Source organism: Geoalkalibacter ferrihydriticus DSM 17813 (genome assembly GCF_000820505.1).
GTDB classification, from domain to species: Bacteria; Desulfobacterota; Desulfuromonadia; order Desulfuromonadales; family Geoalkalibacteraceae; genus Geoalkalibacter; species Geoalkalibacter ferrihydriticus.
On record NZ_JWJD01000003.1, the window covers coordinates 1 to 115343 of the forward strand.

At 58.0% G+C, this 115343-nt stretch carries 99 protein-coding genes, 6 tRNA genes and 1 other RNA gene (1 of these 106 running past the window's edge); 69 read left to right on the plus strand and 37 right to left on the minus strand.

The window, feature by feature from the left end; translation table 11 throughout:
- Positions 1-660: 660 nt before the first annotated feature.
- Positions 661-756, minus strand: a tRNA-Sec gene (locus GFER_RS08990).
- Between the two features lie 168 nt (positions 757-924).
- On the opposite strand from GFER_RS08990, the gene GFER_RS08995 reads away from it, so the two are divergent.
- Entirely contained in the window at positions 925-1890 is a 966-nt protein-coding gene (locus tag GFER_RS08995) for a peptidylprolyl isomerase (protein ID WP_040098791.1), read from the plus strand.
- 24 nt (positions 1891-1914) lie between these two features.
- Here the strand turns inward: GFER_RS08995 and yedF are convergent, their stop codons facing one another.
- Positions 1915-2499, minus strand: coding sequence for a sulfurtransferase-like selenium metabolism protein YedF (gene yedF, locus GFER_RS09000; RefSeq protein WP_040098794.1), 585 nt, complete (start codon positions 2497-2499; stop codon positions 1915-1917).
- Positions 2500-2832: 333 nt separating this feature from the next.
- Here yedF and GFER_RS09005 point away from each other — a divergent pair, with 333 nt between their 5' ends.
- The 3 genes from GFER_RS09005 to GFER_RS09015 are packed head-to-tail and all read left to right on the plus strand — an operon-like array spanning position 2833 to position 6477.
- A complete protein-coding gene (locus GFER_RS09005; RefSeq protein WP_040098796.1) occupies positions 2833-4212 on the plus strand; it encodes a sigma-54-dependent transcriptional regulator in 1380 nt (459 codons plus the stop codon).
- Positions 4209-6215, plus strand: coding sequence for a cache domain-containing protein (locus GFER_RS09010; RefSeq protein ID WP_052446234.1), 2007 nt, complete (start codon positions 4209-4211; stop codon positions 6213-6215). The genes GFER_RS09005 and GFER_RS09010 overlap by 4 nt, the downstream gene beginning before the upstream one ends.
- Before the next feature lie 40 nt (positions 6216-6255).
- On the plus strand, positions 6256-6477 hold the full coding sequence (locus GFER_RS09015; protein ID WP_235264048.1) for an outer membrane protein assembly factor BamD: 222 nt from the start codon (positions 6256-6258) through the stop codon (positions 6475-6477).
- Between the two features lie 8 nt (positions 6478-6485).
- Here GFER_RS09015 and rlmD read toward each other — a convergent pair whose 3' ends face one another.
- Positions 6486-7871 (minus strand): 23S rRNA (uracil(1939)-C(5))-methyltransferase RlmD, encoded by a 1386-nt coding sequence (rlmD, locus tag GFER_RS09020; protein ID WP_040098799.1) that lies wholly within the window; start codon positions 7869-7871, stop codon positions 6486-6488.
- An 86-nt stretch (positions 7872-7957) separates the two neighbouring features.
- Entirely contained in the window at positions 7958-8161 is a 204-nt protein-coding gene (locus GFER_RS09025; RefSeq protein ID WP_040098801.1) for a 2-hydroxymuconate tautomerase family protein, read from the minus strand.
- A gap of 327 nt (positions 8162-8488) precedes the next feature.
- Between GFER_RS09025 and GFER_RS09030 the strand changes: the two genes are divergently transcribed.
- On the plus strand, positions 8489-8770 hold the full coding sequence (locus GFER_RS09030; protein WP_040098803.1) for a cytochrome c3 family protein: 282 nt from the start codon (positions 8489-8491) through the stop codon (positions 8768-8770).
- 97 nt (positions 8771-8867) lie between these two features.
- Here the strand turns inward: GFER_RS09030 and GFER_RS09035 are convergent, their stop codons facing one another.
- The 4 genes from GFER_RS09035 to GFER_RS09050 all read right to left on the minus strand — a co-directional run bounded on the left by GFER_RS09035 (position 8868) and on the right by GFER_RS09050 (position 13825).
- The gene (locus GFER_RS09035; protein WP_040098805.1) at positions 8868-9791 is read right to left on the minus strand and encodes a TAXI family TRAP transporter solute-binding subunit; all 924 of its coding nucleotides are present in this window, start codon (positions 9789-9791) and stop codon (positions 8868-8870) included.
- Positions 9792-9820: 29 nt separating this feature from the next.
- Entirely contained in the window at positions 9821-10267 is a 447-nt protein-coding gene (locus GFER_RS09040; RefSeq protein ID WP_040098806.1) for a universal stress protein, read from the minus strand.
- 23 nt (positions 10268-10290) lie between these two features.
- Positions 10291-12720 (minus strand): TRAP transporter fused permease subunit, encoded by a 2430-nt coding sequence (locus GFER_RS09045; RefSeq protein WP_040098808.1) that lies wholly within the window; start codon positions 12718-12720, stop codon positions 10291-10293.
- Positions 12721-12826: 106 nt separating this feature from the next.
- Positions 12827-13825, minus strand: coding sequence for a TAXI family TRAP transporter solute-binding subunit (locus GFER_RS09050; protein ID WP_040098810.1), 999 nt, complete (start codon positions 13823-13825; stop codon positions 12827-12829).
- 373 nt (positions 13826-14198) lie between these two features.
- On the opposite strand from GFER_RS09050, the gene ispE reads away from it, so the two are divergent.
- The 12 genes from ispE (at position 14199) to dnaB (ending at position 24477) form a co-directional block, all read left to right on the plus strand.
- The gene (gene ispE / locus GFER_RS09060; RefSeq protein ID WP_040098815.1) at positions 14199-15053 is read left to right on the plus strand and encodes a 4-(cytidine 5'-diphospho)-2-C-methyl-D-erythritol kinase; all 855 of its coding nucleotides are present in this window, start codon (positions 14199-14201) and stop codon (positions 15051-15053) included.
- A 50-nt stretch (positions 15054-15103) separates the two neighbouring features.
- Positions 15104-15178, plus strand: a tRNA-Gln gene (locus tag GFER_RS09065).
- Between the two features lie 162 nt (positions 15179-15340).
- The gene (locus GFER_RS09070) at positions 15341-16282 is read left to right on the plus strand and encodes a ribose-phosphate pyrophosphokinase (RefSeq protein WP_040098817.1); all 942 of its coding nucleotides are present in this window, start codon (positions 15341-15343) and stop codon (positions 16280-16282) included.
- 56 nt (positions 16283-16338) lie between these two features.
- Positions 16339-16953 carry a 50S ribosomal protein L25/general stress protein Ctc gene (locus GFER_RS09075; RefSeq protein ID WP_040098819.1) on the plus strand — a complete coding sequence of 205 codons (615 nt, stop codon included), beginning with the start codon at positions 16339-16341 and terminating at the stop codon, positions 16951-16953.
- Between the two features lie 17 nt (positions 16954-16970).
- Positions 16971-17546, plus strand: coding sequence for an aminoacyl-tRNA hydrolase (gene pth, locus GFER_RS09080; RefSeq protein ID WP_040098820.1), 576 nt, complete (start codon positions 16971-16973; stop codon positions 17544-17546).
- Between the two features lie 31 nt (positions 17547-17577).
- Positions 17578-19617 carry a sodium-translocating pyrophosphatase gene (locus tag GFER_RS09085; protein WP_040098822.1) on the plus strand — a complete coding sequence of 680 codons (2040 nt, stop codon included), beginning with the start codon at positions 17578-17580 and terminating at the stop codon, positions 19615-19617.
- A gap of 84 nt (positions 19618-19701) precedes the next feature.
- Positions 19702-20796 (plus strand): redox-regulated ATPase YchF, encoded by a 1095-nt coding sequence (gene ychF / locus GFER_RS09090; protein ID WP_040098824.1) that lies wholly within the window; start codon positions 19702-19704, stop codon positions 20794-20796.
- Between the two features lie 160 nt (positions 20797-20956).
- Complete coding sequence (gene rpsF / locus GFER_RS09095) at positions 20957-21325, plus strand: 30S ribosomal protein S6 (protein ID WP_040098827.1); 369 nt, start codon at positions 20957-20959, stop codon at positions 21323-21325.
- Between the two features lie 33 nt (positions 21326-21358).
- Positions 21359-21604 (plus strand): 30S ribosomal protein S18, encoded by a 246-nt coding sequence (gene rpsR / locus GFER_RS09100; RefSeq protein ID WP_040098829.1) that lies wholly within the window; start codon positions 21359-21361, stop codon positions 21602-21604.
- 37 nt (positions 21605-21641) lie between these two features.
- A complete protein-coding gene (locus GFER_RS17675; protein ID WP_052446235.1) occupies positions 21642-22571 on the plus strand; it encodes a DUF2232 domain-containing protein in 930 nt (309 codons plus the stop codon).
- 15 nt (positions 22572-22586) lie between these two features.
- A complete protein-coding gene (rplI, locus tag GFER_RS09110) occupies positions 22587-23036 on the plus strand; it encodes a 50S ribosomal protein L9 (protein WP_040098831.1) in 450 nt (149 codons plus the stop codon).
- Between the two features lie 73 nt (positions 23037-23109).
- Positions 23110-24477: a replicative DNA helicase gene (gene dnaB / locus GFER_RS09115; protein ID WP_040098834.1), complete on the plus strand. Its 1368-nt coding sequence runs from the start codon at positions 23110-23112 to the stop codon at positions 24475-24477.
- Between the two features lie 77 nt (positions 24478-24554).
- Here the strand turns inward: dnaB and GFER_RS09120 are convergent, their stop codons facing one another.
- Genes GFER_RS09120 through dusB form a run of 3 tightly spaced genes read right to left on the minus strand, consistent with a single transcriptional unit; the run spans position 24555 to position 28120 of the window.
- Positions 24555-25988 (minus strand): sigma-54-dependent transcriptional regulator, encoded by a 1434-nt coding sequence (locus GFER_RS09120; protein ID WP_040098837.1) that lies wholly within the window; start codon positions 25986-25988, stop codon positions 24555-24557.
- Between the two features lie 54 nt (positions 25989-26042).
- Complete coding sequence (locus tag GFER_RS09125; RefSeq protein ID WP_052446236.1) at positions 26043-27152, minus strand: two-component system sensor histidine kinase NtrB; 1110 nt, start codon at positions 27150-27152, stop codon at positions 26043-26045.
- Positions 27153-27157: 5 nt separating this feature from the next.
- Positions 27158-28120 (minus strand): tRNA dihydrouridine synthase DusB, encoded by a 963-nt coding sequence (dusB, locus tag GFER_RS09130; RefSeq protein WP_040098840.1) that lies wholly within the window; start codon positions 28118-28120, stop codon positions 27158-27160.
- Between the two features lie 425 nt (positions 28121-28545).
- Here dusB and GFER_RS09135 point away from each other — a divergent pair, with 425 nt between their 5' ends.
- Positions 28546-29868: a citrate (Si)-synthase gene (locus GFER_RS09135; protein WP_200889310.1), complete on the plus strand. Its 1323-nt coding sequence runs from the start codon at positions 28546-28548 to the stop codon at positions 29866-29868.
- 267 nt (positions 29869-30135) lie between these two features.
- Here GFER_RS09135 and GFER_RS09140 read toward each other — a convergent pair whose 3' ends face one another.
- Positions 30136-30924 carry a class I SAM-dependent methyltransferase gene (locus tag GFER_RS09140; RefSeq protein WP_040098845.1) on the minus strand — a complete coding sequence of 263 codons (789 nt, stop codon included), beginning with the start codon at positions 30922-30924 and terminating at the stop codon, positions 30136-30138.
- A gap of 144 nt (positions 30925-31068) precedes the next feature.
- A complete protein-coding gene (locus GFER_RS09145; RefSeq protein WP_040098848.1) occupies positions 31069-31518 on the minus strand; it encodes a DoxX family protein in 450 nt (149 codons plus the stop codon).
- Between the two features lie 375 nt (positions 31519-31893).
- Here GFER_RS09145 and GFER_RS09150 point away from each other — a divergent pair, with 375 nt between their 5' ends.
- Entirely contained in the window at positions 31894-32877 is a 984-nt protein-coding gene (locus GFER_RS09150; protein ID WP_052446237.1) for a permease, read from the plus strand.
- 39 nt (positions 32878-32916) lie between these two features.
- Here the strand turns inward: GFER_RS09150 and GFER_RS09155 are convergent, their stop codons facing one another.
- Entirely contained in the window at positions 32917-33570 is a 654-nt protein-coding gene (locus GFER_RS09155; protein ID WP_040098850.1) for a hypothetical protein, read from the minus strand.
- 140 nt (positions 33571-33710) lie between these two features.
- Here GFER_RS09155 and GFER_RS09160 point away from each other — a divergent pair, with 140 nt between their 5' ends.
- The 7 genes from GFER_RS09160 to GFER_RS17680 all read left to right on the plus strand — a co-directional run bounded on the left by GFER_RS09160 (position 33711) and on the right by GFER_RS17680 (position 41603).
- Positions 33711-34934, plus strand: coding sequence for a class I SAM-dependent rRNA methyltransferase (locus tag GFER_RS09160; protein WP_052446238.1), 1224 nt, complete (start codon positions 33711-33713; stop codon positions 34932-34934).
- A gap of 80 nt (positions 34935-35014) precedes the next feature.
- The gene (locus GFER_RS09165) at positions 35015-35785 is read left to right on the plus strand and encodes an enoyl-ACP reductase FabI (RefSeq protein WP_040098852.1); all 771 of its coding nucleotides are present in this window, start codon (positions 35015-35017) and stop codon (positions 35783-35785) included.
- Between the two features lie 73 nt (positions 35786-35858).
- Positions 35859-37520, plus strand: a complete 1662-nt coding sequence (gene hflX, locus GFER_RS09170) for a GTPase HflX (RefSeq protein WP_040098855.1) — start codon at positions 35859-35861, stop codon at positions 37518-37520.
- A gap of 32 nt (positions 37521-37552) precedes the next feature.
- Complete coding sequence (locus GFER_RS09175; RefSeq protein WP_040098857.1) at positions 37553-39262, plus strand: lytic transglycosylase; 1710 nt, start codon at positions 37553-37555, stop codon at positions 39260-39262.
- Between the two features lies 1 nt (position 39263).
- Positions 39264-40016, plus strand: coding sequence for a hypothetical protein (locus tag GFER_RS09180; protein ID WP_040098859.1), 753 nt, complete (start codon positions 39264-39266; stop codon positions 40014-40016).
- Positions 40017-40139: 123 nt separating this feature from the next.
- A complete protein-coding gene (locus tag GFER_RS09185; RefSeq protein WP_040098862.1) occupies positions 40140-40865 on the plus strand; it encodes a tetratricopeptide repeat protein in 726 nt (241 codons plus the stop codon).
- A gap of 27 nt (positions 40866-40892) precedes the next feature.
- Positions 40893-41603, plus strand: a complete 711-nt coding sequence (locus tag GFER_RS17680) for a Smr/MutS family protein (RefSeq protein ID WP_052446239.1) — start codon at positions 40893-40895, stop codon at positions 41601-41603.
- A 45-nt stretch (positions 41604-41648) separates the two neighbouring features.
- Here GFER_RS17680 and GFER_RS09195 read toward each other — a convergent pair whose 3' ends face one another.
- Entirely contained in the window at positions 41649-44123 is a 2475-nt protein-coding gene (locus GFER_RS09195; RefSeq protein WP_040098864.1) for an Rne/Rng family ribonuclease, read from the minus strand.
- 347 nt (positions 44124-44470) lie between these two features.
- Here GFER_RS09195 and GFER_RS09200 point away from each other — a divergent pair, with 347 nt between their 5' ends.
- The 4 genes from GFER_RS09200 (at position 44471) to GFER_RS09215 (ending at position 49661) form a co-directional block, all read left to right on the plus strand.
- On the plus strand, positions 44471-46399 hold the full coding sequence (locus GFER_RS09200) for an ABC-F family ATP-binding cassette domain-containing protein (RefSeq protein WP_040098867.1): 1929 nt from the start codon (positions 44471-44473) through the stop codon (positions 46397-46399).
- Between the two features lie 85 nt (positions 46400-46484).
- Positions 46485-47792, plus strand: coding sequence for a ParA family protein (locus tag GFER_RS17685; RefSeq protein ID WP_052446240.1), 1308 nt, complete (start codon positions 46485-46487; stop codon positions 47790-47792).
- Positions 47793-47997: 205 nt separating this feature from the next.
- Positions 47998-48951 carry a hypothetical protein gene (locus GFER_RS09210; RefSeq protein WP_040098869.1) on the plus strand — a complete coding sequence of 318 codons (954 nt, stop codon included), beginning with the start codon at positions 47998-48000 and terminating at the stop codon, positions 48949-48951.
- Between the two features lie 23 nt (positions 48952-48974).
- Positions 48975-49661, plus strand: coding sequence for a hypothetical protein (locus tag GFER_RS09215; RefSeq protein WP_040098870.1), 687 nt, complete (start codon positions 48975-48977; stop codon positions 49659-49661).
- 176 nt (positions 49662-49837) lie between these two features.
- Here the strand turns inward: GFER_RS09215 and GFER_RS09220 are convergent, their stop codons facing one another.
- The gene (locus GFER_RS09220) at positions 49838-50053 is read right to left on the minus strand and encodes a hypothetical protein (RefSeq protein ID WP_040098871.1); all 216 of its coding nucleotides are present in this window, start codon (positions 50051-50053) and stop codon (positions 49838-49840) included.
- A 157-nt stretch (positions 50054-50210) separates the two neighbouring features.
- On the opposite strand from GFER_RS09220, the gene nadC reads away from it, so the two are divergent.
- From nadC to GFER_RS17695, 15 genes are all read left to right on the plus strand, one after another.
- Complete coding sequence (nadC, locus tag GFER_RS09225) at positions 50211-51032, plus strand: carboxylating nicotinate-nucleotide diphosphorylase (RefSeq protein ID WP_040098873.1); 822 nt, start codon at positions 50211-50213, stop codon at positions 51030-51032.
- Between the two features lie 68 nt (positions 51033-51100).
- Positions 51101-52093, plus strand: a complete 993-nt coding sequence (locus GFER_RS09230; protein WP_040098875.1) for a biotin--[acetyl-CoA-carboxylase] ligase — start codon at positions 51101-51103, stop codon at positions 52091-52093.
- A 60-nt stretch (positions 52094-52153) separates the two neighbouring features.
- On the plus strand, positions 52154-52927 hold the full coding sequence (locus GFER_RS09235) for a type III pantothenate kinase (protein WP_040098877.1): 774 nt from the start codon (positions 52154-52156) through the stop codon (positions 52925-52927).
- A gap of 178 nt (positions 52928-53105) precedes the next feature.
- Entirely contained in the window at positions 53106-55184 is a 2079-nt protein-coding gene (gene fusA, locus GFER_RS09240) for an elongation factor G (RefSeq protein WP_040098879.1), read from the plus strand.
- 58 nt (positions 55185-55242) lie between these two features.
- Positions 55243-56265, plus strand: coding sequence for an SPOR domain-containing protein (locus GFER_RS09245; RefSeq protein WP_040098881.1), 1023 nt, complete (start codon positions 55243-55245; stop codon positions 56263-56265).
- Positions 56266-56281: 16 nt separating this feature from the next.
- Complete coding sequence (locus tag GFER_RS17690; protein ID WP_052446241.1) at positions 56282-57310, plus strand: hypothetical protein; 1029 nt, start codon at positions 56282-56284, stop codon at positions 57308-57310.
- 103 nt (positions 57311-57413) lie between these two features.
- Entirely contained in the window at positions 57414-57884 is a 471-nt protein-coding gene (locus tag GFER_RS09255) for an MOSC domain-containing protein (RefSeq protein ID WP_040098884.1), read from the plus strand.
- Entirely contained in the window at positions 57881-58378 is a 498-nt protein-coding gene (locus tag GFER_RS09260) for a MogA/MoaB family molybdenum cofactor biosynthesis protein (protein WP_052446242.1), read from the plus strand. Before GFER_RS09255 ends, GFER_RS09260 begins: the two co-directional genes overlap by 4 nt.
- A gap of 28 nt (positions 58379-58406) precedes the next feature.
- Positions 58407-59147 carry a PilZ domain-containing protein gene (locus tag GFER_RS09265; RefSeq protein ID WP_040098886.1) on the plus strand — a complete coding sequence of 247 codons (741 nt, stop codon included), beginning with the start codon at positions 58407-58409 and terminating at the stop codon, positions 59145-59147.
- Between the two features lie 189 nt (positions 59148-59336).
- Positions 59337-60005, plus strand: a complete 669-nt coding sequence (locus GFER_RS09270) for a DUF502 domain-containing protein (RefSeq protein ID WP_052446243.1) — start codon at positions 59337-59339, stop codon at positions 60003-60005.
- A 359-nt stretch (positions 60006-60364) separates the two neighbouring features.
- On the plus strand, positions 60365-62029 hold the full coding sequence (locus GFER_RS09275) for an AMP-binding protein (RefSeq protein ID WP_040098888.1): 1665 nt from the start codon (positions 60365-60367) through the stop codon (positions 62027-62029).
- Positions 62030-62075: 46 nt separating this feature from the next.
- Positions 62076-62795, plus strand: a complete 720-nt coding sequence (locus GFER_RS09280) for a YkgJ family cysteine cluster protein (RefSeq protein ID WP_052446244.1) — start codon at positions 62076-62078, stop codon at positions 62793-62795.
- 27 nt (positions 62796-62822) lie between these two features.
- Positions 62823-63035 carry a CsbD family protein gene (locus GFER_RS09285; RefSeq protein WP_040098890.1) on the plus strand — a complete coding sequence of 71 codons (213 nt, stop codon included), beginning with the start codon at positions 62823-62825 and terminating at the stop codon, positions 63033-63035.
- 44 nt (positions 63036-63079) lie between these two features.
- Entirely contained in the window at positions 63080-63436 is a 357-nt protein-coding gene (locus tag GFER_RS09290) for a hypothetical protein (RefSeq protein ID WP_040098892.1), read from the plus strand.
- Positions 63437-63443: 7 nt separating this feature from the next.
- Positions 63444-64013, plus strand: coding sequence for a stage II sporulation protein M (locus GFER_RS17695; protein WP_052446245.1), 570 nt, complete (start codon positions 63444-63446; stop codon positions 64011-64013).
- Positions 64014-64050: 37 nt separating this feature from the next.
- Here the strand turns inward: GFER_RS17695 and GFER_RS17700 are convergent, their stop codons facing one another.
- Entirely contained in the window at positions 64051-66294 is a 2244-nt protein-coding gene (locus tag GFER_RS17700) for a Cache 3/Cache 2 fusion domain-containing protein (RefSeq protein ID WP_052446246.1), read from the minus strand.
- A gap of 126 nt (positions 66295-66420) precedes the next feature.
- Positions 66421-67476 (minus strand): AI-2E family transporter, encoded by a 1056-nt coding sequence (locus tag GFER_RS09310; protein WP_040099481.1) that lies wholly within the window; start codon positions 67474-67476, stop codon positions 66421-66423.
- 190 nt (positions 67477-67666) lie between these two features.
- Between GFER_RS09310 and GFER_RS09315 the strand changes: the two genes are divergently transcribed.
- Both GFER_RS09315 and GFER_RS09320 read left to right on the plus strand, forming a co-directional pair.
- Complete coding sequence (locus GFER_RS09315; RefSeq protein WP_040098895.1) at positions 67667-68857, plus strand: M24 family metallopeptidase; 1191 nt, start codon at positions 67667-67669, stop codon at positions 68855-68857.
- Positions 68858-68918: 61 nt separating this feature from the next.
- Complete coding sequence (locus tag GFER_RS09320; RefSeq protein WP_052446247.1) at positions 68919-69953, plus strand: sensor domain-containing diguanylate cyclase; 1035 nt, start codon at positions 68919-68921, stop codon at positions 69951-69953.
- Here GFER_RS09320 and GFER_RS09325 read toward each other — a convergent pair.
- The 5 genes from GFER_RS09325 to GFER_RS09345 form a co-directional block, all read right to left on the minus strand.
- A complete protein-coding gene (locus GFER_RS09325; RefSeq protein WP_040098897.1) occupies positions 69950-70309 on the minus strand; it encodes a hypothetical protein in 360 nt (119 codons plus the stop codon). The two genes, GFER_RS09320 and GFER_RS09325, sit on opposite strands and share 4 nt — an antisense overlap.
- Positions 70310-70532: 223 nt before the next feature.
- Positions 70533-72038: a conjugal transfer protein TraF gene (gene traF, locus GFER_RS09330; RefSeq protein WP_040098899.1), complete on the minus strand. Its 1506-nt coding sequence runs from the start codon at positions 72036-72038 to the stop codon at positions 70533-70535.
- 141 nt (positions 72039-72179) lie between these two features.
- Positions 72180-73013 carry an SIR2 family NAD-dependent protein deacylase gene (locus tag GFER_RS09335; RefSeq protein WP_040098901.1) on the minus strand — a complete coding sequence of 278 codons (834 nt, stop codon included), beginning with the start codon at positions 73011-73013 and terminating at the stop codon, positions 72180-72182.
- A gap of 235 nt (positions 73014-73248) precedes the next feature.
- Positions 73249-73731: a Cys-tRNA(Pro) deacylase gene (gene ybaK, locus GFER_RS09340; protein ID WP_040098903.1), complete on the minus strand. Its 483-nt coding sequence runs from the start codon at positions 73729-73731 to the stop codon at positions 73249-73251.
- Between the two features lie 131 nt (positions 73732-73862).
- On the minus strand, positions 73863-74597 hold the full coding sequence (locus GFER_RS09345) for a rhomboid family intramembrane serine protease (protein ID WP_235264050.1): 735 nt from the start codon (positions 74595-74597) through the stop codon (positions 73863-73865).
- Positions 74598-74858: 261 nt separating this feature from the next.
- On the opposite strand from GFER_RS09345, the gene GFER_RS09350 reads away from it, so the two are divergent.
- On the plus strand, positions 74859-76589 hold the full coding sequence (locus GFER_RS09350; protein ID WP_052446248.1) for a L,D-transpeptidase family protein: 1731 nt from the start codon (positions 74859-74861) through the stop codon (positions 76587-76589).
- Between the two features lie 171 nt (positions 76590-76760).
- Here GFER_RS09350 and GFER_RS09355 read toward each other — a convergent pair whose 3' ends face one another.
- Entirely contained in the window at positions 76761-78338 is a 1578-nt protein-coding gene (locus GFER_RS09355; protein WP_040098907.1) for an alkaline phosphatase, read from the minus strand.
- A gap of 164 nt (positions 78339-78502) precedes the next feature.
- A complete protein-coding gene (locus GFER_RS09360) occupies positions 78503-79669 on the minus strand; it encodes a TraB/GumN family protein (RefSeq protein WP_052446249.1) in 1167 nt (388 codons plus the stop codon).
- A 170-nt stretch (positions 79670-79839) separates the two neighbouring features.
- Here GFER_RS09360 and GFER_RS09365 point away from each other — a divergent pair, with 170 nt between their 5' ends.
- Positions 79840-80052, plus strand: coding sequence for a hypothetical protein (locus tag GFER_RS09365; RefSeq protein ID WP_040098909.1), 213 nt, complete (start codon positions 79840-79842; stop codon positions 80050-80052).
- A gap of 69 nt (positions 80053-80121) precedes the next feature.
- Here GFER_RS09365 and ssrS read toward each other — a convergent pair.
- Positions 80122-80303, minus strand: a non-coding RNA gene (gene ssrS, locus GFER_RS18235) — 6S RNA.
- A 321-nt stretch (positions 80304-80624) separates the two neighbouring features.
- Here ssrS and GFER_RS09370 point away from each other — a divergent pair.
- The 6 genes from GFER_RS09370 (at position 80625) to GFER_RS09395 (ending at position 86486) form a co-directional block, all read left to right on the plus strand.
- Positions 80625-82199, plus strand: coding sequence for an ATP-binding protein (locus GFER_RS09370; protein ID WP_082047999.1), 1575 nt, complete (start codon positions 80625-80627; stop codon positions 82197-82199).
- Between the two features lie 322 nt (positions 82200-82521).
- Positions 82522-82860, plus strand: coding sequence for a P-II family nitrogen regulator (locus GFER_RS09375; RefSeq protein WP_040098914.1), 339 nt, complete (start codon positions 82522-82524; stop codon positions 82858-82860).
- Positions 82861-82920: 60 nt separating this feature from the next.
- A complete protein-coding gene (amt, locus tag GFER_RS09380) occupies positions 82921-84243 on the plus strand; it encodes an ammonium transporter (RefSeq protein WP_040098916.1) in 1323 nt (440 codons plus the stop codon).
- A gap of 79 nt (positions 84244-84322) precedes the next feature.
- Positions 84323-85057, plus strand: coding sequence for a TorF family putative porin (locus tag GFER_RS09385; RefSeq protein WP_082048000.1), 735 nt, complete (start codon positions 84323-84325; stop codon positions 85055-85057).
- Positions 85058-85359: 302 nt separating this feature from the next.
- Complete coding sequence (locus GFER_RS09390) at positions 85360-86145, plus strand: inositol monophosphatase family protein (RefSeq protein WP_040098918.1); 786 nt, start codon at positions 85360-85362, stop codon at positions 86143-86145.
- Between the two features lie 122 nt (positions 86146-86267).
- On the plus strand, positions 86268-86486 hold the full coding sequence (locus GFER_RS09395) for a hypothetical protein (protein WP_040098920.1): 219 nt from the start codon (positions 86268-86270) through the stop codon (positions 86484-86486).
- Between the two features lie 103 nt (positions 86487-86589).
- Here GFER_RS09395 and GFER_RS09400 read toward each other — a convergent pair whose 3' ends face one another.
- A complete protein-coding gene (locus GFER_RS09400) occupies positions 86590-87144 on the minus strand; it encodes a hypothetical protein (RefSeq protein ID WP_040098922.1) in 555 nt (184 codons plus the stop codon).
- Positions 87145-87320: 176 nt separating this feature from the next.
- Between GFER_RS09400 and GFER_RS09405 the strand changes: the two genes are divergently transcribed.
- Positions 87321-88265 (plus strand): class 1 fructose-bisphosphatase, encoded by a 945-nt coding sequence (locus tag GFER_RS09405; RefSeq protein WP_040098924.1) that lies wholly within the window; start codon positions 87321-87323, stop codon positions 88263-88265.
- Between the two features lie 81 nt (positions 88266-88346).
- On the opposite strand, the gene ptsP is transcribed toward GFER_RS09405, so the two are convergent.
- The 4 genes from ptsP to GFER_RS09425 form a co-directional block, all read right to left on the minus strand.
- Positions 88347-90827 (minus strand): phosphoenolpyruvate--protein phosphotransferase, encoded by a 2481-nt coding sequence (gene ptsP, locus GFER_RS09410; RefSeq protein ID WP_279615528.1) that lies wholly within the window; start codon positions 90825-90827, stop codon positions 88347-88349.
- A 449-nt stretch (positions 90828-91276) separates the two neighbouring features.
- Positions 91277-93565, minus strand: a complete 2289-nt coding sequence (locus tag GFER_RS09415) for a sigma 54-interacting transcriptional regulator (RefSeq protein ID WP_040098926.1) — start codon at positions 93563-93565, stop codon at positions 91277-91279.
- A 113-nt stretch (positions 93566-93678) separates the two neighbouring features.
- Positions 93679-94680 carry an ABC transporter ATP-binding protein gene (locus tag GFER_RS09420; protein WP_040098929.1) on the minus strand — a complete coding sequence of 334 codons (1002 nt, stop codon included), beginning with the start codon at positions 94678-94680 and terminating at the stop codon, positions 93679-93681.
- Positions 94680-95639, minus strand: coding sequence for an ABC transporter ATP-binding protein (locus GFER_RS09425; RefSeq protein ID WP_040098931.1), 960 nt, complete (start codon positions 95637-95639; stop codon positions 94680-94682). The genes GFER_RS09420 and GFER_RS09425 overlap by 1 nt, the downstream gene beginning before the upstream one ends.
- Before the next feature lie 202 nt (positions 95640-95841).
- Here GFER_RS09425 and GFER_RS09430 point away from each other — a divergent pair, with 202 nt between their 5' ends.
- The 5 genes from GFER_RS09430 (at position 95842) to GFER_RS09450 (ending at position 102466) form a co-directional block, all read left to right on the plus strand.
- The gene (locus GFER_RS09430; protein ID WP_235264052.1) at positions 95842-96723 is read left to right on the plus strand and encodes a PHP domain-containing protein; all 882 of its coding nucleotides are present in this window, start codon (positions 95842-95844) and stop codon (positions 96721-96723) included.
- A gap of 288 nt (positions 96724-97011) precedes the next feature.
- Positions 97012-97593, plus strand: coding sequence for a DUF882 domain-containing protein (locus tag GFER_RS09435; RefSeq protein ID WP_074669513.1), 582 nt, complete (start codon positions 97012-97014; stop codon positions 97591-97593).
- 385 nt (positions 97594-97978) lie between these two features.
- Positions 97979-100348, plus strand: a complete 2370-nt coding sequence (locus tag GFER_RS09440; protein WP_052446250.1) for a putative bifunctional diguanylate cyclase/phosphodiesterase — start codon at positions 97979-97981, stop codon at positions 100346-100348.
- Between the two features lie 143 nt (positions 100349-100491).
- Positions 100492-102009 carry a sensor domain-containing diguanylate cyclase gene (locus GFER_RS09445; RefSeq protein WP_040098932.1) on the plus strand — a complete coding sequence of 506 codons (1518 nt, stop codon included), beginning with the start codon at positions 100492-100494 and terminating at the stop codon, positions 102007-102009.
- A gap of 76 nt (positions 102010-102085) precedes the next feature.
- Positions 102086-102466, plus strand: coding sequence for a hypothetical protein (locus GFER_RS09450; protein WP_040098934.1), 381 nt, complete (start codon positions 102086-102088; stop codon positions 102464-102466).
- A gap of 38 nt (positions 102467-102504) precedes the next feature.
- Here the strand turns inward: GFER_RS09450 and GFER_RS09455 are convergent, their stop codons facing one another.
- The 6 genes from GFER_RS09455 to GFER_RS09480 form a co-directional block, all read right to left on the minus strand.
- Entirely contained in the window at positions 102505-103065 is a 561-nt protein-coding gene (locus tag GFER_RS09455; RefSeq protein ID WP_040099499.1) for a manganese efflux pump MntP, read from the minus strand.
- Between the two features lie 320 nt (positions 103066-103385).
- Complete coding sequence (gene ablB, locus GFER_RS09460) at positions 103386-104222, minus strand: putative beta-lysine N-acetyltransferase (RefSeq protein ID WP_040098937.1); 837 nt, start codon at positions 104220-104222, stop codon at positions 103386-103388.
- Positions 104215-105531, minus strand: a complete 1317-nt coding sequence (gene kamA / locus GFER_RS09465) for a lysine 2,3-aminomutase (RefSeq protein WP_040098939.1) — start codon at positions 105529-105531, stop codon at positions 104215-104217. The genes ablB and kamA overlap by 8 nt, the downstream gene beginning before the upstream one ends.
- Positions 105532-105906: 375 nt before the next feature.
- Positions 105907-106419, minus strand: coding sequence for a peptidylprolyl isomerase (locus GFER_RS09470; protein ID WP_040098941.1), 513 nt, complete (start codon positions 106417-106419; stop codon positions 105907-105909).
- Between the two features lie 103 nt (positions 106420-106522).
- Positions 106523-106723 carry a cold-shock protein gene (locus GFER_RS09475; protein ID WP_040098943.1) on the minus strand — a complete coding sequence of 67 codons (201 nt, stop codon included), beginning with the start codon at positions 106721-106723 and terminating at the stop codon, positions 106523-106525.
- Between the two features lie 284 nt (positions 106724-107007).
- Complete coding sequence (locus GFER_RS09480; RefSeq protein ID WP_161807401.1) at positions 107008-109758, minus strand: PKD domain-containing protein; 2751 nt, start codon at positions 109756-109758, stop codon at positions 107008-107010.
- Positions 109759-110374: 616 nt separating this feature from the next.
- Between GFER_RS09480 and GFER_RS09485 the strand changes: the two genes are divergently transcribed.
- The 8 genes from GFER_RS09485 to lon all read left to right on the plus strand — a co-directional run.
- A tRNA-Pro gene (locus GFER_RS09485) sits at positions 110375-110451 on the plus strand.
- Positions 110452-110461: 10 nt separating this feature from the next.
- Positions 110462-110538 (plus strand) — tRNA-Arg (locus GFER_RS09490).
- A gap of 86 nt (positions 110539-110624) precedes the next feature.
- A tRNA-His gene (locus GFER_RS09495) sits at positions 110625-110700 on the plus strand.
- A 206-nt stretch (positions 110701-110906) separates the two neighbouring features.
- Positions 110907-110989, plus strand: a tRNA-Leu gene (locus GFER_RS09500).
- 126 nt (positions 110990-111115) lie between these two features.
- On the plus strand, positions 111116-112450 hold the full coding sequence (gene tig, locus GFER_RS09505) for a trigger factor (protein WP_040098948.1): 1335 nt from the start codon (positions 111116-111118) through the stop codon (positions 112448-112450).
- Between the two features lie 3 nt (positions 112451-112453).
- A complete protein-coding gene (clpP, locus tag GFER_RS09510) occupies positions 112454-113038 on the plus strand; it encodes an ATP-dependent Clp endopeptidase proteolytic subunit ClpP (protein WP_040098950.1) in 585 nt (194 codons plus the stop codon).
- A gap of 43 nt (positions 113039-113081) precedes the next feature.
- Positions 113082-114332 carry an ATP-dependent Clp protease ATP-binding subunit ClpX gene (gene clpX / locus GFER_RS09515; protein ID WP_040098952.1) on the plus strand — a complete coding sequence of 417 codons (1251 nt, stop codon included), beginning with the start codon at positions 113082-113084 and terminating at the stop codon, positions 114330-114332.
- Between the two features lie 41 nt (positions 114333-114373).
- Positions 114374-115343, plus strand: partial view of an endopeptidase La gene (gene lon / locus GFER_RS09520; RefSeq protein ID WP_074669515.1) — the beginning only. Its footprint extends 1448 nt past the window's final position; only the first 970 of its 2418 coding nucleotides appear in the window; the start codon lies at positions 114374-114376; the stop codon falls past the right edge of the window.

Sequence of the window (115343 nt, forward strand, 5' to 3'; positions counted from 1 at the left end):
GGCGACCCTGATTTTGCCGGCGCTCACGGCCCCGAACTTTATCAACGGATTGAGCCATGCCCTCAAGCAGTTGGAAGAGCAGATCAAGGCCAAGCAGGAGGAGGTAACGATCCAGCCTGCCGACCAAAAAAAATAAGGGATATTATGATTTTGCCCCCTCCCCGGAAGCAGACTGCTGACCGGGGAGGGGGCTTTTTACTGGCGTAAGCTCCTCAGCTCTGAGGCTGCGCTGCTCTAAAAGCAGAATTGGCGCGACTGAGAAAAGAGAATCGTCGTTTGCAGCAGGCGAGAGAAAATTTGAAAGAAAAACGGCGGCCTTCTTCGCCAAAGAGTCGGGGGAGCGGTGTCAACTGATTGATATCGAGAAGGAGGCCTATTCCTTGCCCGTGCTGTATGATGTTCTGGATGTGTTATTATGCCTGGACGCAGCGCCGGCCATCAGCACGCCTTCAGGGGTATGAAAAACTGGTCTGGACCGGCCAGCCCTTGCCCCGAATTTTGACCTGCCATTGATAGGGCCCGCGCTTGCTTATGGCTGCCATCGACTTCTTCAATCTTGAGCTCAGTGTCTCAAAATTGTTCCCAAAAGCCAGGTTGTCTACAACTTCTAATAAAAACAAGGGGTTTGGCCTTTTGGCCAAACCCCTTGTTTTTATTAGTTGGCGGGAGCAGATGGGAATCGAACCCACCAGGGACGGGATACGCCCCTCATCGGTTTTGAAGACCGAGCGCGTCACCAGACTACGAACTACTCCCGAAGTGCGCCGACATTGCGAGACATGTTAATCCTGTTTCCAAGTCGAATCAAGGAGAAAGACCCGTTCGCCGTTTTACTTCTGGCAATAATTTTAAAAATAATTTAACATTAAGCGCTGAGTCCAGCTTCTATCGTCTTATCCCCTTTGCTTGAGGAGAATTTTACCGATGTATTCGATTCGCCTGAAATCCAGGCTCCTGGGTGCGTTTTGTCTGATGCTGTTTTGCTTTGGTGCCGTGGGTGTGGCAGCGGATGAGGGGCTTCTTGCCCGGGTGGGTGAGGTGTCGGTGTCTGAATTTGATCTGGCTCTGACGGTGCAGCGCCGGCTGCCCATGCAGGTCGGCTTTCACGGCAAGATTTCTCCTGAAAAGATCGAGGAGATCCGCCAGGAGGCGCTGTCCGAGTTGATCGATCAGGCCTATCAAGTCAACTGGGCGCGTGAGCAGAAGATCTCCGTGACGGAGGTTGAGCTGGCGGCGGCCATGCAGCCCCTGATGGGGCGCTATGCCACGGCGGAGGCCATGCGCGAGGACCTGGGCGCACAGGTTTATGAGCAGATCCGCGCGCTGATGTTTCGCGGACTTCTGGCCGAAAAGGCGCGCTTGGCGGCCGTGGACGCCAAAATCACGGTGAGCGAGGATAAGGTGCGAGCCCATTACGAGGCCAACCAGGAGCGTTTCTTTCGGCCGCGTCAGTTTCGTGCCAGCCACATCCTGATCCGGGTTGATCCCTCCTCTGCGACAGAAGAACGCGAGGAGCGACGGCAGCACGCCGCGGAACTGCTGGCACAGGCGCGCGCGGGCGAGAATTTCTACAACCTCGCTTATTATAATTCCGATGACCGCACCCGCTATGTGGGCGGCGATCTCGGCTATTTTCACGAAGGACAGGTGGTTCCCGAGTTCGAGGAAGCACTATTGGCTCTTGAACCGGGTCAAGTTTCGGATCTGGTGCGCACGCGTTTCGGTTTTCACATCATTCAGTTGGTCGAGATCAACGAGCCCCGCCAGATGCACCTGGATGAAATGCGCGAGCGCATCCGGGCGCAATTAGAGAAAGAGCAGGGCGAAGAGCTGACTCAGGCCTGGATGGATGGTTTGCGCAAGCGCTATCCGCTGGAACTTTTGGATTGACTGGCATCCTGGAAGCGGGAACGCTCAGGGGCGTATAACGCGGCCCGCTTCGCTCAGGGACGTGACGATGTCGAGCATGTTGGTGACTCGGCCCACCGCGATCTGATCCTTTATGTGGAAATATTCCAGGCACAGCCCGCAGGCGGCAATGTCGGTGCCGGCGCAAGCGAGTTTTTCCAGCGTCTCGCGCACCTCGGAGTCGCTACAGACCAGCTTGACGCCGGCGTTGACGAAGAAGATGCTGCTCGGCGGGGTTTCCAACTCAGCCAGGGTGAAGAAAAAATTCTTTAGCAACACGCGGCCCAGTTCATCGCTGCCCGCGCCCATGGTTTCGGCGCTGATGTAGACCAGCGTCTGGCCCGCAGGAGCTTGCTGGGGCAGGGTTGGGGTTGCTTTTTCGCCGCGACTGAGATGCAAGGCGAACCCCCCCTCGATCGGGTTACCGCTGACTTGGTAACCCTGACTCTGAGCCATGCGGGTGACGTTTTCACGCGCGGTTTCATCCCCCACCAGAACTTCCAAAGGTTCGCCGCGGCTTGCCAGGATCAACTTGCGGGTTTCAATGACGGGGTGGGGGCACTTTTGTTCGCGGCAGTCAAGGGTTTGCATGGTGGCTCATCCTGATCTGGGGGTTGATAGGGGTTGGCAATGCGGTATATTAGCTTTTCCGCTGCCGTATTGCAATCATTGCGCTGGTTTTCCGCAGGGTGGTTTTCACGGTTGTGGATGGGTGTTTTTTGTTCGATCCTGTTTCTGGAAACAACAAAGTTAGCCGTTCAGCATGCGCCGCAGACCGGGCGGCATTCAGCCACCACGCCCTGCGGTGCGATTGGGCATTGCCGCTTAATTGTCGCCGGCAAAGAGGCTTGACCCTGTCGCCCGGCCATTATAGAACAGTCTGCGCAGAAACGATCGGCGAACTCAAGGAAACGAAAGGGCGGCATGGGACGGCACATCTATATCTGTGACGATGAAGCCGGCATCTTGCGTTATTTACAAAAGATGCTGCTCAGCCAGGGTTATGAGGTGGAGGTTTTTTCCAGCCCCCTGCGCCTGCTGCGCCACCTCGAGGAGGGCGCCGCCGAGGAGCCGGCGGGGTTACTGCTCCTCGACATGAAAATGCCTGAACTCGACGGCATCGATACCCTGCGGCGGGTGCGCGAGCTGCGCCCGCAGCTTATGGTGGTAATGATGACGGGGCACGGCACCATCGACTCTGCAGTCGAGGCGATGAAGCTTGGCGCTTATGATTATCTCTCCAAGCCCTTTCCCCAGGAAAAACTGTTCACCCTGGTGCGGCACTGCTTCGAGCGCGAACAATTGATTGAAGAAAATCGCCAACTGCGCAGCGAATTGAAGAATCAGGTCGATCCCGGTACCATCATCGCCGAGAGCCCGGCGTTTCGCAAGGTCATCGATCTGGCCGTGCGGGTCGCGGCTACCGACTCCAACGTGCTTATCCTGGGGGAGAGCGGCACCGGGAAAGAGGTGGTCGCGCGCGCCGTTCACCGCGCAAGTCACCGTAACGAGCAGCGTTTTCTCGCGGTCAACTGCGCCGCATTAGCCGAAACCCTGCTGGAGAGCCAGCTTTTTGGGCATGTGCGCGGCGCGTTCACCGGGGCTGGGCAGAATCAGAAAGGCATTCTCGAGGAAGCCCATGGCGGCACTCTTTTTCTCGACGAAATCGGCGATGTGAGTCCGGCCCTGCAGGCCAAACTATTGCGGGTGCTGCAGGAAGGAGAGTTTATTGCCGTGGGGGCAACCCGCCCCAAACGCGTGAATGTGCGCTTTATTGCCGCCACCAACAAGGATCTGGAAAAAGAGGTGGCGGCGGGGCGTTTTCGCGAGGATCTTTTTTATCGCCTCAACGTCATTGGCCTGTCCCTGCCGCCTTTGCGCGAGCGTAGCGAGGACATCGAACCCCTGGCCCTTCATTTTCTCAGCAAGATGATCCCTAAGACGGGAAGTTCCGTGCGGCGTATCGATGCCGAAGCTCTTGCGGCTTTACGCGCCTATGCCTGGCCGGGCAATGTGCGTGAGCTGGAAAACGTCATCGAGCGCGGTACCATTCTTGCCGATGGCGAGGTCATGACTCCCGAGGCGCTGCCCCTGAAGCTGACCGGCTGTGCGCGCCCGCCGGTTGCCGAGGACGGGCCTTTGCCCCTGCGCGAAGCCGAGCGGCGTCAGATCGTTCTGGCTTTGCGCGAAACCGTTTGGAACAAAAGCCAGGCAGCAATCTTGCTGGGCATTACTCGCAAAACTCTTGATCGCAAAATCAAGGAATTCGATCTGAGCCCCGCGGCGGCCGGCGATCTTTCATGATGTTTTTCGCCCCACGCTTTTTATCCATTCGCGCCAAACTGACGCTTGCCGCTCTGGCGCCTCTGGCGGTGGCCATGGTCGTCGTCACCTTCCTGGGGTTCTATCTGATCAATGCCTGGATTGTCGGCGAGGCGCAGAAAAAAGTGCGCAGCGATCTTGAGGCGGCCCGTGCCGAATACAATCAGCAAAAAAGCGCTTTGTACGAGGCTCTGCAATTTGCGGTGCAAACCACCGGTCTAGGGGATTTATTGGCGCAGACTGAGGCGGATCAGGTTCAGCGCCGTTTGCAGGAAGTCATGGTGGGCAGCGGCATGGACGTTCTGACTTTGACCGATGCCTCCGGAGTCGCCTTGGTGCGTGCCGGCAACCCTGATGCACAGGGGGGTGCGGTTGTTTCTGCACCCTATGTGGAGACCGCCCTTGCGGGCGAGACGTTTGCCGGCACGATTATCATGTCTGCTGCGCAAATGGAGCAGGAAAACCCCCATGCCGCACGGCACGCGCGCATCCGTTTGGCTGAGGCGGCGGTGGGACCGGGGCGCGATCGCTTCGAAAATCGCGGCATGTTTCTTTTGGCCGCCTATCCCGTTCTTGCCCGGGATGGGAGCGTTCTGGGTTGTCTCTATGGCGGGATTTTGTTGAATCGCAATCTGGATCTTGTCGATCGCATCAAAGAGCGGGTCTACGGTGATGAAGTCTATGGCGACAAGTCCTTGGGCAGCGCCACCATCTTTCTTGCCGACGTGCGGGTGGCGACTACCGTACGTTTGCGCAATGGCGAGCGCGCCTTGGGGACGCTGGTGTCCCGGGAAGTGGCGCACACCGTTCTGGCCGAGCGAAAAACCTGGCTTGATCGGGCGCTGGTCGTGCATGACTGGTATCTGACCGCCTATGAGCCGATTCTCGACAGCCACGGTAACGCCATCGGCTCTCTTTACGTGGGGCTTCTGGAGGCTCCGTACAAGGACTTGCAGACCCGCGCTGCCTGGGTCTTGATGCTGATTCTGGTTGTCAGTTCGGCGCTTGGTTACCTGCTGGCTCGCCAGGGTTCGAAAAGGCTCTCGCGTCCCATTCTCGATCTGGAGCAGATGACTCAAAAGGTGGCGCGCGGCGAGCGTAACTTAGACCTGCCCGTGCATGAGGCCGATGAAATCGGACGGCTGACCCAGGCGTTCAATCACATGACGCGGGCCTTACGCGAACGTGAAGAGCAGTTGCAAATGTTTGCCCGCGAGTTGGAAACCAAGGTTGTTGAACGCACCCGCCTGTTGGAGGACAAGAATCAAGAACTCATTCAGGCCCAGGAGGAGCTGGTGCGCAATGAGAAACTGGCCGCCATCGGCGCGCTGGCGGCAGGCGTGGCGCACGAGATCAACAACCCTACGGCGATTATTCGCGGCAACACCGAATTGCTGCTGATGGAGTTGAACGCTGAAGCGCCCGGGCGCGAGGAGGCCGAGGAGGTGATGAAGCAGACCGAGCGCATCGCGCGCATCACCGGCAACCTGCTGGCCTTTGCCCGTCGTCAGGCGATGCATGAAGATCGCGTTGATATCAACGCCTTGCTGGAGGAAATTCTCTCCCAATTGCCTCACCAGGTGGGCATGACCGAGATCACCCTCAAGAGAAACCTTTACCCCGATTTGCCGATGCTGAGCGCCGATAGTGGGCAGTTGCGCCAGGTTTTCACCAATTTACTTGTCAATGCCGTTGAGGCTATGGCCGGGGAGGGGCTTTTACTGTTGCGCACCGAGGTGGGCAATGCCGAACTTGTCATCACTATCACCGATACCGGACCGGGCATAGCCCCGGCGGTGCGGGCCAAGTTGTTCAACCCTTTCTTTACCACCAAGCGCGGCGGCAGCGGGCTGGGCCTGTCTGTGTCCTACGGCATTGTTGAGCGTCACGGTGGGACCATCGAGGTGGACAGTGAGCTCGGGCAGGGCGCGACCTTCAGGGTTCATCTGCCTTTGGGCGACGCGGTGGCGGGAAGCGCGGGTTAAATGCTGTCAAAGGTCGTTTATGGAAAAAACAGGGAGGGAAATGATGAAACGATGGATTGTCCTGGCTTTTTTCGTTCTGTTTCTTACGGCGTGTAGTGATCGCGCTGGAGAGATGTATGAAACAGCTCAATTTGAAGAATTGCAGCGTAACATTCCTCGTGCGCTAACCATTTATCAGGATATCGTTGACCAACACCCTGATTCTCCCCACGCCGAGAAGGCCCGGGAGCGCATCGCCGCACTTGAGGGCGAGGCACCCTAGGGTGGGTCTCAGCCAGCTTCTTTCGGCACCAGCCGTGCTATCGATTCGACGTGGGGCGTCTGAGGGAACATGTCCACGGGCTGAATTTCCGCGGTGACCAGTCCCATTGTGGCCAAAAGGTCGAGATCGCGCGCCAGGGTGACGGGGTTGCAACTCACGTAGATCAGCATGCGCGGCGCCAGAGCCGCGAGACGTTTGAGCACTTCGGCCTCACAACCCTTGCGTGGGGGGTTGACCACCGCCACTGCTCCCGGGGCGAGTTCCATTTCCAGGTCTTCAAGCAGTTCCGCCGCATCCCCGGCGCGAAAGCGGCAATTGTCGAGGTGATTGAGCCGGGCGTTGTCAGCGGCATTGCGCACGGCTTCCTCCACGGCCTCGATACCGAGCACCGCTCCGGCATCCCGCGCAAGATTCATGGCGATGCCGCCGATGCCGCAGTACAGGTCCAGAGCCAGTTCGTCCCGGCGGCAGGCCGCCCATTGGCGCACCCGTTCGTAGATGCGTTCGGCCTGGGGATGGTTGACCTGAAAAAATGACGCAGGTGATATGCGCAGCCGCAAATCGCCGACCTGGTCGAGCAAGGCGGGATGACCGAGCATCTTAAGTGTCTGGGCGCCGAGGATGACGTTGCCTGCCGAAGAATTGACATTCTGCTGCACCGATACCACCTGCGGTACTTTCTTGACCAGCCACTTGGCTAGGTGGGTGACTTCGCGATAATTGCGCTCGGTGGTGACGAATGTCACCATGGCCTCGTTTCGTGAGGGGCTAACCCGCACCGCCAGGTAGCGCAGCAGGCCGCTGCCGCGCGCCGGATTGTAAACCCAGACGCCCTGACGTTCGATTTCTTCACGCACCGCCATAGCGATCTCATTGATCAGCGGATGGTGCAGGGGACATTGGCCGATGTCGACCACCTGATGGCTGTGGCGGCGGTAGAGACCGATGCTCACGCGCCCGCGTTCCTTGCCGATGACCAGTTTGGCGCTGCAGCGATAACCGAGTGGTTGCGGAGCCTCCCAAATGGGAAGAATCTCTGCTCGGGCGAGGCTTGGATACGTGCCCAGAGCGTCGCTCACTTTTTGTTGCTTGAAGCGCAGCTGCGCCGCGTAATCCATGCTGATGAGGCCGCAGCCGAGGCACTCCTCGGCATGGGGGCAGCCCCAGCGCCGGCTGCGTTCGGGAGCACTGGTGAGACGCTTCAGGACGCGGGCTCCGATCTGGTGCCGGCCTTCATGGTCGACCACCACCTTGACCTGCTCGCCGGGCAAGGCGTTGGGCACCAACACCTTTTTGCTCTCCCATATGGCGATGCCTACGCCCTCATCGTCAAGTCGCTCGATGGTCAATTCGATTTGCTGTTGTGTTTTTTTCTGTCTGCTCGGTTTTGCCATCTGATTTTATCTCCTCGCCGCGCTTTGCCGGCACGGCAAGGTACGCTTTCGCACACTGAGTTGTCAATGGGGCATGCCGCGGAGAACTATTGTCCTTTTTTGCGACGCAGGGTGACGCTCTCCCCGCCGATGCCCCAGTTGTCGGTATCCACCTCGTCGATGACGACTACGGTGGTCGCGGGATTTTTGCCCAGGGTGTCGCGCAGCAGGTTGGTGACGCCTTCGATGAGTTGAGCTTTTTGCTCGGTGGTGGCGCCTTCACGTGTAATCTTGATGTTGACGTAGGGCATGAAAACTCTCCTTGGCTGAGATAGATGAATGAGAAGCTTGCGGGTATTTTTACGGAAATCCATCTCCCGGCAAAGTTTTTTCTCCATGAAAAGCGGATTTTCGCGCCGAATTTTTAATCGCAACCTGCTTTCCAAGGCTCTTCTGACCCGACATGAAGCTCGTTAAGTGCCCGAAATTATTTCGACATAGGCCGACATCGGGTGGCAGAAGGCGCGATGTCGACTGCAATTGGGTGTTTTTTTTTCTATAGTAAGCCTCAGTAGCTTTGGGCACAGGGCTCGAAGTGGAATAAGTTGACCAGATAAGGGAAGAAGGAGGATTTACAGATGAAACGTTTGATCGCCGGGTTTGCCGCAGTCGCCGTTATTGCCGCCGCTGCCTACGCCTTTGCCGCTGCCGCCGATGTTTACACCTATGAAGCGCGCAACGGAAATGTGACTTTTGAGCATCAGGCTCACGTCGATTATGTCGGCGGCGACTGCGCCAAATGCCACACCGATGGTATTGGCCCTATCGATGTGACCAAGGACTGGGCTCATGAGACCTGCACCGGCTGTCACAAGGAAATGGGTGCCCCCGCACGCTGCAACGACTGCCACAAAAAGTAAGCAATTAAACGACCAAGATCGCGTTCAAAACGAAAAAGGCGCCCTCCTCGAGGGCGCCTTTTTCGCGTTATTTACGACTTTCCTCATCGCGGAGGACTCAAGGTGCGGGATGATTCTCCCAGAAAGTCGCGGCTCCCGGGTGCAGGGGCGTGATGATGCCTTCGCGGCCGTCAACCAGTGCTTCATCCCTGGATGCCGCCGCCAGGGCCTGCTCAACGGTTGCGGCGGAGATCTGGTCGCCAGCTACCCAAACGGCCAGATCCTGGAAGGTCGCGACCTCATAATCGACGTGCGGATAGGTATGGGCCGGGATCACCGTGGGGGTAAAGAACGGGTATTGCCTGAAAAAACCGGACTGCTCCGCTGCCTCGGAAAGATTCAGGAGGCGCACGGGAAAACTTTTCGCGGCCTGAGTGACGGCGGCGGTAGGGACGCCGGAAAACACCCAGATGGCATCGACATAGCCGTGCCCAAGGGCTGAAATGGCGTCCTGGTAGCCGGAAAAATCCGGTTTGATGCGGTCCCAGAGGCCGATGCCGGTAAAAAAGCGCTGAGCGGTCGCCGCGGCGCCCGAACCGATTCCGCCGACGGCAACACGCCTGCCGGCCAAGTCTTCAACCCGGGTGATGTTGCTGTTGGCGCGCACCACAAGTTGCGCCGGGGCAGCGTACAGGGTTGCCACAGCCAGGACCTGGTCATAGATGCGGTTGTCGTAGGGAAGCAGGCCGATGCCGGCCAGGAGCAGGTCGCCCGCATAGACGATGGCGAAATCAGCTTCGCCGCTATTGACGCGGCGCAGGTTCTCAACGGAGCCACCGGAAATCGCCAGACTGACCTCGACGCCTGGGCGTTGCTCGTTGATACGCAGGGTCAGGGCGCGGGCGGTGGTTTCGAAGGTGCCGCCGGGCGGTCCGCTGGAAAAACGCAGGCGGGTCTTTTCGGCGGCCGTCGCGCTTGCAGCAGGATAGCCCGCGAACAGCGTCAGAAGAAATATCAGTAGAACGTGTAAGGATTTCTTCATGGTACTGGCTCTCCTTGGGCGGACAGAGGTCAGGGGGTCGCGCGTACCGTGAGGACCGGAATGGATGAACGGCGCACGACCCGCTCGGCGGTGCTGCCCACCAGTACGTGTTCAAGGCCGGTCCGTCCATGAGTGCCCATCACGATCAGGTCAGCCTTTTGCTGCTGCGCCGCTGCTAATATCGTTTGGCAGGGGTTGCCGATGATGGTCTCGGAGGTGTAGGTCACCGTATCCCCGAGATGCCGCCGGCAGAACTCTTCCATCTCCTTGACCACATAGAGCTCGATTTCTTTTTCAAAGATTTCAAAGGCTTCGGGAGGAATGCGGCTGCGGCGACTGTCCGCCAGTTCGCCGATGACATGCAGCACGTGAATCTGTGCGTCCGCCAGTTGCGCGATGGTCTGGGCATAGGCGCATGCCGGTGCCGAACTCTCTGAAAAGTCCGTGGCATAAAGGATTTTGCGAATAGGTACCATAATCTGCCTCTTCTCCCGTGGTGTCAGGCCGCCGCCGTGTTTTGCTCGCGCTTGTTTTTCGTTTTCTGCATAAACCAGACGAGCGCAACGATGGCTACTCCGATGCCGTCAGTCAGAAAGCTCGGCCAATAGAGCAAGAAGGTCGCCGGCGCCAGTAGGGCCCACTCTACGATGGACGTGCGCCTGATCCAGTAACCCATCATCAGACTCGAAAAGGCGATGGTTCCCAGAAACGCCGAAAAGAATGAGGAAAAAATGCGGAAAACCGTCGGCTTGATTTCGCCGCGAACCAGCGTGTCACCTGCGCTGATCATGGCGCCGGGCCGCGCGGGTATGAGAATCGCAGATGCGTCGCGCACAGCTTTGATTTCCTTGATTTCGCCGCCGGACTGAACCGTGGCCAGGACATCACCTTTAAGGAAATCCTGTCCCTCACTCACGTTGACCTGGAGCACCGTGGCAAAAGGCGCGACTAGTTCCGGCATTTTCGTCTCGACAATTTTTCCCTGAAAGAGAATAGACGGAGTGAAGGCGAAGAGCAAGGGCATGACGTAGAGCATTTTGGCGAACTTGAAAGCGGTCCAGCCGGTTTTCCACGGATCGGAACCGGCAATCGCAGCGCCGGCATAGGCAGCCACACACACCGGCGGCGTAATATTGGAGTCCTGGCTGAGCCAGTAGACGATCTGGTGGGCGACGATGGCGGCGATGCCGAATTCACCCAGGGCCGGAACGGCAAGCACCGCGACGATCAGGTAGGAAGCCGTGACCGGAACCCCCATACCGAGCACCAGGGATGCCAGGGCGATGAGAATAATTGCCAGCAGCAGGCTGTTGCCGGCCAGGGCGATGATCAGATCGGAAAACTTCAGGCCCATGCCGGTGAGCGAAATAACGCCCACGATCACCCCGATGACCCCGACGGTGGCGCCGATGATCAGGGTGTTGCGAGCACCGGTCTGGACAGCTGCCCAGATTTCCTTGGGGCCCATGCGGGTTTCTTTTTTCACCCAGCTGACTGCGATGCACGAAAGAGTCGCCCAGAAGGCGGCGTTGCCGGGAGAGCGGCCCATGAGCATGAGGATAGTGATGATGACCAGCGGCAGCGCATAGTACCAGCCGTCCTTGAGAACCGCCTGCCAGTGCGGGAATTCCTCATCTTTGATGCCGACGATATTGAGCTTTTTCGCCTCGAAATGAATCATGCAGAAAACGGCAAAGAAGTAGAGCAGCGCCGGGCCCACGGAAATCATCATGATGTAGGAATAGGGCAGGCCGGTCAGCTCAGCCATGAGAAAGCCGCCGGCACCCATGATCGGCGGCAGAAACATGCCGCCGATGGAGGCCGCCGGTTCGATGGCGCCGGCCACATGCGGGCGAAATCCGGCGCGCTTCATGAGAGGGATGGTGAAGGCGCCGGTAGATACGGTGTTGGCGATGGCGCTGCCCGATACCGAGCCGAACAAGGCCGACGCCATAACCGCAACCTTTGCCGGCCCGCCGGTGCTACGCCCGGCCAGGGCCAGGGGCAGGTCGATGAAGAAACGTCCAGCCCCGGATTTGTGCAGAAAAGCGCCAAAGAAAATGAACAGGATGACATAGGTCGCCAGTACGTTGGCCATGACCCCGAATACCCCGTTGGTGGTGAGAAACAGGGCGTTGCAGATACGCTCAAAGCTGAAGCCCCGGTGGGCGAGAAGATTCGGCAGGTAGGGGCCAAAGTAGGCAAATGCCACCATGGAGGCGCCGATGATGGTCATGGACCAGCCCAGAACCCGTCGGCAGACTTCGAAAGAGATCAGGATGCCGATGATGCTAATCAGCGAATCCAGTTCGTTTTCAGCGCCGGCTCGCCAGTTAAGGGCTTCAAACTGGTTGAGCCAGTAATAGATCACCCCCGCGGCGGCAAGGGCAAACAACGCGTCAGAGGGTGTTGGCGCCTGCTTCCAGCGTTGCTCACAGAAGGCGTCCGCTACCTGGAGGACAGCGGCCAGGATGACGATCACCAGGGCCAGGGGCCACAAGGTAGCGCCCTGGGCAAGGCCGGCCAAGAGTCCCTCATTCTTGAACGTGTCGGTCAGGCCCATAAGTCGTTCGTAGTAGACGACATGGTCTTTGAAGACGAAAAGAATGGCCAGAGCGCTGGTCAGGATCGTTGACAGCAACAGGTTCAAAAGAACACGAATCCAGGTTTTTCCTGCCGGATAAAGCAGGAAAACCAGAATGTAGGTGATGAATACGTAGATGCCGAGATGGTATTGGGTGCCCACGGATGCGATGCCGGCGGCGTAGAAATAGAAAAAAACCAGGGCCGCGCTTAGCGCCGCGACGATGATGTTCCAAAGCCCGGTTGGGCTGCGGAAGGACTTGGAGTCCTTTTCCATCAATTTTTTCAGTTTCTTTTTTTCTTCCGGATCGAGATCGGCAAGGTCTTTGTCGAGTGTTTCAGACATGGATGTCTCCGTGGGGAGGTGATTCGCGAATAGGGCCGGATCCTACTGCTTGACAGACGAAGCGGGGCATTGCGCCCCGCTTCGTACAGGTATTATGGAAGAGAAGTTACTTGAGTTTTTGCGCCTCGGTGAGGGACAGGTCTTTCTCGGTCCAGAACTTCTCGGCACCCTTGTGCACCGGGGTGACGATGCCGCGCAGGCCGTCGGAGATCTTCATGGAGCGGGCGGTGGTGGTTACGCTCACCATAAAGGCAAGCCCTTCATCGGAGAAGATGTTGTCCAGGGCACGGTAGACATGATCGTCCTTGATATGCTTGCCCGCGACCCAGATGGTGGAGTCCTGAAAGGTAGCGGTGTCCTTGTCGACCCCCTGATAGGTTCCGGCAGGGATGGCGACTTCGGTGTAATAAGGGTTGTCCGCGAAGAACCCGGCTTCCTGGCCGGCGTCCACCAGATCCAGAATCTTGATGCGATTGCTGGCGGCGGCCTGAATGACCGAAGAGTTGGGGAACCCGGCAAATACCCACATGGCGTCGATGAGGCGGTCGCCGAGAGCCGAAGCACCCTGGCTATAGCCGATGAACTCAGGGGTGAACTTATCCCACAAGCCGACGGCTGTGAAGTAGCGTTGCGCCGAGGCAGCGGCGCCGGACCCGGCGGGACCGACGGCAACGCGCTTGCCCGCCAGGTCCTGAACGCTGTTGATTCCTCTTCCGTCCAGAACAATCAGATGAGCAGGGGCGCCATAAAGGTAGGCCATGGAATAGACGTTTTTGTATTCGCGAGGATCGTTGGTGAGTTGGCCGTTGAGGCCCAGATACAGGTCGCCTGCGTAAACAACGCCGAAGTCGGCATCGCCGGAATTGACGCGGCGCAGGTTTTCTACCGACCCGGCGGATGCCATGTTGGAGACGTCCATGTCGGGCTGAGTGCGGGACAGGCGCGAGGAGATGGCGTTGGAGAAGTACTGAAAAGTGCCGCCGTCAGGCCCCCCCGAGAAAGCCAGGCGGGCTTTGGCCGCTTCGGCGATGTCTCCGGAAACGAACAGGGCGGCAAGAAACAGTGCGGCGGTGAGACTGGTGAACATCTTCCTTTTGACAGACATGGCTCCTCCTTTTGTGGTGCTGTTTTAGAACGCGGTTTTGTTTTGTGCGTTCCATCTTTTAGCAATCCCGGTGCCAACCTGTATGGAGCCGGGGGAAATGCTTGTACTTTAGCCTGTTTATCGTTTTATTGCAATTCTATTTCTGTGTAGCGGAGCCTGTTCTTTTTTAAAAAATAGGCGAGGTATCGCCAGGTGTGGCGGATCTTGGCCGCCCCGTATTGTGCTGTGGGGATTCTGTAGAACTGCTTTTGTTTTTTTTGGGCCTGTGTTTGTGTGTTCGATTGCGGCAAGGCTTGACGGTCTGTGTCTGTCTGGTTTAAAAACGGCGTGTTTTTTATCTGTCCGGCTTTGAAATACGAAGGGAGGGTTTGCAATGGTCCGGGAGTTTGCGGCGCCGGCTAAGATCAACTTGTGTCTGCATGTGCTTGGTCGGCGTGCGGATGGCTATCATGATCTGCACATGTTGATGCAGCGGGTGTCTTTGGCGGACCGGGTAGTGATCGCCTTGCGCGATGAGCCGGGGGTGGAGGTGGAGTGCCCGGGGGTTGACCTTGCAAGCGGCGAGCAGAATATCGCTGCTCGAGCGGCGCGCGTCGTGCTCGCTGCCGCGGGTCGTGGGTTGGGAGCGCGGATTTGTATCGACAAGCGGATTCCCGTGGCGGCCGGACTGGGTGGCGGATCCTCGGATGCCGCAACAGTTATGGTCGGTCTCAATCGGATGTTGGGCGCTCCTTTGGCTCGCGAGGCGTTGCTGCGGGAGGGTGCGCGTTTGGGTGCCGATGTGCCGTTCTTTGTGTTCGGGCGCCCGGCTTGGGCGACGGGCGTCGGTGACCGCTTGCGGCGGGTGGCGGCGCTGCCGCCTGTCTGGTATGTTCTGGTCAATCCGGGGTTCGCGGTTTCGACTGCTTGGGTTTACGGAAATTTGAGGTTGACATCACCACTCGATGTCGCTAAACTTCCGGAGTTTTTCAGCTCTCCGGACGATTTGGTGCGTCTGCTGCACAATGATCTTGAGCAGGTAACCATCGCGCGCTATCCGCAGATTGCAGATATTAAGGAGCGTTTGGTCGCCGCCGGTGCGTTGGGGGCGCTCATGTCGGGAAGCGGTCCGACGGTTTTTGGTCTGTTTGATGATGAGGCCCTGGCTGGCGCGGCACAGGCGCAACTGTCCCGCAATCCGGAGTGGCGAGTGTTTAAGGTGTCTCCCGTGGTCGACACTGAGGTTTAGATCCGGGTTTCGCAGTCTGTTTGTTCCTTTTTGGTTTTTCTTCTTTATGTTGGGGCGTCGCCAAGCGGTAAGGCATCGGATTTTGATTCCGACATACCCAGGTTCGAATCCTGGCGCCCCAGCCACTTTATTTCTCCCGGTTCGGAATGGCAGCGCTTGCGCTGCCATTCCGTTCTGGAGTTTTAGAGGATTGTCGTTTTTTTAAGCGGAGTGCATTTCGTGGCCGACCTGTCTCGGGTGGGTGCTAGGGATGAAGTGCTTTTTCCGTGCCTGGCAAGGGGGCGTCGTTGGACAAAATCAAGCTTTTCACCGGAAACTCCAATATTCCTCTTGCCCGGGAGATCTGTGGTTATCTCTCCGTTCCGCTGGCAAGTGCCAGTGTGCGCACGTTTTCCGACGGCGAGATTATGGTCGAAATTGGTGAGAACGTGCGCGGTCGCGACGTCTATGTGGTGCAGCCGACCTGTGCGCCTTCTAACCATAATATTATGGAACTGCTGATCATGATCGACGCCCTCAAGCGGGCCTCGGCTGCGCGTGTCACCGCCGTTATCCCCTACTTCGGCTATGCGCGGCAGGATCGCAAGGTGGCGCCGCGCACGCCCATTACCAGCAAGCTGGTGGCGGATCTGATCCACACCGCCGGCGCGAGCCGCGTGCTGACCATGGATCTGCATGCCGGCCAGATTCAGGGTTTTTTCAATATTCCCGTCGATAATCTTTATGCCGCCCCGGTGATTCTGGAGGATTTTAAAGATCGTTTCTCCGCCCGGCGTTTGGTGGTGGTCAGTCCCGATGCCGGCGGTACCGAGCGTGCCCGGGCCTTCGCCAAGCGCCTCGATGCCGGTCTGGCGATCATTGACAAGCGGCGCAGCGGTCCCAATGTGTCCGAAGTGATGCACGTCATCGGTGATGTGGAGGGCGAGGTGTGCATGATTGTCGACGATATGATCGACACTGCCGGCACCCTTTGTCAGGCTGCCCAGGCCCTTAAAGCCAAGGGGGCGGATAAGGTGTATGCCTGTGCGACCCATCCTGTATTGTCGGGACCCGCGCTTGAGCGCATTACGCAAAGTTGTCTCGAGGAAGTGGTGATCACCAACACTATTCCTGTGGGGGACAAGGTGGGGCTCTGCCCCAAATTGCGCACTCTTTCGGTGGCGCCTTTGCTAGCCGAGGCTATTCGCCGCATTCATGATGACGAATCGGTCAGCTCACTGTTTGTCTGACCATGCGAGTTTTAAGCTGATACATTTTTCAACGCTTTTCTGGAGGAATAAATAAGATGGCACAGTCCCAACTGGAAGTCAGTTTGCGTGAAAATACCGGCAAGGGCGCTGCGCGCTCTCTGCGTCGCCAGGGACTTGTTCCTGGAGTTGTTTATGGGAAAAATATCGCTCCCTGTCCGGTAGTGGTTGAACCCAAGGCGCTTGCTCAGGCCATCTCCGGTGAGGGTGGATCGAACACCCTCATTACCCTGCAGGGCAATGGGCCTTTTGCCGGCCAGATCGTCATTGTTAAGGACATGGTCGTTCATACGATTCTGCGCACGCCCCGTCATGTCGATTTTCATGCCTTTGACATGTCAAAGAAAGTGCATGTCATGGTGCCTGTTCATGCTCTCGGCAAGGCTGCCGGTGAGAAGATCGGCGGATCCCTGGAAGTGATTCGCCACGAACTTGAGGTTTACTGCCTCCCCGATCGCATTCCCTCCTCCATTGACATCGATGTCACAGAGTTGGGGATCGGCGACGTCGTTCATATCGAAGATGTCAGTCTTCCTGAGGGAGTTGAAGTTCCTCACGATGTCAACTTCACTGTCGTCACCTGCACCGGACGCAAAGACGAAGATGAAGAGGAAGAACAGGTCGAAGAAGGTACTGAAGTCGAACCTGTCTAGGTGTCTGGGAGAGTGGGGTGAAGCTAATCGTCGGCCTCGGCAATCCGGGGGAAACCTACGCCAATACCCGTCATAATGTCGGCTTCATGGCTGTGCGCCGCATTGCCGACAGGACCGGGATCGCTCTGAAAAAAAAAGGTTATCAGGGTCTTTACGGTGTCGGACGGCTGGCGGGCGAGGAAGTCACCCTGCTGCAACCCCATACTTACATGAATCTCAGCGGCGCCAGCGTCGGATCTGCCTGTAAATCCCTCGGGGTCTCCCCGGGGGATTTGCTCGTTCTGCATGATGATGTCGATCTGCCCTTCGGAACCCTGCGCATTAAGCTCAGCGGCGGTCACGGCGGGCAGAAGGGTGTGCGCCATATCAAGGAAGTCCTTGGTTCTGAGGATTTTTTGCGGCTGCGCATCGGCGTCGGGCGCCCTGTCGCCGGCCAGGAGGTGGCCGATTATGTTTTGCGCGCTTTTGCGCGTGAGGAAATGGAGGTTTTGGACAGTCTGCTGGATCGGGCGGCGCAAGCCGTCGAAGCCATTCTGCGCGATGGCGTGCAAAAAGCCATGAATACCTATCACAGCCGGGAAGTCACTGCTTAAATCCTATCAGCGAAGAGAGGGTAAGGGTCACATGGAACTGCAGATGTTTGCACCGATTCTAGGGGTCATTGGATTTGTCATTGCCGTTTTCTATTACCGGTTGGTCAAGGCTCAGCCGGTCGGTAACGACAAGATGAGGGAAATTTCCGAGATGATTCACGCCGGAGCCATGGCTTTTCTGCGGCGCGAATACCAGGTTCTGGCGATCTTCATTGTCGCCGTTTTTTTCTTGATTCTTTTTGGGATGAATTACCAGACCGCCCTGGCTTTTCTTGGCGGCGCTATTTGCTCGATGACCTGCGGGTTTATCGGTATGAAGGCGGCAACGCGCGCTAATGTGCGTACCGCGGAGGCGGCGCGCGCCCAAGGGCAGGGTGCCGCTTTGCTGGTCTCTTTCAATGGCGGCGCGGTCATGGGGTTGGCGGTTGCTTCCCTGGGCCTCGTTGGTGTGGGTATTGCCTTCATCGCTTTTGGCAGTCCTGAGACCGCTCAGTATATCACCGGCTTTGCCATGGGCGCCTCGTCCATTGCACTTTTCGCGCGTGTCGGCGGCGGGATTTATACCAAGGCGGCCGATGTCGGCTCCGACCTGGTCGGCAAGGTGGAGGCTGGAATTCCCGAGGATGACCCCCGCAATCCGGGCGTTATTGCCGACAACGTCGGTGACTGTGTGGGTGACACCGCAGGGATGGGTGCCGACATTTTTGAGTCCTACGTCGGTTCCATCATCGCCACGATTGCCATCGCCGCCGCGGCCGGCGTCGGTCTGGTCAGCACTTTGGCAGGCACCCCTGTTGAAGTCGGATCCGAACTCTATCACCAGACCCGCGCCAATGCCATGTTGCTACCCCTGGTTTTGGCCATGGTCGGTTTGGTGTTCTCCGTCATCGGCATTTTCTCCATGAAGTTCTTCAAAACCATCGACCCGGCGAAGGCCTTGCATTACACGACCTTTGTCAGCGCAGCCGGATTTCTGATCGCAGCCTTTTTCGTGATCAATTTTCTGCATATTGCCAACGGAGTGTTCTGGGCGATCCTGGCCGGTACCCTGGCCGGTATCGCTATCGGGCAGATTACCGAGTACTATACTGCTGCCGCTCCGGTTTCCCGCATCGCCGAAGCCAGCAAGACCGGTCCCGCCACCAACATTATTCATGGCCTGGCCGTCGGTCTTGAAAGTACGGTCGCTCCGGTTCTCATCATCTGCGTGAGCATTTTCGTCGCCAACTATTTTGCCGGCCTTTATGGCATCGGTATCGCGGCGGTGGGCATGCTTGCCACGGTTGGCGTGACCATGACGGTCGATGCCTATGGTCCCATCGCCGACAACGCCGGCGGGATTTCCGAAATGGCCGGGCTGGGACCCGATGTACGCAAAATTACGGATGGTCTCGATGCCATCGGCAATACCACGGCCGCCATCGGCAAGGGTTTTGCTATCGGCTCCGCGGCCCTGACTGCTCTGGCGCTGTTCTCCGCCTACGCGACGACGGTTCAGTTGGAGGCGATCAATCTGATCAATCCAGGCACGGTCATCGGAATGCTAATCGGCGGCTCTCTGCCGTTTTTCATCGGTGCCTTGACCATGACCAGCGTGGGCCGGGCCGCCGGCAAGATGGTCGATGAAATCCGTCGCCAGTTCCGTGAAATCCCCGGTTTGCTTGAAGGGGATCCCAACGCCAAGCCTGAGCCTGAGAAGTGTGTCGACATTTCGACGCGCGCCGCTCTGCGCGAGATGGTGCTTCCCGGTCTGGTGGCGGTTTTCGCCCCGGTTCTGGTTGGCTTCATTTTGGGGGCCGAAGCTTTGGGCGGCATGCTTGCCGGAGCGACGGTGACCGGGGTGCTGTTGGCGCTGATGATGGCCAACGCAGGGGGCGCCTGGGATAATGCCAAGAAGTATATCGAAAAGGGCGAACTGGCCGGCGAGGGCAAGGGCGGCGAGGCCCACAAGGCCGCTGTGGTCGGCGATACTGTTGGCGATCCCTGTAAGGATACTTCGGGACCCTCGATGAACATTCTCATCAAGTTGATGAGTGTCGTTGCTCTGGTTATTGCTCCGTTGTTGATCTGAGTTTATTTTCGCATATCCGTTTAACCGCACGATAGCCGGAACCCGGGTTCCGGCTATCGTCTTTTTTGCCAGGCGACAGCTACTATGGGATTTAAATGTGGTATCGTCGGTTTGCCTAATGTCGGCAAGTCGACCATCTTTAACGCTCTGACCTCAGCCGGTGCCGAATCGGCCAATTACCCTTTCTGTACTATCGAGCCTAATGTCGGTATCGTCTCTGTTCCCGACCCCCGGCTCGATGCGCTTGCGGAGATCGTCAACCCCCAAAAAGTCTTGCCGACCACCCTCGAATTCGTCGATATCGCCGGATTGGTCAAGGGCGCGAGCAAGGGGGAGGGGTTGGGAAATCAGTTCCTCGGTCATATCCGCAAGGTCGATGCCATAGCTCATATCGTGCGCTGCTTTGAGGATGACAACGTTGTTCATGTTGACGGCAGCGTTGATCCCATCCGCGATGTCGAAGTTATTCAAACCGAGCTCAATCTGGCTGATCTTGACTCCGTCGAGCGCCGCATTCAGCGTAGCGAAAAGCAGGCGCGCAGCGGCGATAAAAAGTTGCAGGCAGAGATCGCCGTGCTGCAGAAAGTGCGCACCGCCCTGGATCTTGGCCTTCCCGCGCGCAAAGCCGAACTTGACGATGAAGAGCGCCTATTGTTGAACGAGTTGCAGTTGATCACGGCCCGTCCGGTTCTATATGTCGCTAACGTCGGCGAGGGCGACCTTGAAGGCCGACACCCCTTCGTCGCGCGGTTGAAGGAGCAGGCGGCTGCCGAGGGCGCCGAATTGATCGTTATTTGCGGGCGTATCGAGGCCGAAGTTGCAGAGCTGGGTGGAGAAGATAAGGCTGAATTTCTCCAGGAACTCGGTTTGGCTGAATCAGGTCTCGATCGCATGATTCGCGCCGGCTATGATCTGCTTGGTCTGATCACCTATTTCACCGCGGGCGTCAAGGAGGTTCGAGCCTGGACTATTAGCCGCGGCACGCGCGCTCCTGGTGCGGCCGGTGTGATTCACACCGATTTTGAAAAAGGATTTATCCGTGCCGAGGTTATCGCATTCGCCGACTTCGTGCGCTCACGCGGTGAGCAGGGAGCACGGGAGAAGGGCTTGATGCGACTGGAAGGCAAGGATTATGTAGTGCAGGACGGCGATGTGATGCACTTTCGTTTTAATGTTTAGCGCCGCTGGCGAATTATTTTTCTTGTATGGCGGGAAGGTCGTTGAAAAGCTTGTTTGTTTGTGGTAGAAAGCAAAGTTCACATAAGTGTGGGGCACTGTCTGCCCCCTCCTTGCTTCGGGGTCGCCCGGGGCTATTAAACCGAGAGGAGCTAAATCAAAGATGAGAAGTTATGAAACCATGTTCATCGTCCACCCCGAGGTGGTCGGTGACGAGCTCAAGGCTCTGGTCGAAAAGTTCAAGGGTGTAATCGCCGACCGGGGTGGGGATGTCGTTAAAGTTGAAGAATGGGGTAGCCGCACTCTGGCGTATCCGATTCAGAAACTGACCCGCGGCGCCTATTTCATTTTTTATTTTCAGGCTGGTCCCGGTGATGTCGCTGAATTCGAGCGGCGCCTGCGTCTCGACGAAAAGATTCTGCGTTTCAATTCTCTGCGCCTTGAGCAGGGCCTGCCGCAGTCGGTTGTCGCAGCCCAGGAGGCAGCCGAAGGCGCCGAAGCCGAGACCGCACAGGAAGAAGCCGGAGAGTAACTCAAACCAACTGAATATGGAGGATAAATAGATATGGCTGCACCCAGAAGACGATTTGGCCGGCGCAAAGTCTGCCGGTTTTGTGCCGACAAGGGCCTCAGCATCGGTTATAAGCAGGTCGATACCTTGCGCGGATTTGTTTCGGAGCGCGGCAAGATCGTGCCGCGCCGCATCACAGGTACCTGCGCCCCCCATCAACGCGTACTTACCGAGGCGATTAAGCGGGCGCGCATGATGGCGCTGCTGCCTTATTCCTCGTCTCACTCCCTGGTGGGCTAGGATCCGGCGGACGGAAACGGAAAACGACGCGACGCTCATGGATCAACGAACACTGGCTATTTTCGGTGCGGCGGTGGTCACCTCCGCATTATTTATGGGGGGGCAGGTCATTGCCCCGCTGGCTCTGCTCCTCAACCTGATTGGGCCCGTCCCGGCCGCCTATGTGCATATGCGCTTCGGCGCCGCTGCCGGTGCCGCCGTCATCGCTCTGAGTTGCGCGGCGTTGATGGTGTTGCTGCCACCGATCCTTTCCGTGGGCTTTCTGTTGCAATACGGGATAGCTGCCTTCTGCGTGCCCTTGCTGTTGCGGCGCGGTCTGGCCTGGGACCGGGCGGTTGCGGGCACTGTGGGCATCGGTTTGGCGATCGCTCTGCCGCTCTTGATGATCGCGGCGCAGGGACAGGGACTGGGCGCCTCGGAGCTTGTTCGGCAGGAGGCCGGTCACGCCATTTCCCAGGCTCTGCAGTATTCCGACGAGGGTGGAATGGCTGCCCAGGATCGGGAGGCGCTTGAACAGACCCTGGTCGCTATGGCTGAGGCATTTGTCCTGATTTACCCGGCGGTGGCCGTTGTCATTCTTGGCATCCTTGCCGCGGTGGTTATTCTTCTGTTGCAAGCCTTGGGCAAGGGTCGCTACGAGATCTCCGGTCCACCCTTCGCGCAGTGGAAAGCGCCGGAATTTCTGGTGTGGGGCGTTATCGTCGCAGGCTTTGCTCTTCTGGTCAACAGTCCGGGGCTCAGGGTTGTCGCGGCCAATGTGCTGGTTGTGCTGTTGCCCCTCTATTTTGTCCAGGGTCTGGCGGTGGTCACGCATTTTTTGCGGCGCAAGGCCGTTCCGCCCATGTTTCGTTCGCTGGCCTACTTTTTCATTTTCATTCTCAACCCCCTGCCGCTGCTGGTCACGGTCATGGGCGTATTCGATATCTGGATCGATTTTCGTAAACCAAAGATAAATAAAACGTCGTAAGACGGGAGGAGACCCATGGAGGTTATACTCAAGGAAGCTGTTGAGGGACTGGGAAATATTGGCGACATCGTCAAGGTAAAGCCGGGATATGCCCGCAACTACCTGGTGCCCCAAGGCCTGGCCAGCGAAGCTAATTCACGCAATGTGCGCGAACTTGAACATCAGAAGCGCATGCTCGAGCGCAAGCTGCAGAAAGTGTCGCAGGATTCCCAGGCATTCAAGGCGCGCATCGAAGCGGTGACCTGCACTTTCGAACAACGCGCGGGAGATGACGGAAAGCTGTTTGGATCCGTAACCGGCATCGACATTGAGAAGAAGCTGGCCGAAGCCGGAATCGAAATCGATCGCAAGAAACTCCAACTTGCCGATCCGATTAAAAATCTCGGTGAGTTCGAGGTGCCTCTGCGTCTCAACGCCGGAGTCGTTGCGCAGGTTAAGGTTCAGGTGAGCGCCGCCGCCGAGTAAGTAATTTTTTGCTGGTACCGGGACGGCCCTGCGTGGCCGTCCCTTTTTTCTGCTTTTTCTCCTCTAGGTGTCCATGGAAGAACCCAGCGTTCACCGTCTCCCGCCCCAGAGCCTTGAGGCGGAAATGTCCGTTCTCGGCGGTATTCTGCTCGATGAGCAGGCTCTCGATAAGGTCCTCGAACTCCTGCGTCCGGAAGACTTCTACCGCGAAAGTCACCGCAAAATTTTCGAAAGTCTCATTGCCCTTTCGGAAAAAAACGAACCTGCCGACCTGGTGACTTTGGCTGCGCATCTGCAGAGTCGTCAAGCCCTCGAGGCTATCGGCGGACACGCCTATCTGGCCACTCTGGTCGACTACGTGCCGACGGCTGCCAACATCATCTACTACTGTCGTCTGGTTAAGGAGCGCGCACTGGCCCGCCACCTGATTTCAGTGGCCACTGAAATTGCGACCTCCGGATATGCCGGCGGCAATATTGAGCAAATTCTGGACCAGGCCGAGAAGTCGATTTTTGAAATCGCCGAGAATCGCAACCGCCCCAGCTATTTTTCCGTTCGCGACATTCTTAAAGATACCTTCAAGAACATTGAAAAACTCTACGAGCGCAAAGAGCTGGTCACCGGCGTGCCGACCGGCTATGCCGATCTGGACAAGATGACCGCCGGCCTGCAGCCTGGAGATCTGGTCATCATGGCGGGCCGTCCATCCATGGGTAAGACTGCTTTTTGTCTCAACGTCGCTGAGTATGCCGCCGTTAAAAGCGAACGCCGCGCGCCGAGTTTGATTTTTTCTCTGGAGATGGGCAAGGAGCAGTTGGTGCAGCGTCTGCTCTGTTCCGTGGCGCGTGTCGATGCCAGTCGCATGCGTACCGGCCATCTCGGCGATTCCGACTGGCCCAAGCTGACCCAGGCCGCCAGCGAGTTGAGCAGCGCCAAAATCTTTATCGACGACACGCCGGCGATCAGCGCGTTGGAGGTCCGCTCCAAGGCTCGGCGCCTCAAGTCTCAAGAAGACATTGGTTTGATTATCGTCGATTATCTACAGCTGATGCGAGGCAATAATCCCGAAAGCCGCCAGCAGGAGATCTCCGAAATCTCTCGTTCACTCAAGGCCCTGGCCAAGGAACTGAGCGTGCCGGTGGTGGCTCTTTCCCAGCTCAATCGCTCTTTGGAGAACCGCACCGACAAGCGCCCGATCATGGCCGATTTGCGCGAATCCGGTGCTATTGAGCAGGACGCCGATGTCATCATGTTCGTTTATCGCGATGAAGTTTATTGCCCGCATTGCAAAAAAGGCGAAGAGTGCAACGAAAACCATCGCGGTGCCGCCGAAATTATTGTCGGAAAGCAGCGTAATGGTCCGATCGGTACGGTCAATCTGGCCTTTCGCGGAGAATTCACGCGGTTTGAAAATCTCGCCCGTCGCGAGGACGGATACTGATTCCGTAAAAAAATCCCCGGAAATAGAGTATCCCGGGGATTGAGGCATGTCTGCAAATCATTTCTCTCCTGCTTTTTTCAGCCCTCTTTGTTGATTTCAATTCCCAGTGTCTGGATTTTTTTGCGTAAGGTATTTCGGTTGATGCCGAGAATCTCAGCCGTCCTCACTTGATTGCCGCGGGTTTTCTCCAGCACGATGCGAATCAGTGGGCGTTCCATCTGGTGCAGAACCATTTCGTAGAGATTGTTGAGCTCCTGCACTTCCATTTTTCCGATGGCGTTGCGTAGTTTATTCGTGATGAGGGCTTCGAGGGAGCAATCGGCGGTCTCACCATCCCCTTCGCTCAAAACGGGAAAATCATCCGGCGTCAACAGGGGATTGGGCGCCAGTAGGGCCGCCCGCTGGATGGTATTTTCCAGCTCTCGCACATTGCCGGGCCAATTGAAGCTTGCCAGCAGGCGATGGGCCTCCGCTGTGCAGCCCAGGGCCGTAGTGCCGACCTTTTCGCGGGCGCTTTGGATGAAATAGTCGACCAGTAGGGGGATGTCGTCACGACGCTCACGTAGGGGCGGCAGGGCGATGGGCACGACATTGAGGCGATAGAAAAGGTCTTCTCGAAATTCGCGGTTTCGTACTTTGTCCTTGAGGTTTTGATTGGTCGCGGCGACGATGCGCACGTCAACCGGGATTGTGGTGCTGCCGCCAGTGCGGGTGATTTCCTTTTCTTGCAGTACGCGCAGCAGCTTTGCTTGGAGATCCAGGGGCATGTCGCCTATTTCGTCGAGAAACAGGGTGCCGCCGTTGGCCTGTTCGAATTTGCCGGTCTTGCGCTCGGTTGCGCCGGTAAAGGCGCCCTTTTCAAAGCCGAATAGCTCGCTCTCGAGCAATTCGCGGGGGATGGCGGCGCAATTGAGGGCGAGAAACGGCTTGCCCAGTCGCGGGCTGTTGAAGTGAACGGCGCGTGCCACAAGTTCCTTGCCGGTACCGCTTTCCCCGGTAATCAGGATGGTTACATCGGAGGGCGCAACCTTGCCGAGGACTTTATAAACTTCCTGCATCGGTTTGCTCTGGCCGATGAGGGTGCGCTCGAGATGATACTGGTCCTTAAGCTCATCCTTGAGGCGGCTGACTTCAGTGCTGATCTCCGCAGCCTTGCCTGCCTTGACCAGAATGGCGTCGATGGCATCAAGGTCAAAAGGTTTGGTGATGTAGTCATAGGCCCCGCGCTTCATTGCCTCGACCGCGTTTTTCATGGAGGACTCGGCGGTCATGATGACAATCAGGGTGTGCGGCGTCTGCTCTTGAAACCGGGTGAGCAGGTCCAGGCCGCTGATCCCAGGCATCTTGATGTCGAGGATGGCCAGGTCGTAGGTGTTTTTCCGAAAAAATTCCAAGGCTTCGTTGCCGTCGCCGGCCAAGTCAACTTTGAAGCCCTTTTTGCTGAGGGCCTTGGATAGGACCCAGCGGATGCTTTCTTCGTCATCGGCGATCAGAATCCGTTCGATAGCCATGAACTGGAACTCTCTTTCTGGTGCGAGGTAAAAAAATGTCTATGCCGTTAGCGCTCAGCGGCAAAAGGGCAGCGAAACGGTGAAGATCGAGCCTTTTCCCGGATGGCTGTCGACTTTGAGAAAACCACGGTGTTCGCTGACGATTTTCTGGCAAATGGCTAGGCCCAGGCCGCTACCCTTGGTTTTGGTTGTGAAAAAGGGTGTGAAAATCTGCTCCATTTGGGATGGAGAAATTCCTTTGCCGGTGTCGCGCACTTCAACCACAATAAAAGGAACCGGGCGATGACCTGGCTGGTTGACGTGATATTCTGAGGCGACCCGGCTGAGAATCTCGATTGTTCCGCGATGCGTAATGGCTTCGCCGGCATTCTTGATGAGATTGAGAAACAGTCGGGTGAGCAGATGTTCATCGCCGCGGATGGGGGGAATGCTGGGGTCGAGGCGCAGGCTGAAATCGACTTCCTTGTGGCGCAACGCCTCTTTCTGAAAGAGCACGATGTCGCCCAGCATCTTGCCCAGATGAACCTCTCCCATTTCCGGTTGACGCGGACTGGCCAGGTCCATGAGCTCTTCGATGATGCTGTTGACTCTCTCGACTTCGCGGATCATGACCCGGGTGTATTCTTTGAGGTGGCTTTGCTCGGCGGTGTCACGGTCAAGCAGTTGCGCAGCACCTTTTATGCCGCCCAGGGGATTTTTGATTTCATGGGCCAGGCCGGCGGCCATGGTGCCCACCATGGACAGCCGATCGGCACGCCGCACTGCCTCTTCAAGTTCGCGCACCCGCGAAAGATCGCGTAAAATCATTACCACCCCGTCCTGGTCGCCGGCATTGGTCAAAAGGGGCGAAACCGAAACGCTCACTGGTACGGGTGCCGCCGTCGGCCGGTGCAGGAGGATGTCTTCGTAGTTGAAAATTGAGCGCCCTTCGGAAAGGGCGGCCCGGATCAGGGAGCAAAGTGCCTCCTGCCCCTGAAACAAGTCCTCGAAGGTACGGCCCAACGCCAGGCGTCTGGAAATGCCGGTGCAGGCTTCGGCGGCAGGGTTGATCAGCGTGAAGCGGCCGACAGGGTCCAGCGCGACCACAGCGTCTTCAACATTTTCGAGAACACGCACATAGAGTTGCAGATTCTGCGGATCTGGATGGGCGGCGGGATGAGTCATCGGGATCAAGGCTCCAAAAGAAAAAAAGCACGGGTCGCCTTCCGCAGTTCGTCGACACCTCGGCTGCTGTTAACTTGTGCACGAAAGCTGGATGCCCCGCAAAGCCCGCGAGAATACCAACATAGATGTTTGCGCATTTCACCCAGAGTGCGTACCGGGCCAAACTGTTCAAGGTGCAGGTCGAAATGGCGCAGGACAACCCTGAGGCGGTCCTCGCGTGATGGAGCAGAAGGCCGTGCGTTCGCTTTTTCCAACTCCAGGATGTCGCGCAGCAGCCAGGGGTTACCATAACCGCCACGCCCGATCATTACGGCGTCGCAACCGCTGCCGGCGCGCATGGACAGGGCATCCTCGGCATCGAATATGTCACCGCTGCCGATGACCGGAATCCGTAGCCTTTGTTTCAGCGCGTGGATATGTTCCCACGCGGATTTGCCGCTGAATCCCTGGGCGCGGGTGCGAGGGTGCAGCGTCACGGCGTCGGCCCCTTCCTCTTGGGCGATGTGGCCGATTTCCAGGTAGTTCTCCGAAGAATGGTCCCATCCCGAGCGAATTTTGATTGTCAAGGGCCGGCTGGTGGCGCGGCGCACGCTGCGAATAATGCGCGCCACGCGCTTCGGTTCGCGAAGCAGAGCGCTGCCGGCACCACTGCGCACTACCTTTTTTACGGGGCAGCCCATATTGATGTCCAGCAAATCACCGTCATTTTCAACCAAGACAGCGGCTTGGGCGAGAATGTCGGGGTCCGAACCGAAAATCTGCACACCAAGGGGACCCTCGGTCGCATTGGAGCGCAACAGTTCGCGGGTCCGGCGACCCTCATAGACCAAACCATTGGCGCTCACCATTTCGGTAAATACCAAACCGGCGCCGAAGGCTTTCATAATCTGCCGATAGGGCAGATCGCTGATCCCGGCCATCGGTGCGAGAAACAGACTGTTTTTTAGGATGAGTGAGCCGATGCGCATGGACCAGACAAGCCGCTAGACAAGGTGTTTTGCACAAATTTTGCGCATGTTAGCACGCCCCTTGGGGAAGACCAAGGGAAAACAAATAGCCTTGGAGAAAAAGCCCAGGAAAAAACTTTCTTGCGGTCTGCCTTTGAATACTGTATACATTATTTACCTTGACAATGCGGGGTGCCGTTGCTAGAAAAATATCGAAACGATATTTGGAAAATATGTTGATGAAAGGTATTCTGCAAGGACTTCATCGACAGGTTGGTTGGGCGTTGTAAGACGGATTCAATTCTTGTCTAAAGCAACGAGGTTCGGTTCAGGCCGTTTGTCCTTTGCTTTTACAAAAGTTCTCTTTCCCGCGTTTCCTGCTGGAAGGGGAGACTGGTCGATGGGGCCCTTCCCATCGTAATTTAAATGGAAAAGGAGAGATGAGTATGGCGACACTGAAGGAAACGCTGTTCAAAAAGATCCAGGAGCACCGTCCCCGCACCACTCGGTTGGTCAAGGAATTCGGCGATGTCAAAATCGGCGAAGTGAACATTTCTCAGGCCATCGGTGGCGCCCGTGGGGTTAAGTGTCTGGTAACCGACATCTCTTACCTCGATCCGATGGAAGGCATCCGCTTCCGCGGCAAAACCATTCCTGAAACCTTTGATGCTCTGCCCAAAGTTCCCGGCAGCGAGTATCCCTACGTGGAAGGCTTCTGGTACATGCTCATGACCGGCGACGTCCCGACCATGGAGCAAACCCAGGAAGTCGTTGAAGACTGGAAGCAGCGTGCACGTGTACCCCAGTACGTATTCGACCTGCTGCGCGCCCTGCCGCGCGATTCTCATCCCATGACCATGTTCTCCGCCGCCATCGTCAGCATGCAGCGCGAATCCATTTTTGCGCAGAAATATGCCGAGGGCATGAGTAAAATGGATTACTGGGATCCGATGTTCGAGGATTGCAGCAACCTCATGGCCCGCCTGCCTGAGATCGCAGCCTATATCTATCGCATGAAGTACAAGGGAGATGCTCCCATCGCGCCCGACCCGAACCTCGACATGGGCGGCAATTTCGCTCACATGATGGGCGTGGCCAAGCCTTATGACGATGTCGCGCGCATGTATTTCATTCTGCACTCCGATCATGAGTCGGGCAATGTCTCCGCGCATGCGACGCACCTGGTGGCTTCGGCCCTCTCCGATGCCTACTACAGCTTGTCGGCCGGCATCAACGGCCTGGCCGGTCCGCTGCACGGTTTGGCCAACCAGGAAGTTCTCGGCTGGACTCAGGATTTCATGGCGAAACTCGGCGGCAAAGTGCCGACCGAAGACGAACTCAAAAAGGCTCTCTGGGATACCCTCAACAGCGGTCAGGTCATTCCCGGCTACGGTCACGCCGTTCTGCGCAAGACCGACCCCCGCTACACCTCGCAAATGGAATTCTGCGAGAAGCACCTGCCCGACTACCCGCTGTTCAAGCTGGTCAACATGATCTACAAAGTCGCCCCTGATGTGCTCATGGAGCACGGCAAGGCCAAGAACCCCTGGCCGAACGTTGATGCTCAGTCGGGCGTCATCCAGTGGTACTACGGGGTCACCGAGTACGATTTCTACACCGTGCTCTTCGGTGTCGGCCGCGCCCTGGGCGTGCTTGCCAACATCACCTGGGACCGTGCTCTCGGTTATGCCATTGAGCGTCCCAAGTCGGTGACCACTGCCATGCTCGAAGAAGCTGCCGGCATCAAAGAGAAGGCTGCCAGCAACTAAGATCTGCTTTTTCAGAATGAAATTTGTGTACGGTTTTTTGGGGCGCCCTTTGGGTGCCCCTTCTTTTTCAGCACGAAAAAAAAGCCCCGACGCTACGGGGCTTTTTTTGTGGGGGCTAGTTTGAAACTATGTACCTGTTCAGAGTGCGCCGCAGGTCGCGGCGACGGCGCTTGTGGTGCCAGCTCGTCTGGGGGCAAGAATTCACCGTGGTGCCCCGTCGCCCTGGCCTATGGCGTGATTGGACATTGCATCTGAATGGTAGCGAAACTATTTTTTTTCCGGGCGGGTGGCGTAAATCAGGAGCTTCTTGTCTGTATAGCTTTCCACTTCTCCGGCAAAGGTCTCAACTTGAAAATAGTCATGGAATTTCTGCGGCGCATCGACGAAAAACTTGTTAAGTTTCTGTACCCCCTGGCGATCAAGGCCAGAGCGCTTGGCCCAGGTTACGAAATCATGGGTTTTGGGGAACTTCTTGGTTTTAATGTTGGTGAAGCCGGCATCTTCGACCATTTCGAGCCATCTCTTCTCAGAAAAAGTCTGAATATGCGTCGGGTCGCGCATCTGCTCCATTTCCTGATAAAGAGCCGCAACCTCGGGGTCTTCAGGGAGTAGGGTGTCTATGATTGCCATGCGCCCGCCGCGGCGCAGGACACGAAAGAATTCTTTAAGTGCCTGGGGGACATCCGGGAAATGGTGGGGTGCGATACGACAGGTCAGCAGGGTGAAGGAGCCGGCCGGGAAGGGCAGGTCTTCGGCGTCGGCCTCGCGAAAGGTGACGTTTTCAATGCCACCCTCCTCGCTGATAAACTCCTGCGCCTTTTTCAGGATCTGCATGGTCAAATCAGAGGCGACCACGCTGCGCACCAAGGGGGCGAAAAATAAAGCAGTGTGACCGCCGCCTGTCGCGACATCAAGCATCAGGTCGTCGTGTGTGGGTTTGAGGAGTAAGGCGGCTTCCTGGAGATCTTCGCCGCGAGCAAAGCCTTCATCGTATACGTAGCGTTCGGCCGTTTTGGAGAACTGTTCTTTAACTCTTTCTTTAAACCCTTTGTCCATGGGTTTCTCCTGAGTATCTATGGTGAGCGCCGGTCTGGAACCTCCGGGCAAAAACGGAAAAGCGGAGCTTAGCATGAAAAGGTGGTCTTGGGAAGAATCCGATGATTTTCGGGGCCGGTAATAGGTGAAGAGCTTGGTGGCCTCTCAGAGTTCGCTGAGCCACTTGTCTGCCGAAAAATTTCCGGCTCCGGAGATCAGCAGGGTCAGGCTCATTGCGAACAGGGCCAAGTTGAACTCATAACCGTGCCCGATTCCTTCGCTGCACGCCCAATTGAGGAAAAAGCCGTGCTGAAGGTGGACCTTGGCAACCGCGACGACCATGACAATAGCCAGGCCCAGCGCGGCGACGCGGGTCAATAGCCCGAGCGCCACGCCGATTCCGCCGAAAAATTCGGTCACCATGGCAAGAACGGTAAGGGGCATGGGAATCGCCAGGGTTTGATCGAAATAGGCGATGGTGGCTTCAAAGCCGGCGCCGCCAAACCAGCCGAAAAGTTTCTGGGCTCCATGGGCAATGAACACGGCCCCCAGGCCAAGACGCAAAAAAATCAGCCCTCTTGATTCGATGGTGTTGAAGATTTTTCCCAGCAGCATGGTCTCTATCCTCCGTACAATTTTACCTATTGTAGCCGATAATGCGTTGGCTGCATGAAATCGGCTGCGTTTTTGAGGCCTCCTGGTGGTGACCGTGGAATAAATCTTGCTGCTATGTGCAAGGATTTTTCGTCTCAAGATGAGTCGTTGGAAGTGGCCAAGGAAGAGGCGTGCGGCGGCGAAAAACTGTCTAGGTGGGGCTCTCTGGTTGACGGATACTTATCCCACCTGGTGTCTGTGCATGCCTGTGCGCCCGGTGTTGATCGTCGTCCTTGCGTTTTTTTGTCGCCCGTGTTTTTCTCTTCTGCTGTTTTGCTGACTTTAGGGGGATGTGCCCTGTGAAAATCAATCAATCGTAATCGGGAGATTTCACTGATGGATGGTTTTGCGAAGGTGGTCAGTGATCTGGCCGCCCTGTTCTGGCGTGAATTGCTTTATATCCTGCCTTATTTAGCCGTCGGCGTGGTGATGGAAGCGGTCATCCGTACCTTCAAGTGGCACGTCAAAATCCGTAAGGCTTTGACCCGCTACGGATCCATGTCGATTGTTTTCGCCGCCCTGTTGGGCGCTTTCAACCCTCTATGTGCCTGCGCCGTGCTGCCTCTGGTGATTTCTCTGATGGTCGCCGGCCTGCCCTTGGCTCCGGCTATGGCGTTGCTGGTCACTTCGCCGCTGATGAGTCCCGCAACCTATGCCATGCTCTCGGCGATGCTGGGTTTCGGTTGGGCGAACCTGGTTCTGTTCTGCGCAATTTTTCTGGGGATCGCCGTGGGAGTGATCGTTCATCTGCTGCGGCGCCACGGATTTTCCGCAGAGGACGTGTTTCGTGAAAAACTTCCCCAAGGCGATTTCCACGATCCCAATTATCCGGTGGAGAAATTGCGGTGCGAATGTGGTAAGCAACTTTCCCATCGGGTTGATCGCTGCACTCATCACAAAGGGCTGGTTTTTTTGGCGCGCTTGTGGGAGGGAACCTTCAAGATCGGCAAGTTCGTATTGATCGGTCTTCTCATCAACGTGGTGGTGACCTCCCTGGTGCCGAACCATTGGATTGTTTCCCTTTTGTCCGGCGAGGGTATCTGGCCGATCTTTGCCATCACTTTCGCCACCATTCCCCTGCATCTGCCGCAGGTCACCGCGGCGTCCATGATTTTCGGCTTCTACCTGCCCGAACCCGGCGAAATCGTGCCCCTGGCCACCGGCCCGGGGATCGCCATGCTTGTCGGCGGACCCGTGACCGCACTTCCCGTCATGGGTGTGTTTCTGGCCATGTTTCACAAACGGGTGGTCTTACTTTACCTGGGGTTGTGTGTCACCGGCACTTTGTTGTTGGCTTCGACCCTGCGGTTGTTTTTCTAGGCGGTTTTTTCCGTCCGATTCTTCAGCGCCCGGGGGGTATCAGCCCTCGGGCGTTGCTTTTTGCAGATTTTCCAAGCTCTTCTCAAGCCATGCGATCAGCTCCGGTAGCTGCGATGCCTTTTCTTCAGGATCCTCCTGTAAGGAGCGCAGGGCGATTTCGAGGCGTCGGGCGGCCTGCAGGCAGGCGCGATAATGAAGCGCCGGATCCTCGGGGGCGGGGTCGTTGGCCGCAGCGGTCTCCTTAAAACGCTTGAGCACGGTGGGATGGCTGCGCTCTTCCTCGACAACGGCCTTGCGTAGCTCGCCGTAGTCTTCTTCGGAAAAGTTTTTTTCCTCCCGCGCCTGACGCAGCAAATCGACGGAACGGAAATCGGGGAGGGGTTGGAGGTCCTGCTTGCGTGCGAGGAGTTGAGGCTCGTTTTTCTCCATGAAGTGATAGGCCAGCAACAACTTGTCGGCGGTGGCCTTGCGCAGGCGGACCTCTTTGGAGCAGTAATCGTCAAAATCTTTGTAGCCCCATTCGCGATAGAGTCCGCGGTTGCGTACCCCGGCCAGGCGTTCACCCAACTCGACCCAGGAGGACTTGAAGCGCTTGGCGGAATCCAGGGCTGCATAACGCTCCGACCCGGGTTCGACCTGACGCATGATTTCCTCGATATGGCTTTCGGCTTTTGATTTAGGTTGTGAATCCATGTGCGTATCTCCTGATGGCTGATGGGCGGAGGCGAGGATAGCACAGCGGGCGCCGGGTGCAAAGAGAGTGCTTGGCGTTGCCGAGTAAAGATGTTAATTTGCCGGAATTTGGTTGGATTTTCAGGAGAAAGGATTTTTGCATGGCACGCTCCTTCGTGGTTGGTCCCGAAACCGTGCGGATGCTTGAACTCGGTCACCCCTGGGTGATCGCTGATCGTTACACCCGGCGCTGGCCGCAGGCCCGGGCCGGAGAGGTTGCCGCGCTGACGGATGAAGGCGGTCGGTTCCTTGCCACGGCGCTGCTTGACCCCGGTGATCGCGTGGCGGCGCGGGTTCTGGCATTCTCACCCATACGACTGGATGGCGACTGGTTGCGCACCCAATTGACCCAGGCGGTGGCCCGCCGCCGGCAGGCCGACCTGTCCGCGACCAATGCCTTGCGTCTGGTGAACGGCGAAGGCGATGGTTTGCCGGGACTGGTGGTGGAGCGCTTTGCGGATTTTCTGCTGGTGCAACTCTATGCCCGCAGCTGGGAGGCTCACCTTGATCTGTTGACCGCTGTTCTGGCCGAGACGGTTCGTCCGGCCGGCATCTATCTCAAAACGCGGCCGCGCCAGACCCGTGAATTGGCGGCTAAAGGACAAACCGGAAAACTCGGGCGCCTGGTCTGGGGTCAAAAAGCGTCTTTTCCGCTACCCGTGATAGAGAACAGCCTGACGTTTCTGGTCGATCTGCAGGAGGGGCTGCACACCGGTCTGTTTCTTGACCAGCGGCGCAACCGTCAGGACTTCATGGCGCGTGTCGGTGGACGGCGGGTTCTCAACCTGTTTGCTTTTACCGGTGCGTTCTCAGTGGCGGCGGTTGCCGCCGGTGCCCGTCAGGTGACCAGTGTGGATGCCGCGGGCGCCTATCTGGATCGCGCCGCGGAGAATTTTCGCGCCAATGATATTGACCCCAGGAAACACGAGTTTCTCACCGGTGACTGCTTTCGCGTTCTCGAAGAACTGGTCAGGGCTAAGCGCCGCTTTGACGTAGTGCTGATGGATCCGCCGTCATTTTCCACCACGCGACAAAGCCGCTTTACCACGCGCGGCGGCACCAGCGAGCTGGTCGCCCAGGCGCTGCGCTTGCTGCCCAATGGGGGGTTGCTGATCTGCTCTTCCAACCATCAGAAAGTTGATCTGGCGGATTTCCTCAAGGAGATCCGGCGTGGCGCCCTTCAGGCCAAGCGCGAGTTGCGGGTGCTGGCAACCTTTGCCCAGCCGGAGGATTTTCCCTTTTCCGTTACCTTTCCCGAAGGACGCTACCTCAAGTATTTGGTAATGGAAGCAGGTGGGGTGCCGGCAGATGGTCCCGGCGGATAATCCCTTGCCATCTTTGCTCTCATTTGTTAAAAATGAGCATTACGCCTAAGGTACGAAACCCAAGGAGGAATTGCATCATCATGTCACTTCTCGCAGGAAAACGCGGCATCATCTTCGGTGTCGCCAACGATAAAAGTATCGCCTGGGGCATTTCACAGGCACTGAGCGGCGCCGGGGCTGAGCTTGCCTTCACCTATCTCAACGGTTCCCTGGAAAAGCGGGTACGGCCCCTGGCGGAAAGCCTGGGTTCGACCCTGATTCTGTCCTGCGATGTACAGAACGACGAAGACATCGACCAGGTTTTCACCGACGTGGAAAAAGCCTGGGGTGGCTTGGATTTTGTGATTCACTCCGTTGCGTTCGCTGATCGTGAAGATCTCAAAAAGCCCTTCAGTCAGACCTCGCGTGCGGGCTTTGCCCTGGCCATGGACGTAAGCGCCTATTCCCTGGTAGCGGTCAGCCGGCGCGCGGCGCCGCTGATGAAGGACGGCGGCAGTATCGTTACGCTCTCTTACCTGGGGGCACAGCGCGCGGTGCCCAATTACAACGTGATGGGTGTCGCCAAAGCCGCTCTGGAAGCTTCGGTGCGTTATCTTGCCGCGGAGCTAGGCCCGGAGGGCATTCGCGTCAACGCTATTTCCGCTGGTCCCATCAGGACTCTTGCAGCCTCCGGCATCGGCCAGTTCAAGGAAAAGATCAAACTGATGGATGACTATGCCCCACTGCGGCGTACCGTGACCCAGGAGGAAGTGGGCAAATCGGCCCTGTACTTTGTCTCCGATCTGGCAAGCGGCGTGACCGGCGAAGTTCATTTTGTCGATGCCGGCTTCAACGTCATCGTTGGTGCCTGACACCAGGTTTCTTCATGACTTCAACTCAGGGGCCGCATGCGGCCCCTTTTTGTGTCCAACGGAATAGCCAAACGTGCTAGACGGCAATCTGACCGGCCTCAAACCAAGCCAGATCAAGGCCCTGGAGCGTATCGACCGGCGTCGCATTCCGCCGGACCAGGTCGTGACGGGGGATCTGGCGCGCTTTCTCACCGAACTCTCCCGGGACATCAGGCGCCAGCTCGGCATCATTGTCGATCGCCAAGGGCTGATTCTGCATGTGCTGGTCGGCGACGACCGCGAGATTCTCATCCCCGACCTGTCGCGCTTCGGCCTCGGGCGCAGCCGGCTGCGTGGTCTGCGCTGTATTCATACTCACCTCAAGGGTGAAGCCCTGTCCCACGACGACCTCACCGACCTCGCCTTGCTGCGCCTGGACCTGATGGTTGCCATTGCCGTTGGCGAGGAAGGTTTGCCCGGGCGAGTCGATTATGCTCACCTGCTTCCCGATAATCCCGAAGGCAAAACCGTCGAGGTTCTCTCCGCGTCGTCGGTTTACGATCTGCACCTGGATTTTTCGCAATTCATCGATTCACTCGAATCGGAGATGGAACGCAGGATGGGGGAAACCTTCGACCTCTCCGACACCCGGGAGAAGGCGATCCTGATCTCCGCGGGGTGCGAAGCGCGCGTGGAGTTGGAGGATTCCCTCAACGAACTGGCCGAATTGGCTCGCACTGCCGATGTGGTAGTGCTTGACCGGGTGGTGCAGCGCACCCAGAAGGTCAACCCCCGTTTTCTCATGGGGGAAGGCAAGATCCGCGAAGTGATTATCCGCGCCCTGCAGCAGGGCGCGACCCTGCTCATTTTCGATCAGGATCTCTCCCCGGGTCAGGTGCGCTCCATCTCGGAAATGACTGAGATGAAGGTCATCGATCGCACCCAGTTGATCCTTGATATCTTTGCGCGCCGTGCCCACACCCTCGACGGCAAGGTGCAGGTCGAGGTGGCGCAGCTCAAATACCTCATGCCGCGCCTGCTCGGAAAAGGGACCGTCATGTCGCGTCTCATGGGGGGCATCGGTGGTCGCGGTCCCGGTGAAACCAAGCTTGAAATTGATCGACGCCGCATCCGCGAGCGCCTTTCGCGCCTGGAGAAACAGCTCGAATCCCTGTCTCGCGGCCGTCGCCAACGCCGTCAGCGCCGCATTCGTGCCGATGTGCCGATCATCTCCATTGTCGGCTATACCAATGCCGGAAAATCAACTCTGCTCAATGCCTTAACCCAGAGCACGGTGTTTACTGAGGACCTGCTCTTTGCCACCCTTGACACCTCCACACGCCGTCTGCGCTTTCCCCAGGAGCGCGAGGTCATCATTACCGATACCGTAGGGTTCATTCGCAAACTGCCGAAAAGCCTTCTCGGCGCTTTTAAGGCGACCCTTGAGGAGTTGGAGGACGCCGACCTGCTGCTGCATGTCGTGGATATCTCGGCACCGCGCTTCGAGGAACATATCGCCGCCGTGGAGCGGATATTGCAGGATCTTGATCTCGGTGATCTGCCCCGTCTGCTGGTCTTCAACAAGATCGACCGCGTACCCGCAGGTGAGGCCGCGGCTCTCTGCAGGCGTTTTGAAGCAATCGGAGTCAGTGCTTTGGACCGCAGCACTTTCGAGTCCTTGCTCGAAGAGTTGCAGCGCCGCTTCTGGCCCCAGGAGTCATTTGACGATGGGCCGGAGAAGGATAGTTTGCTGTAGTTTTGTTTTTGGTCTTCAGGAGGTTGTTGTCGATGGTCAAGTTCTTCTTGGTGTTTGCTGTGGTTCTGGTTGCGAGCGGCTGTCGTCCGGGGATCCCGAACCACAGTGTGCAGGATTCTCCGGCGGTCCCCATTGCCGCCGTGGATCGGCAGGCACAATCCTCTGCGCGGGCGCCGGGCTTGTCGCTTGCCGATAAAGATCCGTCGGTCCAACAGTGGCCTACCGTCGAGGCGACTCCCAGCGACCTGCGGGATGTCGAGAGGGTGCAAGTGGCTTTGGACTCTGTCGCCGACGCTGAAACCGCTGACGATCTGTACTTGCTTCATGTCAATCCCGTGTTTCTCGAAAGCGAAGGCGAGACCCTGGCCCATCGCGAGCCGGTTTTTGATTTTCCCCTCGTCGAGAACGATCGCGTCCGCTATTTTATCGACCTTTACAGTGGCCCGGCGCGTGGCACCTTTGCTCGCTGGCTGGAACGATCGGGGCGGTATATCCCGATGATGCGAGAGATTTTCGCCGAATACGATCTCCCGGAAGACCTGGCTTATCTGGCCATGATCGAATCGGGATTCAACAGCCGCGCCTACAGTTGGGCACATGCCGTCGGTCCCTGGCAGTTCATCGAAAGTACCGGGCGCATGTATAATCTGCAAGGCGATTGGTGGTTCGATGAACGGCGTGACCCGGAAAAAGCGACCCACGCCGCCGCGCGCTATCTGCGTGACCTGCATGGTCAGTTCGATGGCGACTGGTATCTGGCGGTGGCTGCATACAATGCCGGCCCCGGTCGCATCCGCGGCGCGATCAGAGCCTTCGGCGTCAGTGACTTCTGGGAGATATCCCGTGGTCAGCACTTGCAGCTTGAAACCCGCCAGTATGTGCCCAAGTTACTTGCCGCTTTGACCATTATCAGGGATCTTGAGGCGTACGGGTTTGCCGACCTCGCATTCCATGAGCCGCTGGCCTATGACGTGGTGAAGGTACCCAGTGCCACCGACCTTGAATTGGTGGCCGAACTCTGCGGGGTCGATTATGAGGAAATCAAGGCGCTGAACCCCGAGCTCAAGCGCTGGAGCACGCCCCCCGGACGTAAAAATCATGCGTTGCGCATTCCCCAGGGGGGCAAGGACGCTTTTTCTCTGGCCTATGCCCAGGTGCCCGCGGCTGAGCGTGTCCGCTACCATCGACACCGGGTACAGGCGGGCGATACCCTGCTCAAACTGGCCGGACAATATCAGGTCCGCGTCGCGGATATCGTTTCGCTCAACAGCATCCGCGACCCGCGCGCGCTGCGCATCGGCACCGACCTGATCCTGCCTCTCAAGGAAGGTTACAGCCGGCGGCCTCTGGAGGAGCTGGCCGACGATCACGCCCGGACACGCCGTCGTACCTATACCGTCCGCCAGGGTGACAGCCTCTGGTCCATCGGGCGGCGGTTTGACGTGAGCGAGCGCCAATTGCGCGTATGGAACAATCTGGGCTGGAGCAATCATCTGCGCCCCGGACAGGTGCTGGCCGTATCTGCTCCCGGCCGCGCGACCGGCTCGGCGGGCACCGCCAGCCAGGCTCCCCTCAGGCAGGTGACCTACACGGTCAAGCCGGGTGACACCCTCTGGGATATTGGTCGTCGCTACCAGGTCGGAACCCGCGAGATCATGAACTGGAACAACCTTAACGAGGGGCATGTGTTGCGGCCCGGCGATCAGCTCACCCTGATGGTCCGTCAGGCGCAACGTAGCTGACATGCAGCACGCGATCTTTCTCGCGCGACCCGAAGACAGGTTTCCGGCAGGCTATGAGCGCATCTATTTCGGGAGTGAATTCTGCCCCTGGAATTTTCCATCCCTGTCCGAGATTGAGGGTGCGATCGACGCGGCACGCCGCGCCGGGCTCCACTTCACATTGGCCACCCCGGTGCTTGCCGAGGATTTTCTGCCGCGCCTGAAACAGGTTCTGGCGGGTATCAGCCCGCGCCTGGAAGCGGGAGATGAAATCCTGATCTCTGACTGGGGTGCCCTGGCGTTGGCCCGTGCAGCCTGTCCCGACGTTTCCCTGGTTCTGGGGCGGGTGCTGTCGGGACAAAAGCGCGGTCCTCAGATTGTGGATCTGGATCTCACCCCGGCGGCACGCGCCTATTTCCAGGGCGGCGCCTGGTACGGCAGTGACGCGCGCGAGGTGCTGGACGAGCTGTTGATTGCCCGCATCGAAATCGATAATCTCCTGCAAGGAGTGGCGCCCCTTGCGGGAGGCGGCGCCTCGCTCCACTTTCCGTATTTGTTTGTGACCTCAACGCGCAGTTGCCCCTGGCGTGAACCGGGCGACGGCGGTCCCTGCCGCGCTGCCTGCGGCGAGGTTTTTCGCCTGACCTCGCCGCGCGAGACCGTGCCGCTGCTGCAATGTGGCAACACGCAATTCATCAGGAACGACCAGTTGCCTGCCGCGCCTGAAACCCTCGGCATCGATCGGCTGGTTTTTCATCCCTGTCTGCCGCGCTGAATCCTGCGCTGCTTCCTTTTTTTCGCTTGGGTCCCACGCCTCGTTAGTTTTTGACATTTTTCGGGCGGATTGCTACACTCACTCGCCGCCTGACATTCCCTCGGAAAAGGAATCCCCTGTCTTATGTACAATATCGCCATTTCTCTTGCTCTCTGTGTTCTGACGACGATTGTCCTGCGTGCTCTTGTCGGACTCAACCTGTGGCTCTCCACGATTCTTTCGCTGGTGGTGTTTACCGTCTGCTACCTGATTCTGACCCGTATGGTCATGAAGAAAGTGGCGGCTCTCATGGAGTCGGCCCAGCGCGACCTGCAGGCCGGGCGCGCGGAAAAAGCCATTAAAACTCTTGAGTCGGGGTATCGTTATGGGAATTGGCAATTTTACGTCAAAGCACAGATCAATGCCCAGATCGGCACTTTGCTCTTTCTGCGCCGCGATTTTGCCAAAGCCTTTGATTATCTGCAAAAAGGCTTTGTTCGTCACTGGGTGGCCATGGCGATGCTCGGCATCTGCTACATGAAGCGCAATCAGACCACCAAGATGGTCGAGACCTTCGATAAGGCGGTGGCCGCCAACAAAAAGGAGCCGCTGCTGTGGAATCTTTATGCCTATTGCCTGGAAAGAGTCGGGGATAAGGAAAAAGCCATCCAGGTTATGGAAAAAGGCCTGAAAAAGGTTGGAGGCGACGAAAATCTCTCCGCGAACCTGCAGGCGCTTAAAGATGGGCGGCGCATGAAGATGCGCCTCTACGGCGATCTCTGGTATCAGTTCCATCTTGAAAAACCTGGAGCGGTGGTCAAGGAGCAGACCAAGGCCGTTATGGGGCGCCGCAAGATCGTCCGCAGATAGGCGCCGGTGCATTGGCGAGGTGTTCTCATGGCACGCAAAAAACGCAAGACAGCGACCACCTGCAGCAAAGAAAGTGACTTTACCCACACCCCCTTCAGGGATCTGAAGGGGGTGTCCGTTTGCCGGGCTGTGCACAGGGAGTCGACACCCGCCGCGGAGCCTCCGCAGCTTAAGGGCGCGCAGGACAAGCCAGCCGATGAAGCACTGTTTTTGGAGGAGATGGCCTTGTTGCGGGTCAAGGCGAGCCGCGGGCAAGACGATGGAGGCGATGTTCCTGCCTGTGCCGCCCCGATGGATGAGGACGAACGCGGTCAGGACCCGCAAGGATCGGCGCAAGGGGAGGACCAGGCCTTGTTTCTAAGCGCCCTCGGCGACATGGAGCGCACCTTTGTCGATGAGATTCCCTCGGAACCTTCGCCGCCCCAGGCTTCACCCCGCCGCATGCGGGAGCTCAATCGCGGTCGGCGCCGTCCCGAAGCCGAGTTGGATCTGCACGGACTGGACCGCATACGGGCCCGCGAGCGTGTCCGGCATTTTCTCGACAACTGTCGCCATCAGGGTTTGAGTACGGTGCTGGTGATCACCGGTCGGGGGCTGCACTCGGGGGACGAGCCGGTGTTGCGCACCGATCTGGAGAGCTTTCTCGCGGAGGAGGGCCGCACCTGGGCGGTTGAATGGGGGCGGGCGCCGCGCCAATACGGTGGCGCGGGCGCCCTGGTGATCTTCCTCAAAAAGTAAGGGATAAAAATAACGAAAGGCCGCTAAACGCGGCCTTTCGTTATTTCAGGAGCCTTCCTCATCGGGCTGAGGCGGCGCATCGACCGGCTTTTTGGTTGGAGCTTTTTTCCGGGCGGGCGCCTTCTTGGCCGTGGTGGTGCGCTTGGCGCGTGGCTTGGCTGGAGGTTTCTCACTCGTTTCGGTCGTGTCCGGATTCTCACCCGCCGATTCGGCAAGCTCCCCGGAGGCGCTTGGTGCCTGGGTTGTGGTTGATTTTTTTGCTGCCGGTGTTCTGCGCTTGCGTGTCGGCTTGGCTTTTTCCGGTTGCGGCTGGGGTTCCGAGACTTGCGGAGTTGTTGATGTCGCCTGCGCCGGGGCCCCGGCGAGTTCCGGTGGCGACTCCGCAGCCTGCGGGGCGGGACTCTGATCCTGAGCGGCCGGCACAGCAGCAGCCGTTTCTTGGAGCGCAGCAGGTTTTTTGGCGCGCCCGCGGCGCGCACGTGTGGTCGCGGTCTTCTTTGGTGCTTCCGGCTCTGCCTGGGCAGGCTCTTGGGTCTCGGTTTGCTCAGAATTTTGGGGCACCTTCGAGGGTGCTTGATCGTTTTCGGAAAAGGCCTCAGCAGGCGCAGCCGTTGTGCCGGGCTCGGATTTCTTGCGCCGTCGTGGGCGAGGTTTGCGCTTGGTCTCAGCCTCGGGCTGCGGCGTGGTGGCATCCGTTTCCGAAGTCGCAGCGGCGGGCTGCGGAAGTTTTTCTTCAGTCGCCGTCGTTTCCGCAGGAGTTGCAGCCGGCTCAGCCGGTGCGGTGAGTGAGGCAGCCGCGGCTTCGGTCTGCAAGGGCGCCGATTCTTCCACGGGCGCGGTTTCGGCAGATTCCCCGGCACCTGATTTTTTGCGGCGGCGCCGGCGGCGTTTCTTTTTGCCGGGTTTCTCCTCCTCCTGGGCGGCGGTGACGGCGGTTTCCGGAGCAGCAATGTCGGACGTATCTTCCATGCCGGCCGGTGCCTCAGGCTCAGTGACCGGCTCTGCGGGCTCCAATTCGGATTTTGTCCGCGGTTCCTCTTCTTTTTCCCGCCGAACCAGCGTCAGGTCGGCCTGATGGGGGAGCAAACCGGCGCGACCGTGGAGGATGATCTCCATGTTATGACGACTCTCCATGTCCGTCAGTTCTTCGCGATTATAATTGAGCAGATAGTCGGCGACATCCAGGGGCAGAAATCCTTCCACACGATGGACCTGGCCTTTGGCCACCGCAGTTTGAATGCGGCGCAAAAAAGCGACGCCCTGAGCCTCCACGCTTTTTATGCGGCCGCGTCCCTGGCAGTGGGGGCATTCCAGATAGGAGGCGGACGCGAGCATCGGCTTGAGGCGCTGGCGGCTCATTTCGAGCAGACCGAATTGGCTGATGCGGCCCACGGTGACGCGTGATTTGTCGCGCTGCAGCGCATCGCGGAGGGTTTTCTCCACCGCCCGGATATTTTTGCGATCGCGCATGTCGATAAAATCGATGACGATCAGGCCGGCCAGGTCGCGCAGGCGCAATTGACGGGCGACTTCCACCGCAGCTTCCAGGTTGGTTCGGCTCGCGGTCGCTTCGATGCCCTGCTCACCAGCCATCTTTCCTGAGTTGACATCGATGGCCACCAAGGCTTCGGTTGCATCGAGAACGATGGAGCCACCAGAGGGCAGAGGTACCTTGTTGTGGGCGATAGTCTCGATCTGCTCCTCGATTTGGTAGCGCGAAAAAATGGGCCGGCGTTCCTGGTGGAGCTTGACCAGTCGCACCTTGTCGGGCATGAGCATACGAAAGAATTCGCGAGCCTCTTCGTAAACGGCGGGGTCATCGACCAGTACTTCTTCGGTGTCTTCGGTGAAATAGTCGCGGATACAGCGGATGATCAGATTGGATTCGCGGTACACCAGGCTTGGCGCCTTGGCCTGGCGGCTGCGTTCCTGTATGCCCTGGTAAACCTTGACCAGATTGTCGAAATCGCGGCGCAGTTCCTCGGAAGGTTTGCCGATGCCGGCAGTGCGTACGATGTAGCCCATGTTTTCCGGAAGGTCGAGTTCGGCCATGGCTTTCTTGAGCTTCTTGCGCTCCGCCTCTTCCTCGATCTTGCGCGAAACGCCTTTTGTGGGACTTTCGGGCATCAGCACCATATAACGGCCCGGCAGGGACAGGAAGGTGGTCAGAGCCGCACCTTTGGTGCCGCGCTCTTCCTTGAGGACCTGTACCAGAATTTCCTGGCCGGAACGCAGGATATCGTTGATGCGTGGCCGGCTGCGGCCGTTCACCTCGCCTTCCGGGTAGAGGTTGGGGTGAATCTCGCCGATTTGCAGAAAGCCCAGGCGCTCTCCCCCGTAATCGACGAAAGCGGCCTGCAGTCCGCTTTCCACCCGGACTACCACCGCTTTATAAATGTTGCCTTTGGCTTGTTCCTTGCCGGTGATTTCGATGTCGAGTTCGGTCAGAAAGCCGTCTTCGACGATGGCCACCCGGTGCTCTTCGTCATGGGTGGCGTTGATCAGCATTTTGCGGCTCATGCAGTTAGTCCTTTGCGGAGGGCGCTGTGTGCCTCTCCTGTAAATGGGGTAAGATCGTCTCGAGAAGAGGCGATGGTCCCACAAGGCTCGACGGACGACCCGGAGCCGGCACCTGCAAGGCGACGCGGCGTTTCTGGTCTGATTCCGGAGGCTCCGGCGGGAAAACGAAAAGTGCACTAAAAAAACGGGCCAGCTGCCCGGATTTTTGTAAAAATTTGACCGGCTGAAGGTTGCGGTCTGCGCAGAATATAACAGACTCGACATTCTTTGAATAGTGCCAAAGGTTGAAAAAGAGTACTCATTTTAAATGTTTTAAGCCACTCGGGGGCTGTGTTATAAGAAAAGCCATGTTTCAGTTACAGGACGTAAAAAAATTCTTCGCCGACCGCGCCATCTTTGCAGGCATCAACTGGACGATCGGCACTCAGGATCGTATCGGCCTGTGCGGCGAGAACGGCGCCGGCAAGACGACTCTGCTGCGTTTGCTGGCCGGACAGATCGTTGCCGACGAGGGCCAGGTGCGCAGTGGGCGCGACGCCACTCTGGGCTATCTGCCCCAGGATGGACTGGACTATCGCGGCCGCACCCTGTTTGATGAAGTGCGTAGCGCCCTCGATGAGTTGCTGAGTCTGGAGCGCGAGCTCAAACGTCTTGAACAGTCCCTTGCGGCCAGCCAGGATGAGCGCGATCTTGAACGCTACGCTCTGGTGCAGGAAATGTTTCTTCAGCGCGGCGGCTATACCATGGAGGCGGAAATCGGCAAAGTGCTTCACGGATTGGGCTTTGCCGAAAGTGATTGGGAGCGGCCCTGCGAACATTTTTCCGGTGGCTGGCAGATGCGTATCGGTCTGGCCAAGCTTCTATTGCGCCGTCCCAACCTGCTGCTGCTTGACGAACCGACCAATCATCTTGACCTGCCCGCACGTGACTGGCTTGAAGATTATCTCACCCGCTACCCTTTCGCAGTGGTCATGGTGTCCCATGATCGCTTTTTTCTTGATCGGGTGGTGACACGCATCGTTGAAATCTGGAACGGCCGGCTGACGGAATATCCGGGAAACTACAGTCGCTATCTCGAGGCCCGCGAGGCGCGCATCAGCGCTCTGCGCGAGGCCCGTCGCCGCCAGGACGAGGAGATCGCGCGCATTGAGGCGTTCATCAACCGCTTCCGTTACCAGGCCAACAAGGCGGCATTGGTGCAAAGCCGCGTCAAGCAGTTGGAAAAGATTGAGCGCATCGAGGTGCCGCCGGGGCGAAAAAAAATCGCTTTTCGGTTTCCCGATCCGCCCAAGGGGGGCCGGTTGGCCTTGGAACTCAAGGGTGTATCCCATGGCTACGGTGAACTACAGGTGCTCAAAAACATCGATTTGCTGGTCGAGCGTGGCGAGCGCATGGCCCTGGTCGGCCCCAACGGCGCCGGAAAATCAACTCTGATGCGGATTCTCGCCGGCGTCGAAGCGCCGCTGGCGGGCAGTCGCGAAGAAGGGCACAATCTTAAATTCGGCTATTTTGCTCAGGATCAGGCGCGCGCCCTTGACGCCACGCGTACCGTTCTCGAAGAAATCACCGCGGCGGCGCCTTTTGATATGGTGCCGCGGGTGCGCGACGTGCTCGGTGCTTTTCTCTTTTCCGGTGACGATGTTCACAAACGGGTCTCTGTACTCTCCGGCGGTGAACGCAACCGTTTGGCCCTGGCGATTCTGCTGCTGCATCCGGCTAACCTGTTGTTGCTCGATGAACCGACCAACCATCTTGATCTGCAATCCAAGGACGTGCTGCTCGACGCCCTGCGGCACTACAACGGCACCCTGGTATTTGTGTCTCACGATCGTTATTTTGTCGATGCGCTGGCGACGCGCGTGGTAGAGGTTGGTGGCGGGCGCCTGGCCAGCCATCCCGGCAACTATGAAGATTTTCTGCGTGCCCGCGAACAGACAGGTGATCTGAGCCACTCCCGTGAACGGGTTGAACAGCACCGGGAGCAGGACCAGGCACCGGTGCCCCTTGAGCGCGAATCACGCCAACAGTCGCAACACGAGCGCAAGGAAGCCAAGCGTCAGGAACGGCGGCGGCAGAAGGATCTCGACGAAGTGCAGGTTCTGATCGAAGCCTGCGAGATGCAACTGGCAGATCTGGAGGCACGCATGGCCGCACCGGACTTTTTCGTCGATGCCGAACGCGCGCGCAGCGCCGGGGCCGAACATGAGCGTCTGCAGGCCGAGTTGGCCCGGCTTTATCTGCGCTGGGAAGAGCTCGAGTTCGAGGCGGCCGGCTAGGCCTGTGATGGCGACGTCTCGGCATCACCAAAAAATGTCTCAGAATTATGCGACCCGACTAACCACACGAAACACCAGGACAGCCATGAGCAATGCTCCTTTCGTCGTGACAGTCGCCAGCGAGAAGGGCGGGGTCGGCAAAACTACCGTCGCCACCAATCTGGCTGTTTACCTGAAAGCTTTGCGCGAAGATCTGCCAGTAACTATCGCCTCCTTCGATAACCATTTCAGTATCGATGCCATGTTTGCCATCGGTGAGCATCGCGGAACTTCGGTGCGCGACCTGTTTGTGCAAAGTCGGGCTCCACAGGCGACCCTGGGTGAGTACGGGGTGCAATTTTTTGCCTCCGAGCGGCACCTTCCCGAACCTGGCGGCGGCACCGACAGTCTGCGGGCGGCGCTCGCGGCATCACAACTGGGCGGCATTCTGATTCTCGATACCCGTCCGATTCTGGATTATTTCACCCGCAGCGCTCTGGCTGCTGCCGATCTGGTTCTGGCCCCGGTCAAGGATCGCGCCTCGCTGGTCAATGTCGCGGCCCTGCAGCGGGCTTTGCACGACGAAAACGGCGATGCGAGCTGCCTGTGGCTGCTGCCGAGCCTCATCGACCGACGGTCGCGCTTGCGCGAAGGGGTGAGCCTAGAGGATTTTCTGGTGTTTGCGGCCCGTGAGCGCGGTTACCAGCTTGCGCCCACGGTCCTTGCCAAAAGTCCCAAGGTCGAAGGGCTGGCCACGGGTTTTTCGCGCCGCACCTATCCGGTGCTGACCCACGCGCGCGGCACCCTGGTGCATGCCCAGTTACGCGTTCTGGCCAGTTTCGTGTTGGAGCGCTTTGCCGCCGCCGACCTGCCCTTATCGCTGCGCCGACAGGCGCAAGCCGCGTGTGCGGCGCGCCGTCCCCCGCGAAGGCTGGCCCCTGAATGCCCCCTGTGCGGCGAGGCTCCCGCTGCCTCCGGCGGTTGGTTCTGTGAAGATCCTGCGCGTCGCCGCCGTAGTTTCTTGCATGGCTCTTGCCTGGAGGGGGTGCTGGGGGAACTCGATCCCGCCGAGCTTTTCCCTTGTGGGGGAGCGCTGGTGGTGGATAAGCCCGAGCCGGGTTGGCGGGAGGAAAACGCTTTGTATCTGCATGGATTTAGCCAGGAGGGAGCCGTGTCCGTCCGGCAGGAGCTGCTGGGTGAGGCCAAGCAACCATTTTATGATTTTCTACGTGCCGTCTGCGGGCGTCTGCCGGAAGAGCTGCCCGCGACTCGAATCCTGCTGACGGCCGGCGGCGAAGAGCCTCCATTTTATCCAACTCCGGCCGACTACCGTCGTTACGCGGTCCTGCGGCGACAGATTCTCAGACAGCTGCGAAGTTCTTTCAAGCCAGGAAGCCCGGCCGATGAAGCGTGAGAGAGAGCAGGCGGGTCCTCCACCTCGGCGGCCAGGTGCCGGCCCATGAAATTTTCCTCGACAAAGACCGCACCACGCCCCTGTGGCCTTCCCTAGATCCTTTTGGTGATTTGCGGACTTTAATGTTGACAGTCTATTTTATTTGTTTGTAGGATCATTCAGTTTGCGGCGCGTGCGCCGCGCGACTCATGGAGAGAGAACCTGCATGATTTTACTGCCGCGCGGAAACCCTTTGAAGGAAAATCTCAACCCCGGCAGGGTTGACCTTCCCGGCGCCTTACGCAAGCTGCGCGCCGGTCATTTTACTGGCTACCTGCGTTTTGAAATGGCCGCAGGGACCGGTATCCTTATTTTCGAGCAAGGCAAACTGGTCAGCGCCTTGTTTGAAGGCGAAAACGAGCGCTTGGTCGCCCGCGATGCTATCGGTCGCATTTTTGAAGAGTCTTTGCTCGGCAACGCCCGCCTCGATATTTATCAGCTCTCACCCGAGTTGGCTCTGAGCATCCACTCCCTGTTGCACGGCGAGGTGCTTTACCAGCGGCAGGAACTCAAGCTCATCGACATCAAGGCGCTGCTCGGACGCATTCGGGAAGAGCGCATGAACGGCTGCCTGCGCATCTATGCCGGCGATCGCATCGCTTTGATATTTTATGACCGGGGCAATGCCCTGGGGTTCTTTCATGACGGCGCGACGGATATCGAAACCACCGCCGACACCTCTATGTCCATTGCCCGGCTGCCCGGCGCCAAAATTGATCTTCTCGCCACCTCGAGTCTGGAAGACCTGATGCTGACCGATCTGCAGGATTCGGCTGATCTTGAGCCCCTGTGGCAGAAAGCGCGCAAGCTGATGCAGGAGCGCCGCCGGCGCCAGGAAGCCGAGGATGGACGAGCCCTGGAAGAGCTTGACGCCCAGCGTCGACAGCGCCTGCTGGCTTTGCTGAGCGAGATTGGGGCCAAACATCTGGGCAAAGTCGGCGCGGCATTGACCGAGAAGGAATTTGAGCGAAGCGTCACTGCGGGCACTCTGATTACCGAAGCGAGTCTGGTCAACTTTTACGTCAACCTGACCCGCGCGGCCCGCATGGTGGCCGGCAACACCCGTGTCAACCACATGCTCGACGAAATGAAAAGCGGGGTTAAGGCTCTGTTTAAATAGACGAGACCGGAGGAATTGCCGTCATGGATCTGGGCATTTTGCAGATAGGCCTCTGGCTGATTGCCGGAGGAGTTTCATTTTATTTCAGCCTCAACAACGCCCGGGTATGGACCAGTATCTGCCTGGGTTTTTTTCTGATCCTCATCGGTGAAATCATCCCCTCCGCAGTGCCCTTCCTGCCGGGGCTGGACATCCCCGAGATTCAGGCGCTGGGCGCCATCGTCAGCACCATCGCCATCATGGTCATGACCCACGGCTTCATGGAATATTACGTTTTTTCGCGCACTCTGGAGCTCGAAGGAAATAAAGCCCATGTTTTTCTGGGGACGGGGCTGGTGATCGCCGGGTCGTTGATTTTCGTGCTCGTTAATCCCACGCCCTCGGCCCGCACCCTGGAAATCATTGGCGTCATCGAAAAAGCCAACTGGGTTTTTCTTTCCATCATCAACATCGACATGATTCGCAAGATTTATTTCAACGTCAAAGATACGCCCATCAGTCGCGGCTTTCTTGCCTTCGTGGCGATTTTTGTCTTTATCTTTCTCTGGAAAGGCTCGCAGCTCTATATCGAGGTTTACGATCTGCGGACGCTGGCCGTGGATTATCCCTTCCGCTACAATCTCTCCGCCGTCGTCGCAAATCTGGGCAACCTGCTTGCCAGCGTCACCGTCGGCGGCACCTTCCTCTATCTGGCGCGCCTGTTGCGCTGATTTTTTCTGGACAAAGAGCCGCTTTTTCACAAAAAAAGCGGCTCTTTGTCATGCGCCTGGGGCGCCGGATTCAACATCAGCTCTCGGGGGGAAGTGGGCGATCGGCTCACACCTTGGGCGGACACTCTCCTTCCGAAAATACCAACAGGCTATCGGTCCCCTGCGCCTTGCGGGTTTCAGGCGCGGTTGCCCCGCGTGGTCAGTTCGTGGCCGCAGCGGCTGCAGAACATTTTTATCAAGGTTCCTTCGCGGTCGGGTTGCGATCGTTTTTTTTTGGCGCTGTTCGTCGGCTCGTCATCCTTTAGGGTGTCGCGTGAAGTGGCGGTCGCCAGCCCCTCGCGATGTTCGACGCCGAAGCAGTTAGGGCAGGTCACCTGATTGCGGGATTTCATAGGCCTCCTCTCGATGCAATACTTATTGTGGACTTTTAACAAGAGAGCCGAAAAAAGTAAAGGGAATCACGCATCTTGGGGCGGGGCATTTTTCGTTGCGAGGGACCCCTCCCTATGCTATAAAAAGCTGTTTTTATGAAACTTTCAGGGGGTTTTCATGTTTGAAGTCGAGCGCATCATCCGCACCGCTCTCAATGAAGATATCGGCGCCGGTGATCTAACCACCGAAGCTACGGTTGCGGGCGGCACTCAAGGTGAGGCGCGCCTTGTCGCCAAGGAAGACTTTGTTCTTGCCGGCATTGAAGTGGCACGGCAGGTTTTTCACTGCGTTGATGCCAATGTTGCCTTCGATGCGCACAAGCAAGATGCCCAACAGGTGCGCAAGGGCGAGGTGCTGGCAGTCATGCGGGGGAACGCGGCCTCTCTGCTGCAAGCCGAACGGGTGGCGCTCAACCTGGTGCAGCGCATGTGTGGTGTCGCCACCCTGACCGCCGCATTTGTCGATGCGGTGGCTGGCACCGGCGCCCAAATCGTGGATACTCGAAAAACCACGCCGGGGCTGCGCATTCTTGAAAAATACGCCGTGCGTATGGGGGGGGGGCGCAATCATCGCTATGCCCTGTATGACGGGGTGCTGATCAAGGAAAATCACATTGCCGCCGCCGGAGGCATTTCCGCGGCTGTTGAACGGGCCCGGCAGCGCCTGTCGCACATCCACAAAATTGAAATCGAAACACAGACCCTCGACGAGGTGCGTGAAGCCCTGGTTGCCGGTGCCGACATCATCCTGCTGGACAATATGGATGTCGCCATGTTGCGTGAAGCCGTCGGGGTGGTTGCCGGTCGGGCCCTGACCGAAGCTTCGGGCGGGGTCAACCTCAAGAGCGTGCGCGGTATCGCCGAGACCGGCGTCGATCTCATTTCCGTGGGTGCTCTGACCCATTCCTATCGTGCAGTGGATATCTCCATGCTCTTTTGAGGATTCGCATGGCCGTTTTCGGTGAATGGCTTCTCATCACTGTTCGTCACGGGTTTTTGTGAAATTTTATGGTTTCAGTTCCCCACAGTTCTCAAAATGCCGTTCTTGCCCTCCTGCGCGAGCAGAATGGCGCCTGTGTTTCCGGCGCGGAGCTGAGTCGGCGGCTCGGAGTTTCGCGTACTGCCATCTGGAAACAGATCGGTGCCCTGCGCCTTCAGGGATACCGCATCGAAGCGGCGCCATCGCGCGGATATCGTCTTCTTGGCGGCCCCGATCTGGTGACTGCCGGAGAACTGCAGGCCGGTCTTAAAACCGCCCTGGTGGGCCGCAATCTGGTTTATTTCGCCGAGACTGATTCAACCAACATTCAGGCGCAACGTGCGGCGGAAGAGGGGGCGGCCGACGGCACCGTGGTCGTTGCCGACAGCCAGAGCGCCGGCAAGGGCCGTATGGGTCGGCGCTGGACATCCCCGGCGGGAGTCAATCTCTACACCTCGGTGCTGCTGCGCCCCGCAGTGCCGCCTTTGCGCGCTCCCCAGCTTACTTTTGTCGCCGCGCTGGCTGTCGCCCGCACGATTCGCGAGCATTGTGGGTTGCCGGCCGAAGTGAAATGGCCCAACGATATTCTGCTCGACGGCTGCAAGGTCGCCGGACTGCTCAGCGAAATGAGTGCCGAGAGCGAGCGGATTCATTATGTGGTGCTGGGCATGGGTCTCAACGTCAATATGGATGCCGATCAGTTTCCCGCTGATTTGCGCTACCCAGCTACCTCCCTGAAGCTGGCTGCCGGGCATGGGTGGGACCGCGCCCCCCTGGCTCGCCACCTGTATCGCCTCCTCGAAGAGATTTACCAGCAGTTTCTCGACCAGGGGTTCGCGCCCATTGCCCGTCAGTGGGAGGAACTGTGCCCCTGGAGCGGCCGCGCTATCGAGGTGGACCGCGGTGTGGATTGCCTCCGCGGCACCTTCGCCGGAATCGACGAAAACGGCGCTCTGCTGCTCGACATCGGGAGCGGCTCCCCCATCAAGATTTACGCCGGCGACGTGCGCCCCATCGATTAAGGACTGAAGGCGCCCTGATCTGCTATGATCACCGACAACTGACTACGGACAACTGACCCTATGCTGCTCGCCATCGACATCGGTAACACCAATACCGTTCTGGGCCTTTACGAAGGTAGCCGCCTGACGCGCAGTTGGCGCATCAATACCGACAAGGCACGCACTGTCGACGAATATGCCATCGTCATCCACGACCTGTTCCGTCTTGGCGATATTCATTTTCGCGACATTCATGACGTCATCATCTCCTGCGTCGTGCCGCCCCTGCTCAACACCTTCGAGTTTCTGTGCCGTCAATATTTCAGCAAAAAACCTCAGGTTGTCGGGCCGGGTATTAAGACCGGCATGCCCATTCACTACGACAATCCCAAGGAAGTCGGCGCCGACCGCATCGTTAATGCGGTTGCCGCCTATGAACGCTATCGCCGCAGCCTGATCATCGTCGATTTCGGCACCGCCACCACTTTCGATTTCATCTCAGCGCGGGGCGAGTATCAGGGTGGGGCCATCGCACCGGGCGTGGGGATTTCCGCCGAAGCGCTGTTTGAGAGGGCAAGCAAGCTGCCGCGGGTGGAAATCGCTCGCCCCCCCCAAGTGATCGCCAAAACCACCGTGGGCAGCATGCAGGCCGGGATCTTTTTCGGCTATGTCGGCTTAGTGGACGGTATCGTCGAGCGCATGAAAAGCGAGGTGCGCGAAGAGCCGCTGGTCGTGGCCACGGGCGGGTTGGCGGCGTTGATTGCAGAAAGTTCGAAATGCATCGACGAAGTGGCCCCGGATCTGACACTGGAGGGTTTGCGTATCATTCACGCGCGCAATCGGGGCGGCTTTTGACAGGCTGACCGGCGGGTGGTAGACTTGTCCAGCACCAGAGAAATCTCAATCATTTCAGGGAGGTGTCAGCGAAGAGGGAGCGCATGAAATATTCACCAGGGCGGTAGCGCCCAAGAGTCTTTTCCACCAGGTTGTCATGCGACACAAGTCGCCACACAATGGAGTGAAAGGAGAAACCATGGGAAAGTACGACACCTCAAAGATCCGAAATCTGGGGATTGTCGCTCACGGAGGGGCGGGTAAAACGTCCCTGGTTGAAGCGATTCTCTTCGACACCGGCATGGTTGATCGCCTCGGGCGGGTTACCGACGGCACCTCAAACATGGATTTCGAGCCGGAAGAGATCAAACGCGGCATCACCCTGAGTTCCAGCCTTCACCATTGCGAGTGGCAAGACCACAGCCTGCACATCGTCGATACTCCCGGTTTTTCCAACTTTCTTCATGATACCCGCAACTGTCTGCGTATTCTCGGCGGCGCCGTGGTCATTGTTTCCGCCATTTCCGGCGTCAAGGCGCAAACGCAGAAAATCTGGGAATGGTGTGAGGATTTCGAGGTGCCGCGTATCGCTTTCGTCAACAAGATGGACCGCGAACGCGCCGATTTTCTCCGTGCCGTGGACGATATGTCCAAAACTCTCGGCAATCGCGCAGTGGTCGTGGTCATGCCCATCGGTGCGGAGGCCGAATTCCGCGGCATCATCGATTTGGTGCGGATGAAAGCGCGGCTTTTCCAGTTCGACGAAAAGGGTACTTATGAGGAGGGCGAGATTCCCGCGGAATATCTCGATGAAGCCAAGCGTCTGCGCACGGAGATGCTTGAGGCCGTGGCCGATGCCGACGACGAACTCATGGAAAAGTATCTGGAAAACGAGACCCTCAGTGAAGAAGAGATTCTGCGCGGACTGCGTGAAGGGACCTTGACCGGAACCTTTACGCCGGTGCTGTGCGGCAGCGCCACCGCCAATATCGGCATTCGGCAGTTGCTTGATTACATTGTTTATTGTCTGCCCTCGCCCATCGACAAGGGCGAACAACACGGTAAGCACCCTTTGACCGGAGCCGAGGAAGTGCGTCAGCCCAGTGAAGAGGGCCCGTTTTCCGCCATGGTTTTCAAAACGATCAGCGATCCCTACACCGGCAAGCTGACGCTGATGCGGGTCTATTCCGGCAGCCTCAAATCCGATTCCAGCGTCTACAACCCCAATAAGGATGTGACGGAGCGGGTCGGGCAGATTTTCGAGATGGAGGGGAAAAAGCAGAAACCTATTCCCCTGGCGGTGGCCGGCGATATCATTGCCATTGCCAAACTCAAATCGACAGCCACGGGCGACACCCTGTGCGACGCAGCCCATCCCATCCTCTTCGAAAGTCCCATGCCCCTCAAACCGGTTATTTCTTTTGCCTTGCAGACCAAGGGCAAGGGGGATGAAGACAAGCTGAGCTTGGCGCTGCATAAGCTGATCGAGGAAGATCCGACCCTGCAACTTGGCCGCGATGAAGACACCCGTGAGATGATCCTTTCGGGCATGGGGCAGGTACACCTCGAAGTGGCGGTGGAAAAACTCAAGCGCAAATTTGGCGTGGAAGTTGAATTGAAAGAGCCCAAGGTGCCTTACCGTGAAACAATTTCGGGCCGCACCAAGGTACAGGGAAAATATAAGAAGCAATCGGGCGGGCGCGGCCAGTTCGGCGATGTCTGGATTGAAATGGAGCCTCTGCCGCGCAGCGCAGGTTACGAGTTCGTGGATAAGGTTGTCGGCGGAGTCGTGCCGCGCCAATATATCCCCGCCGTTGACAAAGGGATTCAGGAGGCCTCTCTGCACGGCATCCTGGCCGGCTATCCGGTGGTGGATTTTCGTGTAACATTGGTGGACGGGTCGCACCATTCCGTCGATTCGTCGGAAATGGCTTTCAAAGTAGCCGGCTCAATGGCCTTCAAGAAGGCCCTTGAAGCCTGCAAGCCGGTTCTGCTCGAACCGCTGATGGTCATGGAAATCAGCGTTCCCGATGATTGCATGGGCGATGTTATCGGCGATATGAACTCGCGCCGCGGCAAGGTCCTCGGTGTTGAGCCCAAGGCCGGCAGCCAGTTGATAAGGGTACAGGTGCCCATGGCCGAGGTGTTGCGCTATGCACCGGAATTGCGCTCCATGACCTCGGATCGCGGGATGTTCACCATGGAATTCAGTCACTACGAAGAGGTGCCGCCGCATTTGACCTCAAGGCTTCTCACCGAGCTGAAAAAGGCGGAATAGACGGCCGTAAATTGTCACATATTCACGGCAACGCATCAAGCACGGAGGACCGATCAGGATGGCCGACAAAGACGATCTGAAGCTCGACATCGAAGAGGAGGAGCCCGCTTCCGACCAACCCATGGAACCCGGACCTCCCGCCGAGGAACATGCCGGGTCCGAGGTCGCCGGGAACGGGCCGCCGGTCGGCTCCGACGGGCGCGAAACCGCGCCGCGGCGCATGCTGGTGGTTCTGCTTTTGCTTCTCATTTTAGCAGTGGGGGGCGCGGCCTGGTTCTATTTCAGCCACCAGCCCGCGCAGGAGCCCCTGGCCCGTGGGGTGGTGCCGACCCAGACCAGGACTTTGCCGGTGCCGGCCCGCGAGCCGGCACCGACACCTGCTCCAGCGCCGAGTGAATCGCAACCGGTCGCCGCCCCCGGTGCCGAAGCCGAATCTTCGGGAGCAGAGCCGGGGGACGCCAAGGCTGATGCCGCCGAGGTCGAGGGGAGGGCCCTGGAGGAAGATTCCGGTACGCCGCCGGTTGTCCCCAGGGATTCTGGCGTCGCAGCGAACGGAGAACCTCGGGTTCCCGCCGAAACCGTGCAGGATCTGCCCGCGCCGATTCCGTTATCTCCCGCCCCGCCGGTCGGTGAGTTTACCGTTCAGGTTGGAGCCTATGCCGCCCAGCCCACCCTTGCCGAGGCTAAGAAAAAAGTGAGGGCCCTCGGATATGAGCCTCAGGTGCGCGAAGTCCAAACCACCAGAAGTTTGACCCGTCTGCGGGTCGGCACATTCTTTCCCAGCCAGGGGGAAGCAAAGTTGGCTGAAATCAGGCAGCTTGGGGATTCGGAGCCTTTCTTTCTGATGGATGGCGATCTGATGGTGGTTTACGCAGGCACTTTCCAGAGCAGGGAGCGAGCCCAGCGGTTCGCTGTCCAGTTGCAGAAACAAGGTGTTCACGTTGAAGAAGAAAATGTAAGAGCCGCCGTACCCCTGTCCATTGTGCGTTTCGGTGATTTTGCCACCCGCGCCGAAGCCGAGGCCGCTGCGGCCCGCGCCCGGGATATGGGTATGGAGACCTTGATCGTCAAGCGCCGCTGAGCGCGGCAGGTTATTCATGTCTTCGTCGGGTGAGATTGCACGTTCCCGGGTGCCGGCGCGGGTCGCCAAAATTGTCGGGAGAAATGCCCCCCGCTCACTGCAGCTTGCCGCGGTTCGGGGAGAGTTGGCGCTCACTGATATCGAGTTGCTGACCGTCCTTGTGTTTTTGTGTCAAGGCGCTGACGAGGATTTGCGCCGACAGGCTTTGGGGACCATGCGCTCCCTGCCGTCGGCCACTTTGCAGGCGGCTGCCGCCGATTCTCACCTCCCCGCGCAGCTCCTGCACTTTATTGCGCGGGTGCATCCTGACAACCTGGGCGTGATGGAGACGCTCGTGTGCAACCCGGCAACGGCCGACGTCACCCTCATCGGTCTTGCCCGGCGGGCCGACGCGGCACTGCTTCAGCGAATCGCCGATCAACGGCAACGCCTGGCCGAGTGCCCGGATCTGATGGTTGCCCTGTGCTCCAGTTCCCACGCCGACGAAGAACTGCGGCGGCGGTTGGAATGCGGTGGGGGCAGCCAGCAAGGCGCAGCCCCGCACAATGGCGAGTCACCCTCCGCACAGGGCAGGGTTGAAGAGGATAAACAGACCACAGGCGAAGAGGGACCAGAAGAGGATCAGATCAATTTCTCCAAGTATCAGCTATCTCTCGACATGCCTGTCGCCGAAAAGATAAAAACGGCCCTGACCGGCGACAAAGAATGGCGCACCATCATGCTGCGTGACGCCAACAAGCTGGTTTCCTCGGCCGTTCTCAAGAACCCCCGCATTACCGACGGCGAGGTGCTCTCCGTGGCGCGAAACCGCAGCTCCCACGACGAGTTGATCCGCCTGGTCCTACTTAACAACGAATGGGTCAAAAGCCCGGAGATTCGCAAAGCCCTGGTCGTCCATCCGCGGACCCCGTTGCCCAAGGCCTTACGCTTCATGAGCGCGCTTTTTGAAAAGGAATTGAAACAACTGGCCAAAAGCCGTAATGTGTCGCAGGTGATCGTCAACAACGCGCGGCGCATGCTGGCGGCGCGCGAGAAGAAAAAATAGTAACTATTCAGCTGCGACATCCGATAGTGCCGCCGCACCCTGCGGTGCATGCTGTACAATTACAAAAAATAAACGGTTGGAATCTCAAGTGGGAGCCTATGTGATGCAGCAGGGAGAAGTCGTCGCCGTCTGTACCAGTCCGGGGAAGGGCGAGCGAAAAAAAGATGTGGGGCAGGGTGTTCTGGTCGCCGGATTCGGGCTTGAGGGCGACGGCCATGGCGGCGACTGGCACCGCCAGGTAAGCTTGCTCGGTATGGAGAGTATTGGCAAAATGCGCGCGGCCGGCTTGGACGTGGGGCCTGGCGATTTCGCTGAAAATCTCACCACTCGCGGTCTTGACCTCTGCCATCTGCCTTTGGGCACGGTATTGCAGGTGGGGCGCGAGGCACTGCTGGAGATCACTCAGATCGGGAAAATCTGCCATGACCGTTGCGCTATTTACTACCAGGCCGGCGACTGTGTCATGCCCAAGGAGGGGATATTTGCCGTCGTTCGCCAGGGTGGGCCGGTTGCCGGAGGGGATCCGGTTGTCGTGCTGAAGATGGGAACGGGAGTCAGCGAGGCGGCACCGTGAACAAATTGCATTTTTCCATCGGCATTCTCACCCTTTCCGACAAGGGCGCCCGCGGGGAACGCGAGGACGAGAGCGGACGCATCATCGGTGAGATGGTGGCGTCACTGGGTGAGATTCGTCGCTATGAAGTCATCCCCGACGACGAGGAGCGCATCGTTGAAGTGCTGGTTGAGTGGAGTGATCGCGATTGTCTCGATTTGATTCTCACTACCGGTGGCACCGGACTTACCCAGCGCGACATCACTCCCCAGGCTACCGCACGGGTTCTCGATTACGAGGTGCCGGGAATGGCCGAAGCCATGCGAGCCGCGAGCCTCGCAAAAACGCCCCACGCCATGCTCTCGCGCGCCCTGGCCGGAGTTCGTCGCCAGACACTGATTGTCAATCTGCCCGGCAGCCCCAAGGGCGTCAGGGAAAATCTCGAGGTGGTGCTGCCGGCCTTGCCCCATGGCTTGGCCAAACTCAAGGGCGATCCATCGGATTGTGCGCGCTAACGGATTTTTCTTAGGTTTAACGAACGCTATGCCGAAAAAAATTCTACTTGCCAGCGCTGAAAAAGATTTTCTCGATCGGGTCGAGGGATTTTTCGGTCGCGAGGAGTTTGTTCTGTTGCGGGCGCACAACGCCCCAGAGGCGCTGCGCCTCATTGAAGATGAAGATCCCGCCCTGGCTTTTGTCGCCCAGCATCTCCCTCCGGATGGAGGCGACGCTTTCTGTCGTCGGATCAAGAAAGATTTCCTTCTGCGTCGGACGCGGGTGATTCTCCTGGTGCAGGGCGCCGATGAGGATTCGGAACGCTGCCGTGAGAGTGGCGCTGATGCGATCGTGGCCCTGCCCGCCGACTGGACGACCCTGCTCGACAGTTCACGTCGTCTGCTTGATCTGCCCGATCCGGGGCGCCTGGCGCCGCGCGCCGCTCTTCGGGTGCCCCTGCGTTATCGGCGTCTGCCCGCGGGTGAGTTCGAATGCGGCAGCACGGTCAATCTCAGCACCGGCGGCCTTTTTCTGGAAAGTGAAGTGCTCTATCCGCGCGATAGCCGGCTTGAACTGGTTCTTGACCTGAGTTCCTGCCAGGGTCCGCTGTTGTCGGTAACGGCGCGCGTGGCCTGGATCAACCACCCCGAATGGATGCGCAAGGCGCAGCTGCCCTGGGGCATGGGCTTGGAATTGCTCGACCTGAGCCTGCAGGATCTGGCGCGCCTGGAATCCCTGGTTTCCCAATTCTTGTCATCTTCCCCCGATAAGCCCGCCGGCGCGTTTTAATAGACCGATTCAGCCGTGGCCTTGCCTTGTGGCTGTCAACTCCTGGCTCCGGACGATTTTAGCGCCGGTTGCAGAGACCCGAGCCGCCGCAAGCCTGACTTTTGTGTATAATGAAACTCTGGAAAAAAGGCTTGGATCGGCAACCATCAGTTTCTGTCCCTTTTCCTGAGCGCGAAAAGGAGCGCGCCTATGACAGGCGATACCAACAACGAGTCGCACAAGGGCCATTGGGGGCGCCGCATCGGTCACCATCTCAAAACCAAGATGGGCGCCGGGCTACTGGTGGTGATCCCCGCCGGCGTCACCATTTTTATTCTGAGTTTTCTCTTCAACCTCGCTGACGGGGTATTGGCCCCCTATATCCGCAAGACCGCTGTTTTTCTCTTCGGCGAGGGCGGTCGCTATATTCCTGGCCTGGGCATGATCGCCGGAATTCTCGTCATCTATGTTTCCGGCCTGATTGCGTCCAACGTTTTCGGCAAACGCCTGATCCATGTCTGGGATCGCATTCTCTCGCGCATCCCTCTGGTGAAGTCGATTTACAGCTCGTCCAAGCAACTTATTACGGTTTTTTCCGCAAGTGGGCGTGAATCCTTCCGGCGAGCAGTCTATGTTGAGTTTCCCATGGAGGGATCCTTCTCCATCGCCTTTGTTACAAATTCCGTATCTACTCCTTCGGGGAAAAAATACTTTACGGTCTTTATTCCCACTTCCCCCAATCCGACCTCGGGCTATGTGTTGATTCTGGAAGAAGCGAGGGTGTATCCCACGGAATTTTCCGTTGAGGAAGCCATGAAAATTATCATGAGCGGCGGAATCGTGGTTCCGGAAGATTTTCTCGCCCAGAAGCTCCAGTGAGGGGTTCAACCCCGGAAAGAGGGCGGGCGGTAGGTTCTTTTCACAGTCTCTGTGGATAGCGTTGTGAAAAATTGCCGTATTGCGGCGCGGATTGCCCTCGATACAGGGATTTTCAGCTCTTTGCTTAAAAATTAATCACCTGCCGAAGGCCAAGGTTTGCCCCAAATTTTCCCGGCTTATAAATTGACGGCAGAGGAAAATCCGTGTTATCAGAAATCTGGCTGAAAAACAGAACCCTTTGCAGGAAATCGTTTTTGCCTTTCGGGGCTTTGTTAAATTGATTGCATCTGTTCAGATGCAATGCTAAATCGCGCCGCAGACTGAACCCTTACAATTGACCGATTTGGAGACTTCTCGCCATGGCGCAGGCTCTTTCCTTTACCATCGGCGCATTGCTCAACGACACAGCGCGGCGCTTTCCCGATCATGACGCCCTGGTTTATCCCGATCGCAACCTGCGCCTGAGTTATGCCGCCTTGGATGCCCTGACTGATCGTATTGCCAAAGGCCTCCTCGGGTTGGGCCTGCGCAAGGGCGATCACGTCGCTATCTGGGCGACCAATGTCCCCGAATGGGTGGTGTTGCAGTTCGCCACGGCCAAGATCGGAGCGGTGCTGGTTACGGTCAACACCAGCTACAAATCCTCCGAAGTTGAATACGTACTCAAGCAGTCCGACGCCACTACACTCTTCCTCGTAAAGGGCTTTAAAGATACCGATTACGTCTCAACTCTTAATGCCGTCGTACCTGAGCTCAAGACGGCCGTGCCCGGTGAGCTGCACAGCGCCGGACTGCCTTCGCTGAGAAATCTGATATTTCTCGGGGATGACGCGCCGTCGGGCATGTTTGCCTATGCCGAACTGGAGGCCCTGGGCGCGAAAGTGAGCGATGCTGCGTTGAATGCAGTCACCAGAGCGCTTTCCGATGATGAAGTGATCAACATGCAATATACCTCGGGAACCACCGGCTTTCCCAAGGGCGTCATGCTCACCCATCACAATATCATCAACAACGGCTATAATATCGGGGTCTGCATGGGCTTCAGCGAAAAAGATCGCCTGTGCATTCCCGTCCCCTTTTTTCACTGCTTTGGCTGCGTGCTTGGTGTTTTGGCCTGTGTTACCCACGGCGCGGCCATGGTGCCGGTGGAAACCTTCAATCCCGAAGCGGTGCTGCGCACCATCGAGGCGGAAAAATGCACCGCCGTGCACGGCGTGCCGACCATGTTCATCGCCGAACTGGAGCACCCCGAGTTCAAAAACTACGATCTCAGCTCCCTGCGCACCGGCATAATGGCCGGCTCACCCTGCCCCATCGAGGTCATGAAGCGTGTTATTCGTGACATGCACGCGAGCGAGATTACCATCGCCTACGGCCAGACCGAGTCCTCGCCGGTTATTACCCAGACCCGTACCGCCGATCCCCTCGAGTTACGCGTGGCGACCGTCGGCCGCGCCCTGCCCGATGTCGAGGTCAAGATCGTCGATATTGAAACCGGTGCCGTGTTGCCGCCTGGTAAGCAGGGCGAGTTGTGCACGCGAGGCTACCTGGTGATGAAGGGCTACTACAAGATGCCCGAGGAAACCGCGCGTGCCATTGACGCCGAGGGCTGGCTGCATACCGGCGATCTGGCGGTGATGGATGAAAACGGCTACTGCAAGATCACCGGGCGCATCAAAAACATGATTATTCGGGGTGGCGAGAACATCTATCCCCGCGAGATCGAGGAATTCCTCTATACACATCCCAAAATCAGCGATGTGCAGATTTACGGCGTGCCTGATCGCAAATACGGCGAGCAGGTCATGGCGGCGGTCAAACTCAAGGATGGGGTCAGGTGCAGCGAAGCAGAAATCAGAGATTTCTGCCGCGAGCGCATTGCCAATTACAAAATTCCCCATTACGTAAGGTTTGTCGATGAATACCCCATGACCGCCAGCGGCAAAATTCAGAAATTCAAGCTGCGCGATATGGCGATTCAGGAACTGCGGCTGGAGGAGGAAACCCGCGCGCAATCGACCTGATCGCTGGTCGCGTTCATTTTCTCCACGGTTGGGGAGGGCAGGGCCGGTGCAAGACATCTGGCAGGAACTGAACCGTCAAATTCTGGCGGGGCAGGATTTTTTTGACGACCAATGTCGCAGCCTGCTGGTGGCTCTGCGTGAGCAGAGTGTGACGATTTACTGCAAGGCGGGTTGCAGCAACTGCTGCACCCTGATGGTCAATGCGACCTTCCCCGAGGCGTTGCTGGTCGGAGCGGTGCTTGCGCCGGAACAGTTCGATGCGGTCGCCGCGCATGCCGAGGGACTGGCCCGGATCGCCTGCGATGCCCGCGACTTCAAGGACTACCTGCGGCGCCGCAGAAGAGATCTGGGGCCCTGCCCGCTGTTGAATGCGGATGGGCGCTGTGGGGTGTATGCCGTGCGCCCCATTGCGTGCCGCGCGCTCTTTGCGACACGCAACAGCGCGTGGTGTGCGGTTGATTTCGGCACCTTGCATTCCGCCGAAAAAGAGGCATTCATGAGCAGTCTGGACCCCTCTTTAGTTGCCTTTCCCACCCATTATCTTGCCGCGACTCAGGCATTGGGGCAACAGCTTGAAGCACGAGCCGCAGCCGCCATGGTTTCACGCTGGGGCTTTTCTCTGAACGGTAGTCTGGCTTTTTTGCTCTTTCTCGAACAGCGCTGTCGCTTAAGCGCACTCATTCCACAAGGGCTGGCGGCAACCCGGCAGGCCCTGGCCGCCGCAGGGTACGATCTGCCCTTCGTGGTGAACTATGATCCGATTTGATTCCCCCAACTTTCAAGGAGGCTTAACATGACCAACGAAGAATTGCGGGCTAGATGGCATCAATTGCGTGGCCTGGCCAGAGAGTTCTGGGGAGAATTGACGGGTGACGATGTTAATTTCATCGGCGGGCAGCGCGAGTTGCTTGTCGGCAAACTTGAAGAGAAGTACGGTATGAGCCGCGAAGAAGCGGAAAAGCAGGTTGAGGAGTTTTTCAACTCCGTTGCCGGGCCTGAGGCCTAAGCGGTTATCGGGCCATCGTCACTCTGGGAGAAAGGATCATTTACATGGAGGAAACGCCTGAGCAGCAACCCGAGGAAGATTTGGCCGAATATGCCCCGGGGATGCAGGCCCTGCGTCGGCGGCGCTGGTTTCTCTGGGGGCTGATCCTGATTTACATTCCGCTTATGTGGGTAACTTTGGAATTGTCCGGATCTGACCGGGTCGCCGGGGTGGTTTTCGCGGTGTGGATTCTGCTGGTGTGCGTCGCCGTGGTTTTTGCGGCCTTTGCCAAATGCCCCCGCTGCGGCAACTTTTTCCACATGCAGGGGTTCATGCCCCTTTATCTGCGCCGTTGCCTGCACTGCGAGCTGCATGTAACCGCGGATAAACAGGCACTGAAGAAAAAGTCCGCGCACCGATGACTGGATTATGATTTCCTTGTTGCGTGCCGAGGGCTCATTCCGGCAGCGGGTTTTCGCGCTTCTCGGTGAAGCGCGTTGGTGCATCCTTGCCGCGCTGATCCTGTTTTTGCTCGGCGTGGTCTTTGGGCCGCTCTATCCCGCGCCTGGCCTGCACCTGGCCGAGGCGCTTTTTGAGATGGCCCAGGCTCTGCACGATAAGAGCCTGCTGCAGATCGCCGTGGCGATCTTTGTGCGCAACCTGTCGGCCGTGACCTTCGCACTGCTTCTCGGCGTCGGCCTGGGGCTTCTACCAGTGGCTGCCGCCCTGCTCAATGGTTGGCTGGCGGGGGTGGTGATAGCCGAACAGCCGGGCGCTTTGTGGATGATTCTGCCCCATGGGGTTTTCGAGCTTCCGGCGGTCTTTATCGCATGGGGGTTGGGCATCTGGTGTGGTCTTTGGGTGACGGCCCCGGCGCCTTTCGTGGCCCTCAAGACGCGTTTGAAAAAAAGCCTCTGGCTACTGCTGAGGTTGATCGTGCCGCTGCTGGCGATTGCCGCATTCATCGAAGCCTCCCTGATTGCCTGGTTGACTTCCTGAGCGTTTGCGTCTTCCTCTCCCCATTGATTTGCCGCAATCAGCTCAGTTCGGTTCCGCGTTCTTCCTCTTCCCAGGGCAACTTGACAAACACCTGGGTGCCTTTGCCGCGCTGACTCTCCACCCACACCCGTCCGCCGTGGCCTTCGATCACATGCTTGACGATGCTCATGCCCAGCCCCGTGCCGTCGACGGCGGTGGTCGAGGTGTCGGCACGGTAAAATCGTTCAAAAATTCGCCGCCTCTGCTCGGCGGTCATACCGATGCCCTGGTCGGCGACCTCGATCAGAACCCCGTCGGCTTCCCCGTGCCCGCTGATGCGAATGGTGCCGCCGCCGGGTGAGTATTTAATGGAATTGCTGACAATGTTCTCCAGGGCCTGCTCCATCTTGCCGCTGTCGATGGTCAGTTCCAGCGGATCGTCGGGCAGTTCAAGAACAAAGTCGTGCTTCTGTGTGAGGTTGCGACCAAAAACTTCAATTTCACGCAGTAGTTCTCTGATGTCTTTTTTTTCTTTCTCGATGGGGATCTCGCGGCCCAGTTCGATGCGCGTTAAATCCAGAAGGTCATTGACGATACGCGACAATGCCCAGGCCTTCTTGTTGATGTAGGCCAGGGCTTCCTGCCGGGTTTCCGCCGGCAGGCCCTTTTCGTTGAGGAGCAAATCCGAATAGCCGATGATGGAGGAGAGCGGGGTGCTCAATTCGTGGGCCGCCGTGCAGATGAATTCACTCTTCATGCGGTTCATGGCGCGCTCACCGGTGACATCATGAAGGATGAAGATCATCCCTACGGCCGTGCCGACACGCGTTTGAATGAGCGAGGTGCGCCCTTCCATGATGCGGGATGCCGTGCCGTCGTGCAATTCGACGTCGAAGCGCGTGCCGCCCCGGCCCTTCTCAAGTGCGCCAACCAGGTGTTCGCGCAATTGCGGGTGGGAGATTACCTGCTCAAAGGGTTGATGAATTACTTGGCGCAGGGAGGCGCCCAATAATTCCTCCGCAGGTTTGCTTAGCAGCACGATGCGTCCGTGGGAATCGGTAACGATGAGGATTTCCGCGACGGAGGTGAGGATGCTGTCGATGCGGTTACGGATGCCGCCGGCGACGAAATAGCCCGCCGGCACCGCCAGCAGCATCATCAGCAGAGCAGTCAGTCCGATCCAGTAGCCCATGCCGGTCATGGCGGCCTGCAGGCGAAACTGACTGTCCTTGAGATCGGTTTCGTAATAGCCCGCGCCGATGACCCAATCCCAGGGCTCGTAATAGGCAATGGCCACGACCTTGTAACGAGCTTTTTCTTCCCCAGGGTTGAGCCAGGGATAGCGCGCAAAATCCACGGGAATTCGCGCGTTCTTGGCGGATTTTTGCAGGCGCAGGGCTCTTTCGACGATCTCGCGGATGAAGTGGTGGCCAGCGGCGTCGACCTCATCCCACAGGCTCTCGCCGTCCCGTAGTCCATCCTGCGAGATAATGTAGGTGCCGCGCTGTTCCCCCGTGCCGCCGAGGACGTAAACATAGCCGGTTTTGCCGACCACGATGTCCATGATGCCCCTGCGCAGGCTCTCCAGGCTCTCCTGTTTGACTCCGACATAGAGGGCGCCGACCACTTCGGTTTCGGCGTCATTCCAGATGGGCTGGTAAGCCGTGACATACCAGGCGTTGACCACAAAGGCCCGACCCTGAAAAGTCTCGCCGCGCAGCAGGGCGGCAACCACCGGGTCGGCAAGTCCCTCAGCGGTTTGTGCCGGTATATAGGTGCCCAGGGCGCGGCGTCCTGCGGCGTCGGCAACGTTGGTTGCCACGCGCAGCATGTCGCCGCGTTGATTCATGCGCTGGAACAGAGTGACGGTGCCGCCGACCAGGTCACGTACCTCGTCGACGATGGGAGAGGGCAGGTCAAAGGAGTCGTTCCGGCCTAGCCAACGGCCGCCGACCAGCATTCGCGGCAGGGCGATTTGAGTTTGTCGGTGAGTGTATTGATCAATGGCATCCCAGACTGTCATGGGCGGGGCGAAGCTGATCGCCCCGGCTTGGTCGAGGACGAATTCGGCCACCCTCAGATTGCTGTTGATTGTGATCTGGGTCGCCTCCTGAGCCGCGCGGCACATGAGATAGACGTCCTGAGCGATCTTCTGCGCTTCGCTATGGGCGTGGCGCTCGATTTCTCGGGCGAAGAATCTCTGCACCTCCTGCTTCTGGTAGAGCGCGACGCCCGCCGCTACCAGCGCCGTGAGCAGGATCGGCAGAATGGCCAACCCGGTGACTCTGACCCCGATCCTCATGTTTTTGCGGCTCCTCCCCGAAACCTGGAGAAAAACGCATCCCCCGCCCAGGGCGAGGGTGCGTTTTAATGATACCGCAAAATGAAGGTTGATTTGCGCGGAACTTACGATTAAATAGTCAGGAGGCTAATTGGTCAGGGCTTCGCGCGGCCAGGCATTGATGATGGCGTTGATCAGGGTCGCCAGGGGGATGGCGAAAAAGACCCCGAGAAATCCCCAGATCCCACCGAACACAAGGATGGCGGCGATGATGGCGATGGGGTGCAGGTTGACCGCTTCGGAGAGCAGCAACGGCGCTAACAGGTTGCCGTCAAGCAGTTGAATGATGGCGTAGGCGATGAGGACATAGAAAAACTGTTGGTCAAAACCCCACTGGAAGGAGGCCACCAGAGCCACCGGCAGGGTGACGACCGCGGCCCCCACATAAGGGATGAGAACCGAAATACCGACGAGAAAGCCAAGCAGCATGGCGTAATTGAGATTGAGCAGCCAGAAGGTGACGCCGGACACGATCCAGACAATCAAGATTTCAAGAATTTTGCCGCGGATGTAGTTGCCGATCTGGCTGTTGACCTCCCGCCACACGGTACTGACCAAAGTGCGCTCCTGGGGAAGAAAACCCTGCATCCAATGCAGGATGCGGTCTTTGTCCTTGAGAAAAAAAAACACCAGGATCGGCATCAGTACCAGGTAGACCAGCAAGGTCACCAAGCCGAGCACTGACGCCATGGAAACCGTGAGCAGTTTCTGCGCCTGACGCACCACTTCGGCGCGCAGGGTGTTGGCAATTTCCTGCGTTTGGGTTTCGGAGATGAGGCGTGGATAGCGCTCAGGCAGAGCCATAAGCGCTGCTTGAGCTTCGCTGATCATGCTGGGCAGTTGCTGGATGAGTTGCGTGACCTGTTTGATCAGCATCGGCACCAGCCAGAAAAAGCCGACAAAAAGCAGGGCCATAAAGATTGCGAAAACCAGCAGCACCGCCGCCAGGCGCGGCAGGCCGAGACGGCCGAGGCTGCGCACCGGTCCCTCGAGCAGATAGGCGATGACCAGGCTGGCGAAAAAAGGCACCATCATCCGCCCGAACATCAGCACCACCACCAGCCCCAAGGCCAGAAGCGCCAGAAGAATGATGACCTGTTGGTCGGTGAAGTTGCGCCGAAACCAATTGGTGATAACGTCCATTAAAAGTCGAACCTCGTTGTCCAAAATATCGGTTACGAAAGCAGACATATTAGCATAAACTGTAGAGAAATACAGAGAATCCGTCACCTGTCCCACCTTGACAATGACGGGCCCTGGAGTGAGAATAAGCCATATTTCTTTTCGCTGATTGTTTTCTTGGATTGTTCATCTGCTGACGGAGGTTTCCCCCATGCGTATAACTCCCCTTGCCGAACTTGAGCGTCGTATCCAGTCCCTGCAAGGCCAGATGGGCCATGCCGATCTTGATGCCGTGCTCATGGTACAGAATGCCGACCTGTTTTATTTCACCGGCTCAATTCAACAGGGTGCCCTGTACGTTCCGGCCGCAGGCGAGCCTCTCTACATGGTGCGCAAGGACTACACGCGGGCGCGCATGGAATGCGGGCTCAAGGAGGTGGTGCCGTTCCGCAGTCCCAAGGATATCCCCGGGATTCTTGCTGATTTCAGTCGCCAGATGCCGAAGAAAATCGGATTTGAACTCGATGTGCTGCCCGTGGCCATCTTCCAGCGCCTGCAGAAAGTATTCGGGGATGCAGAAACAAGCGATGCAAGCCATCTCATTCGTACCGTACGCGCGGTCAAATCCGACTACGAAATCGAAATCATGAAGGATGCCGCGCTCATGGTCGACCGCGTCTGCCAGCGCGCCAAAGAAGTCATCCGCGTGGGCATGACCGATCTGGAGTTGGCCGCCGAGCTCGAATTTGCCGCGCGCAAGCTGGGACACCAGGGCATTACGCGCATGCGCGGCTTCAACTCCGAGCTGTTCTTCGGCCACATTTTTTCCGGAGCGGACAGCGCTGCGCCCGCCTTTCTCGATGCGCCCCTAGGCGGTATCGGGGTCAATCCGAGCATCGGACAGGGGGCGAGCTACAAACGCATCGAACCCAATCAGCCCATTATTGTTGATTTTGCCGGGGCTTTCGACGGTTACCTGGTCGATCAGACGCGCGTGTTCTGTATCGATGGGCTGCCCGAGGAACTGGTCAGGGCCTATGACGACATGGTCGCCGTGGAAATGCGCCTCAAGGAGCTGGCACGTCCCGGTGCGGTTTGGGGCGAGTTGTACGATGCCTGTTGCGCCTATGCCGCCGAGCTGGGCCACAAGGAACACTTCATGGGCGCCCCAGGTGCTCAGGTGTCCTTCATCGGTCACGGAATTGGGGTGGAGATCGACGAATATCCCTTTATCGCCCGCGGCTTCAAAGACCAGGTACTGGAAGAGAAGATGACGTTTGCCTTTGAACCCAAAGTGGTTTATCCCGGTTTGGGCGCGGTGGGAGTCGAAAATACCTTCTGGGTGGCGCCCGAGGGGCTTAAGCACCTGACGTTCACCAGCGAGGAGTTGGTTGTTCTTTAGATTTGTCGGATGCCGCGGCACAAAGACTGACGAAATGACGGTGGGGGAGGGGAGGGGAAGCATGGGCTGGAGCGGCAAGGTTGATGAGTGGCCGGCGGGTTATCTGGGTTTTTCAAAAGATATACGCACGATTGGCGCGCGCGCCGTTCCGGAAGTGTTTTCGCGGACGGATCCATCGGTCTTTCTGCTGCACGAAGACGAAGACCTCTACCGACGCCTGGTCAATGATGCGCCGGAGGGAATCCTGCGCCTCGATCAGCAGGGGCGCATTGATTTTGCCAACGCTGTTCTCCGGAAGATGCTCGGTTTCGAAGAAGACGACATCAAAGGCGACTTTCTTTCAAGTTTTGCCGTGGGTGAGAGCCGCGAGTTGCTTAACGCCGCCTTTGAGCAGGTTACGCGGGGCGGCCGGCAAAAAATCGATCTTTTTCTTCAGCGGCGGGACGGTTCGGCATTCTGGGGATTGCTATCGCTGAGCCCGCTTTTTGAATACACCGGCAGAGTCCGCGGCATGGTTGCCGTGCTGACCGATATAACCGAGCGCAAGCAGGCGGAAACGCAGATGCAGCGGATGGCTTTTGCCGATCCTCTCACCGGTCTGCCTAATCGGACCCTGTTGATCGATCGTCTTGAGCAGGCCTTGGTTACCGCACGCCGCGAGGGCACGGGCGTCGGAGTCGCGTTCATCGATGTCGACCGTTTCAAACAGTTCAACGATCAATACGGTCACGCCGCCGGAGATGCCCTGCTGCAAATGGTGGCCGGGGGGGTGCGGCAGAGCCTGCGGCGCAGCGATACGGTCGCACGCTGGGCGGGAGATGAGTTTGTCGTGGTTTTTCCGGCGGTGCACGAACCCGGAGATCTCCTGGCGTCCATCCACAAGGTGCAACAGTCCTGCTCCGGGCCCTTGACCTTAGGCGACCGGGAATTTTTCTGCAGCCTCAGTATCGGTGTGACTCTCTTTCCCGATGACGGTGAGCGTGGCGATTTGCTCCTACATCGCGCCGATCTCGCCATGTATCGGGCCAAGCGGGAAGGGGGCGGAACCTATAGGTTTTTCCGCCCCGATCTCGATGGCCTTCCTCTCGAAGGCTAAATCCGATAACAGAAATAATCCGAGGCGCCGTAATCAAACAATGAAATGAATTCGTCCAGGACCGTACCGCTAAAATGTGAGTGGCTCTGGTGGTCATAGCCGTCGAAGATACGGCCGTAGACACTGAAGCACAGGTGCTGTCCTGCCTCATTGATTATGCAGAAGTTGTTTCCCTGGGGATCGCGCTTGACTCCGCAGCTTCTTTTTTCCGCCAATCTCGAGACGCGGATCATGTCGAGGTTCTTTCCACCGGTTAATGTTTTTTCCCGCGACCTGTCATAAAGGGAGTGGATTTCCCGCTTGCCGATAAGCGATCCTGCCAGATAAGCTACTCTTGCCCGCCTGTCCGCATTCATTGTCTCCTCCTGCCTTTTAGGTTGACGATCTCGGCCCGCTGTGGCCTTGGTGTTCCGGGTATCCCTTATGTAGGAGTAAATGCGAAAAGTGTTTCTGTGTTATGTATACACTATGTTTTTCTGTGTGCAAGAAAAAGGAAAAAAAACCATAAGCGGGAAGGGTGGTCAAATAAAAAGGGCGCCTAAGCGGCGCCCCGGGATGGTGGATGGAGGTCGGGAAAGGTTAGAAGTCGACACTCAACATGGCGGCCAGCCGCGCTTCGCGAGGGATATCGCGGCCGTCGAATTCCTCTTTCTCCGTGGCCATGGCGCCGGCCAGATCCAGACGCACGGCCCAAAGGTTGAGCCCTAGCCCGCCGGTCAGTACCCAGTCGATGTCGCTGTCGGCGAGATTTTTGTAAGCGCCGGCGCGTAGGGCCAGAACGCGAAACGCGTCCCATTCGACTCCAAGAGAAGCATAGCGGCTCTTGGAGGCGGAAAAGGTCGTGTCGTTTTCGGTCAGGTCAAGATCCGCCGCCAAAGTGAGTGTCGTGAAAGGAATAAAGGCCACTCCGGCGCGCACCTGCGGGTCCACCCGCACGTCTTTGACGGCGGTGCTCACCGTCTGGCCGTTGGAAAGAGTGGTTGTCTTGGTGAATCCGTCGAATTTGGGGGCGTTGATGTTGCGCGCGACCAGGCCAAAGTTGACGTACTTGTAGCGCCCCATTAAGCCGAGGTCGACGCCGAAATTGGCGGAAGTGTTGTAGTCGTTGCGGATTTCGCTCAGGGTATCGCCCGAATCCGTATCAAAAACAAAGAGCTGGGTGCCGTAGACCCGGCCGAGCATGAACTTGAGGCTGCCGCCCAGCGACCAGTGTTCGTTGAGGGCATAGCCGTAGGAGAGAGGAATTTCCATCAAGCCGAAACCGTCAAGGGCGACGGTCGTTGTGTTGTTGCCTGAAATGGTCAGATCGGGATCGTCGTTGGCGGCCACGGCATCGAGCAGATCGACCAGGGTTGCAGCCTGATCGCGACTGATGCCGGCCTCGCGGATCAGCAGGTCGATGGCCTGCAGATTATCTTCAGTCAGTTTGTCCCCCGCCAGCAGACGCTCCTGCTCGCTCTGGGTGAAGTAGCCGAAATTGCCGTCACCGGAAAGTCCCTCGATATTAGTTAATTGCGCGTTGAAATCGGCCCCGACGCCGAAATTTTCGGTGTCGACGCTCACCACCCGGCCGGTGCCCTGTAAATAAGTCCGCACGCCGAAGCCGAAGTGGCCGATGCGCGCGGCAAGGCCGCCATTGGCATCGGCGGTGATGGCATTGCCGGGATCGGTCAGACCCGCAAGGTTACCCATGACCTCCACCAAGTTGCGCAATTCGCTCGCTGTCTGCACCCCGTCGTCGAACTGTTTGACGTCCACATCAGAGAGGGGATCCAGATACTTGCCAAATTCATTGTGCAGACGGTAGCCGAAGGCGGCGTCGAGATCGGTCCCCCACACCTTGCGACCGCAGTCGTTGTTGTCGCAATCAAAGCGCTGTCCCTGCGCGTCGCGAAAGTTGAAAAAGCCGAAGGCCGCCGGATTGTAGTACTGGGCGGTGGTGTCGGTTGCTGCTGCGACGCCGGCGCCGCCCATGCCCAGGGCGCGCGGGCCGACGGGGAAAAACTCCTGGGCTGCCGCGGGGGCCGCGGCCAGGCCGCAGGATAGAGCGGCAAACGCCACCAGAGATTTTTTCAACCTGATCATGAAATTAGACCCTCCTCTGTTAAAATTCTCTGCGATGAGAAGTTTTTAACATGGAGGGTCTGCACAAGGCAAGTAGAAATCTTGGAGGTGGTTAATTGTGTTGGTGTGGGCTCGGGTTTTTTTACCCTATGACTCCATCCCTTAAAGAGTTTCAAGTTCCTGAGCAATGCTCTGCAGGGCTTCCAGGCTGCCGCGTGATAAAGAGATATGGGGCGCGCCGATTTGCGCTTCACGGGGATTGATGCGAATGACCGTGGCGCTATAGCGATGCCCGAGTTGTTCGCTGAGATGGCGGATGGTGGGAATGGCTGTGCCCGCACCCATCTCCACCACGACCAGGGGAACGTCGCGATGGTCGCAGAGAAAGGCGTCGAAGTTGTGTTCCTGCTGTCTGGTGCGGTCGCTGAGCCAGGAATAGTCGCCGAACATGAGAACATTGGGCCGCGCCGTGCCACCGCAGTGAATGCACTCGGGGACCAACTGGGCGCGCATGGTTTCAAAGTCCAGCGTGATCTCTTCGCGGTTGGGCCAGATAGCCGTGCGGCAGGGGGTGAGGCATTGCAGATGATGAATGGAGCCATGCACTTCAAGGATGACATCTTCAGCGAAGCCCGCTTTCTGGAACTGGCCGTCGACGTTGGAGGTCACCACGAAATGTTCCAGATGGAAGCGTTCGATCCACTGGCGCAACAGGGCGAAGCCGGCATGGGGAACGGTCTGGCGGTAGAGATTGGTGCGATGGCCGTAGAACCCCCAGCCGAAAGCGGGGTCGCGTTCGAAATGCGCAGGATTGGCGGCGCCGATAAAGTTGATGCCGAGGCGCTGGTACATGGGATAGGCTTGCCAGAAGCCGTGGTCGCCGCGGAAGTCCGGCAATCCCGAATCGACGCCCATGCCGGCGCCGGCAGTAATGATCAGGGCGCGGGCCCCGGCGATGGCCTGTGCTGCCTTGCGGAATTTTTCTTCGTTGGTCATGGCGAACCCCCTAAGATCCTGGGTACACGGATGAATACGGAAAGGGCAGGATAGGATAAACCGTAACTGTTCACCCTGGCCGAGGGAGGTCACGCGACATCCATGTCGAAGGCCCATGAATCCATCCCGGGGGCTTGGCCGGCGCCATGGATGCCGCGAGACCCGGTGCTGAATAGTCACGATAAGCCTACAGGAAATTTCTGTATGCTCTCCCGCCCAAATTTTCTCCTCGAATTCAAACCGCCACGCTCACTGTGGTCGGCCTGAGTAGGCATTCCAGGTCTGCGGGGGCGATCTCCACCAGAAAGCCACGCTTGCCGCCGTTGATGTAGATGCGCTCCAGAGCGCTGATGGTTTTCTCCATGTAGACCGGCATCGCCTTGCGCGTCGCAAAAGGTGAGGTGCCGCCTACCAGGTAACCCGAGTGTCGATGGGCGGCTTCAGGTGTGCAGGCGGTGATGCTGCGTGCGCCGATCTGGCGGGCCAGTTCCTTGGTCGACACCTGCCGGTCGCCGTGCATGAGGACGATGAGCGGATTTTTCCGGTCGTCTTCCATAATCAGAGTTTTGATGACGGCGTGCTCGTCGACCCCGAGTTCGCGCGCAGAGACCTCGGTGCCGCCCTTTTCCTCGTAGGCGTAGAGGCGCGGGGTGAAGTCGATTGATTCCTGCCGCAGAAAGCGCACCGCCGGGGTGACGGGTGTTTTGTCCTTAGCCATGGGCGACAATCCTGGAAAAAATCTGGGTGCGTCGATCAAATCTGACTACCTGGATAAGGGCAGATTCAGATTGTCGAAAAATCTTCCTTTATCCTGTTCTCCTGACAAATCCGCGTTACATCATTTTTCGACTAAAACCATGACAAGACCAGGCCGCCGAGGCTCAGGGCCACCAACACCACACACACCGTCGCCAGCCCCTTGAGGGCCGGCGCGATGCGGCGCTGCCCGGGAAAAGAAACAGGCATGAGAAAGCCGAGGATCACACCGCCCACGGCCCCGCCGAGATGCCCCGCGTTGTCTGCTCCGATAAACAGGCCGAAAATAAAAGCGAACACCGCCCATTGGAAAAAGAAATTGCGCATCTGGATGGCAATGGAGGTGCCGATGCGGTGATAATAGGCCACCGAAAATCCGATCAGGCCGAAAAGTGCCCCCGAAGCGCCGACTACCGGGGTCATGGGGTGCCAGAGCAGGCCGGCGAGGGTGCCGGTGAGGGCGGTGAAGACGTAGAGCACGATGAAGGGGGCCTTGCCGATCTCAAATTCCAGGCGCGGACCCACCATGTAGAGTACGACCATATTGAAGGCCAGATGAATCAAACCACCATGGGTAAAGGCATAGGTGATACACCGCCACCATTCGCCCTGGTTGAAGACAAAGGGCCAGAACTGCGCTCCCCAGTGAATAAGCAACTGGGTCGGCGGATTCATGATGGCGCGCATCTCCAGGCCCTGAACGGTGCCGTGCAGGGCCATGAGGGTAAAGAGAATCAAGTTGATGAAGATCAGCGAGCGGGCCACGGACAGATCCTGAGATCCGCCGCCGCCGGAAAGAAAGCGCTTGAGTTTGTGTTGCCAGGTCACGAATAAGGTCTCCTTTTCTCACACAGCAGTGTCTCAAGACTACCTCAGGCTAAGAAAATCGGCAAGTTGAAGTGGCAACCGCGGTAAAAAATCAAAACTGCGAATGCGATTTGTGAGAAAAAAAATCTTTCTACGGATTTTCAATGAAGTGCAGTGCCATTCCAATTATAATGGATATGTGCCGAGCAGGGATTGGCAGTGGCTTGGCACGGCAAAATGAAAGCAAAAAAATCCCAACCCTGAGTTAGTGAAAGGGCAACTATGAAACCCGTTTTCCGACCGCTGATTTTCGCTTGTTTCGCGGTCTTGATGCTGTCCGCGGTTGTGCACGCGGCGCCCAATGAGCCGGTGCTGCGTCTGGTGGCTGATCAGATCGAGGAACTGCTGCCCCCTGCGCCGCACAGCGAGGCCTTGATTGGCGATGCCTGGCTGCCTCTGCACGGCGAACTCAGAAGATTCTATCAGGAGCGCGATTTTGCGGCGGCGTGGTTTCATGAACCCGGCGATTTGCCGCAGGTCGATTCGTTGCTTCGCGTATTGCACACCGCAGTCGAAGACGGACTGAGCACCCAGGGCTACCACCTTTCGTTTATCCATGAGCTTCTCCGCCAGGTGCAGCATTATAGATACCACAACATCCTTTTCGATTCGCTCTCCGTGGCGCAACTCGATGTGTTTCTCAGCCACGCCTTCCTGCTGCACGCTTCGCGCCTGAGAACCGGGCAGGTCGATCCCAACGATCTGTTTGCCGGTGAATGGCGCGCGCGCCTGCACCGGCCGGATGGGGTCGCGGTGCTCAGCGCGGCGCTTGCTGACCAGAACGTGGAAGGAGCCTTGCGCAACCTGATTCCTGGTGGCCAGGACTATCTTAAGTTGCGTGAGGAGTTGCAGCGTTACCGTTTGCTGGAAAAGGCCGGCGGATGGCCCGAGGTTCCCCCGGGAGCGGTTCTGCGCCGGGGCGATGCGGATCCCCGAGTCGCGATGTTGCGTCAGCGTCTGTGGATGAGCGATGACCTCGCGACACTTGACGCCGAGGATCCGCAACTTTATCGCGGCGACATCGTCGCGGCCGTGGTGCGCTTTCAACGTCGCCACGGCCTGAGTCCCGATGGCGCAGTGGGACCCAAGACCCTCGCTGAACTCAATCGCCCCATCGAAGACCGGGTGCGCCAGATCGAACTGAATCTGGAGAGACGGCGTTGGCTGCCAGAGGATTTGGGTGCGCGCCATATCGCCGTCAATATCGCCGATTTCAGCCTGCAGGTGGTGGAGCAGGGTCGGGTCGTCATGCATATGCCCGTTGTGGTCGGTACCACTCAGCGCAAAACACCGGTGTTCTCCGGGCGTATGACCTATCTCGAATTCGCGCCCTACTGGGGGGTGCCGCCGACCATCCTGCAGAAGGACAAACTGCCGCGTATCCGTGCCGACCGCAGATATCTCGACGCCAATCACTACGAAATCATCCCTTGGCGCGGTCCTTCGCGCGACCCCATTCATCCCTCCGAAATCGACTGGCAGCGCACCACGGCGCGTACCTTTCCCGGGCTATTGCGCCAGCGCCCCGGACCCTGGAATCCGCTGGGGCAGGTCAAGTTCATGTTCCCCAATGATCTTGACATCTATCTGCACGACACGCCGGATCGCCATCACTTTCGCCAGCAACAGCGTACCCTCAGCTCTGGTTGCATTCGCGTCGAGCGCGCCGCTGATCTGGCTCAGTTTTTGCTCGAAGACGATCCCAACTGGGATTGTGACCGCTTGCATCAGGCCCTAAACGCCTCTGAGCCCAAGCGAGTCATGCTCAGGCGACCGATTGCCGTGCACTTGCTTTATTTCACTGCCTGGGTCGACGGGCAGGGTGTTGTCCAGTTCCGCCCCGACCCTTATGAGCGTGATGGGGTTTTGGCGGTGGCGCTGGATAAGCTGCACGAGCGTCATGTACAGACCGCCAGTTCCAGTGCCGAGGAGCAGATCGGCACTCGCAACTGATGAGCGTGCGGCTCCAAGGGGACCGATCGGTGGGGTGAGCGCAGCTGAATCTGCAGAATAAAGAAAACGCCGCAGGGATCATCTAATCCCTGCGGCGTTTTGCGTCAGATTGCTCGGTGGAGCCTCGGCCTGTCTATTTTTGCAGCTCAGCCTGGTCTCAGGGGGCCGGGATCAACGTGCAAATCCGGGAACTTTCTCCAGGAAAGGCTTACGGGATGTCCCAGGACGCCAGCCGTCATACTCCCATTTAAAAGCGAATTCGCGCATGGCCTCGAAGATATGCGTATTGTCGATGATTCGAGTTCCCGGGTACCAGAAACCTTCATACTGGGCGTGCAGGTCAGCGGCGGCGCCCTGTACATAAAGGCTGACCAGTTCGTTGGTATGGCTGCCGGTGCCGAAGGTGACTTTCATTACCCCCTCGACCTGATTCTGGTTCCACACCCGAATTTCACTCGGGGAGGGAAGTTCGCCTTTGCCCATGGGCAAGGCGGGATTGAGGCGCATGTAGCTGTTGCCGTGGTCGCTGGTCACCAGCAGCAGAGTGTTGCTCCAGTCCATGTGGTCGCCCTGCTGGTTGACGAAGGCGACGGCGGCCTTGACCGCCTCATGCAGGTCATGCATGGTGCCCATCATCCACAAATAATCGTTGGCGTGATTGGCCCAGTCGATGTCGCCCTGCTCGACCATGAGGAAAAAGCCTTTTTCATTGGTGCTGAGCACCTCGAGGGCGGCGAGGGTGGCGTCGGCGAGGGTGGGATTTTCCTTGGTGGCGGCTTCAATTTGCGGATAGCCGGGGTCGTGCGCAACCAGAGGAGGTTCGAAATTGCCGCCGGCGCCGCCGAACAGACCGAAGAGTTTTTTGCCCTGCTTGGCCGCCTGACGGGCTGCGTTGCGCAGTGCGCGGCCTCCGTTGGTGTCGGGAAGACGCTCAACGAAGAGGTATTCGCTGCCTCGCTGGAGCTCATCGTAAAGGGCACGCGACATGAAGCCGCTGTTGTAGTCGGGATGACCGCCACCGATGACCACTTCGGGCCTGACCATCTGAATAATTTCATCGGCGATTCCCATGCCTTGGTAGCCGCCGCGCCCGGTGAAATAGTTGTTGCGGCTGACATTGTGCGAGACGAAGGCCGCCGGAGTCGCGTGGCTGAAGGGCACGGTGCTCACCACGCCGATGGCGCCGCCGTTGGACTCGCGCACCATCTCGGCGATGGTTCTCAGGTCGCCGCCCTCGGGGTCGCCGGAGAGCCAGGCGAGGTTGCCGGCATCGGTCTTAACGCCCGTAGCCATGGCGGTGGCCGCCGAGGCCGAATCGGTGGCGTAACGCGGCCGCAGAAAATAATTGTCCGCTCCTGTGGTATCCAGGGGGTATCGTTCGAAGCCCCCTTCGTTGGCATTGTAGCCGACCATTGGATCAAAGTTGTCGTACGCGAAGGGCGCCGCGCCCAAGTCGCGGGCGTAGCGATTGTAGGTGGTCACGTCCCAGGTGGCGACGGGAACCTCGTAGTCGAAATTGTTCCAGACCAGAGCGAAATCTTCGCCGGTCAGATAGCGGCTGTAGGCGATTTCATGCTCGAGCTGCATGCCGTCACCGATGAACAGGATGATGTTCTTAGCCTGCGCGGCCTTGTGCGGCGGCGTCGCCATGCCGGCAACGCCGTTGTTGCCGAAGCACAGCCCGGGGAGCAGAAGCACCAGCAGGGCAATGTGAACGGCTGCTGTTTTTTTGCGTACCTTGGCAATCATTTTCTTTCCTCCCTAAACTCCGTGGTTGGGGGCCGATAACGGTCGGCTCAGATTTGAGATAGGCCGAGTCAAAGGCTAGGGGGAAAAGGTTAAGAAATGGTTGCGGCGGCATTAAATTTCAATCAGAGGACGCCGCTCTCTTGTCTTTAAGCGGAAATCCCTTATTAAATCAAGTCCTTGAGCCAGTGGAAGGCGAGAAAGGTTCCCAGGGTTGAGCCGAGAGACGAGAAGACGAAAACCAGAAGCACTCGTGCCAGGCGGTTGGACCACCAACCGCGCACCGAGACCAGATCTTCACCGACCCGTTCCATGTCACGTACCGTGGGGGCTGCGACCATGACCTGCACCAGCCCGGTGACGAAGCCCGCGCCGATGGTGGGGTTGAGAGAGGTCAGTGGCGCTGCGAGAAAGGCGCTGAGAATCGTCAGGGGATGGCCCAGGGCCAGCAATGCGCCCAGCGCGGAAAGGCCGCCGTTGGCCAACACCCATGCCAGAGCGGCACCGGCTACCTGCTGGCGGTCACCGAGAAAAAAACCGAGAACAAACAGGCTGATGACCACCGCCGGAATGATCCAGGGAATCGCCCGCGAGATGATGGGCTTGGCCGGGATCCGCGAAATTTCGGCGATGGTCGCGGCGCTGATATCCTCCTTCAGCAACCGCTTGATGCCCGGAATATGCGCCGCGCCCAAAATTGCCACGACGCGATTTCCCGGCGCGTGCAGGATGTGATAGGCCATGTAGATGTCGCGTTCATCGACCAGCACGGTCTTCACCGAAGGCAGCATGCGACTCATCTCTTCGAGCATGGCCGAGAGGGTGTCGGTCTGGCGCAGACGCGCCAGTTCTTCTTCGCTGACTTTTTGTGAGTCAAACAGTCCTGCCACCAGCGCGCCCATGATCTGCGCTTTTTTCCACAGACTGGTGCGGCGCCACACGCGCAGCAGGGTGGTGCGGATGTTGCGGTCAACCAGCTCGACCCGCGCACCCAGCGCCTCGGCGGTCTCGGCCGCGGCAGCCATCTCGGCGCCGGGGCGAATGCCGGTTTGCAGGCCCATGCGTTTCTGGAAGGCCGCAAGCGCCAGGTTGGTCATGAGAAAGGGCACCTGGCCTTTGCGGATGACTTCCTTAAGGTTGAGCGATTCCCACTTGTTGGTGTTTCGCAGCGCCTGAAAGCGCTGTTCGTCAAGCTCGATGCAAACGGTGTCGGGTTGCTCTTCAGTGATGACCCGGGTGACGGTTTCCACTGATTCACGGGAGATGTGCGCGGTGCCGACCAGAATGATTTCCTTGTCGCCGAGGGTTAGGCGATGAATGTCAGAGTTTTCCATAAATTATATTGCATCCCTTCGCTGTTTCATTGAGCGCAAAATGGTAGCACAGGCGCGAAGGGAGAGGGAAAAAAATTCAAGGCGCCGCGGCAGGTTCCGGAGGATGAACGGATGTGGAATTGTGATATAATTGGTCAGGAAATAGAAAAGTACACACAAGGAGGATGGCCATGAGAAAAGAGCGTTTTGACTATCTCTGTCAGGAAGCACAATCCGGCAACGACGCTTTCGCATCGCATCCGGGCAACCATGAAGAAGGACGTGTGCTGAGTTGTTCGCCGGATCATCTGGTCGTGCTGACCAGCAGTGGTGACCAGCGCTGTTGGGATTTCAGCGAATGTGAAGAAGTCAGCCGCACCAAAGAGGAATTTCCCTATCGCTGAGGCATTGCTGGATTTGCCTGCGACTAAATGTAAAAAAGGCGCCAAATGCATGGCGCCTTTTCCATTGTAGCCCTCTCCACGCCTACCGTGGGACATCGGCCTCACAACGAGAACCAACAAAGTGGGTTCTCCAAGTGACGCATCAGGCGTCCCGCTACGGGGCGGGCTGGCACACCGCGTCACGGGAGGAGATCCCGAAAGAAAATTATTCCGCGTGGGCGTTCTTGACCTCACCTGTAGGGCAGAGAGCGGCTCGTTTAGAAATGAGTATAGGAGATCAGCGCAGGCCTTGCAAGAGGCAATTTACTCGACCCACATCTGTATCTGCCGCGCGCGGGTTGATTTGCTTGCCACCGGCCTTGGTGTGCCTTCTTTTTGAGCGATCGGTGTTAAATGTGAGGCACTTTGCGCACTGTGCTTCCTCTCGGCAAAATGTTTAAGTGCATGCAATGGCGTTTGTTTACACCATCATCTGTCTCTGGCACGGGTTATGCGAAACAGCTTGGCTTGAAGCGCGAGAAACCCTCTGACACGACGAACCCCTCGGGATACGAGCTGCGCAAAGGGCATGGATGACGAAGACATTGGATGACAAACGCGAACGCCTGCTCAAGGCATTGATCGAAATCGGCCAGGAGTTGGCGGCGACCACCGAACTCGAGGCACTTCTCGGGCGGATTCTCGACGTGTCCCGCGATGTTTTTCATTTCGACAACGCCATCATTCGCCTGCTCGACGAGGATGCTCGGACACTGGTGACGGCAGCCTCCTACGGCTACGATTCTCAGGTGACCGCAGTGCCCCTCACTCTGGGGCGAGGCGTGATGGGAAAAGTGGCGCAAAACGGGGAGCCGTTGTTGATCAATGACCTGCGCGCCACGGCCGATTATGTCGCCGGCATCGAAGGCGCGCGCAGTGAACTCGCCGTGCCTCTGGTGGCCCATGATAAAATTCTAGGTGTTTTCAACGTTGAGAGCACGCGATCGCAGGCGTTCACCGAGGAAGATCGCGATTTGCTGGTGATTCTAGGCCGTCAGGCCGCTGCCGCCATTGAAAACGCCCGCCTCTATGAGAATCTGCGTCACGTCTCCAACCAGTACCGAGATTTGCACCAGTTCAACAGCCGCATTCTTAAAAGCGTCGATCTCGGGATCTACACGGTCGATATCGATCTGCGCATTACCTCGTGGAATCCCGGAATGGAAACCATGAGTGGCCTGAGCGAAGCCCAGGCCCTGGGGCAAGAGCTGCTGTGCCTGTTTCCGCAACTCGAAGAGGAGGGCATGGCGCAGCGTCTGCGCCAGGTACTGAGCAGTGGTATTTCGGAAAAACTGCGCCTGGCCCACCGGGATCTGCGGGGTGAAGTCCGCTTCCAAAAACGGCGTATCGCCGCGCTCAAGGATGGCGGTGCCACGACCGGGGCGGTGGTGATCGTCGAAGACGTAACCGAATTCAGACGGCTCCTCGATCAGACCATACAGTCGGAGAAACTCGCTGAACTCGGGCGCCTCTCCGCTGGAATCGCCCATGAGATCAACAATCCCCTCAGTGTCATTTCCTACGCCGCGCAATTGCTGTTGCGCGAGGAGCAGATTCCCCCCGACCAGGAAGAACTGCTGGAGCGCATCGACAGCGAAACCGATCGGCTCAAAGCCCTGACCGGTGGTCTATTGTCCTTTTCCCGTGGCCGCGAAACCCACAAGAGATTTATGGACCTCAACGACACGGTGCGTGACGTGCTGCGCCTGGTGAAATACGAGCTGACGCGCAACAACATTGAGGTTCTGGAGGATTACGGCGATTTGCCGTTGGTGCAGGCCGATCCCAACAAGCTCAAGCAGGTCTTCATCAACCTGGTAATGAATGCCGTTCAAGCCATGGAAAAAGACGGGGCCATCCGCATCAGCTCGCGCCGCGTCCAGTCCGGATGGGTCGAAATAGTGTTTGCCGACAGTGGACCGGGCATGGATGCCCATCTGCAGGAAAAAGTATTCGAACCCTTTTTCACCACCCGCAAGGAAGGCGAAGGCACGGGCTTGGGTTTGTACATCTGCCGTACCATCATCGATGACCATGGCGGCCGCCTGCTGCTTGATTCAGCACCGAGCCAGGGAGCCAGCTTTCGCATTCGCCTTCCTGTCGAGTGATTTGTTTAAAACCTGAGCGATGGACAGTGTTTCTGCTTAATTGGTAGGCATGGATTCGCGGTGTGAACCTGAAAGAAGTCGAAATTATGATGGTTTTTATGTTTGGCACGGCCTGTGCTTAATATCTGCACAGTGCCGGTTTGTCTCAGCGCTTTCTAAAACGAACCAGCGAAGATTCAGCGGATTTCCAGCGACAACGGCGTTGCGGGAAGGTTCCGAAAAGCAAGGGCAAAGGCGCCCCAACTGCTTCCCCCATGGATGCAGTTCGGGCGCCTTTATTTGTTGGCAACGAGCGAATGTCTCGACAAGGAGAAGATTCAGGATGAAGAAGGTGGAATGCATTATTAAGCCCTTCAAGCTTGAGGACGTCAAGGGTGCCCTCTCCGACCTGGGAATCCCCGGCATGACCGTAAGTGAGGTGCGCGGTTTCGGGCGGCAGAAAGGGCATTCCGAGCTTTACCGCGGTGCCGAGTACCAGATCGATTTCATCCCCAAAGTGAAGGTCGAGGTGGTGGTCGACGATGAGCGAGTCGTCGAAGTGGTCGCGGCCATTCAGAAAGAAGCCTGCACCGGTCGCATCGGCGACGGCAAAATCTTCGTATTGCCCATCGACCAGTCGATTCGTATTCGTACTGGCGAAGAAGGCCCGGATTCCTTGTGACACCAAACAACGTCTTTGACTTCGAGCTTAAGTCTCGCCTATTCCAGCGGAGGTAGTATCATGAAAAAGACAACCCTGTTCATTGTTGCCGCGGTCCTGGGGGTCCTCGCCCTGCCCGCGTCGGCCCTGGCCGAGGAGACGGTTATCTCTGAGGTTGCATTCATTCTCAACAGCTTTTCATTCCTCATCAGCGGCGTGCTGGTCATGTGGATGGCCGCCGGCTTTGCCATGCTCGAAGCAGGCATGGTGCGCAGCAAAAATGTCTCCACCATCTGCCTCAAAAACATCTCGCTCTATTCGCTGGCCGGCATTCTTTATTACCTGATCGGCTACAACCTCATGTATTCCGGCGTGGATGGAGGCTTCTTCGGCAGCCTGGGATTCTGGGGGCCCGATGACGCCGCAGCCCTGGCCGGCGATTATTCAGCAGAGTACGCCAGCGGCTCCGACTGGTTCTTCCAGATGGTGTTTGTGGCCACCGCGGCTTCGGTGGTTTCGGGCACCGTGGCCGAGCGCATCAGGCTGTGGCCCTTTCTGCTCTTCGTCGTGGTGCTCACGGGTATCATTTATCCCATTCAGGGTGCCTGGAGTTGGGGCGGCGGCTGGCTTGACGAGATGGGTTTCTCTGATTACGCCGGCTCGACCATCGTGCACTCGGTGGGCGGCTGGGCGGCCTTGACCGGCGCGATTATTCTCGGTGCGCGCAAGGGCAAGTACGGCGCGGGCGGGCGGGTCAACCCCATTCCCGGTTCGAGCATGCCCCTGGCGACTCTCGGCACCTTCATCCTGTGGCTCGGCTGGTTCGGTTTCAACGGCGGTTCGGTTCTGGCTCTGGGTTCGGCCGATGCGGTCATTGAAATGTCGGTGGTTTATCTCAATACCAACCTGGCAGCGGCCGGTGGCATCATCGCGGCCATGATTGCTCTGCAGGTTATTTACAAAAAAGTCGATTTGTCCATGGCTCTCAACGGCGCCCTGGCCGGCCTGGTTTCCATCACCGCCGGTCCTGACACGCCCACGCCGGGCGGTGCCGTGCTCATCGGTGCGGTGGGCGGCGTGCTAGTGGTTCTGGCTGTGCCTCTGTTCGATAAACTCAAGATCGACGATGTGGTCGGCGCCCTTTCGGTGCATCTGGTGTGCGGCATCTGGGGCACTCTGGCGGTTCCCATCACCAACGGCGACGCCAGCTTCTTCGTGCAGCTGCTCGGCGTGGTTGCCGTGGGTGCGTTCGTCTCGCTGCTCAGCGCCGGGGTCTGGCTGGCGATGAAATACACCATCGGCATTCGCGTTTCGCCCGAAGAAGAACACAGTGGTTCGGACACCGCGGAACTGGGCCTGGAAGCCTACCCCGAATTCGGACAAGGCTCCCAGAAGCTGCGTTAGGTTTTATGGTCTCATCCTGCTCCGGGCGGCAATCGGCTGCCCGGGGCACATTTCTCATCCAGCAAAGGAGATTAAACGAATGAAGATGCACAAGTGGATTGCGGTTTTCGTAGGGGTGGCGGTCTTTTCGGTTGCCGGTATCAGTAAGGCCCCGGCGGCAAATCTGGACGTTTCGGGAGATGTCTACATTGGCTATTTTGACAAATATCTGTGGCGCGGTTTCGATCTGAGCGGCGGCAAGCCGGTCTTTCAGCCCGGCATTGATGTGGGCGTGGGCGGTTTCACTTTCAGCTACTGGAGCAATATTCAGCAGAACGACGGTGAATTGACCGAAACCGACATCACCATCGACTACACCTTCAGTCCCCATGAACTGGTGTCGCTCAGCGTCGGCAATATTTTCTACAACCTCAACGATGTCAGCCAGACGGGCGTTAAGGACACCAACGAACTCTACGTGAGCGCCGCCCTCGACACCCTGCTGGCTCCGACCTTGACCATCTATTGGGATTACGACGAAGCCGATTCCGATGGTCTGTTCTTTTCTCTTTCCGCGGGTCACAGTCTGGCGCTCATGGACGAGCTGTCCGTGAATCTCGGTGCCCTGATCAGCTTCAATCAGGCCAGCGACTATGCCGTGGGCGCTTATCGCGACTTTCATAACTATGAACTGGGCATCAGCGCCGACTATGCCCTGACCGAGCAGCTTGTTATCAGCCCCTCCTTCATGTTCAGCTCCGGTATCAGCGGCCCGGCCAAGCGGGCGATTGATTCGGAAATTCTTGCCGGGATCAACCTGGCCTTCAGCTTCTAAGCCCCTCGTCAAACCACGAGGCCCTGTTCGATTCGGGTCGACACCAGGGCCGTCTTCTCCTAAACTGGAGGGGTCGGCCCTGTTTTTTTTTCGCGTCCTAACTATTCAGTCGCACGGCCAATGGCACCGCAGGGCGTGGCGGTTGAGTGATGCGGCCAATGTTTGAGCTACAGGCGAGTTTGTGCCGCAAACGATGCCGCCGTGCCCTGCGGTGCATGCGGAGCAGTTACTTTGCGCCTGCAGGCGGAAGAATTCGGCGGCGTGGCGCTCGCCCCGCCGGGGATGAACAGTAAAGGAAGCATATGAAGGAAATCGCACTACGCGCCGCCCGTGAAGGCGGAAAAATTCTGCTGCAGAAATTCGGTACGGCGTTACATATTGATCGCAAAGGCGCGGGCGACCTGGTTACCGATGCCGACCGCGAAGCTGAAGAGGCCATCGTCGGCGTGATTCGACACACCTTTCCGCGTCACGCCATTCTCGCCGAAGAGGCCGACTACGGGGAGAAAGAGGGCGATTACCGCTGGATTATCGACCCCCTCGACGGCACCACCAATTACGCCCATGCTTTTCCCTGGTTTTCCGTCTCCATTGCGCTGGAAGTGGCGGGCGAGGTGGTCCTCGGGGTCGTCTACAATCCCGCCCATCAGGATCTTTTCTATGCCGAAGTGGGCCAGGGAGCTTATCTCAACGACGTACAAATCCGGGTCTCGGCCACCGATGCTCTGGATGAGAGTCTGGTGGCTACAGGGTTCCCCTATGATCGCAAGCAATGCCAAGCCAACAATTACGACCATTTCATCAATTTTCAGCAAGCCGCTCAAGCCTGCCGCCGGGTTGGCTCGGCGGCCCTCGATCTGGCCTATACTGCGGCGGGGCGCTTCGACGGATTCTGGGAGATGAAGCTCAAACCCTGGGATGTGGCCGCCGGCAAACTGTTGGTGGAAGAGGCCGGTGGGCGGGTCAGCGATTTTTCCGGAGAGCCCTGCGATATCTTTGGTTGTGAAATTCTCGCCAGCAACGGTCTGATTCATGAGCCCATGAAGGCCTTGCTGGCCAAAGGACGTCGTCCCTCTCGGGCAGGCTGAACTCCGGCGGTTTTCTCCGCGAACCTTTCTGCTATACTGTCCATAAGGATATGGGTTTACTCGTTCGCTTCGAGGCGTGGGGCCGCGAGGCGCGGCGAGCTCAGCAAGGCAAAGGAGTCTGTATGTCCGAGACCAACAATCGGGTTGATGTGAACGATGTTGCTCCCAATCTTGAGAAGCGCCTCGAAAAGGTGGAAAAAGACTTGGACATCATGGAGCGCCATGCGGCAGAGATGGATGAAACCGAAGACGAACTCAAGAGCTATATGAAAAAGGTCGATCGGGAGCACAAGGACAGCCATTACCACAGCGTTCCCAAGCCGAAAAAACACACCATCTAAGCGTGTGCGAAATTTGTGAAAAACACAAAAAAAGCCCCTCCGACAAGAGGGGCTTTTTTTCGTGTAGCTCTGCGAAACTCTGAGTTCTGACCGCGCGCCGGATTTATTCTTGCGGATTTTTATCCTCGGGCTCTTCAGCTTTGATCATTTCGATTTCATGTTCAAGGACGGCGGCATTCTGCTTGTACTCATCAAGCCGCTCGAGCAAGCTCTGGACGTCACCGCGCTCAAGGATCCCGCTTTCGCCGGTTTCGTGAGCCTCATCGATGAGGCGGCCGAGGTCGCCATGGGCCGCGCTGATTTTTTTATGCAGGGATGCCAGGTCGATTTTTTTCTGCACGATGCGGCGATATTGCCCCGCCTTGAATGTTGCCAGGAACAGGGTTTTGCGCGTACTGTCCCAGAACTTCTCGGCTTTGTCTTTGAGGGGCTCCTGCTCCTCGGTGCTTTCCTGCGCGCGGTATGCAGCCTGCTCTTCGGCTTTTTCTTCGGCCTGCTCGGCCTGCTCGGCCTGCTCGGCTACGGCCTGCTCGGCTACGGCCTGCTCGGCTACGGCCTGCTCCGCAGGCATCGTCGGCTGTTGCTCCTCAGTCGACTGGTCTTCAATGATTTGTGCCTGTTCCTCGTCTTGGGCCTGCTTTTTGGATTCGTCTGACATCACCACCTCCGTAAGTGCAATTCAATTTTGTGAATTATCTTAGCATCTTTGTCGATTCGGTCAAGGATTGATGGTGGGCCGGGCCGACACCGGACTTGCCCGATGTCCCATATTGCACTAGAATTGTCCGAGTGTTTTTAATCCGTTTCTTACTTTCTCAAGGAGGGCTTTACGGTATGACGGCCATTTCCCCGCCCGGCAGCACAAAATTTCAGATCGATCTGCGACGTCATCTCAGGGAAGAAGAGGAGGATCGCGATCTGACCCGTGTCATCTGCGAAATCGCCGACGCCTCCAAGTATATCATCAACGCCATTCGCACCGGTGACCTCGGTTTGGCGGGTACCTCCAACCTCTATGGTGAAAACCAACTTGCTCTCGATGTGCTCTCCGACCGCATATTGCGCAAACGCATGATCCATTCCGGGGTGGTGGCCAATATTCTCTCCGAGGAAACCTCCGAAGTCATTGAGGTGGATCCCGGCGGCAAATATTCCGTCGCATTTGATCCCCTCGACGGCTCTTCCCTGGTGGATGTCAATCTGGCGGTAGGCACCATCGTCACCATTTATGAAGGCAGTGACCTGTTGCAGAGCGGGCGCAACCAGGTGGCCGCCATGTACATTCTTTACGGGCCGCGCACCTCGCTGGTGTATTCCACCGGGCGCGGGGTTCATGAATTCTGCATGAATCAGCTCATGGAGTTTACCCTCACGAAAGAGAATATTCAGTTGCAGCCCAGCGGAAATATCTATGCTCCGGGCGGGCAGCGCAATCTCTATACCGAGGGAACCGAAAAGTATGTGTCCTCTCTCGAGGAAAAAGGCTACAAACTGCGCTACAGCGGGGGGTTTGTGCCCGACATCAACCAGATTTTGCTCAAGGGATCGGGAATTTTTCTCTACCCCCATCTAAGAGATAAACCCAAGGGCAAGCTGCGTCTGATCTTTGAACTCAATCCCATGGCGTATCTCATTGAACAAGCGGGCGGCAAAGCCTCCACCGGCCGCCAAAGTATTCTCGACATCAAGCCAGAGAGCATTGATGACTGCGCCCCGATTTTCATCGGCTGTCGTGAAGATGTTGAGCGCGCCGAGGAATACATCGCCCGTTACGGTTGAGTGGGGGCTTTTTTGCCAGTCGCAACAAAAAAAACCCGAGGGCCACCGCCTTCGGGTTTTTTTTGTGATGCGGTCTCTTGCTCAGAAGTCCAGAATATCCTGTTCGGCAAGCTCCTTGCGGATGTGTTCCCGAATCTGGCGGCCTACGCCGAGGGTCAGTGCGGCGCGGGCGATCTTTTCCGCCTGCGCCAGAGTTATGCGGGACAGAAAGGCTTTGGTGCGGGGGATGAACGGCGCGGCCATGGAGAATTCACGCACGCCCAAACCCAGCAACAAGGCCATGTGAATTGGGTCCGTCGCCATCTCGCCGCACAGGCAGAGCCCGATGCGGTGGTTGCGGGCGGTCTGGGCGAGTTGGCCGAGAACGCCGACCACGGCCGGGTGCAGCGGATCAAAATATTTGGCGACCAGGGGGTTGTTGCGATCGGCTGCCAACAGGTACTGGATAAGGTCGTTGGTGCCCAGGGCGAAAAAGTCGACTTCGCCGGCTAGGCGTTCGGCCAGATAAACGGCTGCCGGAACCTCGATCATGACGCCCAGAGGCATTTTTTCCGCAAAGGGCAGGCCGGCAGCGCGCAAATGGCGACGGGCTTCGCCAACCACCTCCTTGCACGCCCGAACATCCTCCATACTCGAAATCAAGGGAAACAGCAAACGCACCGGCCCCTGGACGCCGGCCATGAGGATCGCCTCGATCTGGGTGCGGAACATGTCGCGATGGTCAAGACAGACCCGCACCGAGCGCCAGCCCATGAAGGGGTTGTCTTCCAGCGGCGGTGCAAAATAGGGCAGGGCCTTGTCGCCGCCGATGTCGAGGGTCCGGATGGTGACCGGACGCCCGTCGAAGTCTTCGACGATGCGGCGGTAGAGTCGATACTGTTCCTCGCGGTCGGGAAAGTCGCCATGGGCCATGTAGGGAAATTCGGTGCGATACAACCCCACGCCGTCGGCGCCGTTGCGCAGGGCAATGGCGACGTCTCCGATCAGCCCGATGTTCGCCCGCAGCTTGATGTCCTGGCCGTCGGCGGTGCGGGCGGGTTGCTCGCGGTAGGTGTCAAAGCGCTGAACCTCCCGCTGGCGATCAGCTTCGAGGCGCTCGAATTCTTCGGCCACCTGGGGCGGTGGGTTGATGTACAGCGTGCCTGAGTTGCCGTCGAGAATCAGGTTCTCATCGGGCGCGACCCGCTTGAGGACTCCTTTGACGCCGACAATGGTCGGAATGCCCATGGATTTTGCCATGATCACCGCGTGGGAGTTTTTTTCACCCACTTCGGTAACGATGCCGAGAATTTTTTCGGCATCCAGGCTTGCCATGTCCGAGGGCAGCAGTTCGCGCGCCACGAGGATTCCGGGATTTTTCAATTGCAGAGGCTGCTGATTCTGTCCGCGGAGGTTGGCCAGGATACGCCGACCGATGTCTTCCATGTCCGCGGCCCGTTCACGCAGGTAGGCATCCTCCATGCGGCCGAAAGCCTCGACGTAGTCGCTGACCACGGTTTTGAGGGCATAGGCCGCGCTGTGCCGGCGCTGCTCGATGGCCGCCAGCAATTTCTGCATGAAGCCTCGATCTTCGAGAATCATCAGGTGGGTGTGGAAGATCGCGGCGTCGTCGGACGAAAGGCGCGCGGCGACCTGTTTTTCCAGATACAGAGTCTGAATGCGGGTTTTTTCCAGTGCATCCTCAAGCAAACGCCGCTCTCGCTCGGGCTCGACCTCGCCCTGGTCGACAATGTCGGTAAACCCCAGGCGCTCATCAAGAAGGTTGGCGGGTCCGCCGGCGATGCCGGGGTAAGCCGGGATGCCGCGCAGGGCGCTATAATCGTTGCGCGCGGGGCTGTCATCGTTGCCGTCGTCGTTGCTTTGCCGGCGCAGGCTCTGGCGCGTCTGCTCAAGTTCCTGCACGAAACGGTTGGCTTGCTCTTCTTTTTGGCGAATGGCATCGAGCAGGCGCGCGTTGACAACGATGGAGGATACCTGAAAGGCGATGGTCGAAAGTGCGCTGATTTCCTCGCCGCTGAACTGGCGCGGCGCCAGTGTCTGAATGGCAAGAACCCCAATAGGCCTGCGCCGGTCGAACAGGGGTATGCCGAGAAAGGAGTGAAAGCGCTCCTCGCGGGTTTCGCGGAAATAGCGATAACGCGGGTGCGCCTGCGGCTCCAGGATGGAGACCACCTTGCTCTGCTCTACCGCCAGGCCGGTCAGGCCCTCGCTGATCTTCATCGCCACCTTGCCAACTGCCCGCCGCGAAAGACCGCGCGTGGCGCGTAGGCGCAGGGTGAGTTCGTCATCTTCAAGCAGGTAGATGGAGCAGACCTCGGTGCGCATGCGTCGCGCCACCAGGGTGACAATGTTGTTCAGGGTTTCGTCGAGATCGTGGGACTGAAGAATGAGAGTGCTGATATCCTCCAGCGTGGTGATGCCGAACAGGTCTTTGCTGCTGTTTTGTCTGGAAGATGGGCTCATGCGCGTTACATTGCCGTCGCGAAAAAGAAGAGGCGAATAAAAACCATTTCGTAACTGTTCAGCACGCGCCGCAGGGTGCGGCGGCATCGCGTGCGGCAAAAACTCTCCTGCGGCTCAAACATTCGCCGCAGCACTCAACCGCTGCACCCTGCGGCACTGTCGGACGTCGCAGCTGAATAATTACGTCATCTCTTTTATACACGCAGCTCCGGGATTGTGGCGACAAAAAAACGCCGCGCGGGGGAGAGAGGACCCGTGCGGCGCAAAGGGGCGGGCAACCGTCTAGGAGGAAAGTTTCTGGCCCCAACATGTGGGATGTTTTAGAGCAAGGCCCATGCCAAACATTGAAAGAAATTTAAGAATTTGCGGAGGCACCAATGGTTCCGGCGAGTTGAAGAATTCAGGGGAAGATTGGGAAGACGGGCAGGTGTGTCGCCGGTGACTCATTTTTGGGGCGCGGATGTCGCGTTTTTAGCGCCGCAGACCAGGGTGCGCAGGTCGCCCTCTGTGTCAAAATTGGCACGGCAGGTGCTACCGATTTCGTCATTTCACGGGGCCGCTGATGTCTTGAACTCATTGCCCTTGAGTCCATGGCGCGCCAGGATGCGGTAAAAGGTGCGCCTTGGAATGTTGGCTTTGCGCGCCGCCAGGGACACGTTTCCCCTGGCTTCCTCCAGGTATTTGCGGATCAGGCTTTTCTCCACCTGCTCAAGATGCTTCTCGCGCTGACCGCGGAAGGAATTTTCGGCATTGTTGCCGTTGTCGTCGCCCTCAAGAGCCAATTGGGAAAAAATCGAGGGCAGGTTCTCGATGCGGATCACATTGTCTTGGGTCAGCACCGAGCCGCGCTCGATAATATTCTGCAATTCGCGGATATTGCCCGGCCAGTGGTAACGCATCAGTGCGGCGATGGCGCGATCTTCGATGCCGCGGATCGGCTTGTTGAGACGTTTGCTGGCGGCGGCGAGAAAATGGTGTACCAGTTGCGGCAGCGATTCGCGACGGCTGCGCAGGGGCGGCATGGTGATGGTGAAGACGTTGAGGCGGTAAAACAGATCCTCGCGAAACCAACCCTCGCGCACTCCGTCCTCCAGATTGCGGTTGGTGGCGGCGATGAGACGTACATCGACTTTGTGCGGCAGCGTGCCGCCCACGGGTTTGAGTTCGCCGCTGTCGAGTACCCTCAGCAGTTCGGCTTGCAACTTCGGGGTGATGTCACCGATTTCATCCAGGAAGATGGTGCCGCCGTTGGCGGCCTCGAACAGCCCCTTTTTGTCAGCGATGGCGCCGGTGAAGGAGCCTTTTTTGTGCCCGAACAGCTCGCTTTCGAGCAGGCTGTCGGTGAGGGTGGTGCAGTTGACGGTTACCAGCGGCTTGTCGGCGCGGCTGCTGTGTTCGTGAATGGCGCGGGCGGTCAGTTCCTTGCCGGTCCCGCTCTCGCCGCGAATCAGCACGGTGGTCGGCGTCGGGCCGACCTGGCGAATCAGCTTGAGTACGTCGAGGGTGCGCGGATCCTTGCCGATGATGGCCGGATCGCCGTACTCCTGGGCCAGGGCGCGCTGGGCCAGTTCGTATTTTTGAGTGAGGCTGACGCGATCTTCCTCCAGTCGCTTGATGGAAAAAGGCAGACACATCTCCGTGTCGGCCAGTCCCTGATAGACCGCAACCGCATACTCGCGGCAGGTCGGGTAGCCGCAGGCGCCGCAGTCGAATTCGTCCTGTTCGACGAACTTGTTGGTGGCCTGCAGAATTGAGCGGACGCTTTCGCCATTGGGCGGCTCCAAACGCTTGAGCTTGTTGCTGAAACGGCGCTGCAATTGGGGAAGCGGCTGTTCGTGCTGGTAGAGCGCCTGGCTGTCGTAGGGCAGATCCTGAGTCTGGTAGGAATTGATGACCAGATTGCGTTTGGCGAAGGTCGTCAGCCGGTTGTTCTTACCGGGACCTCCGATGCAGCCTCCCTCGCAAAAGCGGATGTCCACCCAGCGCGGGGTAATGCGACGGGCGGCAAGGTCGCGAATGAGTTCCAGGCAGCTTTCGGCGCCGCCGGTGGAAATGAAATCGGGATTGAGAAAGTCATTGCGCACATCGAAGGCTTGAAAGGGGCCGCCGGAGAGAGGGAACAGCCGGCCCTTATCGGGTTTGCGGCCGGCGAAGGGCGCATCGCTCAGCCGGGTCAGGTCAAGACTCTGGTCGCGAAACATTTGGCTGAGTTCGCGATAGGTGAGCACCAGGTCGATGGCGCCGGCGACTTCTTCGGAGGCCACTTCGAATTTTCCGGCGATGCAGGAGCTGATATAGATGACGCGGGTTTGTGGACCGCCGCGCTCCTTGAGAAAGCGGCCGATGGCGACCATGGGTGAAACCACCGGCATCAGGTTGCGCAGCAATTGCGGATAGTGGCGCTCGATGAGATCGACAATCGTCGGGCAGTGGCTCGAAATAAGGGGTGCGCTGTTGGGGGCGAGGATGAGATCCTGGTAAGTCGCGGCGATCAGTTCGACCCCCGTGGAACCTTCGTGGACTTCGGCAAATCCCAGTTTTTTGAGGCCCGACACCAGTTGGCCGGGACGCAGATCGTTGAAAAAGGCAGGGTAGGAGCACCCGAGGACGGCGATGACGTTCTGTCCTTCGCCAAGGATGCGGCGGGTGCCCTCGATACAGTTGGCGATCACCTTGGCTTGCTGTGAGCAGACTTTGAGACATTTGCCGCAGCCGATGCAGCGCGCATGGATGACCTCGGCCCACTCGGGACCAACTTTGATGGCCTTGACGGGACAGTTGCGCACGCATGAGTAGCACTTGCGGCACCGTTCTCTGACAGTTTCGATGGGACCCATCCGACACTCTCCGGGATTTACGGATTGTTCGTCACCTCAGCCATTATATCTGGGCACAATCCATCAATTCTGCCCAGGCCCGGCCTTTTTTGTCAAGGGAGAGGCCGGCTTGTTCAGCGGGTGCGAAAGCGTCCCACTTCCTCACTGAAATGGCAGGCGGCCAGGTGGCCAGGCTGTTTTTCGCTCAAGGGCGGAGCTTGCCGCGCACAGATTTCGCGGGCATAGGCGCAGCGGGGATGAAAAGTGCATCCGCTGGGGGGCGCAAGGGGCGAGGGAACTTCCCCCTTGAGAGGGACATAGCGACCGCGACGTGCCGGGTCGGGAACCGGCACGGCATTGAGCAGCGCTTCGGTATAGGGGTGACGAGGCCGGAGATAGAGGGCTTCGGCATCGGCATGTTCAACAATAGCGCCAAGGTACATGACTGCGACTTCGTCGCTGATGTGTTCGATCAGGGAAAGATCGTGAGCGATAAACAGGTAGGTCAGGTCGAATTCACGCTGCAGATCCTGCAACAGGTTCACCACCTGCGCCTGCACCGAGAGGTCGAGAGCCGAAACCGGTTCATCGGCGACCATCAGGCGCGGCTTGAGCGCCAGAGCGCGGGCGATGCCGATGCGCTGGCGCTGGCCGCCGGAAAATTCGTGGGGATAGCGCTGTGCGTGATCGGGCGCCAAACCGACTCTGCCGAGCAGCTCAACCACGGCATCGCGCAGGGCTGGACCGCTCGCCAGGTTGTGAATGCGCAGGGGCTCGCCGACGATGTCGCCCACACGCATGCGGGGATTGAGAGACGAATAGGGGTCCTGAAAAATCATCTGCATCTGCCGACGCAGGGGGCGCAGCCGGTGTGGCGGCAGCGGCGCGAGATTTCGTCCCTCGAAGAGGATTTCGCCGCCGTCGGCCTCGAGTAGTTTCATGATCAGTTTGCCGGTGGTTGACTTGCCGCAGCCCGATTCGCCCACCAGCCCCAGGGTGCGGCCGCGTTGCAGGGCAAAGGATACGCCGTTGACCGCCTTGAGTTCTTCGCGGCGCGCGGCGACGGGAGACGTCTTGATCCAGAAAGACTTGCGCAGATCGCGCACTTCCAGCAAGGGTGTCATGGAATCTTGCATTAGGGCCTCCAACAGCGCACCTGATGACCGGGAGCCACGTCGCGCAGCGGCGGCAACTCGCCGCGGCAGGGAGCGAAGGCTACCGGGCAGCGCTCCAGAAACGGGCAGCCATCAGGCGTGAGGCGCGGGTCGGGCACCTGTCCGCTGATAGGCGCCAGGCGGGTTTTCTTCTCGCCCAGGCGCGGCACGCAGGACAGCAGGCCCTGGGTGTAGGGATGGCGCGGATCGGCGTAGATGCGGGCGACGTCCGCATACTCCATGATCAGGCCGGCGTACATGATGGCAACCTGATCGGCGTTCTGCGCGACGATGCCCAGATCATGCGTGATGAGCAGAGTCGCCATCTGACGCTCTTCCTTGAGGTTGCGCAGCAGGTCCATGATCTGCGCCTGAATGGTCACATCCAGGGCAGTGGTCGGCTCATCGGCGATCAACAGTTGGGGGTCGCAGGCCAGAGCCATGGCGATCATCACCCGCTGGCGCATGCCGCCGGAGAGGTTGTGCGGGTATTCATGCAGGCGCTTGCGCGCCGCGGCAATCCCCACCTTGTGCAGCAACTCTTCCGCGGCATCGAGCGCCGCTGCGGCGTCGAGGTTTTTATGCAGGCGCAGGACTTCGCCGATCTGATCACCGATTCGAAACACCGGATTGAGGGAGGTCATGGGTTCCTGAAAAATCATCGAGATCCGATTGCCGCGGATGCGGCGCATCTCCGCCAGAGGCAGCCGCAGCAGGTCTTCTCCGTGAAACAGGATCTCTCCTTCGACGATACGTCCCGGCGGCGGGACAAGGCGCAGGATGGACAGGGCGGTCATGGATTTGCCGCAACCCGATTCGCCCACCACAGCCAGGGTCTCCCGTGCCGGGATGTCGAGATCAATGCCGCGGATGGCTTTGACCAGCCCCCCGGAGCTAAAAAAGAAAGTTTTGAGATTGCGAATGGACAGAAGGGCTGACATGAGGCTCCCGGCAGGGCGGTCGCCGTGGACCGCATGAATGTGATGGTCTTAAAATGTAACCGCAATCACCTTCCCCGGTCAAGAAATGCCTGGATTGATTTTCCTTGCGCCACCGCTCTGTGCTAGGATCAGGATCTTTGTCGCGAACCGGCACGGACAAAGGGCCAGCGACCAACGACAGTGGACAAAGGACAATAACCCAGTGACGACCGACAGCTTGGCGGACCTCCATCTTCACACCCACTTTTCCGATGGCGTTCATTCTCCCGAAGATATCGTGCAAATGGCACGGGACGCTGGCGTGGCGACCCTCGCCATCTGCGATCATGACAACCTCGATGGCATCGCGCCTGCGCGCGCGGCCGGTGCGCAGGTCGGCATCGAAGTCATCAGCGGCGTGGAACTCTCCAGCCGGTGGCGCGGCTTTCATGATCTGCACATCCTGGGTTACGGCTTCGATCCGCAGCATCCCGAACTTTGTCGCGAGTTGAAAGAGTTTCGCGCGTTCCGCAGTCGCCGCAATGAACTTATTGTTGAGCGGGTCAACCGACGACTAACCGCGAGGAAAAAGGCGCCTCTCGATTTTGCGCGGGTTCGCGAACTGGCCGGCGGCACCTTTGGGCGTCCTCACATCGCCCGCGCCCTCATCGAAATGGGCCACGCGCGCGATACGAGTGAAGCTTTTGAGCGCTATTTGATCCCCTGCAACGTCGAAAAGAAATTTTTCCCCGCCGATCAGGCCATCGCTCTGATACATCGTGCCGGGGGCGTGGCGGTGCTGGCCCATCCGCCCTTTATCACCCCCGAGCGCAATGCCCTTGAGGGCCTGCTCGATGTGCTCACCGGCTTTGGACTCGACGGGCTTGAAGCCTACAACAACGGCGCGACCCGCGACGATGTCGACTATCTCATCGGTCAGGCTCGCAGGCGCGGCCTGATCGTCACCGGTGGCTCGGACCATCATGGTTTCGAGGGAGACGAGAGCCGTATCGGCTGGTGCCGCGGGGTGCTGCCGATTCCTTATAGTTGCGTGACGGAGCTGCGCTCCGCCCTGGCGCGGCGCGCGGAGAACCACCAACTTTGACGTTTCAGTGCAGAGTCCGGCAAGTTGTCGTTTGGCAGCGACGAAAACGACCAAAACCGTCACCTCCGTTTAGGGATATGCCGGGGCCGATATCGCTTGCACTGCTGTGCGGAAAAAGAATTATTGCCCGGCAATGGCCGTTAAAACGCACATTTAAAAAAATCCCCCAGGGGGTTTTCATGTTTGCGGCTGATGTGGTATAAAGCTTGCTGGATTAGACGACTGAAAGTTTTAGAGATCTTTTAATTGAATGGTTTAAGAAATGCAACCATAAGGAGACTTCCCACGATGCAGTTGCGCGAACTTCAGATGCAGGAGGCATCCTGCCGACTGAACCGCCGAACCTTCATCAAAGGTCATCTGGCGGCCCTGGCCGTTCTGGCCCTGCCCGCACCCGCCTTGGCGCTGGCGCGCCCCACCGCGCGCGAGCGGGCGCTGTCCTTTTACAACATCCATACCGGCGAAAAACTCAAAAACGCCATCTACTGGGCCGACGGCGGCTATGTGGAAGAAACCCTGGACGACATAAGCTTCCTGTTGCGCGATTTCCGCCGCAACGAAGTCGGTACCATCGATCCAGAGCTTCTCGATCAGGTTTTCTCTCTGCGCCGCGCGGTCGGTGCCAAAAATCCCGTGCACATCATCTCCGGGTACCGCTCGCCCGCCACCAATGAGATGCTGGCGCAGCAGAGCGGCGGGGTCGCCCGGCGCAGCTTTCACATGGACGGGCGCGCCGTCGATCTGCGCATCCCCGGGTGTGATCTGCAGACGGTGCGCCGTGCCGCCATCGGCATGCAACGTGGCGGCGTGGGATTTTATCCGCGTTCGGACTTCGTTCATATCGATACCGGCCCGGTGCGCTCCTGGTAAGCGCACCCTATTCCTTCCTCCCCAACGAAAAAGGGCTTCCGTGCTTGCACGGAAGCCCTTTTTCGTTTCCCGGTCAAATCGCCGTCGCATGGCTCAGTTCATGAAAAAAATGAAAAGGAAATGGCTTTTTTACGCCCCCAGCGTTCCTTGTGGAAAAAAGAAAATAAGAAAAGAATACAAGTGGTTATCTCTCCTTGGTTTCTGGTTGTGAAAAAAGTTTGAAAAAATTTTTGAAATGGGACTAATCTTGCATTTCTAGTCATCCTGTTTGTTTTTTTTACCTGCCTGGGAGCCTGTCGGACTCTTCATGCAGCGGCTGTTAATTCGGCGCGAAAAACCCGAGCGTCTCCCGGCGTGCAAATCCTCCTGCCTTCCGGAATCAGAAATGTCGATGGAGAACGAACAGCTCAAATCTCTGCCAGCCGCAGGGGCCGGTGAGGTGGCCACGGCGTCCGGCGGCGTAGACCCGAGCGCAGCGAGCAGCTTCGCAGATATTTGCGCGCGCAGCATTCTGGTGGCCAAGGCCCGTTGGATCATTCTCGCGCTGATCGCCTCATATGGTTTTTTCGCCGGGATGTTATTCATCCTCAGCCCCCACGGCTTTTTTCTATCCGCCAGCCAAGTTTCGGTGCTGGTCTGCGCGGTGTTTGCAGTGCTGTGCTACAACGGACTTTATCATCTCGGCGACAGCCGCCTGCGACAACTCCCCCTGGGCGACTCCCTGCAGATCGTTCTGGATCTGGTCCTGGTCACTGTGTTGATTCATTTCAGCGGCGGTGCCGCCAGTTGGTTCTGGCCCGTGTATCTCATCGTCACCCTCGAAGCCGCTATCTTGTTGGAAAATCGCCGAAAAGTGTGGGGATTGGGTCTTCTCGGCGGAGTTCTGTACGGAGCCTTGCTGGCCGGTGAGTATTTCGGTGCCTGGCCGGTGGTGCAGATGCCCTTCAACGACGCGACAGCCCAAGGGGACGGCTATCATCTGCTTCTCATGTGGTTCTGGGTCAGCCTGCTCAATGCCACCCTCGCCGTGGTGGGAACCTATCTGATGGGAGTGATCCGGCGGGAGAATCAGGCGCTGCGTGCAAGCGAAAATCGCCTGAGCGGATTTCTCGAGGCCGCCAACGACCTGATTTTCAGTGTCGATGAGCGGGGGCGCCTGGTGTACGCCAACCGCAGTTGGCAGCAGGCCACGGGTTATTGTCCGCAGCGTGATGCGGGCTTGAATATCTTCGATATTCTGTCTCCGGAGGTTCGCGGTTCCTGCTATCGCGAGTTTCTCAAAGTGGTGGCTGGAGAACTTGGCGACCCGATGGAAAGCCGCTTCGTTGCGCGCGACGGACGGGTTGTCGAAGTTGAAGGGTCGCTGACCCGGGGGCGACTGCAATCTGGTGACGGCACCCAGGTGTGGGTGATCTGCCGCGACGTCACCGAGCGTAAACGTGCCGAAGCGCAGCTTCTGCACATGGCGCACCACGATCTGCTCACCGGGCTGCCCAACCGCACTCTTTTTCTGGAACGCCTGGAGCATGCCATGGCCCTGGCCAAGCGCGGTAAGAAAACCGCGGCGGTCCTGTTTCTCGATCTCGACCGGTTCAAGATCATCAACGATACCCTGGGCCATTCCCTGGGGGATTGCCTGCTCAAGGAGATGGGGCAGCGTCTGTTGCATTGTGTGCGCAAGACCGACACCGTGGCACGCCTGGGCGGCGATGAATTCACCGTTTGCCTTGGTCACCTCGATGGGGCCGAGGGCGCCGAGCAGGTCGCCGGAAAAATTCTCAACGCCTTGGCGCAGCCGGTATGGCTCGATGGACATGAGCTGTTCATCACCACGAGTATCGGCATAAGCCTCTGCCCCGACGACGGTGTCGAGGGACTGACTCTGATCAAGCAGGCCGATATCGCCATGTACAGTGCCAAAGGGCAGGGGCGCAATAATTATCAATTTTATCAGTCCGACATGAATATGGATGCCGAGCGGCGCCTGGTGCTGGAAAACGGTATAAGGCGCGCCCTGGAACGTCACCAGTTCTGCCTGCATTACCAGCCCAAGGTCGATATCGCCAGTGGACGGATTACCGCCATGGAAGCCCTGGTGCGCTGGGAACATCCCGAATTGGGCCTGCTGTCGGCAGGTGAGTTCATCCCCCTTGCGGAAGAAACCGGCTTTATCTTTCCCCTGGGCGAGTGGGTCCTGGAGCAGGCCTGTCGGCAGAATCGCGGGTGGCAGGACGAAGGTTTGCCGCCGGTGCGCATTGCGGTCAATATCTCGGGTTATCAGTTACAGCAGAAAAGTTTCATTCCCAGGATTCAGGAGATTCTTGACAGCACGGGAATGGATGCACGCTATCTGGAAATCGAGGTCACCGAAACCGTGGTCATGCAGAATCCCGATTTCGCCGTGGGGCTACTCAAGCAGTTGACCGAGCTGGGCGTGCATATCTCCATCGATGATTTCGGTACCGGGTATTCGTCCCTGGCCCATCTCAAACGGTTCTCCGTTAATACCCTGAAAATCGACAAGTCCTTCATGCGCGATATCGAGATCAATGCCACGGATGCCGCCATCGCCACCGCCATCATCGCCATGGGCAACAGCCTCAAGCTCCAGGTCATCGCCGAGGGTGTCGAAACTCAGGGGCAGCTCGATTTTCTCAAAAACCTGAGTTGTCAGGAAATGCAGGGCTATTTGTTCAGCCGCCCGTTGCCCGCCGATGAGGCGGCGCATATGCTGCGCGGGATCGAAACTTTGTAACTTTTCCGCTGCAATACCCCCTCGCGCCGCAGGCCGTGGCGGTTCGAGTGCCGCGGTGAATGTTTGAGCCGCAAGCGATGCCGCAGCGGACTGCGGCGCATGCCGAATAGTTACGAGACTTTTAACAAGGATGCCGTGACACCATGAGTGCAATTCAAAAAATTCTTGAACAGGACATTAAGCTGCCTTCGCCGCCGGCCATCGCGGTGCACATTCTCGACGCCGTGCGCCGTGAGGACAGCTCCTTCCGTGAGTTGGGCCGCATCATCGCCTCTGACCCGGCATTGAGCGCAAAAATTCTGCGGGTGGCAAACTCGTCCTTTTATTCCCTGAAATACCCCGTGGATACGATTGAAAAGGCGATCGCCGTACTCGGCGTCGATCAGCTCAAGAATATCGCCCTCTCCTTCGTCATCGCCCAGGGCATGCGCGGCAATGCCGAAGAAGGCTTCGATTTCGATTATTTCTGGCGGCGAGCCATCACCGCCGCGGTGGGCGCCGATCTGGTGGCTCAGCGCATGGGCTGCAAGACCGGCGACACCTTTGTCTCCGCGCTGCTGATGGATCTTGGCGTTATGGTTATGTACTTCTGGAGTCCCGCGCGCTATGTTCAGGCGCTGGACTCCAAGCGGGCATCGAGGGAGAGTCTCTGCAGCGTCGAACAACGCCTGTTCGGTTTTGACCACGCCGAGATGGGGGCGGAGGTTCTCAAAGCCTGGGGACTGCCGGAAAATATCTGGATGGCGGTCGGTCGTCACCACACCGGCGGCGAGGGGCGCGGAGCAGATCAGCCGACGCAGGATGTTCTTTGTCTGGCCGATGCATTGTCCTCCATCTACCACGGTTCACACAGCTCGCAGCGCATCGCCTATGTCAAAAAGCGCCTCGGTCAATACGGCATCGAGGGTGAGCAGGTTGATGGTCTCATCGACGCGGTTGCTGAAAAAACTCTCGAGGTGCTCTCTTCCTTCGACCTCGCGCCGGGGGCCCTGCGGCCTTTTTCCCAGATTCTGCAAGAAGCCAATGAAGAACTCGGCAAGCTCAATCTGTCCTACGAGCAGCTGGTGGTGGAACTCAAACAGGCCAAGGAGAAAGCCGAGCGCCTGGCGCATGATCTGAGCGAGGCCAATGAAAAACTGCGCGAACTTGCTTTTCGCGACGGCCTCACCGGGCTCTACAATCATCGCTATTTTCAGGATCTGCTGGATAAGGAAATGGGTCGGGCCGTGCGTTACGGTCGACCTTTGGGGCTGGTGCTGTTCGACATCGATCATTTCAAGGCGATCAACGACAACTGTGGCCACCCGGTGGGCGATCAGGTCCTGCGGGCCCTCGCCGGCCAGTTCGCGGCGCTGACCCGCCGCACCGATGTGGTAGCGCGCTACGGCGGCGAAGAGTTTGTCATCATCCTGCCTGAAACCGACAGCAAGGGAATCATGGTTCTTTCCCAGCGTTTGCGCCGCGGCATCGAGCAGATGGAAATCTCAACGGAGGCGGGCCCGCTGTCGATTACGGTCAGCGTTGGCGCGACGAGTTATGAAGAGGGGATGGGGCCGCGTACGAAGGCAGAGCTTATTGATGCCGCCGATGGCGCTCTCTATGCGGCCAAGCGTGGCGGCCGCAACCAGGTCAGGTTTCGCAAACTGACGGAGTCCGCCTAGTGCCCGCACGGGACACTGTAGAACGATTCGCGGCGAGATTTTTGCCTTCTATCCACCTGTCGGAGGTTCTTGAAAAATGACGGACTCTGGTCAGTATCCGCGCCCTTCAACCGTCGAACGACGCCGGCACCCCGATCTGTGGGTGCGTTCCCTGGAGTGGCTAGCCGTGGGTAGCTGGCTGCTGCTGTTCATTGCGCTGCTGTTGGTGGCCAAGGCCAAGCCGCAAGTCGAGACTTTCTTCGAGCGCTACTACGATTTGCCTTTGGATCCCTTCTGGAACCTTGAGCTGCTGGGCTATCTGCAGGGATTGATGGCCCTGGGACTCGGCATCAGCATCATCGGCTTGTTCATCAACTGGCGCCGCAGCCGCCGCGCCGAAGACCAATACTGTGTTTCCCTCATCATCCTCGGAATCATTTCCCTGGTCGGCCTGGTTTTTTCAAGTTTCGCGCATTAATCCCAGCCGCGCCGCGGCCTGCGGCGCCTGCCGAACAATTACAATAATTCTTCCAGCAGGATCTTAAGGCCGATGGCCAAGAGTACCAGCCCGCCGAAAATCTCGACTTTCGGCCCCCAGGCCGTGCCGATGCGCCGACCGAGGAGCATGCCCGCAGTCGTGAAGGCCGCCGCTACCAGGCCGATGATCAAGGCCGGAAACCAGACGCTGATCTCGAGCATGGCGAGAGTCAGACCCACGGCCAGGGCGTCGATGCTGGTTGCGACCGAGAGCAGAAACAAGGACAGGCCGCGGGTGGGATCGCGATGCTCGCGCAAGGCCTTTTCTTCCTGAAACGCCTCCCAGATCATTTTTCCGCCGATAAACCCAAGCAGGCCGAAAGCCACCCAGGGGGCGTAAGCCGAAATCCATTCCTGCACGGTCAGACCCGCCAGCCAGCCGATGACCGGCATCAGCGCCTGGAATAGTCCGAAATGAAAGCTCAGGCGCAGAACCTGGCGTGCCGTCATGCGCGGCAAAACCACTCCGACCCCCAGGGCGACGGCGAAGGCGTCCATGGCCAAAGCCACGGAGAGACCGATCAGAGTGAGAAAGCCCATGCAAATCTCCCGCGCGCAGCGCAAAAAAAACCGCAGTACCTGTTCGGCACTGCGGGGGATTGTGGCCAAGGGCCAAGCCCTATGTCAAGAGTGTTGTGAAGTAACTGTTCAGCATGCACCGCAGGGTACGGCGGCATCGCGTGCGACAAAAACTCACCTACGGCTCAAACATTTGCCGCAGCACTCAACCGCCGCACCTTGCGGTACTCTCGGACGTTGTCGCTGAATAGTTACGTTGTGAATTCATTCATTGTAACCATTCAGCTGCAACATGCGACGGGGCCGCACCCTGCGGCGCGTGCTGAACGGTCACCATTCTTTTAGGCCAGCCCCTTGTACCAGACATTCATGCTCTCCAGTTCGCCGGAGATGTCGGTATTGTGGGTCAGGGTGCCGCTGTAGCGATAGCCGTGCTTGGCAAAGGTAATATTCATGCCGAAGCTGTAGGCGCGGGCGATGGTGTAGGCGGTATGGTAATCGCGCTTTTTGAGCTCCTCTTCCATTTCCGCCAGCAGCACCTGAGCGAAACCGGCACCGCGGTAGGCAGGCAGAGTCGCAAAATCGGTCATTTCCGCGTTACGATCCGCCGCGTAAGTTTCCGCCGACGAGATCGCCACCAGCCGCTCGCCCTCCCATACGCCCCAGTAGAGGATATTTTCCGCCATGGTTTGGCGCAGGTAGGCGGGGTCATGAATGGGAAAGGGGTAGCTCGCGAAGACCTCGCGGTAAACCTCGGCCATGCTCTCGACGTTCTCTGGTCCCAGGGGGGCGAGCCGATACCCCGCGTCCAGTTGCGGGCGGGCGGCGGTGGCGGACTTGGCCTTGGCGGCGGAAATCACTTCGCGCACCGTATCGGGTTTGCGCTCCTTGCGGCGGCGGTCGCAGAAATATTTTCCGAAAAAGGCGGCTTCCTCGCGTCCGGCATAAAAGCCGGGAATCGCCGCCTCTTCCTGGTAGCCGGCCTGAGCGAAAAGGTCGCGCGCGGCTGCCGGAACCTTGGCGAAAATTTTGGTGTAGCCCTTTTTCTGCGCCAGATGGTCAAGCTGCGGTACCAGGCGCGGGGCCTCATCGGGAGCGAGTTTCATCAGATAAATGCGGTTGTTGCTCTTGCCGTGCTGTATTTTTGAACGCCCCAGGCGTTCGACGATATCACTCATCGTGGCTTCTCCGATCCATGCGCTCGTTGTTCGCAGGGGTCAGCGAGATGGTTTGATTCCAGTCCGAAAGCAGCATCTCGATGCCCGTGGCGCGATATTCCTCGGCATCATCGAGTTTGAGGTGCAACCGGCACTCGTTGCAGTTGCGATTGCAGAAATCGGCCTTGTAGCTGTCGGGTTCCTGGTAAGTGGTGATGACCCCTTCGTAATTGCGCAGCACCACCTTGTTGGTCGACAGGGAAATGAGATAGTTGGGATTAAGGGGGATTTTTCCACCGCCGCCCGGTGCGTCGATGACGTAGGTCGGCACCGAGAAACCGCTGGTGTGGCCGATGAGGCTCTCCATGATTTCGATCCCCTTGCCCACGGGCGTGCGAAAATGTGACAGTCCTTCGGCCAGATCGCACTGGTAGAGATAATAGGGACGCACACGGTTGGCCACCAGTTTGTGATTGAGCGCCTTGATCACCCGCGGGCAGTCGTTGACCCCGGCCAGCAACACCGTCTGGTTGCCAAGGGGGATGCCTGCATCAGCCAGTTTGCGGATCGCGGTCTTGCTCGAAGTGGTGATTTCGCGAGGGTGGTTGAAGTGGGTATTGAGCCACAGGGGCTGATGTTTCTTGAGCATGTCCACCAGCTCATCGGTGATGCGGTAGGGGAGCACCACCGGCATGCGCGAACCGATGCGGATCACCTCGACATGCTCGATGGCGCGAATTTCGCCGAGAATCCAGTCGAGATAATCGGTGTTGAGCATCAGCGGGTCGCCGCCCGAAAGCAGTACGTCGCGCACCTCGGGCTGATTGCGAATATACGCCAGGCCTTTCTCGATCTCCTGGCGTCCGGGGATGGAGTCCTGATCGCCAACCTTGCGCTTGCGGGTGCAGTGACGGCAGTACATGGAGCAGACGTTGCTGATGTGAAACAGCACCCGGTCGGGATAGCGGTGGGTGATGCCCGGCGCCGGACTGTCCTGGTCTTCGGCCAGGGGGTCGGCCATGTCGCATTTGTCGATTTCCAGCTCGGCCGGAGAGGGGAAGGCCTGGCGGAACACCGGACAGTTGTTCAGATCCTCGGTGTCGATGAGGGAGAGATAGTAAGGAGTGACCGAGAGGGGGAATTTGCGCAGCGTCATTTCAAGTTTTTTGCGCTCCATCTCGGGGAACCTGATTTCGAGCAGATTCTCAAAGGTGTCAATGGAACTGACCGAATGTTTGAGCTGCCATTTCCAATCCTGCCAGTTGGATTGGGCGGAATCGACATTGATCCTGCGCGCAATATCCTGTTGATTCTGAGAATAGATTGCCATAGTTGAAATACCCCTTTGTATGAATGAAAAGAAAAGTTTCTTGGCTGAAAACGACTGCCTATACTAGAGAATCTCGTCGGTTATGTCAAATGACCGTAGGGTTCGTGCTTCAGGATGTATGGGATTCCCTTATGCATTTCAGACAGTTGAAGTTTTTGTCGTGGGGAAAGATTTATGATTGAACATGCGACTTTTGGGGATCTTGCGGAAGGGGTCGGCGCGGCGCGTCGCCGAGCCGGGAGAGGTGTTCTCATGTGCTTTTCTGCAAGGCGCGCTGGCCCACAAAAAAAGCCGTCAGGGCACAAAGAAAATATATTTCCTTGCACCCCGACGGCTTAACTGAGTCTGTACGGGCAGGTGTTTGATCCTTCGAATTTATTCCGCCACGACAGCCTTTTCGATCAACACCGGCTCCTTGGGCACGTCCTGGTGAAAACCGGCGTTGCCGGTCGGTACCTTGCGGATCGCATCGACCACGTCCATGCCCTGGGCGACCTTGCCGAATACGGCATAGCCGTAACCGTTGGGGGTCTTGTCGCGGTGGTTGAGGAAATCATTGTCGGTCACATTGATGAAGAACTGGCTGGTGGCGCTGTCAATCACCTGGGTTCGCGCCATGGCGAGGGTGCCACGCTCATTTTTGAGGCCGTTGTCGGCTTCGTTTTTGATCGGCGCATTGGTCTTCTTGTTGTTCATGTCGGGCGTCATGCCGCCGCCCTGAATCATGAAATTGCTGATCACCCGGTGAAAGATGGTCCCATCGTAAAAGCCGTCGCGGACATAGGTGAGAAAGTTCTCGACAGATGCGGGGGCCTGCTCGGGGTAGAGTTCAATGGTGATGTCGCCGTGAGATGTGTGCAGGACGACCTCGGGGTTTTTTTTCTCCATGACTTTAAATGCTCCTTGGGGGAATTGCCCGCGGCTCAGGTCCGCGAATAAAAAAGCTCCACGGCGCTGCCGTGGAGCTTGGGGTCGATGCTACTCAGCAATCTTAGATTTTCTCGACGTTGCTGGCCTGGGGGCCCTTCTGGCCCTGGGTCACATCGAACCGCACCCGGTCGCCCTCGACGAGGGACTTGAATCCGTCGCCTTGAATGGCAGAGAAGTGGACGAAAACATCGGGGCCGTTGTCCTGCTGGATGAACCCGAAACCTTTGGCGTCGTTAAACCATTTTACCGTTCCCTCAGTCATGCCTTTTTGCTCCTTGTTTTGCAAAACCCGTTGTCGTGTCGGTGCCGCTTCAACGTGGCAGGGCACAAAAAAACCGCGCAGCCGGCGGCTTGTGCGGTTTGTCTGTTTTTCCCGTAAACAGAATGAAAGCTGCACCACCTTGCCGTACAGGACAGTATATAAATCAGCTTGTTGACGAAATGCAAGGGGTTATTTGCACCGAAGCGCAAGAAAATTAATCCCACTAAAAAACCGCGCCCCGGGTTGGGGGGCGCGGTCTGGTGTGCGAGGGGACGTCTGGCGCGTTATTGCGCCGTCAAAGTAAAGGTCGTAGCAGCGCTCAAAGCGCTCAATTCTTTGTCATCTCTGGCGATGACGGTGATGTGGTATTCGGCTGGGGTCGACGGCAGGGTGCCGCTGATGACGCCTGTGGCGGCATTGATGCTCAAACTCGTCGGAAGGCCGATAGCGGAAAAAACCAGTTCGCGCTTGCTGCGATTCAAGCTGTTCGGATCAACATCGTGCTGAACCATGGCGAAGTTTTCTTTGGTGTTGATCTCCACCTCCGTGCCGGCGTTTTGGGCGAGATCGACGATGTTTTGCAGGACGATGGGCGGCACGCGGCCGTCCGCATCGGTTTTGATGAGCACCATGGCCCGTGAACCGGGGCCGAAGGCGTCCGTGTCGCCACCGAGCAGAAAGCCGCCGTCGGCAGGTGTCTGTTTCATGGCGTAGGCAATGCTGCGGCCCACCCCGCCATAGATACGTTCCCAGATGATCTCGAGGGTATTGTCGACTTTAACGAAATAGGCATCGGCCTCATCGGGACTGAGGCAATTGCCGAGGTGGTCGATGAAGCCGCCGACAACATAACCGTCGCTGGTTTGTTGCACTTCCCGCGCTTCGCTGCAGAAATTGTTGCTGATATAGTTTTGCCATTGGAGACTCGGCGGGGTCGTGCCAGTTGTTTCAGCAACCTTGACAAGGTACATGCCGCCCGCTGTAACACCGAAGGAATTGGTAAAGCCCACGGCGATGTGTCCATTGTCGGTGGTGGGTTTGACATCGAAAAACTCGTCATAACTTTCCAGTTCCCCGAAATGGGCATCCCAGAGCATTTCGCCATTTTCGTTGATTTGCATCAGATAGGCTTGCCCACGGCCGCCCCCTTTGTCTTGCTCATCGCTGAAGCCGGCCATGAGGTAGCCTTGGGTGTTTTGCGCCACCGCCCAGCAATCGACGATATCCTGCCCGCCGTAGGCTTCGGCGAATCCAATGGTGCCGTCCGCGGCGATTTTAACCGCAATGATGGCCGAGCCGGTGTCGCTGACAACAAGGTCATGGCCTTCCAGAGGCGGGGAAGATTCCGAATAACCGCACATGATGATGCCACCGTCGCTGGTGTAGCGAACGGCTTGTCCCATGTCGAAATCCGCACCGCCGAAAATGTCCATATCCAAAAGGATCTCTCCGCCAAGGTTTGTTTCCAGCACATAAGCATCTGGGATGAACTCAACCTCATCCTCATCCAGCGCGTCGAAAAAACCTGTCGCCCCCGTGAGTACCAGACGTTCGCCGTCGACATCCATGGCCCAGGTTTCATCCACCTCGTCGTTGTCGAAAACCAGGGTGTCAACCACCCTGCCCGCCAGGTCGGTGCGAAAAACCGTCAGATCCCAACCGTCGTTTGAAATTGCAATGCCCGCGGAATTTGATTCCCCGGCAATAAGATAGCCATCGGGAAGCACCGCAATGGAACGCGCTTCTTCAAGCCCCTCGCCGCCGTAGGTGCGGAAGAAAGCGGGGACGACGGTGATTGTCAGATCCGTGGAATCACTGTTCTGGCCGTCGGACGCGGTGAGCCGGACCTCATATCGGCCGTGAACGTCGGGGGTAAAAGCGGAGGTGACGCTGGTAGCGGGCGAAATCTGCGCGCTGCTCCCGTCCGGGCGATTAACAAAGGTCCACTGGAAAGAAAGTTGGTCGCCGTCGGGGTCCTCGCTGGGGGACGCATTGAGATCCACGGGAAAGCCCAGGGCGACGGTGCGGTCAGGCCCGGCGGCGGCAACCGGAGGACTGTTGGGCACAGGTTCGTTGGCGGTGATGGTGATTTTCGCGGTATCGGTCAATTCACCGTCTGAGACTTCCAGGGTGATTTCATAGGCGCCGGGCAGATCAGGAATAAAGGACACCACCGGCGCTTGAACGACGTTCGTAGCGCCGATTTCAGAGGTGAAAGGGGTCAACTCGGCCTGGCTGCCTTCGGGGGGAACCAGCGACCAGGTGAAAACGAGATCGTTGCCGTTGGGGTCGGTGCTGGAGCGCCCGTCGAGAACGACCTCATGGCCGAGGGCGACGGTCGTGTTCCCAGTGTCAATGTTGGCTTGCGGCGGCACGTTGCCGACAACGATATCGACGGTGTCGGGCAGGCTGTCCTGATCACCGTTGCTGACGATGAGGCTGGCGACGTAGACCACCCCGTCTTGGGCCGGGGTAAAGGTTGGTGTGGCCGTATCGGGGCTGTTCAGGGTCGCGTTGCCGGGGTTTAGGGCAAGGATCCACTGATAGGTTAGATCCGCGCCGGCGGGATCGAAGCTGTCACTGCCGTTGAGTTGCACCGTTTGTCCGAAAGCCACCGCCTGGTCCGGCCCTGCATTGGCGACCGGGCGTTGGTCGGAAACGGCTTCAAAGGTGCGGCTGACGGTCTCGCTGTTTTGGGTACCATTGCTGACGAAAAGGCTGACGGTATAGTCCCCGGTTACGTCGGGGACCAGCGTGGGATTTTCGGCGGAGGTTGAAGACAACGAGGCGTTGCTGTGGTCGGGGCGAGCCAGCGACCAAAAATACGACAAGGTCGCTCCGCCTGGATCGCTTCCGCTTCCATTTAATGCCAGCAGTTGATTGGCGGGCACGGTGGCAGGAATCGGTGCGATAGCTGCCGTCGGTTTTTGGCTTTCGAGCAGCGGCTCATCGCCGCCGCCACCTCCGCCGCAGGCCGCGGCAAGGACGGCGAAAAACAAAACCAGCCCCAGACGAAAAGAGGAGATTTTTTTCATGGGAGACTTCTCCGAAAGTTGAGATGATTCTTGGCGTAAACGCATGAACGCAAAAAAGTTTTTGCGCCGCATCTGTTCTTGAAGATTGTCCTTCAGTGGGGTTGTTTTGTCAACTCTCACCTCGTGCTCGATAAGAGGAGTTGTCCCGCCCGTCTGAAGCTTTTGTGTGAAGATATAGGAGCCTTTAATTTTTCGCATACCCCATCTGTGATAGCAGAGAGGGGTGCGGCGGCCCTGGAAGTTTCCGTGGTTTGTCGGTAAGTGCCCGTGCCGGAAAGAAGTTTTCGGCTTTGTCCACATGCCCTGTGGATAAGGTGTCGCATAGGGCTGGGTAAGGGGGGTGGATGTGGCATGGATGCGGGGCTTCTGGCCTTTTGCCTAATTTTTAGACCTATGATGAAAGCTTTTGTTTTTCAAGTGTTTAACAGATGGTGTCGGTGGCGCGGGAAGGCGCTGGGGCTTTCCGCGCCGATGGCGGAGACCCAGGGCCGGGCGCAAGATCCCGTTTCTTCGGGGTTGTGGACAAGAGGCGGCACAGGTTTCAGGTTCGTTGTGCGGCAGGTGTGCTTTTCTGTTTGCAAAAAAAAGTTGGTCGTGCTAACAATTCCGCTTCCGTCGGGGCGTAGCGCAGTCTGGTAGCGCACCTGCCTTGGGAGCAGGGGGTCGGAGGTTCGAATCCTCTCGCCCCGACCAACTTTTTTTTGCGCCAGTAGCTCAGTTGGATAGAGCAACGGCCTTCTAAGCCGTGGGCCGGGGGTTCGAATCCTCCCTGGCGCGCCAAAGATTTTTGCGATCCGGCACGGCGGGTGAAGTTTGAGATTGACAAAACGTCGGACGCTTCGCTAACATCTGGTTTCGTTTTTCTGGTGGGTGTAGCTCAGTAGGTAGAGCACTGGATTGTGGCTCCAGTTGTCGTGGGTTCAAATCCCATCACTCACCCCAAACCGTATGGTAGGCCCGCTTCGGGTTAACGGGGCGGGCCTTTTTCACAGGGTTTTGGCTTAACAGGGCAGGCGCGGGATTGACCTTCGCGCGATTGCCGGGCAAATTTTCGGGAGGGGGTCTTGTCGGGCCGATTCCAGGCCTTCCCTCCCCAAAGGCTCTCCGATTGCTCTTCTCGTTTTTTGTACGTAGGGTCTGGGTTCTGTGCGAGAGTGGCGGAATTGGCAGACGCACTGGACTTAGGATCCAGCGGGCAACCGTGGGGGTTCGACTCCCCCCTCTCGCACCATTTCTCCCCCTAAATTCCCCGCCTTCATCTTGAGGGTCTGCGTCGTGGCATGTCTTCTTTTGTTCGACAGGCGGAACGCCGACCTTTGTCCGTTTCCATATCAATACTATAAGCGAGGTTGATGACATGAATGATTTGAATGTCAAAATTGAGAATGTCAGCGATGTCAAAAAAAAGCTCTTTATCGAGGTCGACGCGGCAAAAGTTGACGCGGAAATCGAGAAGGTCTACCAGAAGATTGGGCGCACCGCCAAGATCAAGGGCTTTCGCCCCGGCAAGGTGCCTCGCACCGTTCTTGAAAAGTACTACGCTCCCGAAATGGAGCAGCAGGTGCTTGGTCGGCTTATAAACGAAACTTATTTCAAGGCACTTATCGACAATAAGATTCCCGCGGTGTCCGACCCGGAGATCACCGAAAACGGTACTCTTGAAAAGGGCCGGCCCTTTTCGTACGAGGTGCAGGTCGAAGTCAAGCCCGAGATCGAAGCGAAAGACTATCTCGGCCTTGAACTCAAGAAAGAACGCTTTGAGTCCGACCCGCAGGTGGTTGACAACCAGCTTGAGGAAATGCGCAACTCCCGCGCCGAAACGGTTGTCAGCGAGCGTGACGAGGCCCGGGCCGGCGACAGCGTGGTGATTGATTTCGAGGGTTTTGTCGATGGTGAAGCCTTTCAGAACGGCGCCGCCGAGGATTATCTTTTGGAGTTGGGGTCGGGGGCCTTCCTGCCGGGTTTCGAGGAGCAACTTGTCGGCATGAAGCGTGGCGATGAGCGCGAGGTCAACGTCACCTTCCCCGAAAATTACGGCGTGGAGAACCTTTCCGGAAAGCCTGCCTTGTTCAAGGTGGCGCTTAAGGAGATAAAGGAAAAGAAAGTTCCTGAGCTCGACGATGAATTTGCCAAGGGGTTCGGAACCTCCTCTCTTGAAGAGTTGCGTACGCGCATTCTGGAGAATTACGAGAATCGCGAAAAGCAGCGCATCGAGGCCGAACTGCGCGAGCGTCTGGTCGCCGCCTTGCTGGAGAAAAATAGTTTTGAAGTTCCCGCGGTGATGGTTGCCGAACAGTGCCGGCAGATGTTTGAGGACGCCCGCCGCCGATTGGCCGCTCAGGGGATGTCCATGGAAATGCTGGGTATGGACGAGGATCGCTTTGCCGCGCAGTATCGCGAGCAAGCCGAAAGCCAGGTCAAGGGCAGCCTGCTGCTGGAAGCCATCGGCCGTCAAGAGCAGATCAAGGTTGATGAGGCGGAAATTGATGCTAGAATGCAGGAGATATCGGCCATGGCCGGAGTTCCCCTGGAAGATGTGCGCAAGCGCTTTGGGAGTACCGAGGCGCGTCCGGCGCTGGTGTCACGCATTATTGAAGACAAGGTGTTCGATTTTCTGGTGGACAAGGCCGACGTCAGCGAGGTCGCTGCCGATGAAATCAATCCGGCGGAAGAAGCCGGACAGGAGGCTTAAGGTATGGCTCTTGTGCCGATGGTGGTCGAGCAGACCGGTCGTGGGGAGCGCGCCTACGATATTTATTCGCGACTGCTCAAGGATCGCATTATTTTTCTCGGCGGCGGCATTGAGGATCAGATGGCGAACCTCATTATCGCTCAGTTGCTGTTTCTTGAATCCGAAGACCCGGACAAGGATATTTTTCTCTACATCAATTCCCCGGGTGGTGTGGTGACGGCAGGTATGGCCATTTATGATACCATGCAGTATCTCAAGGCCCCGGTTTCGACCATCTGTGTCGGTCAGGCGGCAAGCATGGGTTCGATTTTGCTGGCGGCGGGTCGTCCTGGCAAGCGTTTTGCATTACCACATGCTCGGATTATGGTTCATCAGCCCTTGGGCGGTTTTCAGGGACAGGCGAGCGATATCCACATTCATGCCCAGGAAATTTTGCGGGTGCGCGAGACTCTTAACCAGATACTTGCGCATCATACCGGCCAGACGCTGGAGAAAATTGCACAAGATACCGAGCGCGACTTCTTTATGGATAGTGAGGCGGCGCGCAACTATGGTATCATCGACAGCATGGTAGAGAGAAAGTCTTAGAGTTTTTCAGCCCGCTGTCAGGTTTTTGCGTGGAGGATGTTACGTGAGTCAGAAAGATGAAAAAGGTGGAAGCCTCACCTGTTCGTTCTGTGGCAAGTCGCAGGACGAGGTGAAGAAACTGATTGCCGGTCCCACGGTCTACATCTGTGATGAGTGCATCGAATTGTGCAACGACATCATCGACGAAGAGGCCAAACTTGAGGAGGCGAGCGGTTCCACCCTGGAGCGTCTGCCCAAGCCGGCGGAGATCCGGGCGATTCTCGATGACTTCGTGATCGGCCAGGATCAGGCAAAGAAAATTCTCTCGGTAGCGGTGTATAACCACTACAAGCGGGTGGAATTCTGCGCCAAGCCCTCGGATGTCGAAATCCAGAAAAGCAACGTGCTGCTGCTCGGGCCCACCGGGAGCGGCAAAACCTTGCTCGCCCAGACCCTGGCGCGGGTTCTCAACGTACCCTTCGCCATCGCCGATGCGACAAACCTCACGGAGGCCGGCTACGTCGGCGAAGACGTCGAAAATATCATCCTCAACCTTTTGCAGGCTGCGGATTATGACCTGGAAAAGGCGCAGAAGGGGATTATTTACATCGACGAGGTCGACAAGATCGCTCGCAAGTCCGACTCGCCTTCCATTACCCGCGATGTGTCGGGCGAGGGCGTGCAGCAGGCCCTGCTCAAGATCATCGAGGGGACCATGGCGAGCGTGCCGCCCAAGGGCGGACGCAAACATCCCCAGCAGGAATTTCTCAAGGTCGACACGACCAATATTCTGTTCATTTGCGGTGGCGCTTTTTCCGGACTGGAGAACATTATCGGCCAGCGGCGCGGAAAAAAATCCATGGGTTTCGGCGCCGAGGTGCGCACCAAGAAGGATTTCAAGCTCGGTGAAGTGCTCGGCAAGGTCGAACCCTCGGATCTGCTCAAGTTCGGGTTGATTCCCGAGTTCATCGGTCGCCTGCCCATCGTCGCGACTCTCGAGGAGTTGGATGAGGAGGCATTGATCGCGATTCTCAAAGAGCCGAAAAACGCACTTATCAAGCAGTACCAGAAGCTCTTTGAGATGGAGAAGGTTCACCTCAAATTCACTGACGGTGCCTTGGTCGCCATTGCTCGCGAAGCCCTCAAACGCAAGACCGGCGCGCGTGGACTTCGCTCGATTCTGGAAAATTCCATGCTCGAAATCATGTACGACATTCCTTCCCAGGATCGGGTCAAGGAGGTTGTCGTCAACGAAGAGGCCATTGCTGGAAAATCCCGGCCGCTGGTGCTTTACGAGTGCGCAGAATCGGCGTGAAATCCGCGCTTCTGATAACTCCGAATCCCTTGCGGTGAGCTATGGCGGAACGAATCGAACATCCAGACTCCGAAGATGAGAGCGGCGGGCGCTATCCGCTGATGCCTCTGCGCGACATTGTGGTTTTCCCCCACATGGTGGTTCCGCTTTTCGTCGGTCGCGCCAAGTCCATTCAGGCCATCGAAGGCGCCATGGAGCGCGACAAGCACATTTTTCTGGCTACACAGAAAAACCCCAAGGTCGACGATCCGTCCGAGGAAGACCTATTCGAGGTCGGCACGCTGGCCCAGATCCTTCAGGTTCTCAAGCTGCCTGACGGTACTGTCAAAGTTTTGGTTGAGGGGCGCAGCCGGGCACGCATTGTCGAGTTTATTCCCAACGAAGTCTCGCTGTTCGCCGAGGTCGAAGTTCTTGAAGATCCCAGCGTTGAATCGCCTACGGTCGAAGCTTTGGTGCGTAGCGTCAACGATGCCTTCGAGAAATACGTCGGCCTGAGTAAAAAGGTGCCGCCGGAGATGGTTTCTTCCGTTTCCGGCATCCTCGATCCTTCGCGTCTGGGCGATACCATTGTCGCTCAACTCAGTATCGGTCTTGCTGACAAGCAGTTGATTCTGGCCGCCGTCGATCCGCGCGAGCGCCTGGAAACCCTGCTCGGGCTGATGGAGAAGGAAATCGAGATTCTGGAGATTGAAAAGCGCATCCGCACTCGTGTCAAGAGCCAGATGGAGCGCAGCCAGAAAGAGTACTATCTCAACGAGCAGATGCGCGCCATCCAGAAGGAACTCGGCGAAAAAGACGAGTTCAAACAGGAACTGCGCGCCCTCGAAGAGATGATCAAAAAAAAGAAGATGTCCAAGGAAGCCACTGACAAGGCTTTTGGCGAGTTGCGCAAACTACGAATGATGTCGCCCATGTCCGCCGAGGCGACGGTGGTGCGCAATTATCTCGACTGGCTGACATCTCTGCCCTGGCGCAAGGGAACCAGGGACAACCTGGACACCTCTCATGCCG

Excerpts from the sequence above, each read along its gene's own strand:
- ablB (WP_040098937.1), bottom strand. The coding sequence starts at position 104,222 with ATGAGTGATATCGTCGAACGCCTGGGGCGTTCAAAAATACAGCACGGC.
- GFER_RS09370 (WP_082047999.1), top strand. The coding sequence starts at position 80,625 with ATGACGAAGACATTGGATGACAAACGCGAACGCCTGCTCAAGGCATTG.
- GFER_RS09220 (WP_040098871.1), bottom strand. The coding sequence starts at position 50,053 with ATGAAATCCCGCAATCAGGTGACCTGCCCTAACTGCTTCGGCGTCGAA.
- GFER_RS09120 (WP_040098837.1), bottom strand. The coding sequence starts at position 25,988 with ATGGCTATCGAACGGATTCTGATCGCCGATGACGAAGAAAGCATCCGC.
- dusB (WP_040098840.1), bottom strand. The coding sequence starts at position 28,120 with ATGCGCATCGGCTCACTCATCCTAAAAAACAGTCTGTTTCTCGCACCG.
- GFER_RS09085 (WP_040098822.1), top strand. The coding sequence starts at position 17,578 with ATGGAACTGCAGATGTTTGCACCGATTCTAGGGGTCATTGGATTTGTC.
- GFER_RS09445 (WP_040098932.1), top strand. The coding sequence starts at position 100,492 with ATGAGTGCAATTCAAAAAATTCTTGAACAGGACATTAAGCTGCCTTCG.
- rplI (WP_040098831.1), top strand. The coding sequence starts at position 22,587 with ATGGAGGTTATACTCAAGGAAGCTGTTGAGGGACTGGGAAATATTGGC.
- GFER_RS09185 (WP_040098862.1), top strand. The coding sequence starts at position 40,140 with ATGTACAATATCGCCATTTCTCTTGCTCTCTGTGTTCTGACGACGATT.
- GFER_RS09375 (WP_040098914.1), top strand. The coding sequence starts at position 82,522 with ATGAAGAAGGTGGAATGCATTATTAAGCCCTTCAAGCTTGAGGACGTC.
- GFER_RS09135 (WP_200889310.1), top strand. The coding sequence starts at position 28,546 with ATGGCGACACTGAAGGAAACGCTGTTCAAAAAGATCCAGGAGCACCGT.
- GFER_RS09455 (WP_040099499.1), bottom strand. The coding sequence starts at position 103,065 with ATGGGCTTTCTCACTCTGATCGGTCTCTCCGTGGCTTTGGCCATGGAC.
- GFER_RS09030 (WP_040098803.1), top strand. The coding sequence starts at position 8,489 with ATGAAACGTTTGATCGCCGGGTTTGCCGCAGTCGCCGTTATTGCCGCC.
- GFER_RS17685 (WP_052446240.1), top strand. The coding sequence starts at position 46,485 with ATGAGCAATGCTCCTTTCGTCGTGACAGTCGCCAGCGAGAAGGGCGGG.
- GFER_RS09480 (WP_161807401.1), bottom strand. The coding sequence starts at position 109,758 with ATGAAAAAAATCTCCTCTTTTCGTCTGGGGCTGGTTTTGTTTTTCGCC.
- GFER_RS09140 (WP_040098845.1), bottom strand. The coding sequence starts at position 30,924 with ATGGACAAAGGGTTTAAAGAAAGAGTTAAAGAACAGTTCTCCAAAACG.
- GFER_RS09125 (WP_052446236.1), bottom strand. The coding sequence starts at position 27,152 with ATGACTCATCCCGCCGCCCATCCAGATCCGCAGAATCTGCAACTCTAT.
- GFER_RS09155 (WP_040098850.1), bottom strand. The coding sequence starts at position 33,570 with ATGGATTCACAACCTAAATCAAAAGCCGAAAGCCATATCGAGGAAATC.
- GFER_RS09425 (WP_040098931.1), bottom strand. The coding sequence starts at position 95,639 with ATGTCAGCCCTTCTGTCCATTCGCAATCTCAAAACTTTCTTTTTTAGC.
- rpsF (WP_040098827.1), top strand. The coding sequence starts at position 20,957 with ATGAGAAGTTATGAAACCATGTTCATCGTCCACCCCGAGGTGGTCGGT.
- GFER_RS09335 (WP_040098901.1), bottom strand. The coding sequence starts at position 73,013 with ATGACCAACGAAGAAAAATTCCGCAAGGCAGCACAGGCCATCGCCGGG.
- ybaK (WP_040098903.1), bottom strand. The coding sequence starts at position 73,731 with ATGGCTAAGGACAAAACACCCGTCACCCCGGCGGTGCGCTTTCTGCGG.
- GFER_RS09175 (WP_040098857.1), top strand. The coding sequence starts at position 37,553 with ATGGTCAAGTTCTTCTTGGTGTTTGCTGTGGTTCTGGTTGCGAGCGGC.
- GFER_RS09210 (WP_040098869.1), top strand. The coding sequence starts at position 47,998 with ATGATTTTACTGCCGCGCGGAAACCCTTTGAAGGAAAATCTCAACCCC.
- GFER_RS09025 (WP_040098801.1), bottom strand. The coding sequence starts at position 8,161 with ATGCCCTACGTCAACATCAAGATTACACGTGAAGGCGCCACCACCGAG.
- GFER_RS09405 (WP_040098924.1), top strand. The coding sequence starts at position 87,321 with ATGACGGCCATTTCCCCGCCCGGCAGCACAAAATTTCAGATCGATCTG.
- GFER_RS09350 (WP_052446248.1), top strand. The coding sequence starts at position 74,859 with ATGAAACCCGTTTTCCGACCGCTGATTTTCGCTTGTTTCGCGGTCTTG.
- amt (WP_040098916.1), top strand. The coding sequence starts at position 82,921 with ATGAAAAAGACAACCCTGTTCATTGTTGCCGCGGTCCTGGGGGTCCTC.
- GFER_RS17680 (WP_052446239.1), top strand. The coding sequence starts at position 40,893 with ATGGCACGCAAAAAACGCAAGACAGCGACCACCTGCAGCAAAGAAAGT.
- GFER_RS09415 (WP_040098926.1), bottom strand. The coding sequence starts at position 93,565 with ATGGGTCCCATCGAAACTGTCAGAGAACGGTGCCGCAAGTGCTACTCA.
- traF (WP_040098899.1), bottom strand. The coding sequence starts at position 72,038 with ATGATCAGGTTGAAAAAATCTCTGGTGGCGTTTGCCGCTCTATCCTGC.
- GFER_RS09450 (WP_040098934.1), top strand. The coding sequence starts at position 102,086 with ATGACGGACTCTGGTCAGTATCCGCGCCCTTCAACCGTCGAACGACGC.
- GFER_RS09050 (WP_040098810.1), bottom strand. The coding sequence starts at position 13,825 with ATGTCTGTCAAAAGGAAGATGTTCACCAGTCTCACCGCCGCACTGTTT.
- GFER_RS09010 (WP_052446234.1), top strand. The coding sequence starts at position 4,209 with ATGATGTTTTTCGCCCCACGCTTTTTATCCATTCGCGCCAAACTGACG.
- ychF (WP_040098824.1), top strand. The coding sequence starts at position 19,702 with ATGGGATTTAAATGTGGTATCGTCGGTTTGCCTAATGTCGGCAAGTCG.
- rlmD (WP_040098799.1), bottom strand. The coding sequence starts at position 7,871 with ATGGCAAAACCGAGCAGACAGAAAAAAACACAACAGCAAATCGAATTG.
- GFER_RS09275 (WP_040098888.1), top strand. The coding sequence starts at position 60,365 with ATGGCGCAGGCTCTTTCCTTTACCATCGGCGCATTGCTCAACGACACA.
- ispE (WP_040098815.1), top strand. The coding sequence starts at position 14,199 with ATGGTCCGGGAGTTTGCGGCGCCGGCTAAGATCAACTTGTGTCTGCAT.
- GFER_RS09360 (WP_052446249.1), bottom strand. The coding sequence starts at position 79,669 with ATGGAAAACTCTGACATTCATCGCCTAACCCTCGGCGACAAGGAAATC.
- yedF (WP_040098794.1), bottom strand. The coding sequence starts at position 2,499 with ATGCAAACCCTTGACTGCCGCGAACAAAAGTGCCCCCACCCCGTCATT.
- GFER_RS09285 (WP_040098890.1), top strand. The coding sequence starts at position 62,823 with ATGACCAACGAAGAATTGCGGGCTAGATGGCATCAATTGCGTGGCCTG.
- GFER_RS09475 (WP_040098943.1), bottom strand. The coding sequence starts at position 106,723 with ATGACTGAGGGAACGGTAAAATGGTTTAACGACGCCAAAGGTTTCGGG.
- GFER_RS09005 (WP_040098796.1), top strand. The coding sequence starts at position 2,833 with ATGGGACGGCACATCTATATCTGTGACGATGAAGCCGGCATCTTGCGT.
- tig (WP_040098948.1), top strand. The coding sequence starts at position 111,116 with ATGAATGATTTGAATGTCAAAATTGAGAATGTCAGCGATGTCAAAAAA.
- GFER_RS09315 (WP_040098895.1), top strand. The coding sequence starts at position 67,667 with ATGCGTATAACTCCCCTTGCCGAACTTGAGCGTCGTATCCAGTCCCTG.
- GFER_RS17695 (WP_052446245.1), top strand. The coding sequence starts at position 63,444 with ATGATTTCCTTGTTGCGTGCCGAGGGCTCATTCCGGCAGCGGGTTTTC.
- GFER_RS17700 (WP_052446246.1), bottom strand. The coding sequence starts at position 66,294 with ATGAGGATCGGGGTCAGAGTCACCGGGTTGGCCATTCTGCCGATCCTG.
- GFER_RS09045 (WP_040098808.1), bottom strand. The coding sequence starts at position 12,720 with ATGTCTGAAACACTCGACAAAGACCTTGCCGATCTCGATCCGGAAGAA.
- rpsR (WP_040098829.1), top strand. The coding sequence starts at position 21,359 with ATGGCTGCACCCAGAAGACGATTTGGCCGGCGCAAAGTCTGCCGGTTT.
- GFER_RS09390 (WP_040098918.1), top strand. The coding sequence starts at position 85,360 with ATGAAGGAAATCGCACTACGCGCCGCCCGTGAAGGCGGAAAAATTCTG.
- GFER_RS09420 (WP_040098929.1), bottom strand. The coding sequence starts at position 94,680 with ATGCAAGATTCCATGACACCCTTGCTGGAAGTGCGCGATCTGCGCAAG.
- nadC (WP_040098873.1), top strand. The coding sequence starts at position 50,211 with ATGTTTGAAGTCGAGCGCATCATCCGCACCGCTCTCAATGAAGATATC.
- GFER_RS09230 (WP_040098875.1), top strand. The coding sequence starts at position 51,101 with ATGGTTTCAGTTCCCCACAGTTCTCAAAATGCCGTTCTTGCCCTCCTG.
- GFER_RS09215 (WP_040098870.1), top strand. The coding sequence starts at position 48,975 with ATGGATCTGGGCATTTTGCAGATAGGCCTCTGGCTGATTGCCGGAGGA.
- GFER_RS09145 (WP_040098848.1), bottom strand. The coding sequence starts at position 31,518 with ATGCTGCTGGGAAAAATCTTCAACACCATCGAATCAAGAGGGCTGATT.
- GFER_RS09245 (WP_040098881.1), top strand. The coding sequence starts at position 55,243 with ATGGCCGACAAAGACGATCTGAAGCTCGACATCGAAGAGGAGGAGCCC.
- GFER_RS09435 (WP_074669513.1), top strand. The coding sequence starts at position 97,012 with ATGCAGTTGCGCGAACTTCAGATGCAGGAGGCATCCTGCCGACTGAAC.
- GFER_RS09440 (WP_052446250.1), top strand. The coding sequence starts at position 97,979 with ATGTCGATGGAGAACGAACAGCTCAAATCTCTGCCAGCCGCAGGGGCC.
- GFER_RS17690 (WP_052446241.1), top strand. The coding sequence starts at position 56,282 with ATGTCTTCGTCGGGTGAGATTGCACGTTCCCGGGTGCCGGCGCGGGTC.
- GFER_RS09290 (WP_040098892.1), top strand. The coding sequence starts at position 63,080 with ATGGAGGAAACGCCTGAGCAGCAACCCGAGGAAGATTTGGCCGAATAT.
- GFER_RS09385 (WP_082048000.1), top strand. The coding sequence starts at position 84,323 with ATGAAGATGCACAAGTGGATTGCGGTTTTCGTAGGGGTGGCGGTCTTT.
- GFER_RS09325 (WP_040098897.1), bottom strand. The coding sequence starts at position 70,309 with ATGAATGCGGACAGGCGGGCAAGAGTAGCTTATCTGGCAGGATCGCTT.
- fusA (WP_040098879.1), top strand. The coding sequence starts at position 53,106 with ATGGGAAAGTACGACACCTCAAAGATCCGAAATCTGGGGATTGTCGCT.
- GFER_RS09180 (WP_040098859.1), top strand. The coding sequence starts at position 39,264 with ATGCAGCACGCGATCTTTCTCGCGCGACCCGAAGACAGGTTTCCGGCA.
- GFER_RS09400 (WP_040098922.1), bottom strand. The coding sequence starts at position 87,144 with ATGTCAGACGAATCCAAAAAGCAGGCCCAAGACGAGGAACAGGCACAA.
- GFER_RS08995 (WP_040098791.1), top strand. The coding sequence starts at position 925 with ATGTATTCGATTCGCCTGAAATCCAGGCTCCTGGGTGCGTTTTGTCTG.
- GFER_RS09365 (WP_040098909.1), top strand. The coding sequence starts at position 79,840 with ATGAGAAAAGAGCGTTTTGACTATCTCTGTCAGGAAGCACAATCCGGC.
- GFER_RS09075 (WP_040098819.1), top strand. The coding sequence starts at position 16,339 with ATGGCACAGTCCCAACTGGAAGTCAGTTTGCGTGAAAATACCGGCAAG.
- GFER_RS09160 (WP_052446238.1), top strand. The coding sequence starts at position 33,711 with ATGGCACGCTCCTTCGTGGTTGGTCCCGAAACCGTGCGGATGCTTGAA.
- GFER_RS09195 (WP_040098864.1), bottom strand. The coding sequence starts at position 44,123 with ATGAGCCGCAAAATGCTGATCAACGCCACCCATGACGAAGAGCACCGG.
- GFER_RS09040 (WP_040098806.1), bottom strand. The coding sequence starts at position 10,267 with ATGGTACCTATTCGCAAAATCCTTTATGCCACGGACTTTTCAGAGAGT.
- GFER_RS09395 (WP_040098920.1), top strand. The coding sequence starts at position 86,268 with ATGTCCGAGACCAACAATCGGGTTGATGTGAACGATGTTGCTCCCAAT.
- GFER_RS09015 (WP_235264048.1), top strand. The coding sequence starts at position 6,256 with ATGATGAAACGATGGATTGTCCTGGCTTTTTTCGTTCTGTTTCTTACG.
- kamA (WP_040098939.1), bottom strand. The coding sequence starts at position 105,531 with ATGGCAATCTATTCTCAGAATCAACAGGATATTGCGCGCAGGATCAAT.
- GFER_RS09235 (WP_040098877.1), top strand. The coding sequence starts at position 52,154 with ATGCTGCTCGCCATCGACATCGGTAACACCAATACCGTTCTGGGCCTT.
- dnaB (WP_040098834.1), top strand. The coding sequence starts at position 23,110 with ATGGAAGAACCCAGCGTTCACCGTCTCCCGCCCCAGAGCCTTGAGGCG.
- clpP (WP_040098950.1), top strand. The coding sequence starts at position 112,454 with ATGGCTCTTGTGCCGATGGTGGTCGAGCAGACCGGTCGTGGGGAGCGC.
- GFER_RS09255 (WP_040098884.1), top strand. The coding sequence starts at position 57,414 with ATGCAGCAGGGAGAAGTCGTCGCCGTCTGTACCAGTCCGGGGAAGGGC.
- GFER_RS09470 (WP_040098941.1), bottom strand. The coding sequence starts at position 106,419 with ATGGAGAAAAAAAACCCCGAGGTCGTCCTGCACACATCTCACGGCGAC.
- GFER_RS09310 (WP_040099481.1), bottom strand. The coding sequence starts at position 67,476 with ATGGACGTTATCACCAATTGGTTTCGGCGCAACTTCACCGACCAACAG.
- GFER_RS09320 (WP_052446247.1), top strand. The coding sequence starts at position 68,919 with ATGGGCTGGAGCGGCAAGGTTGATGAGTGGCCGGCGGGTTATCTGGGT.
- GFER_RS17675 (WP_052446235.1), top strand. The coding sequence starts at position 21,642 with ATGGATCAACGAACACTGGCTATTTTCGGTGCGGCGGTGGTCACCTCC.
- GFER_RS09355 (WP_040098907.1), bottom strand. The coding sequence starts at position 78,338 with ATGATTGCCAAGGTACGCAAAAAAACAGCAGCCGTTCACATTGCCCTG.
- GFER_RS09035 (WP_040098805.1), bottom strand. The coding sequence starts at position 9,791 with ATGAAGAAATCCTTACACGTTCTACTGATATTTCTTCTGACGCTGTTC.
- GFER_RS09200 (WP_040098867.1), top strand. The coding sequence starts at position 44,471 with ATGTTTCAGTTACAGGACGTAAAAAAATTCTTCGCCGACCGCGCCATC.
- GFER_RS09150 (WP_052446237.1), top strand. The coding sequence starts at position 31,894 with ATGGATGGTTTTGCGAAGGTGGTCAGTGATCTGGCCGCCCTGTTCTGG.
- GFER_RS09270 (WP_052446243.1), top strand. The coding sequence starts at position 59,337 with ATGACAGGCGATACCAACAACGAGTCGCACAAGGGCCATTGGGGGCGC.
- GFER_RS09165 (WP_040098852.1), top strand. The coding sequence starts at position 35,015 with ATGTCACTTCTCGCAGGAAAACGCGGCATCATCTTCGGTGTCGCCAAC.
- GFER_RS09265 (WP_040098886.1), top strand. The coding sequence starts at position 58,407 with ATGCCGAAAAAAATTCTACTTGCCAGCGCTGAAAAAGATTTTCTCGAT.